Consider the following 102,450-nt stretch of genomic DNA (forward strand, 5'->3'; position numbering starts at 1 on the left):
CCCCCCGGCGGGCGGCGCCGCCCAATGCGGTCCGCGCGGATCGCGCCGACGACGGCGTCGGGTCGCTCGCCGTCGTCGCGCCGCCGGCCCTCGTCGGGCCGCTGCGCGAGGCGCTGGCGGCCGCCCTGCCCGAGCCGGTCGGCCTCGGCGCCCGCGGGCTCGCGGGCGGGGTGTCGGTGCTCGACCCCTGGACGGCCAAGGGCCTCGAGTTCGACGTCGTCGCCGTGGTCGACCCCGACGCGGTCGCGGACGGCTCCGGAGCCGGGGCCTTGTACGTCGCCCTCACGAGGCCGACGCGGCGCCTGCTGGTCGTCGCGCCGCAGCACCCGGCGCCGGCGTCCGGACGCTGACCGGGGCCGGACCCGGCCGGCGTCCAGCGGCGGACGGCCCGTTCCCGGTCAGTCGCGGGTGCAGGACCCCGTCGAGACCGCCCGGGTGAGGGACCGCGCCCGCTCGACCGTGCCCGCGAACTCCGCCCGGGTCATCGCGTAGCCGAGCTCGTCGTCGTCGCCGCTGCGGGCGAACACCAGGCCGATCACCCGGCCGTCGGCGGCCAGCAGCGGGCCGCCGGAGTTCCCCTGCCGCACGTCGGCGAGCAGCGACGCGATCTCGCGGGACGAGCGGCCGCCGCCGCCGACGTCCGGCACCGCGACCGTGCCGGTGCGCACGACGCGGGCGCCCCCGGTGGTGAAGGGGCCGCCGTACGGGTAGCCGGCGACGGCCCCGACGGTGCCCGCCTCGGGCGTCGGCCCGAGGCGCAGCGGTGCGGCGTCGAGGCCGTCGACGGCGATCAGCGCCACGTCCGACGTCGGGTCGAACCGCACCACGCTCCCGCGCAGCGCCTGCCCGGAGCGCGCGATGACGACCGGCTGCGTCACGCCCGCGAGCACGTGCGCGTTGGTCAGCACCCGGTCGCGCGCCACGACGAAGCCGGTCCCGCTCTGCTCCTGGCCGCAGGCGGGCGCGCGGCCGGTGATCTTCACCACGGACTCCTCGGCCTGCCGGACCGCGGCCGTGTCCGGCGCCGCGGGCACCGAGCCGCCCGTGGACCCGCCGAGCGCGGTGCCGAGCTGGGGGATCCCGCTGTTCAGCACGACGGAGCGCAGCTGCGCGAGCGCCCGGTCGACGGGGGCGGGCGTGACGTCGCCGATGGTGCGCAGCACCACCGACCCGGCCACCGGCTGCGCCACGTAGGGCACCCCGAGCGACACGGCGAGCGAGGCGATGACGCTGAGCGCGAGGGCGCTGACGACGACCTGCGCGGCGGCCCCGAGCACCCGATCGACGACGCCGAGCGGGCTCTTCAGCACGGCGCCGCCGATGACCGCGCCGATCCCGGCGCCGATCGCATGACCGATCAGCACGAGGACGACCGCCGCGACGATCGTCGCGACCACCCGCCCGGTGTCGTCCGGCACGAACGAACCGAGCCACGGGGCCACGAGCGCGGCGGCGATCGCGCCCGCGACCACGCCGGCCATGCCGCCGAGGCTGCGCAGGAAGCCGAGCCGCCAGCCGGTCGCGAGGTACGCGAGCAGCACCAGCACCAGCACGATGTCGAGGACCGCCGACATGCCTCCCCCTCTCCGGCCGGGCCTCGGAGCGTACGCGAGCGGTGCGACGGCGCCCGGCCGCCCGCCGGGCGCTTCAGGATCCGCTCAGGCCGCGGCGGGCTGGTAGGCTCCTCGACCGCCGTGAACCGGCCGCGGAGAACAGAGCGCAGGGCGCAGCAGGCGCCCCGCACCGCGCAGCGAGCAGATGGAGGAACCCATGGCACTGGACGCCGAGGTCAAGAAGTCGATCATCGAGCAGTACGCGACCCACCCGGGCGACACCGGCTCGCCCGAGGTGCAGATCGCGATCCTGACGACCCGCATCAAGGACCTGACCGAGCACCTGAAGCTGCACAAGCACGACCACCACTCGCGTCGTGGCCTGCTGCTGCTCGTCGGCCAGCGCCGGCGCCTGCTCGGCTACCTGCAGGACGTCGACATCGCGCGCTACCGCTCGCTCATCGAGCGGCTCGGTCTGCGCCGCTGACCGACCCGGACCTCTCGACGAGGGGCCCCTCCGCGCATCGCGCGGAGGGGCCCTCGTCGCATCCCGACCGGACTGATGAAGAGGGCCCCGCCACGCATCGTGACGGGGCCCTCCTCGTGCGCAGTCGCTCAGGCGGCGGCGCCGTACTGGCTCTGTTGCGGCAGCACCGAGTCCTCGCCGATCTTCTGGTCGGGGGCGATGCGGGCCCCCGCGCCGACGGTCGCCCGGGCGCCGATCTTCGTGTGGCTGCCGACGTGCGCGCCCTCGCCGACCACGACGGCGGCACCGACGTGCACGGCCGCGCCGATCTCGGCGTGCGGGCCGATCACCGCCTCGCGGTCGACCCAGCTGCCGGCGGCGATCCGGACGCCGCGGCCGACGCGGGCGCCGCTCTCGACGTAGACGGTGGGGGCGAGGAATGCCGTCTGGTCGACGGAGGCGTCGGTCGCGACGAGGCCGCGACCGTTCGGGTGGCGGCGGTAGCGCGTGACGACGCCGAACTCGTCCTCGATCTCTTCTGCGATCCTGGGGGTCCTGCGCTGCATGGTGTGGACAACGTACGCGGCGCCCCCGTTCATTCCCCCGGCGCGCCCCCTCTCCGCCTAAGGATCCGATAAGAGCGGGCCGCTCACCCGGCATGATGGGCGGGTGCTGTTCGGCAGGAAGGGCGGGGACCCCGAGTTCCCGAAGGGCGACCGGGGCAGCGGGAGCCTCGACGACTACAAGTTCGACCTGCTGCCCGCGAAGCGGTCGACGACGATCCGGCTGGCGGGCAGCGACCCGCACCAGGACGTGCTCGCCGCCGCGTACGAGGCTGACGACGTGACGACGGCGATCCCGCGGCGGACCGAGGAGGAGGAGCGCACGGACGCCCCGATGCCGGTGCGCCTGTTCGTCGACGGCCGCATCGTCGGTCCCGTCGGCCGGATCCCGCGCGGCATGGAGGCCGTCGTGAACGAGGCGCTGTCGCGGCTCGACATGAAGGGCTCGAAGCCGCGCATCCCGGTCGAGATCGTCCGCACGAGGCAGGGCCTGCGGGTCGACCTGCAGATGTGGGAGACCCGCTGACCCGTCGCCCAGGCGTCCGGGCGCAGGATCGAGCCATGGAACAGGTGCGGCTCGGCGACTCGGGACTCAGGATCAGCCGGGTGGTGCTCGGGTGCATGAGCTACGGCGACCCGCAGCGCGGCGGACACCCGTGGAGCCTCCCCGTGGACGACGCGAAGCCGTTCTTCCGGAGGGCGGTCGAGGCCGGCATCACGACGTTCGACACCGCGAACGTCTACTCCGACGGCTCCAGCGAGGAGATCACGGGCGCGGCGCTCAAGGAGTTCGCGACGCGCGACGAGGTCGTGATCGCGACCAAGGTGCACGGGCGGATGGGGCCCGGCACGAACGGCTCCGGCCTCTCGCGCGGGGCGATCATGACGCAGATCGACGCGTCGCTGCGCCGCCTCGGCACCGACTACGTCGACCTCTACCAGATCCACCGGTTCGACCCCGAGGTCCCGGTCGTGGAGACGATGGCCGCGCTCCACGACCTCGTGAAGGCGGGGAAGGTGCGCTACCTCGGCGCCTCGTCGATGTGGGCGCGGCAGTTCATCGAGATGCAGCACGTCGCCACAGCCGAGGGGCTCACCCCGTTCGTGTCGATGCAGGACCAGTACTCGCTGCTGCAGCGCGAGGAGGAGCGGGAGATGCACCCGTACTGCCTCGACACCGGCGTCGGCGTGATCCCGTGGTCGCCGCTCGCCCGGGGCCGCCTGACGCGGGACTGGGACGACACCACCGAGCGCAGCGGCTCGGACGAGTTCGGCAAGCGGCTGTACGGCCAGGAGGGCGACCGGGAGATCGTGCAGGCGGTCGCCCGGGTCGCCGAGCGGCGGGGCGTCCCGCGGGCGCAGGTCGCGCTGGCGTGGGTCCTGGCGCAGGAGGCCGTGACCGCGCCGATCGTCGGTGCGACGAAGGCGCAGCACCTCGAGGACGCGATCGCGGCGGCGGAGCTCGAGCTGACCGACGAGGAGCTCGACGAGCTGGAGGCCGACTACGTCCCCCACGAGCCCAGCGGGTTCTGAGCCGACGGCCGGCGGGACCACCCCGGCGCGTCGCCTGCTGTTCTGGATCAAGGCGGCCTTCGTCGGCGACGCCCTGATCGCGGCCTTCGGCGGCGTCCTCCTCGCGCTCGGGCGCGAGGGCGCCGCGTGGGCGCTCTTCGTCTTCGCCGCCGTGCGGGCGGCCCTCGGCGTCGCCGCGCTGCTGATCGCGCTGCACGCGCTCGAGCACCGCCGCCCGGAGGACGACGCCCCGAGCGCCGTCCGCTGACCCTCTCCGCCCCCCGCTGGTCGAGGTGCGACGGAGGAGCCTCGAGACCACCCGCGCCCGCGACCTGCGGCGCTCAGTCCTCCGGGTCGGCGGGGTCGAGCGGCGCGTGGTGGTCGAAGCCGGCGTCGCCGCGCTTCCAGTAGCCGTGCAGCGACCGGTTCGCCTTCGGCAGTCCGCGCTCCTTCAGGTGACGGCGCAGCGGCACGATCGCGGACGCCTCGCCGGCCGCCCACACGAACGTGTCGTCGTCGACGTCCTGGCTCCGCAGCACCTCGAGCAGGTCGTGGTCGGCGCCGAGCACCTGGGGTGTCGCGGCGGCGAGCTCGGCGTCGTCGAGGTAGCCGGCGTCCGCGCCGCCGAAGAGCAGCGCCCGCACCGGCGTCTCGCCCGAGAGCGCGCGGATCCAGCGCCGCAGGGCGGGCAGGCCGCTCGGATCGGCGACGAGGACCGCGTTGCGGAAGCCGGTGGGCGCGAGCCGCGAGCCCCTCGGGCCGCCGACCTCCACCTCGTCGCCGGGCGCGGCACCCGCGGCCCAGTCGCTGGCCGGACCGCCCGTCCCCTCGTGCACGACGACGTCGAGGTCGAGCTCGGGGCCGCTCGACGAGCCGATCGGCCGGAACTCGCTCGGCGTGTAGTCGCGCCCGACCGGGCCGTCGGGGCCGGGCAGGAACAGCTTGACGTGGTCCTCCGGCCCGAGGCTCGTGAAGCCCGCGAGGTCCTCGCCGCCGAGGGTCAGCCGGACGAGGCCGCCGGGGACGTGCCGCGTCTGCAGCACCGTCAGGCGCCTGCGGCGCGGCTCGTGGCGGACCGCGTCGCGGACGCGCGGCGCGGACGTGGACAGCGGGAAGGTGCGCACGCCCTCGATCCTGCCCGCAGGAATCCGGGAGGCCGCACCGCGGTTGGCCCCTGCATGCCCGTCTCGCTCTCCGTGCTCGACCTGATCCCCGTCCGCAGCGGCCAGACCTCCGCGGACGCCGTCGCCGCGACGGTCGCCCTGGCCCGTCGCGCGGACGCGCTCGGGTACACGCGGTACTGGCTCGCCGAGCACCACAACATGCCGTCGGTGGCCTCGACGACTCCGCCGGTGCTGCTCGGCCTGCTCGCCGGGCGCACGGAGCGCATCCGCCTCGGCTCCGGTGGGGTGATGCTGCCGAACCACTCGCCGTTCGTGGTGGCGGAGCAGTTCGCGGCCCTCGAGGCGGCGGCGCCCGGACGCGTCGACCTCGGCATCGGCCGGGCGCCGGGCTCCGACCCGGTCATCACCGCGCTGCTGCGTCAGAGCGGCCACACGAGCGACGTCGACGAGTTCCCGACCCACGTGCGCGACATCGAGGCGCTGCTGGCTCCGGAGGGCGCCGGCCTGCGCCTGTCGACCGGGGAGCAGTACGTCGTGCGCTCGACCCCCGCGGCGGGCGGGGCGCCCGAGCTGTGGCTGCTCGGGTCGAGCGACTACTCGGCGACGCTGGCTGCGCGCCTCGGGCTGCCGTACGTGTTCGCCAACCACTTCGCAGGGCAGGGGGTGGAGCGCGCGCTCGACCTGTACCGCTCCGGCTTCCAGCCCAACGAGCGCTACTCCGCCCCGCGCACCTTCCTCACCGCCAACGTCGTCGCCGCGGACTCGGCCGAGCAGGCGGAGGCGCTGGCCCTGCCGCAGCTGCAGCACATGGCGCGGCTGCGCACCGGCGTGCCGCTGACCGCGCTCGACACGCTCGAGCAGGCCGCGACCACGCCGATGACGGAGCCGCAGCGCGAGCTGATCGCCGGCATGCGGCCGCGCTGGTTCATCGGCGAGGGCGGGGAGGTCGCGGAGCGGTTGCAGGCGTTCGCCGACCGCCACGGCGTCGACGAGATCATGATCAGCCCGTCCGCCGCCGCGTCGGCGGGCGACCCGATCGACGCGACGCCCGCCCGCGAGCGCACGCTCGAGCTGCTCGCCGCGGCGCTGCCGCAGCGCGCGCTCGCCGCCGCCTGACCGGCGGACCCTCCGACGGTCGAGGTGCGACGGAGGAGCCTCGAGCGATGTCCTGAGGCTCTCGAAGGGACCACTCCGCCCACCGGGCAGGGGCGGCGCCGTCCAGCCGCCTAAAATTGCAAGTTCGCATTCCGCACGGGGAGGGGGAGCGTGTACTCGGATCTCGACGTCGCACGCATCACGGGGCCGGCCGGCTTCGCCCGGGCCGACGCGTACCAGCGCGAGGGCCGCGTCTCCGACGTGCGCTGGAGCACCGACCGCACGACCCTGACCGGCCGCGTCCGCGGGTCCGAGCACACCCGCTACTCCGCGCGGGTCCGCCTGCGCCCCACGCCCGACGGGCCGGTCCCGATCGGCGGCCGCTGCGACTGCCCCGTCGCGTCCGACTGCAAGCACGTCGGCGCGGTGCTGCTCGAGGGGCGGCGCGGGCCGGGCGACCGGCCGGCGGCGCCGGCGGTCACGGAGGCGCTGTGGCGCCGCACCCTCGATCCGATCCTCGACGGGCTCGACCCGGACGAGCGCACGGCGGTGCTCGGGCTCGTGTTCGAGCTGCAGCAGGCGGAGCAGCCCTGGACCGGCTCGCGCCGCACCGCGCCGCGCGAGCGGCCGCTGCAGATCGGGGTGCGTCCCGTGCTGCTCGGCGCGAACGGCCGCTGGCGGCGCACGGGCGTCTCCTGGCGCACGGTCGTGTCGGAGTGGTCCGTGCACGAGTACGACGACCAGCAGGTGCGCCTGCTCGGGGAGGTCCACCGCCTCCTCGCCGCGGGCACGTCCGGGATGATGCCGGAGACCTGGCTGACGCTCGGCTCCTGCCGCAGCACCGCGCTCTGGTCCGTGCTGCGGGAGGCCGAGGAGGCGGGGGTCGGCCTCGTCACCGGCGGCCGCGCGCAGGAGCCGCTGCAGCTCGCGACCGGGCCGGTGACCCCGGCCGCGGACATCGAGCGGACGGACGGGGGCCTCGTCCTCACCCCGCTGCTGGCGCGCGGTGACCCCGCGACCGGCGAGGCGGTCGCCCCGCCCTTCGCGCTCATCGGCGACCCGGGCATCGGCGTCGCGACGTGGACGCCGGGCGAGGCGCTCGCGGAGGCGCGGATCGCGCTCGCCCCGTTCGCGGAGCCCCTGCAGCCGGCCGCGCACGCCTTCCTGCGGATCGCCGACCCGATCGAGGTCCCCGCGGACGAGGAGGCGGACTTCCTCGCGCACCACTACCGGCGGCTCGCGAGCGTGCTGCCGATCGTCTCCCGCGAGGGCGGCTTCGAGCCGCCGGCCCGGCCGATCGCCGAGCTCGAGCTCGTGGTGGAGCACGCGCCCGGCGGCATCGTCGGCCGCTGGACGTGGCGCTACTCGCTGCCGGGCGGCGGCGCGGTGACGCTCGGCGGGGAGCGCGACGACGTCCGCGACCCCGCGCAGGAGCGGCGCATCGTCCAGGCGGTGCGCGCCGCCGGCGTCGACAGCGGCCGCACGCCCGAGCTGCTCGAGCACGGCGACCTGAAGCCCTCGTTCGACCTGCACGGCATGACGGCGGTCGGCTTCGCGCGCGAGGTGCTGCCCCCGCTCAGGGCCGTCCCCGGCCTCCGCGTCGTCGAGCGCGGCGAGCCGATCGACTACCGGCCCGCCGAGGAGGCGCCGGTCGACGCCGTCGGCACGCGCGAGGTGAAGGGCGACCGCGACTGGTTCGACCTCGACATCGAGATCCGCGTCGGCGGGGAGGTCGCGCCGCTCGCGGACGTGATCCTCGCGCTGGCCCGCGGCGACGACGCGATGGTGCTGCCGGGCGGCGTGTACTTCCCGCTGGACGACCCGGTGTTCGAGCGCCTGCGCGCGCTCATCGCCGAGGCGCGCGAGCTGACGGACGACCACCGCGCACCGCTGCGCATCTCCCGCTTCCAGGGCTCGCTCTGGGAGGACCTCGTCGCGCTCGGCGTCGTCGCGCGGCAGGCGGACGCCTGGCGGCGCTCGCTCGAGGCCCTCGGCGGCTTCGCCGACGACGGGCGGCTCGAGCGGCAGGCGCTGCCGCAGGACTTCACCGCGACGCTCCGCCCGTACCAGCAGGACGGCTACGACTGGCTGTCGTTCCTGTACGACAGCGGGCTCGGCGGCGTGCTCGCGGACGACATGGGGCTCGGCAAGACGGTCCAGTCGCTCGCCCTCGTCGCGCGCGCCGTCGAGCGGGCCGACTCCGAGGGCGCCCCGCGCCCGCGCTTCCTCGTGGTCGCACCGACCTCCGTGGTGCCCAACTGGATCACCGAGGCGGAGCGCTTCGTCCCCGGGCTCTCGGTCGCCGGGGTGACGGAGACGGTGCGCAAGAGCGGGCGCCCGCTCGCCGACACGATCGGCGACGCCGACCTCGTCATCACCTCCTACGCGCTGCTGCGGCTCGACACCGCCGCCTACACGGGCGTCGAGTGGGGCGGGCTGCTGCTCGACGAGGCCCAGTTCGCGAAGAACCGGCACTCCACGACCTACCAGCGCATCCGCTCCATCGACGTGCCGTTCCGGCTCGCGATCACCGGCACCCCGCTCGAGAACGACCTGATGGAGCTGTGGTCGATCCTGTCGGTCGCGGCCCCCGGGCTGTTCCCGTCTCCGACCGGGTTCCAGGAGCACTACGCGAAGCCGATCGAGAAGGAGGGCGACCGGACGCGCCTGGCGCAGCTGCAGCGGCGGCTCCGGCCCCTCATGCTGCGGCGCACGAAGCAGGTCGTCGCCGCTGACCTGCCCGACAAGACCGAGCAGGTGATCGAGGTCGAGCTCGGCCGCAAGCAGCGCGCGGTCTACGACCGGCACCTCGCCCGCGAGCGGCAGCGGGTCCTCGGCCTGATCGAGGACTTCGACCGCAACCGGTTCTCGATCTTCCGGGCGCTCACCACGCTGCGGCAGGTCGCGCTCGACGCCGCGTTGATCGACGAGGCGAACGAGGGGATCCCGTCCGCGAAGCTCGACCTGTTCGACGAGCTGCTCGGCAACGCGATCGACGAGGGGCACAAGATCCTCGTCTTCAGCCAGTTCACCCGGCTGCTGCAGCGGGTGCGGACCCGGCTCGACGAGGCGGAGGTGCCGTACGCGTACCTCGACGGGGCGACCAGGCGGCGCGGGGAGGCGATCGACCGGTTCCGCTCCGGCGGGGCCGACGTGTTCCTCATCTCGCTGAAGGCGGGCGGATTCGGGCTGAACCTCGCGGAGGCCGACTACTGCATCCTGCTCGACCCGTGGTGGAACCCGGCGGCGGAGGCCCAGGCGGTTGACCGCGCGCACCGCATCGGGCAGCAGCGGCAGGTGATGGTCTACCGCCTGGTGGCGAAGGACACGATCGAGGAGAAGGTGATGGCGCTGCAGCAGGCGAAGCGCGAGCTCTTCGACGCGGTGATGGACGACGGGGGCGACGGCGCCGCGGCCGCGAGCGCGCTGTCCGCGGCGGACGTCCGCGAGCTGCTCTCCTGACCCGTCCGGTCGGTGCTCGTGCTGCTCTGCGTCCTCCGGAGCGGTACGAGCACTGACCCGGCGGGTCGAGAGGCGGCGCGCGGGCGGAAACGCCATCGTGTTCCGCTGGAAACCACTCGGAAACGGCGCGGGGCTTCCATGAGGGCATGGCGGCCGACGTGCACGACTCGCACCGGCACATCGGCGCGCTCCCGGCCTACCCGTTCTACGGCGGGCCGGCGATCCGGGCGGACCTCACGGCGAGGGAGACGGTCAAGGGGTTCCTCGCCGACCTCGACGCCGAGGGCACCGAGCGCGCGCTCGTCCTGCCGAACTACGGGGTGCCGATCCCCGAGGTCGCCTTCGAGCTGAACCACCTCGCGCTCGAGGCCGCGCAGGCGGACGACCGGGTGCGGTGCGGGCTCTGGATCTCGCCGAAGCCCGAGGACGCCGAGCGGAACACCGCGGCGCTCGCGCTGGCCGGCGAGGACGGCGTGGCCGCGCTGAAGACGAGCTTCCTGCTCGGCGGCGCTGCCGACGACCCCGGGTGCCTCGAGCAGCTCGGCCGCATGTTCGACGCGGCGCGGGAGCACGACCTCACCGTGCACGTCCACACGTCGCCCGGCGGCGCCTCGGACATCGACCGGGTCGGCGGCCTCGTGGAGCGCTGGGGCGACGACGTCCGCATCCACCTCGTGCACCTCGGCGGGGGCATGAGCGGCCACATGAAGCTGATCGGCGGGCGGTTCTTCGACTGGATCGAGTCCGGCAAGCGGGTCTACAGCGACACGAGCTGGGCCATCGGCTTCGCGGCGGTCTGGCTCGTCGCCGAGATCGAGCGGCGCGGGATCGGCCACGACCGGATCCTCTTCGCCTCCGACCAGCCGTGGGGCGACCACGCCGGCGAGCTCGCCCGGATGCGGGCCGCCGTGAAGGACGGCGAGCTCGGCCGCCGGTTCCTCCGCGACAACTTCGCCGACCTCTACTGACCGCCGCCGACCTGCACCACCCGACCGCTAGGAGCACCCGATGGCCCTGTTCGACGACCAGATCCTCGCCAACATCGAGACGTCGCGGAACGAGATCCCGCACCCGTCGCTGTCGAAGGGCAGCTCGATCTACGGATCGACCAAGATCTTCCCCGACATCCAGGCGGAACCGGGCCAGTCGTACCTGACGCTCGTGCACGGCATCGCGCACGAGTCGAGCGTCAGCTTCGTCGCCTGCCTGCAGGCGCTCCGCGCGCTGCGCAAGGGCTTCGACTCCGTCCTGTACTTCTACGGCCCGGGCGCCATGAACGTCATCGCGACCCGGGGCTTCCCGACGACCGGCGACTCCGCGTTCCCGGGCGAGCAGAACATCAACGACACGGTCGCGACGTTCCTGAAGGAGGGCGGCACCGCGTTCGTGTGCCGCTTCGGCCTCTCGCTGCACGGCCTGCGCGAGGAGGACGTGATGGAGGGCGTGATCCCGTGCCACCCGCTCGACGTGCAGGACGCCCTGATCTACTTCGCGAACAAGGGCGCCGTCATCAACTCGACCTACATGGTCTGACCGTGCCGGCGACGAACCTCGGGCTCCCGGCGGTGCGGAGCGAGCCCTCCGCACCGCCGGCGGCCGCCGACCCGGTCGCGCGCCGCGTCGACGTGGCGCTGCGCGGCCTGCGCATCGCGGCCCCGGTGCACCGCGAGGCGGGCGCCGGGCCGAGCGACGACGGCCACGTCCTGTGGGACGGGGAGCAGGCGGCGATCCCGGTGAACCCGGACAGCCCCTACCTCGTCTCCGGCGGCCGCCTGCTGCTCGACACCGGCGACGCCGGACCGATCGACGTGGGCGTCGACGTCGCCCCGGTGCGCCGGCCGCGGTTCTACGACCTCGCGACCGCGGACGGGACCGCCTACGAGGCGATCGCGCGGCTGCACGGCCGCGACGTGCTCGCGACCACTGTCGTGCAGACCTGCATCCGCTACGACGAGGACCAGCGCTGCCGGTTCTGCGCCATCGAGGCGTCGCTCGAGGCCGGCTCGACGATCGCGGTGAAGACCCCGGCGATGCTCGCCGAGGTCGCCCGCGCGGCGCGCGACCTCGACGGCGTGACGCAGATGGTGATGACCACCGGCACGTCGCACGGCTGGGACCGCGGCGCGAAGCACCTCGCCCGCTGCGTGCGGGCGGTGAAGGAGGCCGTCCCTGAGCTCGCGATCCAGGTGCAGATCGAGCCGCCGCGGCACCTCCGCGCGATCCAGGACCTGTTCGACGCGGGCGCGGAGTCGATCGGCATCCACGTCGAGTCGATGGACGACGCCGTGCGCAGGGCCTGGATGCCGGGCAAGAGCACGGTGACGCTCGACGAGTACCGCGCCGCGTGGGCCGAGGCGGTGCGCGTCTTCGGGCGCAACCAGGTCTCCACCTACCTGCTCGTCGGCCTCGGGGAGGACCCGGACGACGTGCCGCGGTGGGCGGAGGAGCTGATCGCGCTCGGGGTCTACCCCTTCGTCGTGCCGTTCCGCCCGCTGCGCGGCACGCTCGCGACCGACGTCGACCACGTGCCGGCGCCGCAGCGATCGATCCTCGAGACGGTGTCGCGGCAGGTCGCGGCGCTGCTCGTGGCGGCGGGCATGCTCGGCTCCGAGCAGAAGGCCGGGTGCGCCGCCTGCGGCGCCTGCGGCGTGCTGAAGACGGCCGGCGCCTAGCCCGTGCCCGAGTCCGCCCTGTTCGACGTGCCGGTCCTGACCGGGACGCTGCGGCGTCCGGCGCCGTGGGCGCTGCGGCGCGCGGAGGGGGACGAGCTCGCCGCGTACCGGCGGCTGCGCCGGGACGCCTTCGTCGTCGAGCAGCACCTGTTCGCGGGCACCGACGCCGACGACGTCGACGACGACCCGCGCACCGTCGTGCTCGTGGCCGTCGCCCCCGGCGGGCGCGTGGTCGGGGGCGTCCGGCTCGCGCCGCTGACCGAGCCGGACATCGGCTGGTGGGCCGGCAGCCGCCTCGTCGTCGACGAGGCGGTGCGCGGCGCCGCGGGCCTCGGTGCACAGCTCGTCGACGAGGCGTGCCGGGTCGCGGAGGCGGCGGGCGTGCTCCGCTTCGACGCGACCGTGCAGCAGCGGTACGCGCGGATGTTCGCCCGGCTGGGCTGGACGGACGCGGGGGAGGCGGACGTCGCCGGCGTCCCGCACCGGCGCATGCGGTGGCCGATCCGCCGCGTCGCCGCGCTCGTCGAGCGCACCAAGGCATCGCTGGCGGACCTGCTCGACCCGTCCTCGTCGACGGGCGCGGGACCGCGCGGCGCCGCGCCCGGCGCGTCCCTCGGCGGCGCGGGCTTCGTCGGCGACGACGGCGCCCCGGTGCCGGGCAGCGACCTCGTCGCGGCGTGCGACGCGATCCTGCCCGCGATGGTCCAGCGCGACCCCGAGTGGGCGGGCTGGTGCGGCGTGCTCGTCAACGTCAACGACCTGTCGGCGATGGGCGCCGACCCGGTCGGCCTGCTCGACGCGGTCGCCGGGCCGGACCTCGAGACCGTGCGCCGCGTCGTCCGCGGCCTGCGGAGCGCGGCGGAGGCGTGGGGCGTGCCCCTGCTCGGCGGCCACACCCAGCTCGGGGTGGCCGCGTCGCTCGCGGTCACCGCCCTCGGCCGCACCTCGGCGCCCGTGCCGGGCGGCGGCGGTCGTCGGCACGACGAGCTGACCCTCGCCGTCGACACCACGGGCGGCTGGCGGCCCGGGGCCCCCGGGACCCAGTGGGACTCGACCTCGTCGCGGTCCGGCGAGGAGCTGCGGGCGATGGCGCGGCTCGTGCGCGACGCCGCGCCGCGGGCCGCCAAGGACGTCAGCATGGCCGGCATCGCCGGCACCGCGGGGATGCTCGCGGAGGCCTCCGGCTGCGGCGCCGAGATCGAGGTCGCCGCCGTGCCCCGACCCGCGGCCGCCTCGGCGGGCGACTGGCTCACCTGCTTCCCGGGCTTCGGCATGCTCACCGCCGACGCCCCCGGCGCCTCGCGGATGGGCTCGCCGCTCACCGCCACGGCCGCCGTCGGCCGCCTGACCGCCGCGCCCGGGGTGCGGCTCGTCTGGCCGGACGGCGAGGCCACCACCGCCCTTCCCGGACCCGTCACGGGGCTCGGGCACGCCTGAGACATGAAGGAGCACGGGATGCCCGTCACGCTCGCCGCCGCGTCCGAGAGCTTCGGCCGCGACCTGGAGGAGAACTACCGCACGATCGCGCGGCTCGTCGCGGAGGCGTCCGCCGCGGGCGCCGACCTGCTCGCGCTGCCGGAGGCCGCGATCGGCGGCTACCTGTCGAGCCTCGGCGGGCACGGCGACCCGTCGACGCCCGACTCCCTGCCGCCCGCGATCCGGCTCGACGGACCGGAGCTCGCGCGGGTCGCCGCGCTCGCCGGCGACCTCGTGCTGGTGCTCGGCATCTGCGAGGCCGACGGGCCGGAGGCCGACCCGGTCCGCTACAACACCGTCGTCGCCCTGACCCGCGACGGCGTGCTCGGCGTGCACCGCAAGGTGCACCAGCCGCTCGGCGAGCACCTCAGCTACGCGGCCGGCGACTCCTTCACCGCCTTCGACAGCCCGGTCGGGCGCCTCGGGCTGATGATCTGCTACGACAAGGCGTTCCCCGAGGGCGCCCGGACGCTGGCGCTCGACGGCGCGGAGATCGTGGTCTGCGTCTCCGCGTGGCCCGCCGCCCGCACCGCCGGGGCGACGGACCTCGCCGAGGACCGCTGGACGAAGCGCTTCCGCCTGTACGACCAGGCGCGGGCGCTCGAGAACCAGATCGTGTGGGTCGCCTCGAACCAGGCCGGGACCTTCGGGCGCCTGCGCTTCGTGGGCTCCGCCTCGGTGATCGGACCCGGCGGCGAGGTCCTCGCGGACACCGGCGTGGGCGACGGCCTCGCGATCGCGACGGTCGACGTGCCGGAGGCGCTCGCCACCGCGCGGCGGGCGATGTTCGCGCTGCGCGACCGGCGCCCCGACGCGTACGCGCTCGAGGGCCGGGTCGCCGAGGAGGAGCTCGTCGATGCCTGAGATGACGTTCACGGTCCGCTGGCCGGACGGCCGCGTCGAGGAGTGCTGGTCGCCGTCCCTGGTGATGTGGGACCACCTGCAGGTCGGCGCCGAGTACCCGGTCGGCGACTTCGCCTCGCGGGCGTCGGCGGCGCTCGAGGAGGCGGGGGAGCGCGTCCGAGCGCGCTACGGGTTCCTCTGCACGAGCGCGCTCGCGCAGGCGGAGGCGATCCGCGGCCGCGCCGCGGCGCTCGACGCCGCGGCGCCGGTCCGGGTGCTCGCGATGGCCCCGCCGCTGCCCGTCGGGGCCCGCTCGTGAGCGCCGTGCTGCCGGAGCGGGTCGAGGTCGCGATCGTCGGCGGCGGGCAGGCGGGCCTCGCGGCCTCCTGGCACCTCGTGCAGCGCGGGATCGACCACGTCGTGCTCGAGCGGGCCACCGCGTTCCACGACTGGGAGGACCGGCGCTGGGACGCGTTCACCCTGGTCACGCCGAACTTCCAGTGCCGGCTGCCGGGCTTCGCGTACGACGGCGACGAGCCGCAGGGGTTCATGGCCCGCGCCGAGGTCCGCGCGTGGCTCGACCGGTACCGGGCGAGCTTCGACCCGCCCGTGCTCGAGGGCGTGGACGTCCTCGGCCTCACCCGGGCCGAGGACGGCTTCCTCCTCCGCACCTCCGCGGGGGAGCTGCGCGCCGCGCAGGTCGTGATCGCGACCGGCGGCTACCACCGGCCCGTCGTGCCGCCGCTCGGGCTCCGCCTGCCGGACGGGATCGCGCAGGTGCACTCGGCGGACTACCGGAGCCCGGAGTCGCTGCCGGAGGGCGCCGTCCTCGTGGTCGGCAGCGGCCAGTCGGGCGCGCAGATCGCCGAGGACCTGCACCTCGCCGGCCGGCAGGTGCACCTCGCGCTCGGCCGGGCGCCGCGGAGCGCGCGCCGCTACCGCGGCCGTGACTGCATCGCCTGGCTGGAGGAGATGGGCGTCTACGACGTCACCGTGCAGCAGCACGCGGCGGGCCTCGCGAAGCGCGAGTCGACGAACCACTACATGACGGGTCGCGCGGGCGGCCACGACATCGACCTGCGGGCGTTCGCGCTCGAGGGGATGCGGCTCTACGGCCGCCTGACCGGCGTCGCGGACGGCGTGCTCGGCTTCGCGCCGACGCTGCGCGAGTACCTCGACCACGCCGACAGCGTGATGGAGTCGATCAAGAACGACATCGACGCGCACATCGCGCGGGCGGGCGTCGAGGCGCCGGCCGAGGCGCGGTACTCGCCGGTCTGGGCGCCGGAGGAGGAGCCCTCGGCGCTCGACCTCGCCGCCGAGGGCGTCGGGACCGTCGTGTGGGCGACGGGGTTCCGCCCCGACTACCGGTGGGTCGAGGTCGGCGTCTTCGACGGCACCGGCCACCCCACCCACCGCGCCGGGGAGACGGACGTGCCGGGACTGTTCTTCCTGGGGCTGCCGTGGCTGTCGACGTGGGGCAGCGGCCGCTTCGCCGGGGTGGCCCGGGACGCCGCCCACGTGGCCGAGCGGCTCGCCGCTCGCGCCGGCGCGCCCGTGCCCGTCTGATGGCGGTCCTCGCGGCGGTCGCCGCCCACCTCGGCCGCGACGTCGCCCGGGCGCTGCCGAAGGTCGAGGGGATCCTCGAGGACGCCCGCGCTGCCGGGGCCGACCTCGTCGTGCTGCCCGACGCGGCGCTCGGCGGGTACCTGTCGGACCTCGGCGAGCCGGACGCGGCCGACCTGCCCGCGCCGCTCGCGGTGGACGGCCCCGAGGTCGCGAGGATCCGCCGCGCCGCCGGCCGTACCGTCGTGTGCGTCGGCCTCGCCGAGGCGGTGCCCGGCGACCCGCGCCGCCGGTGGAACACCGCCGTGTGCTGCAGCGCCGAGCGCGTCTGGGGCGTCCACCGCAAGGTCCACCGCCCCCTCGGGGAGTCCCGGGTCTACGCCGCGGGCGACCGCTTCGCGGCGTTCGACACCCCGGTGGGCCGGGTCGGGATGCTCACCTCCTACGACAAGACCTTCCCGGAGGCCGCGCGGGCGCTCGCCGACGACGGCGCGGTGCTGCTCGCCTGCCTCGGCGCCTGGCCCGCCTCGACGACGGACCGCGCCGCCGCCCTGCCGCAGGACCGCCAGTCGCGGCTCTTCGACCTGTACGACCTCGCCCGCGCGGCGGAGAACCAGGTGGTGCTCGTCTCGTCGAACCAGACCGGCGTGCAGGGCCGCCTCCGCTTCCTCGGGCAGGCGAAGGTGGTGGGGCCGGGCGGCGACGTGCTCGCGCGGACCGGCGTGAAGGGCGGGATGGCGGTCGCGGAGGTCGACGTGCCGCACGAGGTCGGGCGGGCCCGCCGACGCCTCCACCACCTCGCCGAGCGGGTGCCCGCCGCGTACGGGAGGCGGCCGTGAGGATCGCGCTGCTCACCTACTCGACCAGGCCCCGCGGCGGCGTCGTGCACACCCTCGCGCTCGCGGAGGCGCTCGCCGCACGCGGCGAGGACGTCACCGTGTGGACCCTCGGCCGCGGCGGGGACCGCGCCTTCTTCCGCCCGGTCGATCCCGCCGTCCGCGTCGAGGTCGTCCCCTTCCTGCCCAGCCCCGACGAGGGCGTCGGGGCGCGCATCCTCCGCTCGATCCGGACCCTCGCGGCCGCCTTCGACCCCGGCGGCTACGACGTCGTGCACGCCGAGGACTGCATCACCGCGAACGCGGTGCCCGGCTGCATCCGCACCGTCCACCACCTCGACCGCTTCACGACCCCCGAGCTCGCCGCCTGCCACGACCGCGCGATCACCGGCCCCGCCGCGCTCGTCACCGTGTCGGCCGCGGTCGCCGCGGAGGTCCGGGCCGGGTACGGCCGCGCGGCGACCGTGATCGGCAACGGCGTCGACGACGCCCGCTTCGCCGCGGCCGCGGGCCCCGCGGGCGCCGGTGCCCGGGCGTCCCTGCGGCACCGCTTCGGCGACTACCTGCTGCTCGTCGGCGGCATCGAGCCGCGCAAGGGCGCGCTCGACGCGCTGGAGGGCTTCGCGCTCGCGCGGCGCCGCCACCCCCGCCTGCGCCTCGTCGTGGCGGGCGGCGAGACGCTGTTCGACTACGCGGAATACCGCCGCCGCTTCGACGCGCGCGCGGCCGAGCTCGCCGTCCCCGTCGAGGTGCTCGGCCCCGTCGACCACGCGGTGCTGCCCGCGCTCGTCGCCGAGGCGAGGGCCCTGCCGTTCCTGTCCACCAAGGAGGGCTTCGGCCTCGCGGCGATGGAGGCGCTCGCCGCGTCGGTGCCGGTGATCGCGCGCGACCTGCCCGTGATCCGGGAGGTCTTCGGCGACGCCGTCCTCACGGTCCCGGACGACGGCGGTGCCCCGGCCGCGCTCGCCGCCGTGGTCGCCCGCGTGCTCTCGGGCGGCGGACCCGACCCCGCCGCGGGCCGGGCGCTCGCCGCCCGCACGACCTGGGACGCCGCCGCGGCGGCGCACCAGGAGCTCTACGCCTCGGTGCTGGCGCCGGCGTGACCGCGGAGGAGACGCCGACCATCGGTCAGGCGCTCGACCTGCTCGCCGAGCGCGACCCCGACGCGCCCGCGGTCGACGACGGCTGTGAGGCGCTGACACGCGGCGCGCTGCAGCGCCGGTCCCGGCGGCTCGCCCGGCTGCTGCTCGCCCGAGGCGTCGGGACGGGCGACCTCGTCGTCGTGCGCGGCGGGAACCGCGCGGGGACCGTGGTCGCCTGCTGCGCGGTCTGGCGGGCGGGCGCCACGCCGCTGCCGATCGGCCCGCGCCTGCCGCTGACGGAGCAGCGGGCGCTCGTCGCGCTCGCGGCGCCGGCGCTCGTGCTCGGCGCGGCCGCGGGCGAGCTCGGCACGGTGCCGTCGCTGCCCCTCGAGCCGGACGCGTCGGGGCGGGACGACGGCCCGCTCGCGCCTCTGAGCGCGCCGAGCTGGAAGGCCGTGCCCACCTCCGGCAGCACGGGTGCTCCGAAGCTCGTGCTCGCCGCGCCGCCCGCCCGCGCCGACCCGGACCGCGCCGCCGCGCCGTTCCTGCCGAGGGACGCGCGGCAGCTCGTCGTCGGTCCGCTGACCCACTCCGCGCCGTTCACCTACGCCTTCCGCGGGCTCATGACCGGGCACGCCCTCGTGCTGCTGCCCCGTGCCGACCCGGAAGCCGTGCTCGACGCCGTCGAGCGGCACCGGATCACGTGGGTGCTGCTCGTGCCGACGATGCTGCACCGCATCCTCCGGCTGCCGCCCGCGCGCGTCGCGGGCGCCGACCTCTCCTCCCTCGAGCAGGTCGTGCACCTCGGGGCGCCGATCGCGCCCGAGCTGAAGCGGCGCTGGATCGCGCTGCTCGGGCCGGAGCGCCTGACCGAGGTCTACGCCGGCAGCGAGTCGAACGGGCTCACCGCGATCCGCGGCGACGAGTGGCTGCGGCACCCCGGCAGCGTCGGGCGGCCGATCAGCGGGACGGAGGTGCGGGTGGTCGACGACGCGGGCCTGCCGGTGCCCGCGGGCACGGTCGGCCGGGTGCAGCTGCGCCGCACCACCGGGCCCGCCTACCGCTACCTGGGGGCGCCGACCCCGCCGCCGGGCTCCTGGGACACCCTCGGCGACGACGGGCACCTCGACGCCGACGGCTGGCTCCACCTCGCGGACCGTGGCGGCGACCGGATCACGCGCGCCGGGTCGAGCTGCTACCCCGCGGAGATCGAGCGGGTGCTCGAGACGCACGAGTCGGTGCGCACGGCGATCGTGGTGGGGGTGCCGGACGAGCGGCTCGGCCAGCGGATCCACGCGGTCGCCGACGTCGCGGGCGCCGCGCAGGAGCCCGCCGGGCTGCTCGCCTGGGCCCGCGAGCGACTCCCGCCCCAGCAGCGGATCGACTCGCTGGTGCTGGCCCACGAGCCGCTGCGCGACGACGCCGGCAAGGCGCGCCGCCGCGACCACCTGCCCGCCGCCCCCTGACGCCCGCCCGGCGCGGTCACGCCTCCGCGAGCACCTCGGTCAGGGTGGCGCGGTTGAGCGCCGCGAAGGCGGGGTTCGTCACCTCGTAGTACGGGATCGCGACGACCGCCTGCGCGAGCGCGATCCCGCGCGCCCGCGCCCAGGTGCCCTCGTCCGCGCCGAGGAGGTCGCGGTACCGCGCGCGGTCCGCGCCGCGGAAGCAGGACCAGGCGGGCACGAGGTCGTTCGCGGGGTCGCCCGCGCCGGCCGTGCCCCAGTCGAGGACCCCCACGAGCCGCCCGCGCCGGACGACGAGGTTCGGCGGCAGCAGGTCGGCGTGGATCGGCACCGCCGCGCCGTCGAACCGCGGTGCGGCGAGCGCCTCGTCCCACGCCCTCGCGACCCGGGCCTGCTCGAACCCGGTCAGCGCGGCGATCGAGGCGCGCACCGCGTCGTCGGCCGGGGCCGCGCTCGCCCGCCCGGCGGCGGGCAGGTCCTCGGCCGGCAGCGTCCGCAGCGCCAGCACCGCGTCCGCCAGGTCGTCCACCGGCACCGCGCCGGGCGGCGGCACCTCGCCGTCGACCCACCGCACGACCGCCCACGGCAGCGGCCACCCGTCCTGCGGCTCGCCGACCACCACCACCTCGGGCACCGCGACGGGCAGCGCGGCCGTCACCCGTGGCAGCAGCGCCGCCTCCCGCCGCAGGTCGTCGGCGTGCTCCGGCAGCCGCGGCAGCCGCACGACCAGCTCCCCGCCGAGGCGGAAGACGTGGTTCACGGTCCCGGTCGTCATGAGGCGGCGCACCGGCAGGCGGGCCAGCGCCGGCACCTGCGCGGCGAGCAGCCCGCGGACGAGGTCCTCGTCGGCCGCGACCTCGCCCTCGTGCAGGGTCACCCGGCCGTGACGGGGCTGCGCTGCGCGCCGAGCCCGTCGATGCCGACCTCCACGACGTCGCCCTCCCGCAGGTAGGGGAAGCGCCCGGACATCGCGACGCCCTCCGGGGTGCCCGTCAGCAGCACGTCGCCCGGGTCGAGCCGCACGTACTGCGACACGTCGGCGATCAGCGCCGCGACCGAGAAGACCATGTCCGCCGTCGTCGAGTCCTGCCGGGGCTCCCCGTTCACGCGTGACCAGACGCGCAGGGACCGCGGGTCCACCTCGTCGGCGGGCACGAGCCAGGGCCCGAGCGGGCAGAACGTCGGCGAGATCTTGCCCTTCGACCACTGCCCGCCGGAGTGCTGCCGCTGCCAGGTCCGCTCCGAGACGTCGTTGCCGACGACGTAGCCGGCGACGTGGGCGAGGGCGTCGGCCTCGGCGACGCGGTGCGCCGCGCGGCCGATCACGACGCCGAGCTCCGCCTCCCAGTCGAGCGCCTCCGCCCCGGGCGGCAGCAGGATCGGCTCGGTCGGTCCGACGACGGTGTTCGGGTGCTTGAGGAAGACGATCGGGCGCTCGGGCGGCGCGCTGCCCGACTCCGCGGCGTGCGCGGCGTAGTTCTGCCCGATGCAGACGACCGCGCCCGGGCGCGTGATCGGCGTGCCGAGCCGCACGCCCTCCAGGTCGATCGGGGTCAGGGCACCCGCCTGCAGCGCCTCGCGCGCCCGCACGGGGCCGTCCGTGCTGAGGAACACCGCGTCCACGTCCTCGGTCAGCGGGGTCAGGTCGTAGGCGCGGTCGCCGTCGAGCAGCGCGGGGCGCTCCAGGCCGGGCTCGCCGATGCGGATCAGAGCGGTCACCGCGGCAGGCTAGAGGCCGGGGCTGACCACCTCTGGGGCGGCTCCGCCCATCCGAGGACCCCTCCGGTCCGAATACCATGCGCTGATGCCATCCGAAAGCCCCTTGTTCGACGTCGCGGCCTACGTCCGCCGACCGCTCGGACCCATGCGCGCCGCGCTGACCGGCGTGGGGACGGCGCTGCCCCCGGATCTGGCGGACGCGCTCGGCTACCTGCAGCGGCGGGCGCAGGAGACGACGTCGTGGCTCAGCCACGTGCTGGTCACGGCGACGCACAAGGACGCCCGCGTCACCGCGTTCCTCTCGACCTGGGCCTACGAGCGGCACTGGCTGGGCGACGCGGTCGGCGCGCTCGCGGGGGAGGGCGCGGCCGTGGCCCGGCGCCGCCGCTCCGCCGTCCGGCGCCTCGCCGAGCGCTTCGGGCCGCTGCGCGAGGCCGTCGTCGCGAACCTGCACGGCACCCGGCTCACCGGCGTCCAGATGGCCGAGCGGCTCGTCGACGGATGGATCGTCGAGGCGATGCTGGAGCGGGCGCAGGCCCTCGCGCCTGCGGCCGTCGCGGCCGACCTCGCCGCCGTGCGCGAGGGGATCGCGCGCCAGGGGCACTTCTTCGCCGAGACCGCGACGGATGTGCTCGCGTCCTCCCGTGCCGCTCGCGCCCTCGCCCGCCGCCGCCTGCGCCGCCGGGCCTGGCCGATCGGCGCCGACCTCGAGCCCCGCGGGGTCACCGCCCGAGTGCTCGAGACGCTCTTCGACGGCGACCGCTCGTGGGCGCTCGCCGTCGACCGGCGCGTCGACGCGCTGCCGGGCCTGCACGGCCTCGCCATCGCCTCCCGCACCGCCGCCCGTCCCGGCAGGCGGCCGCTCCGAACCATCCCCGCGTCGACCCGACGGCGCCCTACCCGGAAGGACGCGCTGCGCTAGCCATGGCCTTCGACATCGACACCTTCGCCGAGACCAGCACCGCCGTCGAGTGGGGCGACCTCGACCTCGACGCGTTCCGCACCGACCCGCTGCCCGAGACGTCCCTGCGCGCGCTGCGCTACATGTGCACGGTCGAGTACCACACGGTCTGCTACCTGCGGGACATGCTGGTGACGCCCTCGCACGGCGACACCGAGGTCTCCACCTTCATGACGATGTGGAACCGGGAGGAGTTCTGGCACGGCGAGGCCCTCGCCGCCGTCCTCAAGGTCCACGGCATCGAGGTCGAGTACGACCAGCTGAAGGCGCAGCGGGTGAAGCTCGGCTGGCGCGACCGCATCGACCCGATCAAGCAGTCGATCTACGGCAACATCGTCGGCAAGGACTTCGTCGCGACGCACATGTCGTGGGGCAGCGTGAACGAGCGCGGCGCCGCGGCCGCGTACCGGCGCCTCGCCCGGCTGGAGCCGCACCCCGCCCTCGCCCCGCTGCTGCAGCGCATCGCGGCGCAGGAGAGCCGGCACATCGCCTTCTACACGACGCAGGCCACGAAGCGGCTCTCGGAGAGCCGGCTCGCGCGCCGCTTCACCCGCTTCGCGCTCTCGAAGGTCTGGGGCCCCGTGGGGTCGACCATCGAGCCGGACGAGGAGGTGCGCTTCGTCATGGGCTACCTGTTCGACGGCGAGGACGGCCTGAAGGACGTCCGCAAGATGGACGAGGCGATCGCGAAGCTGCCCGGCATGACCGGCCTCGCGATCAACGAGGCCGCCTTCCGCGCCCGCGGCCTCTACGCGGACCTCCCCGCCGCCTGACCCTTTCCGCCCCGCAGTTGCGGTGCTCAGGTGCAGTTGCGGCCGCACGGCGCGCCGCAACTGCACCTGACGGCCGCATCTGAGCGAGCGCGCGGCCCGCTCGTCGCGCCGCGTCCGCTCCTCCCCAGCCCGGATCCCGCGGAGATCGGGCGTCGGCGAGGCCGGACGACGTTCGGGCCGGCGCGCGTCCGGTCATCCTCTGCGGGTGCAGCTCGCGCCCCTCCCGCCCGACCCCTGGCGCATCGACGTGGTCGTCGTGCGGAACGGCTCCCACACGTCGACCGAGCGCAGCGCACTCCGCCGTGGCGTCGAGGCGGGCGAGCTGCTGCGGATCGGTCACGGGCTCCTCGTCGACGCAGCGGACTTCACGAGCCTCGATCCGGAGGCGCAGCACGTCGTCCGCATGCGCGCGATCGCCGCCGGGAGCTCGCGACCCGTGGTCTTCTCCCACGCCTCGGCCGCGGTCGTCCACGGGCTGCCCGTGCTGCGGCAGCGGCTGCGGACGGTCCACACCACGGTCGCGCGTCTGGGAGACCGCTCGACCGCCGGCGTCACAGGCCACGTGTTCGCGCTCCTCGAGCAGGAGGTCGTCGAGGTGCACGGTCTGCTGGTCACGACCCCGGCTCGAACCGTCGTGGACGTCGCAGGCAGCAGGCCGTTCGAGGAGGGCGTGATCACCGCCGACGGCGCGCTGCGCGCGGGCCTGCTCCGATCGGAGCTCCGGTCCGCCGCGGACCTCGCGGGCCCGCGTCAGGCGGCCACGCGCATCCTCGACGTCATCGCCTTCGCGCACCCCGGCGCCGAGTCGGCCGCCGAGTCCCGCTTCCGGACGACCGCGATGCGGCTCGGCCTCGAGGTGCCCGTGCTGCAGTACCGGGTCGTCCGCGCCGACGGCTCCGAGGCGTTCATCGACGGCGTGTTCCCGATCGCGCGGGCGGCGGTCGAGGTCGACGGGGACCGCAAGTACCTCGACCCTGCGCTCGCGCCGGACGGCGCCGCTGCGGCCCTGCTGCTCGAGAAGCGGCGGCAGGACGAGGTGCAGTCCCACTTCGCGCGCCTGGTCCGGATCGGCTGGGTGCAGTCGGGCAGCGCCGCGCTCCTCGGGCCCGTCCTCGCCCGGGTCGGCGTGCTGCCGCAGCGACCCCGGCCCGGTCTCGCCGCCTACGCCGCGGCCGCCGCGCTCGCCGGCCCGCGGCTCCACCTCGGCCGCCCGCTCCTGCGGTCGTGAGGTGCAGTTGCGGCGCGTCGTGCGGCCGCAACTGCACCTCAGGACCGCAACTGCGGACTTGGGGCGACGCCCACCTCGAGGCGCGGCTCGATGCCGAGCTCGCGGACCTCCTCGTCCGTCAGCATGCGGCTGCGGATCAGGAAGCGCTTGCCCTCCGGCGCCTCGGCGGAGAAGCCGCTGCCGCGACCGTCCACGAGGTCGATGGTGAGGTGCGTGAACCGCCAGAGCGCGTACTGCGACGCGGACATCCACACCGGCACCGGGTCGATGCCGTCGACGGCGAGGTCGCCGAGGTGCACGTCCGAGGCGCCCGTGCGGAACATGCCCGCCGGGTAGCACATCGGGGACGAGCCGTCGCAGCAGCCGCCCGACTGGTGGAACATCAGCGGGCCGTGCCGCGCGGCGAGGGTCCGCAGCATGTCGGCGGCCGCCGGGGTGAGGTCGATCTTCGACGCGGGCACCGCGCCTCCTCCACGGGGACGGGGCCCGCCGCGCGGACGGTGCTCGCGCGCGACGGGCCGGTCGGTCCGTCCCGCCCCGCGGAGAGCCGCGGGGCGGGACGGCTGATCAGAAGAAGCCCATCGGGCCCTCCGCGTAGGACACGAGCAGGTTCTTCGTCTGCTGGTAGTGGTCGAGCATCACCTTGTGGTTCTCGCGGCCGATGCCCGACTGCTTGTACCCGCCGAACGCGGCGTGCGCCGGGTACTGGTGGTAGGTGTTGCACCACACGCGGCCGGCCTCGATGGCGCGCCCGGCCCGGTAGAGCTGGGAGCCGTCGCGGCTCCACACCCCGGCGCCCAGCCCGTAGAGCGTGTCGTTCGCGATGCGGATCGCGTCGTCGAACCCGTCGAAGGAGGTCAGGGCGAGCACGGGGCCGAAGATCTCCTCCTGGAAGATCCGCATGTCGTTCGTGCCCTCGAACACGGTCGGCTGCACGTAGTAGCCGTCGGTCAGGTCGCCGCCCAGGTCGGCGCGCTCGCCGCCGGTGAGCAGCCTCGCCCCGCCCTGCTTGCCGATGTCCATGTAGCTGAGGATCTTCTCCAGCTGGTCGTTGGAGGCCTGCGCGCCGATCATCGTGGAGACGTCGAGCGGGTTCCCCTGCTTGATCCGCTGCACGCGCTCCAGGCCGTCGCCGACGAAGCCGTCGTAGATCCGCTTCGACACGAGCGCCCGCGACGGGCAGGTGCAGACCTCGCCCTGGTTGAGGGCGAACATCGTGAAGCCCTCCTGCGCCTTCTCGTAGTAGTCGTCCTTCGCGGCCGCGACGTCGTCGAAGAAGATGTTCGGGCTCTTGCCGCCGAGCTCGAGCGTCACCGGGATCAGGTTCTCGCTGGCGTACTGCATGATCAGGCGCCCGGTCGTCGTCTCGCCGGTGAACGCGACCTTGCGGATCCGCGGGTGGGAGGCGAGGGGCGCCCCGGCCTCGAACCCGAAGCCGTTGACGACGTTCAGCACGCCGGCCGGGATCAGGTCCTTCACCAGGTCCAGCAGCACGTGGATCGACGCCGGGGTCTGCTCCGCCGGCTTCAGCACGACGCAGTTGCCCGCCGCGAGCGCCGGGGCGAGCTTCCACACCGCCATGAGGATCGGGAAGTTCCACGGGATGATCTGCCCGACCACGCCGAGCGGCTCGTGGAAGTGGTACGCGATCGTGTCGTGGTCGATCTCGCTGATCCCGCCCTCCTGCGCACGGATGGCGCCCGCGAAGTAGCGGAAGTGGTCGATCGCGAGCGGCAGGTCGGCGGCGAGCGTCTCGCGCACCGGCTTGCCGTTCTCCCACGTCTCGGCGACCGCGAGCATCTCGAGGTTCGCCTCCATGCGGTCCGCGATGCGCGTGAGCATCAGCGCGCGCTCGGCGGGCGAGGTGCGGCTCCACGACGGGAAGGCCTTCCAGCCTGCCTCGACGGCGGCGTCAACGTCCTTCGCCGTGCCCCGCGCCAGCTCGGTGAACGGCTTGCCCGTCACCGGCGTGATGTCGTCGAAGTACTGCCCCTCGGCGGGCGGCACGTAGGCGCCGCCGATGAAGTGGTCGTACCGCCCCCGGTACGACATGACCGCGCCCTCGCTGCCGGGTGCGGCGTACACCTGCGGGGCGTCGACCGACGGCGTCTCGACCGTCGCCTCGGCCCCGGCGTCCGCGAACATCGTCATGATGAAGTCCTCCTCGACCTCGTCGTCCGGCACGGATCGCGTGCCGATCGCGACGGTAGGCGGCCGCAGGTTGCATCCCGTTGCGCGGCCCGGAGGACTCCCGGAGGACTCCCGGAGGACTCCCGGAGGACTAGTCGAGGGCGTCGAGGCGGGCGAGGATGCCGGCCCGCTTCGGGGAGCGCGCCGGCAGCAGCCGCAGCGCCGTCTCGAGGGGGAGGGGGTCCGCGGGCGCGAGCCGGTCGGCGTAGTCGAGCAGCAGGTCGGGGGAGGCGGCCTCGAGCAGCGCCTCCCGCAGCCGGCCGTCCACCGCGGCCCGGATCTCCTCGATCCCTGGCGCGACCGAACCGGGCAGCACGGGCCCGGTGAAGGCGGTAAGCGCCGCGCGATGGGCGCCGCGGTCGAGCATGCCGAGGACGAGGCGGGCGTCGAGGTCGACGGGCACCGGCAGCCGGTACGGGCGGCTGAGCGGTGCCAGGGCCGGGGCCGCACCGGACAGCACGTGCCGCAGCCGCACCAGCTCGGCCCGCACCGTGACGACGGCGTCGGGCCTGCCGTGCACCAGCTCGGCGAGTCGCTCGGCGGAGAGCCCGGCGCGGTGCCACGCGAGCAGCGTCAGCAGCTCGGCGTGCCGCAGCGACAGCTCGACGGTGCGCCCGCCCGCGGTCAGCTGCGCGACGTCGCGGTCGAGCACCGCGAGCCGTGGCGCGCGTGCGGGCTGCGGCGCCCGGGCCCGGCGGCGCGGCCGCTGCAGCCGCTTCAGGAGCAGCTCGCGCTCCACGGCCGCGACCGTCGCACCGAGCAGCGCGAGGGTCTCCGGCCGGGCGACGTCGGGACCGCCGGTGACGTCGAGCACGCCGATCGTCTCGTGGGTGCGGAGGTCGTGCACCGGCACGGCCGTGCAGCTCCACGGCCGCACCTGCAGCGCGAAGTGCTCGGCGCCCGCGATCTGGACCCCGGCGTCGAGCGCCAGCGCGGTGCCCGGTGCCGCGGTGCCGACCCGGCGCTCGGACCAGTCCGCGCCGGGTACGAAGCGCATCGCCTCCGCTCGGCGGACCAGCTGCGGGTCGCCCTCCACCCACAGCAGCCGCCCGGCGGCGTCGCCCACGGCGACCACGACGCCGCTGCCCCGGTCGGCGTCCCGCACGAGCAGCGAGCGGATGACGGGCAGCGCGGCGGCCAGCGGGTGCGCGGCGCGGGTCGCCTCGAGGGAGCCGTCGTCGAGCGGCTCGGACGCCTCGGCGCGCTCCGGGGTGAGCCGGCCGGCGCGGGCGCGCGCCCACGACTCGGCGACGACCCGCCGCGGGGAGCGCTCGAGCGGCATCCGTGCCTCCTGTCGTCCTCGACCGGGGATGCGCACGCACACGGTAACCCGCGGGTCTCCGCAGCGGAACGGGCGGGGCGCGCCCAGGACCTACGCTTCGACCATGAGCGAGTCGTCCGGGATCGTGTTCTACGGCGCCGACTGGTGCCGCGACTGCCGTCGGTCGAAGGCGTACCTCGACTCCCGCGGCGTCGAGTACCGCTACGTCGACGTCGAGGTGTCGAAGGAGGCCGCGGACGAGGCGATGTCCGTCAGCGGTCGCCCGAACATCCCGGTGATCGTCTTCCCCGACGGCTCCCACGTGGTCGAGCCGTCCGACGAGACGCTCGCCGCGAAGCTCGCCGCGGTCTGACCCGTCCCGCGGCGCTCGGTCAGGCGCGGACGCGCGTCGCGATGTCCCCGCCGGCGGCGAGCACGGAGGTGTCGAGCGCGGCCACGACGAAGTCGAAGCCGAGCTCGACGAGGCGGCGCGCCCGCGGCTCGGTGGCCCCGAACGCGCCGGCGCGCACACCCGCGGCCCGGCAGGCGGCGATCACGCGTCGAAGCGGCGCGTCCGGCGCGTCGTCGGCGAGCAGCTCGTCGACGGTCGTGCCGAGGCTGAGCGAGAGGTCGAAGGGGCCGACGAGCACGAGGTCGAGGTCCGGGGTGCGGGCGATCGCGTCGACGTCGGCGAGCCCGGCCGCGGTCTCGACCATGACCCCGACGAAGGGCGCGGGCGCGTCGGGCGCGGGCTCGAGGTGGGGGAGCGGGCCGTAGCTGCGGCCGCCCCGGGGCGGGTAGCGCGTCGCGGCGACAGCCGCCTCCGCCTGGTCCGCGCCGTCGACGAGCGGCACGACCACCCCGTCGGCGCCGTCGTCGAGCGCGCGGCCGATCAGGTCCGCCGCGTTCGCGCGCGGCCGCACGAGCATCGGCACCCGGGGCGTGCCGCGGTGCTCGAAGGTCTCGCGCACGGCGCGGTCGTCGAAGTGGCCGTGCTGCTGGTCGAGCAGCACCCAGTCGAAGCCCGCGTGCTCGAGCGCCGCGGCCGTGCGCGGCTCGCCGAGCAGCGCCCAGACCCCGAGCGAGACGTCCCCTGCCATGCGTCGACGCTACCCAGTCGGCCGGAGCGGGAGCACGCCGATCGCGACCGTGCCGTCGACCTCGTCGTCGGCGACGACCGCGACGTCGAGGCCCGCGCCCTCGAGCAGCAGCGCGGTCCAGGCGGCCTGCGTGCGGCCGGTCTCGATCAGCACGGCGCCGCCCGGAGCCAGCCACGCGGGCGCGGCGGCGGCGACGCGTCGGTGCAGGTCCAGCCCGTCGGCGCCCCCGTCGAGCGCCATGGCGGGCTCGAAGTCCCGCGCCTCGCGGGGCATGTCCGCGATCCGGTCCGTGGGCACGTACGGCGCGTTCACGGCCAGCACGTCGACCCGGCCCCGGAGCGCGGCCGGCAGGGCGTCCAGCAGGTCGCCCTCGTGCGCGGCGCCGACGCCCGCGAGCGTGCGGCGCGCGTTCGCGACCGCCGCCGGGTCGAGGTCCGCCGCGTGCAGCTCGACGCCCGGGACGCGGCGCGCGACGGCGAGGCCGACCGCCCCCGTCCCGCAGCAGAGGTCGACGACGACCGCGCCCTGACGCGCCCGCTCGGCCGCCGCGCGGGCGAGCAGCTCCGTCCGGCGGCGGGGCACGAACACGTGCGGGTCCACCGGCACCTTCAGGCCGTCGAAGGCGGCCCAGCCGAGCAGCGGCGCGAGCGGGTCGCCCGCGACCCGTCGCGCGACGAGCGCCTCGAGGTCCCCGCCCGCCTCCTCGAGCAGCGCCGCCTCGTCCTCCGCGAACACGACGCCGGCGGCGCGGAGCCGCTCGACGACGCTCAGCGGGCCGCGACCGGCAGGTCGTCGCGGTTCACCCCGCCGCGCCGCCACTCGACGATCCGCCAGCGCCGCTTGAGCGCCTGCCGCGCCAGCCGCGCGTCCGGGTTCACGGCCGTGGCGGTGCCGACGAGCGACAGCCACGGCAGGTCCGCGACGCTGTCCCCGTACGCGTAGGACGCGGCGAGGTCGTAGCCGCCGCGCTGCGCCGCCCGCTGCAGCCACGCGGCCCGCGCCTCGTCGACCAGCGGCGGGGCGCCGAGGTAGCCGGTCAGGGTTCCGTGCTCCTCGTGCATCGTGCCGGCGACGACCTCGTCGAAGAGGTGCGCGAGCGGCTCGGCGAGCACCCCGATCGAGCCGGTGAGCAGCACGGTGCGGTGCCCGGCGGCCCGGTGCTGCCGCACGCGCTCCAGCGCGTCGGCGCTCGTGTGGGCGAGCAGCGCGTCCGTGTAGCGGCCGCGCACGGCGCGCTCGAGCCCGGACGCGGAGGTGCCGGCGTAGCGGCGCAGGAAGGTGCGGATGAACTCGCCGCGGTCCCGGTGCTCGGCCGCGAGGTAGGCGGGCAGGCGGGTGAGGATCGCCGCGGCTTCGGCCAGCGCGGCCCCGTCGCCGCTGGCCGCCTGCCGCACCCAGAGCAGCTGCTGCACGATGTTCGAGTCGACGAGCACGCCCTCGAGGTCGAACACGGCGAGCACGTCGGTGCGCTCGGGCAGGTCCGGCGCGGTCTGCGGGGCGGCGGCGCTGCTGCGCCCCCGCTGGAAGACCCGCATCAGCTGGGTCACGGCCGGCACGTGCACGCGCTGCAGGTAGTCGCGCCAGTCGATGCGCGTCACGTCGAACGCCTCGTCCGGCCGGTCGGCGGCGACCCGGGCGGAGAGCGCCCGGGCGTTCGCGTCGTCGAAGATCACCTCGGTGCCGACGTACGCGCGGTACAGGTCCGACAGGGTGCGGAGGCTCGCGAGGTCGCGCTCCCGCTTGCCCATCGTCTTCTGCCAGCCCCGGGTGCGCGCGCTCGACGGCAGCCGGTCGAGCGCGGTGTTCGCCGCGCCGACGACCCGCTCCAGCCGCGTCAGCGAGCGCTCGAGGCGGCGGTCGCCGGGGAACCGCCAGATCGGCAGCCGGTCGGCGCCCGCGGTGTCCGGGATCGGGTTGGCGGTGAAGTACTCGCGCACGTTGCCGTACATGGAGTGGAACGGCAGCGGGTTGCTCGCGCCCGAGGCGACGTGCAGGTAGCGGGGCGCGCCCGCGGGCGGCGGCGTGGCCGCGGCCGCGAGGATCGCGTTCACGACGAAGTCGACCGGGATGACGTCGAGCACGCTGTCCGGCACGCCCGGGAAGTCGGGCAGCTGCCCCTTGCCGAAGGCGAGGATCAGCGGGTCGGCGACCTTGAAGCCGTCGATCCAGCCTGGGGAGGGGTGCGCGAGCGCGCTCTCGATGACGCTCGGCCGCACGACGGAGAGCCGGTGCTCGGCGCCCCACAGCTCCTCGGCCGCGCGCTCGGCGAGGGCCTTCGTCAGGGTGTACACGTCGGTCCAGCCGAGGCTCTGCGCCCGGGCGCGGCCCGCGGCGACGAGGCGCTGCTTGACCCAGGCGATCCGCGCCTCCTCCGCGGCGCGCGCGACGGCCTGCGGGCCCTCCTTGCCGTGCTGCAGGCGTGCCGCGGATAGCAGCCCCTTGAGCACCCCCGGCTCGCGGCTGCGCAGCTCGACCCGCTGGCGGGCGGCCGCGGCGGCGTCGGACTCGACGCGCCAGTCGGCGTCGTGCGTCAGCCGCGCCTCCGGCAGCACGCCCTTGCGGATGCCGCCGACGTAGCAGGTGGAGACGTGCACGACGTGCGGGTCCGCGCCGGTGGCCCGGATCGCGGTGTAGAGGTTCCGCGCGCCGCCGGTGTTCGTCGCGAACGCCTCGTCGATCGGCGGGTCGAACGAGACGGTCGAGGCGCTGTGGATCACGACGTCGAGGTCCGCCGGCAGGTCGCCGACCGCGTCGAGCGAGCCCTCGACCGCGGTGACGCGCTCGGCGAAGACGCGCGCCGCCTCGTCGCGGCCGACCGCCTCGCGCCACGGCTTGAACACCGGCTTGGACAGCAGCTTGCGCACGCGGTCCTCGGCCGACTGGCCCGCCTTGCCGCGGACGAGCATCGAGACGCGGGCGTCGGGGTGGGAGACGAGCAGGCGCTCGAGCACGGCCTGTCCGACGAAGCCCGTGCCGCCCGTGAGCAGCACGTGGCCCGAGATCCGGCCGACGGGCTCGGGGGCGGGGGTTCCGGTGCCGGCTCCGGCTGCGTTCGTCATCGGGTCCGTATCGTATTGGCCCGTGACGACGGCACTCGTGACCGGGGCGACGAGCGGCATCGGCGCCGCGTTCGCCAGGGCGCTCGCCCGCCGCGGCTGGGACCTGGTCCTCGTCGCGCGGGACGAGGAGCGGCTGGAGGCCGAGGCGCGCGCGCACCGCGCGGCGGGCCGGCGGGTCGAGGTGCTGCGCGCCGACCTCGCCGACCGGGCGGACGTCGACCGCGTCGCGGCGCGCTTGGAGGACGCCGACCGGCCGGTCGACCTGCTCGTGAACAACGCCGGCTTCTCGGTGCGGGAGCCGCTGACGGGCAGGGACGTCGCCGCGCACGACCGGGCATTCGAGGTGATGGTGCGAGCGGTCCTCGTGCTCTCCGGGGCCGCCGGGCGGGCGATGCGGGCGCGCGGGCGCGGCCGCATCGTGAACGTCGGCAGCACGGCGGGCCGCATGACGATGGGCGGCTACTCGGCGATCAAGGCCTGGGTGACGGTCTTCACCGAGGGCCTGTCGAACGAGCTCGCCGGCACCGGCGTGACCGCGATGGTGCTCGAGCCCGGCTGGGTGCGCACGGAGTTCCACGAGCGGGCGGGCATCAGCGCGTCCTCGATGCCGTCGGCCCTCTGGCTCGACGCGGACGCGCTGGTGGAGTCCGCGCTGAAGGACCTGTCGCGGGGCGTCGTGGTCTCGACGCCGTCGCTGCGCTACAAGGCGCTGATGCTCGTCGTGCGGCACGGGCCGCGCGGCGGCGTGCGGCGCGTCTCGCGGGCGCTGTCGTCGCGCCGCCGCGCTAGCCTCTCCCCGTGACGGAGCCGGTGCGAACGAAGACGGGCACCCGCTCCGAACCACCCGCCGTGCAGTTCGACCGGTACACCTCGCGCCCCATGGCCGCGGCGCGATGGGTCGCGCAGCGGGTGCTGCTCGGCGCAGTCGTGCGCGGCGTCATCACGGTGCGCGTGTTCGGGCGCGAGCGGCTCTCGGGGCTCAAGGGCGCGTTCGTCGTCGTGGCGAACCACTCGAGCCACCTCGACGCCCCGCTGATCTTCACCACGCTGCCGCGGCGGCTCGCCCGGTACCTGTCGGCCGGGGCCGCCGCCGACTACTTCTTCGACGTGCGCTGGCGCAAGGGGCTCACCGCCCTGTTCTTCAACGCGTTCCCCATCCACCGCGCCGGGATCAACCGGCCGGCGTCGGAGGCCCGCGCGCTGCTGCAGCGCGGCGTGCCGCTGCTCGTCTTCCCGGAGGGGACGCGCAGCCGCACCGGTCGGATCGGCACGTTCAAGTCCGGCGCGGCCGGGCTCGCCTCCAGCGAGTCGGTGCCCGTCGTGCCGGTGGCCATCATCGGCGCCTCCATCGCCCATCCGCGCGGCTCGAAGTGGCCCAAGCGCGGGCGGCTGCCCGTCGGGGTCGTCTACGGCGACCCGGTCTACGCGGAGGCGGGGGAGCCCGCCGCCGAGTACATGCGGCGGGTCCGGGGCGAGGTGCAGCGCCTGCACGAGGAGCACGCGGAGGTCGTCCTCGGCCCCGCCACGAGAGGACGCCCGTGACCGATCTCGCCCCGCTGTCGACCCCCTCCGGGGAGTCGACCACGCCCGCCGCGCCCGTCGAGCACATGAAGTGGTGGGGCTGGGGCGTGCCCGGCGTCGCGTTCCACCACGAGGACAAGCCCGAGTTCGCGCCGTTCGTGAAGAACGCGGTCGGGCTCGACCTCCACGCCGCGCAGCCGCTCGAGCAGCCGGACTTCGGCGCCCTCGACGTGCCCGCCTCGATCGCGCCGGACGCGCTGCGCGAGGCGCTCGCGCGCGCCGTCGGCGAGGGCAACGTGCGCGACGACGACCTCGACCGGGTCGTCCACACCTACGGCAAGAGCCTCCGCGACCTCGTCCGCGTGCGCGCCGGGGACCTGCCCCGCGTCCCGGACCTCGTCGTCTACCCCGCGGACGAGGACGGCGTGCAGCGCGTCGTCGACGCGGCGGTCGCGGCCGACGCCGTCCTGATCCCGTTCGGCGGCGGCAGCAACATCGCAGGGTCCCTGCAGCCCGACACCGCGGAGACCCGGCCGATCGTGTCGGTCGACCTCGGCCGCCTCGATCGGGTGCTCGACATCGACGAGGCCGCGGGGCTCGCCCGCATCCAGGCGGGGGCGCTCGGCCCCGCCATCGAGGCGCAGCTGAACCCGCGCGGGTGGACGATCGGGCACTTCCCCGACTCGTTCACGCACTCGACGCTCGGCGGCTGGGTCGCGACCCGCTCCTCGGGCATGCAGTCCGACAAGTACGGGGACATCGCGGACATCACCCGCGGCCTCCGGGTCGCGCGACCGGGCGGGATGCTCGAGGTCCGCGCCGTCCCGTCGGCGTCCACCGGCCCCAGCGTGCGGGAGATGGTGCTCGGCAGCGAGGGCCGGCTCGGCGTGATCACCGAGGCGACGGTGCAGGTGCACCGGATCCCGGCGAAGCGCGTCATCCACGCCTACTTCTTCCCGAACTGGAAGGCCGGCTCCGCCGCGATGCAGGCGATCGCCGCGAGCGACGTGCACCCGTCGGTCACGCGCGTGTCGGACGCCCGCGAGACGGGCTTCTCGCTCGCGACCTCGAAGGAGCGGCGCGGCTTCTCCGCGCTCGCCCAGAAGGGCCTCTTCACCGTGCTCAGGAAGCGCGGGTGGGATCTCGACCAGCTCTGCCTGTCCTTCATCGGCTACGAGGGGGAGCCGTCGACCGTCGCCGAGCAGCGCAAGGCGGTCGAGCGGATCGTGAAGGCCCACGGCGGCATCGGCGTCGGCACCGGCCCCGGCGTGCTGTACGACCAGAAGAAGTTCGACACGCCGTACCTGCGCGACTTCCTGCTCGACCGGGGCGCGGGCGGCGACGTGTCCGAGACCGCCGCGCCCTGGTCGCGCATCGACGGGCTGCACGACGGCGTGATCGCCGCGGCGGAGGACGCGTACCGGCGCATCGGCCGCAAGGGCTGGATCATGTGCCACCTGTCGCACTCGTACCACTCGGGCGCGTGCCTGTACTTCACCTTCGCGTTCGTCTTCGGCGACGACCCGATCGCGGAGTACGACACCGTCAAGTCGGCGGTCCAGCAGGCGTTCATCGACCTCGGCGGCGTGCCGAGCCACCACCACGGCATCGGCGTGGAGCACGCGCAGTGGCTGCCGGACGCGATCTCCGGCCAGGGCGTCGCGGTGATCGAGGGCCTGTTCGCGGCGACCGACCCCGGCCGCCACCTGAACCCGGCGAAGATCACGCGCTGATCGCGGTCCCGCGGGTCGGGCCGCGACCGTCATCCGGTCGGGCGGTACCGGACCCGGCCCCCGCGGCCGTCAGGTCGCGGCGGCGTCCGCCCGCTCGGTCGCGTACGCCTCCGACAGGCGCCGGTCGCGGCCGCGGTGCCGCCGCACGATGACGGCGAGCGCCATGCCGCCCAGCACGGACACGACGCCCAGCCCGACCGCGTAGACGCCGGTGGCGATCGCGCCCACCTCGCCGGCCGTACCGGCCCGCAGGGTGTCGTACTCGAAGGCGGGCACGACGTTGCCGGTCAGCACGATCGCGACGATGGTGCCGATGCCGCCCATCGAGTCCCACAGGCCGTGCAGCACCGCCACGAGCAGGTAGACGAGCGGGATGGTCCAGCGGAAGCGGTAGGAGCGGCCGTCGCGGGAGGCGCCGAAGATCGCGGCGCCGAGCACGGCGGTCCACAGCACGTGCCCGAGCGGGGTGAGCACCGCGCGCACCGCCTCCGTCTGCAGCAGCGACACGAGGTCGATGCCGCGGCTGCCGAGCGCCGCGTTGAAGGCGTACCCGGCGGACTCGAACGCCGCGAAGCCGCCGCCGACCGTGGCGCCGAGCAGCGCGCCCTGGCGAGCCGTCTTGGGCCGCAGGCGCAGCCCCATCAGCACGAGCACGACGCCCTTCACGAGCTCTTCGACCAGCCCGATCACGAGGAAGCCGACGATCCCGGCGACGCGCAGCGGCGCCTCCAGCAGCGAGGCGCCGAGCACGCCGAGGACCCCGCCGACGAAGAAGGCGATGATCAGCGAGGTGGTCGGGTAGCCGCTGCTCATCCGCTCGGCGGCGAAGAGGACCACGGCGAACGGCACGAGGAAGCTGCCGATCAGGATCAGCGTCGGCACGAGGTTGGTGTTGAGCGTGGCGACGGTCGCCGCGATGGTCAGCCCCCAGAGCAGCGCGCCGACCAGCAGCACCTTCCACCACCAGCCGTGCCGCCGCCCGCGCACGGGCTCGTCGGCGTGGAGGTAGGGCGTCTCGGCCCTCGCGGTCTGCGTCGGTGCGGCGGTCACCTCGGAACGCTCGCACCGCGAAGCCGAGTGCCAGCCGACGGTCGTGCCGCCCTCGGGCGACGTGGAGCGGGACGTCAGGCAGCATCGGACGGTGACCCGACCCGCGCGCCGCCTGCCGCCGCTGCCCGCGTTCTGGGCGGTGGCCGCCGCCTTCCTCGCCGCGATGGCCTTCACGACCGTGCCGACGCCGCTCTACGCGCTCTACCAGCAGCGCGACGGCTTCCCGACCTGGGTGATCACGGTCGTGTTCGCGGCCTACGCCGTCGGCGTCGCCGTCAGCCTGTACCTCGTCGGTCACGTCTCCGACCGGATCGGACGCCGGCCGCCCGCGATCGCGGCGGTGGTGCTCGAGATCGCGGCCGCGGTCGTCTTCATCGTCTGGCCCGGGGTGCCGGGCCTGCTCGTCGCCCGGCTGCTCACCGGCCTCGGCGTCGGGGCGCTGACGGCGGCGGCGACCGCTCACCTCGGCGAGCTGTGGCACCGGGCCGGACGCGGCGGGGCGACGCCGGCGTCCGTCGCGACCCTGGCGAACATCGGCGGGCTCGGCGTCGGCCCGCTCGCGGCGGGCCTGCTCGCCCAGCTCGTGCCGCTGCCGCTGGTGGTGCCCTACGTCGTCGGCGGCGCCGCCCTCGTGCTCGCGGCGATCGCCCTGCTGCTCGTGCCGGAGACCGTCCCGGCACGGCCCTGGCGCTGGCACCCGCAGCGCCTGCGCGTGCCGGAGGAGGGACGCGGGGCGTTCTGGGCCGCCGGCGCCGGCGCCTTCGCGGGCTTCGCCGTCTTCGGCCTCGTCACCGCGCTGTCGCCGACGTTCGTGGCGGGCGAGTTCCACGCGACGAGCCGGATCGACGCCGGTCTCGTGCCGTTCGGCACCCTCGCGGTCGCGGCGGTCGGTCAGGTCTTCCTGACCCGGGTCGCGATGCGCGTGCAGCTCGTCGTCGCGACCGCGGCGATGGCCGCGGGGCTCGCGGGCCTCGCGACCGGCGCGGTCGTCGCCGCGCTGCCGCTCTTCGCCGGCGGCGCGCTGCTGGCGGGCTTCGGCGTCGGGCTGCTCTTCCGCGGCGCCCTCGCGACGGCGTCCGGGCTCGTCGAACCGGGGGAGCGGGGCTCGGTGCTCGCGGCGGTCTTCCTCATCGCCTACGTCGGGCTCACGGTGCCGGTGCTGCTCGTCGGGGCCGCACTCGTCATCGCCCCGGCGGTGCCGGTGCTGGTCGTCTTCAGCGCGGTGATGCTCGTGCTGGCGGTGGTCGCCGGCCCGAGGATGGCGCGCCGCGCCGCCTGACGACGTCCCGGTCCGCCGGGGTCGGGTGCCCGCGGCGGGGGCGCCCGGGCCGTGCGCGGCCCGACTGGTACCATGGGGCGTCCGCGAGTTCGCGGACGACGGAGCAGACCGGCTGGGAGCTGGTCGTTGGTGGTGGACTCCGGGGCCAGGCAGGTCCCGTGCTCTTCTCCCGATGACCAGGGGCCGCGACGACTCGCGGCTCGCTGTGCTCCTCCCCGAGCCGATCCCGTCTGCTCCTTCCCACATGGAAAGGAACGGGAACCTCTTGGAAGGTCCTGAGATCAAGTCCGCCGAGGCCGTCATCGACAACGGCCGCTTCGGCACCCGCACCATCCGCTTCGAGGCGGGCCGGCTCGCCCAGCAGGCGCAGGGCAGCGTCGCCGCGTACCTCGACGAGGACACGATGCTGCTGTCCGCGACCAGCATCGGCAAGCACCCCAAGGAGCAGTTCGACTTCTTCCCCCTGACGGTCGACGTCGAGGAGCGCTCCTACGCCGCGGGGAAGATCCCCGGCTCGTTCTTCCGCCGCGAGGGCCGGCCCTCGACGGAGGCGATCCTCGTCTGCCGCCTGATCGACCGGCCGCTGCGCCCGTCCTTCATCACCGGCCTCCGCAACGAGGTGCAGATCGTCATCACCGTGCTGTCGATCGCCCCGGGCGAGTTCTACGACGCGCTCGCGATCAACGCCGCGTCCGCGTCGAGCCAGCTGTCCGGCGTGCCGTTCTCCGGCCCGATCGGCGGCGTGCGCCTCGCCCTCATCGACGGCCAGTGGGTCGCCTTCCCGACGTTCGAGCAGCTGCAGGACGCCGTCTTCGACCTGACGGTCGCGGGCCGGGTCACCGAGTCCGGCGACGTCGCGATCATGATGGTCGAGGCGGAGGCGACGGAGACCGCGTTCGAGAAGATCCGCGCCGGCGCGCAGAAGCCGAGCGAGGAGGTCGTCGCGCAGGGCCTCGAGGCCGCGAAGCCGTTCCTCAAGACCCTGGTCGAGGCGCAGGCCGACCTCGCCCGCCAGGCGGCGAAGGAGACCCGCGACTACCCGGTCTTCCTGCCCTACTCGGACGAGACCTACGCCGCGGTCGAGGCCGCCGCGCTCGACGAGCTGCGCGGCGTCTACCAGATCGCCGACAAGCAGGAGCGCCAGGACGCGGACGACGCCCTGAAGGCGCGCGCCCGCGAGGCCGTGTCGGCGAAGGTCGACGCGGACGAGCTGCCGGTCGCGGCGCTGACGGAGTTCTCCGCCGCGTACAAGTCGGTCACGAAGAAGGTCGTGCGCGGCCGGATCCTGTCCGACGGCGTCCGCATCGACGGCCGCGGGCTGAAGGACATCCGCCCGCTCGACGCCGAGGTCGCGGTCATCCCGCGCGTGCACGGCTCCGCGATCTTCCAGCGCGGCGAGACGCAGATCCTCGGCGTGACCACGCTGAACATGCTGAAGATGGAGCAGCAGATCGACTCGCTGTCGCCCGTCACGAAGAAGCGGTACCTGCACCACTACAACTTCCCGCCCTACTCGACCGGTGAGACGGGCCGCGTGGGCAGCCCGAAGCGCCGCGAGATCGGGCACGGCTTCCTCGCCGAGCGCGCGCTCGTGCCGGTGCTGCCGGCCCGCGAGGACTTCCCCTACGCGATCCGTCAGGTCTCCGAGGCCCTCGGGTCGAACGGTTCGACCTCGATGGGCTCGGTCTGCGCCTCCACGCTGTCGCTGCTGAACGCGGGCGTGCCGCTGAAGGCGCCGGTGGCGGGCATCGCGATGGGCCTCGTGTCCGACACCGTCGACGGGGACACGCAGTACGCGACCCTCACCGACATCCTGGGCGCGGAGGACGCGCTCGGCGACATGGACTTCAAGGTCGCCGGCACGAGCGAGTTCGTCACGGCGATCCAGCTCGACACCAAGCTCGACGGGATCCCCTCCAGCGTGCTGGACGGGGCGCTGCAGCAGGCCAAGGAGGCCCGCCTCACGATCCTGAACGTCCTCAACCAGGCGATCGACACGCCCGACGAGATGGCGCCGACCGCGCCGCGCGTCATCAGCGTGCAGATCCCGGTCGACAAGATCGGCGAGCTGATCGGCCCGAAGGGCAAGACTATCAACGGGATCCAGGACGACACCGGCGCCGACATCTCGATCGAGGAGGACGGCACCGTCTACATCGGCGCCGTCGACGGCCCGAGCGCGGAGGCTGCGCGCGCCGCGGTGAACGCGATCGCGAACCCGCACAACCCGGAGATCGGCGAGCGGTTCCTCGGCACCGTCGTCAAGATCGCCGCGTTCGGCGCGTTCGTGAGCCTGCTGCCCGGCAAGGACGGCCTGCTGCACATCAGCGAGGTCCGCAAGCTCGCCGGCGGCAAGCGGGTCGAGAACGTGGACGACGTGCTGTCGGTCGGCCAGAAGGTCCAGGTCGAGATCACGAAGGTGGACGACCGCGGCAAGCTGTCGCTCGCGCCCGTGGTCGAGGAGCCGGCGACCGTCTGATCGCTCCTGACGAAGGCCCCCTCCTCGCACGAGGAGGGGGCCTTCGTCAATCATGTTCGCAGTGTCTTCGAACGTGAGATACTGGTCGTTGTCAGGTCGTCGTGCTGCAAGGAGGCTGATCGGGTGATCCCAGCGTCCGGTCCCGTCTCGCGACGAGTCGGCTCCACCGGCATGGCGGTGTACCCGATCGCACTCGACGCCAGCGTCTTCGGCTGGGCGAACGATGCCAAGACCACCGCCGACGTGCTCGACCTCTTCTACGCCGCGGGCGGCGATCTGATCAGCACCGCCGCGCACTACGCCGGCGGGCGCAGCGAGGTCATGATCGGCTCGTGGCTCTCCCGCCACGAGCACCGCGACCGGCTCGTGATCGCGACGAAGGTCGGCCGCCACCCCGACGCGCTCGGCCTGTCGGCCCGCTCGCTCCGCCGCGGGGTGACCGACTCGCTCGAGCGCCTGCAGCTCGACCGCATCGACGTCCTCGGCCTCGACGGCGAGGACCCGTCGACGCCGATCGAGGAGACCCTGACCGCGGCGGCCGAGCTGCAGGCGCAGGGGCGGATCGGCCACCTGAGCGCCTCCGGGTTCTCGGCGGCCGGCCTCCGCGAGGCGGTCAAGGTCGCGCGCCGTCTCGAGGTCCCGGGCGTCCAGCTGCTGCTCGCCGAGTACAACCTGCTCGAGCGCCGGCACTACGAGGAGGAGGTCGCGCCGATCGCGCTGGCCGCGGACCTCGGCGTGCTCGCCCGCATCCCGCTCGCGAACGGCTACCTGCGCGGCGACTTCCGGTCCCGCCACGACAGGCCGGCGTCGCCGATGTTCCAGGGGGCGCTGCAGTACGTGAACCGGCGCGGCTCGGCCGTGCTGGGCGTGCTCGACGAGATCGGCGCCGAGGTCGGGCAGCACGTCGGCCGCGTCGCCCTCGCCTGGCTGCTGACGAAGCCGATGGTCGTCGCGCCCGTGGTGCGGGTGCCGAGCGCCCGCGCGCTCGCCGACCTGCTGCCGGGAGCGGCCCTGCAGCTGACGCCGTCGCAGGTCGAGCGGCTGGACCGGGTCTCGGAACCCTGACCCGCCGCGGCGACTGCCGCGTCCCCGCCCGGCCCGGCCCTACGCTCGCGCCGGGGGAGGGCCCATGCACGACGACGCGCGCCGCGGTGCGGGACGACCGGACGACGAGACGCGTCCGCTGCTCTTCGCGCCGCCGGAGACGCCGGCCGACCCGGAGCCCGCGGTCGCAGCCGCGCTCTCGGTGATCCAGCGGTCGCTCGCCGCCATGTCGAGCGCCGCGACGAGACCCCTGCTCGACCCTCCCACCCAGCCCTTCCGGCTGCGCCCGGTCGCCGGCACCGGGGTCGCCGTCTTCCCCGTCGTCCTCGACACCCGGCTGCTCGGCGGCCTGCCGGACCGGACCGGGGCGCACCGGGTGCTCGACGCCTACGCGGCGATCGGCGGCAACGCGCTCGTGGTCGACGACGCCCCGGACGGCGTCGCCGCCCAGACGGTCGGCACCTGGCTCGCGGCGCGACGACGGCGGGACTCGACCGTGCTGCTCGGACGGGTCGGGTCCGGCGGTCTCGCCGCCCCGCAGCTGGCGGCCGCGGTCGAGCGGCTGCTGCGCCGGCTCGGCACGGACCGGCTCGACCTGCTCGTGCTCGCCGGGGAGCCCGCGGGGACCTCGTTCGAGGAGACCCTGACCGCGGGGGCCGGGCTCGTGGAGCAGGAGCGGGCGGGGCACCTCGTGGCGGGCCCGATCGGGGCCTCCCGGCTCATCCGCGCGCGGGTGCTCGCCGGGCAGCGGGACCTGCCCCGGCTGGCCGGCCTCGCCACGCCCTACAGCCTGCTGCGTCGCGACGCGCACGAGGGCGAGACCGCCGCGGTGGTGCACGCGCAGCAGCTCGCCCTGCTGCCGACGGCTCCGCTGGCGGGCGGCTTCCTCGCCGGGGAGGCGCCGACGCGGTCCGCCCTGCGGCGGCTGCGCGAGCTGCACCCGGAGCGGGCGCAGCGGATGCAGCCGCTCGTCAACCGGCGCGGCCTGAAGGTGCTCGACGCGGTCGTGGCCGTCGCGGCGGAGCGCGAGGTGCCGCCGTCGGCCGTCGCCCTCGCCTGGCTGCTCACCCGGCCGCACGTCGCCGCGCCGGTCGTCGCGGCGGCGTCCGTCGAGCAGGTGTGGTCGGCCGGCGCCGCCGCGTCCGTGCACCTCTCGCGGGCGGAGGCCGCGGCGCTCGAGCGCGCGAGCGCCTGACGCTCAGCCCGGCTGCGCGATCAGGCGCTCCGCCGCGCGCTCGAAGGCGCTGACCGCGGCGACCGCGTCGCCGGCGTACGCGCCGCTGACGACGCCGTCGCGGAGCAGCACGAACTCGTCGGCCGCGGCGCCCGGTCGCGGGTGCCCGAGCTCGCGGAAGCGGTCCTCCAGGAAGCCCGTGAACCAGTCCCGGTGCTCGGCGACGGCGACGCGGACGGGATGGGCGCGGTCGGTGAACTCGGACGCCGCGTTGGTGAAGGGGTCGCCCCGGAACCCGGGACGCGCGGCGTCGCCGGCAGCGGCGGCGACCAGCGACCGGAGCGCCTCGACCGGTGAGGACGCGTGCGCCTGCAGCGCCTGCAGCGCCTCCCGCGCGGCGGAGTCCCGGCCGACCACGTACTCGAGGATCAGCGCGTCCTTCGACCCGTACTGCTTGTAGAAGGTCGCCTTCGTGACCTTCGCCTCGGACAGCAGTCGGTCGACGCCGGTCGCGACGATGCCGTCGGCGGTGAAGAGCCGGTCCGCGACCTCCTGCAGGCGCAGCCGCGCGGGGGAGGCCTGCCGGGCGGGGATCCCGCTCACGCCCACCTCCTGCGGTCCGGAGCGCTCACGCTAGCAACCGCCTGTGCGCTCCGGCGCTGCGGACGCCGGCCGGTAGGCTGCGAGGGCGATGTCGCAGCACCTCTACCTCGTCCGGCACGGGGAGCACCGGGACGCGGAGCACGGGCTGACCGACGGGCCGCTGTCGCCGCGCGGCCGGCGACAGGCGGAGCAGCTGGCGGGCCGACTCGGCGGGCTGCCGATCACCGCGCTCTGGCACGCCCCGAGCGTCAGCGCCACCGAGACGGCCGGCATCGTCGCCGAGCTGCTGCCGTCCGTGCACCCGAAGCCGTCGGCGCTGCTGTTCGACACCATCCCTTCGGGGCCCGTCGACGGCACCCCGAAGGCGTTCGGCGCCTGGTTCGCGTCGATCACCGAGGCCGAGATCGAGGCCGGCTCGGCGCAGATGGCGGACGCGGAGGCGGAGTTCGTCATCCCGGGCGGCCAGGAGCGGCACGACGTGCTGATCACCCACAACCTCGTGATCGCGGAGTTCGTGCGCTTCGCCTTCGACGCGCCCGCCTGGCGCTGGCTCGGTCTCACGCAGGCGCACTGCGGCCTCACCGTGCTGCGGGTGCGCTCCGGACGCCCCGTGACGCTGCTGACGCACAACGACCTGGCGCACCTCCCCGTCGAGCTGCGCACGGGCCTCGTCGAGCCGCTGCCGATCTGACCGGCGCGGACCCGTCAGTCGAGCGGCAGCGCGTACCAGTCGGTCGCGTTCGGGTTGTCGTTGTACGGCGGCACCGGCCGGAAGCCGACGGACCGGTAGAGGCCGCCGGCGGCCTCGAGGGACCGGTTCGTGTCGAGCACGACCGTCGCCGCGCCCGCCTCCCTCGCGCGCTCGACCGCGGCGGCGAGCAGCAGGCGGCCGAGGCCCGTGCCGCGCGCGGCCGGCGCGACGTAGAGGTGCTTGACCTCCATGCGCACGCCGGCGTCGTCGGCATCGAGGGGGCGGAGGCCGACGATCCCGACGTCCTCCGCACGGATCAGGGCGCCCGGCGCCCGGAAGGCGTCCGGGGCCGGCCGCGCGACCCGGTACCCGCCGCCCGGGAAGCCGGCGGCGCGTTCCGCGAAGTACGCGTCGAGCAGCCCCGCGGTGGCGGGGTCGTCCGGGTGGGTGTCGATCAGCCGCACGGGGCGACGGTACGCGAGGCCGTACGATCGGCGACCGTGATCCGCCTCGCCGTCGTCGGTGCCCGAGGACGAATGGGGCGCCTCGTCGAGGAGGTCGTCGCCGCGATGCCGGACGCCGAGGTCGTCCACCGCGTCGGCTCGGGCGACCCGCTCGCGTTCGGGGAGGCCGACGCCGTCGTCGACGTCACGCTGCCCCAGGTGTCGCCCGACGTCGTCCGCGCCGCCGGCCGCGCGAGCCTGCCCGTGCTCGTCGGCACGAGCGGCTGGTCCGCCGATCGCCTGGACGCGCTGCGGGCGGAGCGCGGCGAGGGCGGGCCCGCGGCACTCGTCGTGCCGAACTTCTCGCTCGGCGCCGTCCTCGCGGCGCGCTTCGCCGAGCAGGCCGCGACCTGGTTCGACTCGATCGAGATCGTCGAGGCGCACCACGCGGGCAAGGCGGACTCGCCGTCCGGCACCGCGGTCGCGACCGCCGAGCGCATCGCGGCGGCCCGCAGCGGGGTGGGGCCGGTCGCGGCGCCGCACACGGACCAGCGGGCGCGCGGGCAGCAGGTGGGCAGCGTGCCCGTGCACTCCCTGCGGCTCGACGGCGTCCTGGCGGCGCAGGACGTGCACTTCGGCGCCCCGGGCGAGGTGCTCACGATCACCCACCGCACGCAGTCGCGCGAGGCGTACGCCGCCGGGGTCCGGCTGGCCGTCCGGGCCCTGCCCGGGCTCACCGGCGTGGTCGTCGGGCTCGAGCCGCTGCTGACCCCGTGAGGGCGTTCGGCGGTGCGCTCGTCATGACGGCGGCGCTGCTGCTCTACCTCGGCGTCGTGGTGCTGCGCGCCGTCGCCTTCATCGCGAGCGGCGAGCCGATCGGCGTCGCGATCGGCGTCGCGCTGCTGGTGCTGCCGGTGATCGGCCTCTACCTGCTGGTGCGCGAGCTGCTCTTCGGGCTGCGGGCGACCCGGCTCACGCGACGCCTGGCGGAGGAGGGCCCGCTGCCCGCGGACGGCCTGCCCCGGCGCCCGAGCGGACGCGTGGAGCGCGCCGCGGCCGACGGCGCCTTCGAGCGCTGGGCGGAGGAGGCGGAGGCCGCCCCCGACGACTGGCGCGCCCAGCTGCGGCTCGGCCTCGCCTACGACATGGCCGGGGATCGCCGCCGGGCGCGCGCCGCGGTCCGCCGCGCGATCAGCGTCCATGCGGAGCGCCCCTGACCGTCGCCTCCTTGCGGAGCGCGCCCGCCCGTCGGTCGAGGTGCGAGCGCAGCGAGCCTCGAGACCGCTCCCGCCGGCGGGTACGGGAGGGCTCGAAGCTCCTCCGCCGCACCTCGACCGGCGGGGCTGCCCGACCCCGATGGGGTCAGGCCGCGGCGTCGACCGCCTCGTCGCTCGTGCGGTGGCGGAACACGAAGCCGTCCGACTCGAGCGCTGCGGGCACCACCCGCTGGTCCGGCAGCAGCAGCTCGCGGCCCAGGTCGCCGGCGACGGTCGACACGACCGCCTCCGGCAGCTTCAGCAGGTGCGGCCGGTGCAGGTCCGCCGCGGCACGGCGCGTGATCGCCTCGCTCGTCGCCGGCGTCGGGCCGACGAGGTTCACCGGCCCCTCGAGCCCGCTCGTCAGCAGGTGCACGATCGCCGCGGCCTCGTCGTGCAGGGAGATCCAGGGCCAGTGCTGCGCGCCCGACCCGATCGTGCTGCCGAGCCCGAAGCGGGTCGCGAGCAGCAGCGGCTGCATCGCGCCGCCGCCCGGCGCCAGCACGACGCCGGTGCGCAGCAGCACGGTGCGGGTGCGCGACGGCGCGAGCCGCGCCGCGCCCTCCCAGGCGACGCAGACCTCGGCGAGGAACCCGTCGCCGCGCGGCGACTCCTCGGTCAGCGTCTCACCCGGCCGGTCGCCGTAGAAGCCGACCGCCGACCCGGAGAGGAAGACCGGGGGCGGCGAGGCGGCCATCGCCATCGCCTCGACGAGCGCCTGCGTGGCCTTGACCCGCGAGCGCAGGATCTGCTGCTTGTACCCGCGCGTCCACGGGACGTGCATGAGCGGCGCGCCGCCCAGGTTCACGACCGCGTCGACGCTCTCGAGCAGCCGGAAGTCGAGGATCTTGGCGTCGGGCGCCCAGCTGAACTCGTGCTCGCTCCGCGGCGGCCGGCGCACCAGCCGGCTCACCGTGTGCCCGGCGGCCGTCAGCTGGCGGCGCAGCTCGGTGCCGACCAGCCCGCTGCTGCCGGCGACGAGGACGCGCAGCTTCGAGTCCTTGTCGATGGGGCGCCGGACGATCGGCTTCGGCACCGGCGTCACGGGCGGCGCGCTGCGCCGAGGGGCGGGCTTCGCGGAGGGCACCGGGATCCGCTTCTGCGCCATGGCGGTCAGGCTATCCGCGCGGCCGTGGAGGCCCGTCCAGGGCCCGCTCCAGCGCGTCGCGGAGCACGGCGGGCTCCGCCGGCCCCTTCACCCTCGTGCGGAGCCTGCGGTCGGCGTCGAGCACGAGCACCGACGGCGTGCGGGTGACGGCGTAGCGCCCGGCCAGGTCGCCGCGGGCGGTGAGGTCGACCTCGGCGATCCGGACGCCCGGCCGCTGCAGGTCCGCCAGCGCGGCGCGGACCGGGGCGGTGCGGTCGTCCTGCTGCGACGTGAACAGCAGCATCGTCGCCTCCCGACCGAACGCCTGCTCGGGCAGGGCGACGTGGTCGGGCTCCACCCGCTCGAGGGTGCCGGGCCGGACCGTCCCCGTCCCGCGCTGCCACGTCCATCCGAGCGCGGCCGCCACGGCCGCGGCGAGCACCAGCACGACCACGGTCACCGTCACGCCCGCCACGGTACGGGTCGTGTCCGTGGCGGCCGCTAGCCTCTGGCGCCGTGACCGCCGAGTTCCGCAGCACCATGACCGTCGAGCTCGTCCGAGCCGCGGCGCGCGACGCCGACGTGCTGTTCGCCGCCCGCGTCTCCACGCAGGGGGAGCAGACCCTCGAGACCGCCCAGGCGGAGGCGCAGGGCCGCGACCGCGGCCTGATCAACTACCTGATGCGCGACCGCCACGGGTCGCCGTTCGAGCACAACTCGATGACCTTCTACGTGCAGGCGCCGATCTTCGTGTTCCGCGAGTTCATGCGCCACCGGCTCGCGTCCTACAACGAGGAGTCCGGCCGATACCGCGAGCTGCAGCCGGTCTTCTACGTCCCGGACACGGACCGGAACCTCGTCCAGGTCGGCAAGCCCGGCGCCTACGAGTTCCTGCCCGGCACGCCCGAGCAGCACGGGCTGGTCGACGAGGCGGTGCGCGCGCAGTCCGTCGCCGCCTACGACGCATATCGCGCGATGCTCGACGCCGGGGTGGCGCGCGAGGTGGCACGCATCGTGCTGCCGCTGAACCTGTACTCGTCGATGTACGTGACGATGAACGCCCGCGCGCTCATGAACTTCCTGTCGCTGCGCACGAAGCACCCCGACGCGAAGGTGCCGTCGTTCCCGCAGCGGGAGATCGAGCTGGTCGCCGAGGCGATGGAGTCGCACTGGGCGCGGCTGATGCCCCTGACCCACGCCGCCTTCACCGGCAACGGCCGCATCGCCCCCTGACCGCCCGTCCGAGCGGCGAGTGGGCCGGGGAGGCGCCCCGGTAGGGTTCTGGACCGTGCCCGAGAACCCCTTCGGCCAGGTGCTCGTCGCCCTGGTGACCCCGTTCACGGCCGACGGCGAGGTCGACTGGCCGGCGGTCGAGCGCCACGTCGACTCGGTGATCAGCGCGGGCGCCGACGGCATCGTCGTGTCCGGCACCACCGGCGAGACCAGCACGCTCACCGACCCGGAGAAGCTGCGGCTCGTCGAGGTCGCCCGCGACGTCGCCTCGGGCCGGGCGAAGATCATCCAGGGCGGCGGCTCGAACGAGACCGCGCACGCCATCGAGCTCTACAAGAAGTCGGCGCACGCGAGCGACGGCGTGATGATCGTGACGCCGTACTACAACAAGCCGACGCAGGCGGGGCTGCTGACCCACTTCCGCATGGTCGCGGACGCCACCGACCTGCCAGTGATCCTCTACGACATCCCCGGGCGGACCGGGGTGCCGATCCGCTACGAGACGATCCTGCGCGCCGCGAAGCACCCGAACATCGTCGCCGTGAAGGACGCGAAGGGCGACTTCAGCGAGGTCAGCCGGGTGCTGAACCAGACCGACCTGCTCTACTTCTCGGGCGACGACGCGAACGTCCTGCCGCACCTGTCCATCGGGGCGTCGGGCCTGATCGGCGTGACGGCGAACATCGCCGCCGCGCCCTACCGGCGCATCGTGGACGCGGTGAACGCGGGCGACCTGGCGGCTGCGACGGCGCAGCACCGCCTGCTCGAGCCGCTCGTCCGGGCGGTGATGTCGCAGGTGCCCGGTACGGTCGCGGCGAAGTACGTGCTGCACGGGCTGGGCCGCATCGGCAGCCCCCGCGTGCGGCTGCCCCTGGTGGGGCCGGAGGAGGCGGAGGCCGCGGTGATCGAGGACGAGCTGGCGCTGGTGCACGGCGTGGAGGGGGCGGACTTCCGCAACTTCCGCCCCGACCGCAACGCGGCCGCGGGCGGCGCGCTGCCCAAGGTCGCGGGGACCACGCGATGACCCGCACGCTGCAGGACCCGGCGCCGGTGAAGGCGGGCGTGCTCCGCGTCGTGCCCCTCGGCGGCCTCGGCGAGGTCGGCCGCAACATGACCGTGTTCGAGATCGACGGCAAGCTGCTGATCGTCGACTGCGGGGTGCTGTTCCCGGAGACGGACCAGCCGGGTGTCGACCTGATCCTCCCGGACTTCGCCCCGATCCGGGACCGACTCGACGACGTGCTCGGCATCGTGCTCACGCACGGCCACGAGGACCACATCGGCGCGGTGCCGTACCTGCTCAAGCTGAAGCAGGACATCCCGGTGCTCGGGTCGGCGCTCACGCTCGGGCTCATCGAGGCGAAGCTCGACGAGCACCGCATCAAGCCGTACACCTTGACGGTGCAGGAAGGGCAGCTGGAGCGTCTCGGCCCGTTCGAGCTCGAGTTCATCGCGGTCAACCACTCGATCCCGGACGCGCTCGCGGTCGCCATCCGCACCTCGGCGGGCACGGTGCTGCACACCGGCGACTTCAAGATGGACCAGCTGCCGCTCGACGGCCGGCTGACGGACCTGCGCGCCTTCGCCCGGCTGGGGGAGCAGGGCGTCGACCTCTTCCTCTGCGACTCGACCAACGCGGACGTGCCGGGCTTCACGCCCCTCGAGCGGGCCATCGGCCCCGTGCTCGACGACGTGATCCGCCGGGCGCCCCGACGGGTGATCGTCGCGAGCTTCTCGAGCCACGTCCACCGCGTGCAGCAGGTGCTCGACGCCGCGACGAACAACGGGCGGAAGGTCGCGCTCCTCGGCCGCAGCATGGTCCGCAACATGCGGATCGCGTCGCAGCTCGGCTACCTCCAGGTGCCGGACGACGTGCTCGTCGACCTGAAGCGGGCCGCGCAGCTGCCGGACGACGAGGTCGTCTACATGTCCACGGGCAGCCAGGGCGAGCCGATGGCGGTGCTGTCCCGGATGGCGAACCTCGAGCACTCGATCGAGATCGGCGAGGGCGACACGGTGATCCTCGCCTCGAGCCTGATCCCGGGCAACGAGAACGCGGTGTACCGCGTGATCAACGGGCTGACGAAGCTCGGCGCGAACGTGGTGCACAAGGGCAACGCGAAGGTCCACGTGTCCGGCCACGCGGCCGCCGGCGAGCTGCAGTACGTCTACAACATCCTGAAGCCGAGGAACGCGATGCCGGTGCACGGCGAGGCGCGGCACCAGAAGGCGAACGCGCAGATCGCGATGGACACCGGGCTCCCGGAGGATCGCGTGCTGATCGTCGACAACGGCACGGCGGTCGACCTGGTCGACGGCGTCGCCCGGGTCGCCGGGCAGTACGACCTCGGCTTCGTCTACGTGGACGGCTCGAGCGTCGGCACGATCACCGACGCGGACCTGAAGGACCGCCGCGTGCTGGCGGAGGAGGGCTTCATCTCGATCTTCGTGGCGATCGACCCCGCGAGCGGACGCGCGGTCGTCGGACCGGAGATCCACGCCCGCGGCTTCGCGGAGGACGACGAGGTGTTCGAGAAGGTGCGGCCGCAGATCGTCGCCGCCCTGCTCGAGGCCGGCGGCAACGGCACGACGGACCTGCACGCGTACAGCCAGGTCGTGCGCCGCGTCGTCGGCCGCTGGGTCAACACGAAGCACCGACGCCGCCCGATGATCGTCCCGGTGATCGTCGGCGCCTGAGGCCGGGACCGGGTCCGGGTCTTGCCCGGATCCGGATCTCCTCCTGATCTGCAACCTGATGGTTGAAGATGTGGAGCCGACGCAGGCGGAGATCGACCGGATCTACCACGCGCTCGCGGACGCGACCCGGCGGGACATCCTCGCCCGGGTGGCCGGCCACGTTCCTCGATTACGACTTCACGGCGGGTGGGCGCTCGCACTGCGTCACGACCGGCCCGGCCGGCGAGCGCGCCCACGGGGTGTGGCGCATCGTCGAGATCGATCGGCCGTCGTCCTTCCTGCTCGAGGACGCCGTCACGGCCTGACCGTCGGGACGCCCCCCGTGTTCGGGGGGCGTCCCCCTCCTCCCTCGGGCGGGGGGCCGTGCCTAGCCTGGAGCCATGGCTGCGACTTCCGGCAAGGGCGGGGCCCGCGCGACGACCGCTCGCAGCGCGGGCACGACGACCCGCACGCGGGCGGGCTCGGGGCGGGCGCGCACGCCCGCGAACCGCACGAAGGCGTACCCGGCGGGGGCGCAGCAGGACACGATGGCCACCCGGGCCTACCTCGGGCTCGCGCACGTGGCGGGCGGCGCGGCCCGCACCTTCGGGCCCGAGACCCTGCAGCGGGAGCAGCGCCGCGACGGCGTGCCCTTCCTGCTGATGCTGCTCGCGGTGGCGGGCGGCGCCGTCGAGTGGTTCCTGCAGACGAACACGATCGCCCACGCCCTGCACCTCTACTCCTTCGGCGGGCTCTTCGGGCAGATCTCGGTCGGCATGCCGGTGCTCATGGCGCTGCTGGCCTTCTGGCTGTTCCGGCACCCGCCGTCGGTCCACGACAACCGGCGGATCGGGATCGGCACCGCGATGCTGCTCGTGGGCGCCGCGGCGGTCGCGCAGCTGGTGAACGGGCTGCCGCAGCCGTCGCAGGGCGTCGAGGCCCTCGCGGCCGGCGGCGGCGTGGCCGGCTGGCTCTTCACGGCCCCGCTCGTGCTGCTCGGCGGCGGCACGACGCTCCCCGGCGCGCTCGCGGCCGTCCTGCTCGTGCTCAGCGCCTTCGTGCTGACGAAGACCCCGCCGACGCGCGTGCCGCAGCGCCTGCGCGACGGCTACCGCTACCTGTTCGACGCCGGGCCGTCGCCCGAGCCCGAGCCCGCGGCGCCCAGGCGGAGGCGCGGTCGGAAGGACGAGGAGCCCGCTCCCGACGCGGTGGGGGAGGACCTGCACGGCGCCGACCTCGCGGGGCTCGGCCTCGAGGAGACCGAGGTGGAGGACCGCAGCGCGTCCGGCATCCGCGGCATGGTCCGACGGGTCATGGGCAAGCGCGGCGCCCTCGAGCAGGCCGAGCCGGAGCCGCCGCGGGAGGGGGACCCGGCGTACGACACCCCGCTGATCGGCGAGAGCGCTCGCACCGGAGCGCCCGCCCCCGCGCCCGGCGAGCTCTCCTCGCTGCTGGTCTCGGGACCCGTCGCCGAGACGCCGGCGCCTGCTGCGCCGGAGCCGGCGGAGCCCCAGGAGGGCGAGGAGGGCGAGTTCGGGTTCCTGTCGCTCGAGGAGCTGATGGCGGGCAAGACGCAGCCGCCGGCCGCAGCCGCAGCCGCGCCCTCGCCCGCGTTCACCGCTCCCGCCGCCGTCGAGACGCCGACGGCCGAGGCGGCGCCGGCGGCCGCACCCGAGGACGCCCCGGAGGAGGACCAGGGCTTCCGCGCCCAGGCCCCCGCCGGTGCCTACCGGCTGCCGCCGGAGCACGTGCTGGCGCCCGGCACCCCGCCGAAGGCGAGGAGCGAGGCGAACGAGCGGATCAAGGCGGCCCTGCAGGGCGTGCTCGACGAGTTCAAGGTCGACGCGAGGGCGACCGACTACCTGCGCGGCCCCACCGTCACCCGCTACGAGGTCGAGCTCGGGCCCGGGGTGAAGGTGGAGAAGGTCACCGCGCTCGCGAAGAACCTCTCGTACGCCGTCGCCTCCAACGAGGTCCGCATCCTCTCGCCGATCCCCGGCAAGAGCGCCATCGGCGTCGAGATCCCCAACGAGGACAAGGAGATCGTCAGCCTCGGCGACATCCTGCGGTCCCCGGCGGCGCGCAAGTCGCCGCACCCGATGACGATCGGCGTCGGCAAGGACGTCGAGGGCGGGCACGTCGTGGCGAACCTCGCCAAGATGCCCCACCTGCTCGTCGCGGGCGCGACCGGCGCGGGCAAGTCCTCGTTCGTCAACTCGATGATCACGAGCCTGCTGATGCGCGCGACGCCCTCCGAGGTGCGCATGGTGATGGTCGACCCCAAGCGCGTCGAGCTCACCGCGTACGAGGGCGTCCCGCACCTGATCACGCCCATCATCACGAACCCGAAGAAGGCGGCCGAGGCGCTGCAGTGGGTCGTGAAGGAGATGGACATGCGGTACGACGACCTGTCGTCGTTCGGCTTCCGCCACATCGACGACTTCAACCGGGCGGTCGCCGCCGGGGAGATACGGCTGCCGCCGGAGTCGAAGCGCAAGCTCGCCGCCTACCCGTACCTCCTGGTGGTCGTCGACGAGCTGGCCGACCTGATGATGGTCGCGCCGCGCGACGTCGAGGACTCGATCGTCCGCATCACGCAGCTCGCCCGAGCCGCCGGCATCCACCTGGTGCTCGCGACGCAGCGGCCCTCCGTCGACGTGGTCACGGGCCTCATCAAGGCGAACGTGCCGAGCCGCCTCGCGTTCGCGGTCAGCTCGTCGACCGACAGCCGGGTCATCCTCGACAAGGTCGGCGCGGACAAGCTGCTCGGTCAGGGCGACGGGCTCTTCCTGCCGATGGGCTCCGCGAACCCGATGCGCATCCAGGGCGCCTGGGTGAACGAGTCCGAGATCGCCGCCGTCGTGCAGCACGTCAAGAACCAGGCCCGCCCCGACTACCGCGAGGACGTCGAGGAGGTCGTGCCGACCAAGGAGATCGACGGCGACATCGGCGACGACCTCGAGCTGCTGCTCGCCGCCGTCGAGCAGGTCGTGACGACCCAGTTCGGCTCGACGTCGATGCTGCAGCGCAAGCTGCGGGTCGGGTTCGCCAAGGCCGGCCGCCTGATGGACCTGATGGAGTCGCGGAAGATCGTCGGCCCGTCGGAGGGCTCGAAGGCGCGCGACGTGCTCGTCACCGCCGACCAGCTGCCGGAGACGCTCGCCGCCATCCGCGGCATGCCGGGCAACGGCGCGGGCGGCGGCAAGGTCGCGCTCGACTACTTCGACGACGACGCGCCGGGGGAGGACTCGGAGGACGCCTGGTCGCTCACGGACCGCGAGTGAGGACGGGTGGCGCCCGTCAGGCGCCGCCCGACGCCGCGAGCCGTCGCCGCACCTCCTGCGCCATCGCGCGGAACCGGTCCCGCTCGACGTCGGCGTAGTCCTCGGCCTCCACGCTCGCGGTCAGCAGCCGCAGCTCGTCGGTGATCGCCGCGCGGACCTCCGCGGGGCGCGCCTCCGTCGCGACCTCCTGCAGCAGGTGGTGGAGGCGGACGACCGTGTCGAGGTCCCCGGCGCCGTAGCGGCGGATCTGCGTCAGCGACGCGCTGACCGCGGACGCGTAGTCGGCGCGGCGCGGGGCGAGGCGCGGGACGCCCTCGGCGTCGACGAGGGACGGCGGGGTCGGCGGCATGTCGCGCAGCCGGACCAGGATCGAGGCGATGTGCCCCAGGGCGTGCACCGCCGTCGTCGGGTCGTTCACGCCGGGGGAGAGGGCCTTCGCGGCGATGTCGACCATCTGCTGGACGCCGAAGAGGTAGTCCTGCGCGCTCGTCCGCTCGTACCGGACGGAGTAGGCCTTCACCAGGTCCGACGCGGCGTCCTCCGACGGCTCCGGCTGCACCCGCAGCAGCGGCAGCCCCTCGATGACGTGGCCGCCCACGTCGTGCAGCTCCTCGACGCGCAGGTCGTGCCGCGCCGCCGTGCGCAGCAGGCGGCCCCGGTCGACGCTGCTGATGAACCCGCTGCGGGTCGCCTGCACGACCGGCGCCCACGCCGGCAGGTCGAGGCGCTGCTGCGAGGACTCCTCGTCGCGGATCTCGCCCTCGACGACCTCGATCGCCTCGACGGTGTCCTCGTGCACCTCCTTCAGCATCGTCTCCACGCGCAGCTGCGCGGCGAGGTGCGCGAGGAACAGCACGAGCGTGATCACGCTGACGAGGGCGAGCACGAAGGCGAAGCTGATCGCGATCCTCGGCACGAAGGTCGAGTCGATGCTGGCCAGGTTGTCGGTCCGCACGGCGCGCAGCACGGTCAGGGCGTACGCGAAGGTGCCGAGGAAGACCGCGAGCGTGCCGTGCACGAAGCCGTCGCGCGCGAAGGTGCGCAGCAGCCGCGGCGAGGCCTGGCTGCTCGCCAGCTGGAAGGCGACCACCGTGAGGGAGAAGGTGAGCGACGTCGCGGTGATGAGCGCGCCGATGATCGAGCCGAGGACCGCGCGGGCCGTGTCCGCGTCGCCGTCGAAGACGAAGGTGCGCATCCGGGACGGGAAGTGGGTGCCGATCGCGAGGTCGAGCTGCGAGAGCGCGACGCCGAGGGCGACCGCGACGACCACGGCCAGCGCCGGCACCGGCCAGAGGCGGGCCTGCAGGGCCTCGCGCGCGCTGGCGAGCCGGGCGCGCGTCCTGCTGCCGCGGGCACGACTGGAGGCGGAGACCATCCGGCCATCCTGGCGGACCCGCTTCGGGAGGGCACCGGGTGTCGAGGCCCGCAGCCCGCCCGCGAGTACCCTCGGGAGCCGGGAGGCGCGATGTCCGAGACGGTGAGGCCGAGGATCCTGCGCGCCGGCGAAGGGCCCGTCTCCACGTGGAGCGCCCCGAACCTGATCTGCATCGTGCGGATCCTGCTCGTGCCGGTGTTCGTCGCGATGTTCCTCGCAGGGCTCGACGATGTCGCGCTGCGCTGGTGGGCGACCCTGCTGTTCGTCGTCACGATCGCGACGGACAGCGTCGACGGTCACCTGGCGCGCAGCCGGAACCTCGTGACCGACCTCGGGAAGATCCTCGACCCGATCGCCGACAAGGCGATCACCGGGGCCGCGCTCGTCGTCCTGTCCGCGGCCGGCGAGCTGCCCTGGTGGGTGACGGCGATCATCCTGCTGCGCGAGGTCGGCATCACGGTCTACCGCTTCGCGGTGCTGTCGAAGCGGGTCATCCCCGCGTCGAAGGGCGGGAAGCTGAAGACGGTGCTGCAGTCGGTCGCGATCACGCTCGCGCTCGCGCCCTTCCCCGCGCTGCTCGGGGACTGGGTGGACGTGGTGAACGCGGTCCTCATGTCCGCCGCCTTCCTCGTCACGGTCGTCACCGGGGTGCAGTACCTGATCGACGACCGCCGGCTGAACGCCCGGTGACCGCCGAGGCGGTCCTCGCCCTGCTCGCGCCGCGGGGGCAGCGGCTCGCCGTCGCCGAGTCCCTCACCGGCGGGCTGCTGACGGACGCCTTCGTGCGCGTGCCCGGCGCCTCGGCGGTGCTCCTCGGGGGCGTCGTCGCCTATGAGACCGCCCTGAAGTCGTCGCTGCTCGGGGTCGACCCGGAGCTGCTCGCGGCCGAGGGCCCGGTGCACCCGGAGGTCGCGCGGCAGATGGCGGCGGGCGTGCGCACGAGGCTCGCGGTGGGCGGCGAGCCGCCGGCGTACGGGCTCGCCACGACGGGCGTCGCGGGGCCCGGGCCGCAGGACGGCAGGCCCGCGGGGACCGTCCACATCGGGATCGCGACCCCGGAGGGCCTCTTCGCGCTCAGCGCGCGGCTCGGCGGGGATCGCGCGGCCGTGCGCGCCGCGACGGTCGGGCTGGCCGTGCGGGGGCTGCTCGACGCCCTGCACGCGGAATAGGTCGCGTTTCGATCCCGTTACCTCCAGCACGGCGGGCCGGCGGTGTCGCCATCCGGGCGTAGCGTCGGCTCCGTATCACCAGCGGGTACAGTGACCGTCCGCTCACGGCGTGGTGGTCATCGATTCGGCAGAAGGAGGGGGAGATGGTTCTCGTTCGACAGGAGCTCGGGGACGTCCTGCGGGACTTCCGGTTGCAGAAGGGCCGCACCCTCCGTCAGGTCGCGAGCAAGGCGTCCGTCGCCCTCGGCTACCTGTCCGAGGTGGAGCGCGGGCAGAAGGAGGCCTCGAGCGAGATCCTCGCCTCGGTGGCCGACGCCCTCGACACCCCGGTGTCGGTGATCATGCGCGAGGTCGGCGACCGGCTCGCGGTCCTCGAGGGCATCGAGGTGCCCGACGCGCTGCCTGCGGACTTCGACGAGCGGTTCGGTCGCGGTCCGGCGTCGCGCCGCGGTGACCTGGTGGTGCACTGACTGGCAGGAGGCGCCCGTGAGGGCGAGCGAGTTCCGGCGGGCCGTGGACGAGGAGTTCGGCCCCCAGGGTCGCGTGCTGACGCGCGAGCTCGTCGTCGACGAGCTGGGCGACCGGACGGCCGACGACGCGCTGGACGCGGGCGTGCCCGCCGGTGACGTGTGGCTCGCGCTCTGCCGCGCGAACGGGGTCCCGCGCGAGCGCTGGCACGGACGCGGTCGCCCGGCCCCGACCCGCTGACCCCGCGCCGTCGCTCGCGCCGCGCCCCTCCCGACGCTCCCGCTGGTCGAGCCTGTCGAGACCATCGAGTGCGCCGGCGCTCGGCGACACTCTCGTCGAAGAATCCCACCGATGTGATTCACCCCGGCGTGTCGCCTCGAACCCGTGTTCGAGTCGACGTACGCTCCTCCCCAGGTGCTCCTTCGTCCTGATCCGGCGGCGAGGGCTTCGTCGGCGGACCGCTGTCGGAGCCCCTTCGTACAGTCGGATCCAGACGGGCGGAGTGCCGCCAGCCCTGTCGAACCGCATCGGGACGACAGCCGATGGGCAGCCGATGACGCGCCGCGGAAGCGGACGCGCGACACGAGGAGAACCTGACTGATGCCATCCATCACCGACCGCGAGAAGGCCCTCGAGACCGCGCTCGCCCAGATCGACCGCCAGTTCGGCAAGGGCTCGGTCATGCGCCTCGGCAGCGACGAGCGCGCGCCGGTCGAGGTCATCCCGACCGGGTCCATCGCCCTCGACGTCGCCCTCGGCGTCGGCGGTCTGCCCCGCGGCCGCATCGTCGAGATCTACGGCCCGGAGTCCTCCGGCAAGACGACGCTGACGCTGCACGCCATCGCGAACGCGCAGAAGGCCGGCGGCATCGCCGCCTTCATCGACGCGGAGCACGCGCTCGACCCGGAGTACGCGAAGAAGCTCGGCGTCGACATCGACGCGATGCTCGTGTCCCAGCCCGACACGGGCGAGCAGGCGCTCGAGATCGCGGACATGCTGATCCGGTCCGGCTCGATCGACCTGATCGTCATCGACTCGGTCGCGGCCCTCGTGCCGAAGGCCGAGATCGAGGGCGAGATGGGCGACAGCCACGTCGGCCTCCAGGCCCGGCTCATGTCGCAGGCCCTGCGCAAGCTGACCGGTGGCCTGAACCAGACCAAGACGACCGCGATCTTCATCAACCAGCTGCGCGAGAAGATCGGCGTGTTCTTCGGCAGCCCCGAGACCACCGCCGGCGGCAAGGCGCTGAAGTTCTACGCGTCGGTGCGGATGGACATCCGCCGCATCGAGACGCTGAAGGACGGCACGGACGCGGTCGGCAACCGCACGCGCGTCAAGGTCGTCAAGAACAAGATGGCGCCGCCCTTCAAGCAGGCGGAGTTCGACATCCTCTACGGCATCGGCATCAGCCGCGAGGGCAGCCTGATCGACTTCGGCGTCGAGCACGGCATCGTGAAGAAGTCGGGCGCCTGGTACACGTACGAGGGCGACCAGCTGGGGCAGGGCAAGGAGAAGGCCCGCGACTTCCTCACGAAGAACGTCGACATCGCGAACGAGATCGAGACGAAGATCCTGACGAAGCTCGGGGTCGGCGCCCACAAGCAGCAGGCGCAGGCCCCGACCGGCGCTCCGGCGCCCGTCGAGGCGCTGCCGAACCGCGCGCCCGCCGCCCGCAAGGTGGGCGCCTGACGATGGGCGAGGTGCTGCAGGGGCCGTGGGGCGACCCGGGCGGCGACCGCAGCACGACCGGGGCCGGGCGCCGCGCGGCCGGCCCCGGCCATCCGGCCTCGGGCGGCGCGCCCGACCCGGTGGGATCCCGGGGCGCGGTCGAGCCGGCATCGGACGAGGAGCCGGCCTGGGCGGTGCCCGACGTGGACGCCGACGAGCCGGTGCCGGTCCCGACCCGGAGCTCGCGCCGGGCCGAGAACGTCGCGATGGCCGCGCTGACCCGGCACGACGCGTCCGAGGGCGAGATCCGGGCGAAGCTCGTCGCCAAGGGCCTCGAGGAGGCCGACGTGGAGGCCGAGCTGGAGCGTCTTCGGCGAAGCGGGCTGGTCGACGACCACGCCTTCGCGGAGCGGCTCGTCGACCGCCTGCGGGAGCGCAAGGGCCTCGGCGACTCCGCCATCCGCTCGACCCTGCGCGGGCGGCTCGTGCCGCAGGCCGTCGTCGACGCGGTGCTCGCGGAGCACGCGGAGGACGAGGACGAGGCGGCGACCAGGCTGCAGCAGGTCGCGGACGACCGCGCCCGCCGGCTCGGCTCGTTGCCGCACGAGGTCGCGGAGCGCCGCCTGGCCGCGTACCTGATGCGCAAGGGCTACGGCGGCTCGGCGGTGCGCGACGCCGTCCGCGCGGCGCTGGACGGCGCCGGCTCGCGCTGACTCCGGCGGGGTCACGCGCCTCGCGCTCCCGGGTCGCCGCGGTTCCTACACTGCTGCCGTGACGACCGACCTGCTTCAGGGGCGCACCTACGAGGTGCGCACGTACGGGTGCCAGATGAACGTGCACGACTCCGAGCGCCTCGCCGGGTCCCTCGAGGCCGCCGGGTACGTGGCGGCGGAGCGGGGCGCGCAGGCCGACGTCGTCGTGCTCAACACCTGCGCGGTGCGGGAGAACGCGGACAACCGCCTGTACGGCAACCTCGGGCACCTCGCGAAGGTGAAGCGCGAGCACGCGGGGTTCCAGATCGCGGTCGGCGGCTGCCTCGCGCAGAAGGACCGGGCGACGATCCTCGAGCGCGCGCCGTGGGTCGACGTCGTGTTCGGCACCCACAACGTCGGCGCGCTGCCGCGCCTGCTCGATCGCGCCAGGCACAACCACGAGGCGCAGGTCGAGATCCTCGAGTCGCTCGAGGTGTTCCCGTCCACCCTGCCGACGCGGCGCGAGTCGACGTACAGCGGCTGGGTGTCGATCTCCGTCGGGTGCAACAACACCTGCACCTTCTGCATCGTGCCCTCGCTACGCGGCAAGGAGCAGGACCGCAGGCCCGGCGACGTCCTCGGCGAGATCCGCGCCCTCGTGGACGAGGGCGCGATCGAGGTCACGCTGCTCGGCCAGAACGTGAACTCGTACGGGGTCCAGTTCGGCGACCGGGGCGCCTTCGCCAAGCTGCTGCGGGCGACCGGGGAGATCGAGGGACTCCGGCGCGTGCGGTTCACGAGCCCCCACCCCGCCGCCTTCACGGACGACGTCGTGGACGCGATGGCGGAGACGCCCGTCGTCATGCCGCAGCTGCACATGCCGCTGCAGTCGGGCAGCGACCGCGTGCTGCGCGCGATGCGCCGCTCGTACCGCGCCGACCGGTTCCTCCGCATCCTCGACGGCGTCCGCGACCGCATCCCGGACGCCGCGATCACCACCGACCTGATCGTCGGGTTCCCCGGCGAGACCGACGACGACTTCGAGGAGACGCTCCGCGTCGTCGAGGCGGCGCGCTTCGCCTCCGCGTTCACCTTCCAGTACTCGATCCGTCCGGGGACCCCGGCGGCGACCATGCCGGACCAGGTGCCGAAGGCCGTCGTGCAGGAGCGCTACGAGCGGCTGACCGCGCTGCAGGAGGCGCAGTCGTGGAGCGCGCACCGGGAGCTCGTCGGCACCGAGGTCGAGGTGCTGGTCGGCAGCGGCGAGGGCCGCAAGGACGGGGCGACGAGCCGCATCTCGGGCCGCGCCCGCGACAACCGGCTCGTGCACGTCGGCCTGCCCGCCGGCGCCGGCGCGCCCCGTCCCGGCGACCTCGTCACCGTCCGCGTGACCGCGGCGGCGCCCGCCTACCTCGTGGCGGACGTCCCGGCCGACCGGCCGCTGCGCCTCGAGCGGACGCGCGCGGGCGACGCCTGGGACGCCCGCGAGGCCGCCGCGTGCGGGACGCCGGAGCCCGGCGCGCCGAAGGCCGTGTCCCTCGGCCTGCCCGCGCTCCGCGTCCCCGTCGGGTCGTGAGCCCCCGGTGCTGATCGTCCTCACGGGTGCGACCGGCACCGGCAAGACCGCGCTGTCGCTCGACGCCGCGGAGGCGATCGCGGCGGCGGGCGGCGCGGCCGAGGTCGTGAACGCGGACTCGATGCAGCTGTACCGCGGCATGGACGTCGGGACCGCGAAGCCGACCGTCGCCGAGCGCCGGGGGATCCCGCACCACCTGCTCGACCTGTGGGGGGTCACCGAGGCCGCGAGCGTCGCCGCCTACCGCGACGCCGCGCGTGCGGCGATCGACGGCATCAGCGCGCGCGGCGCGGTGCCGATCCTCGTCGGGGGGGTCCGGCCTCTACGTCGAGTCGGTGCTGCGCGAGCTCGACTTCCCGGCGACCGACGCCGGCCTGCGGGCGGAGCTCGAGGCGCAGGCGGAGGCCCTCGGCCCCGAGGCGCTGTGGCGGCGGCTGGCGGAGGAGGACCCGGTGGCGGCGGGGCGCATCCACTCCGCGAACCTGCGGAAGGTCGTCCGCGCACTCGAGGTCGTGACGCTGACCGGGCGGCCGTTCGCGGCGTCCCTCCCGGAGGCCGCGCCGCTCTGGCGCCCCGCGGCGCGCTTCACCGTGTCGATGCCGAACGAGCCCCTCGCCGCCCGCCTCGCCGAGCGCGCGCGGCGGATGTGGCACGAGCAGGGGCTCCTCGACGAGGTGCGCGGGCTCCTGCCCGAGGGTCTCGCGGACGGGCCGACCGCCTCGCGGGCCATCGGCTACGCCCAGGGCATCGCGGTCCTCCGCGGGGCGATGACGCCCGAGGACGGGCTCGAGGAGACGGTGCGGCTCACGTGGCGGATGGTCCGCCGGCAGCGGGCCTGGTTCGGTCGTGACGACGAAGCGGTCGTCCTGGAGAGCGGGGCCGCCGGCAACGCCGAGCAGGTGCGGGACGCCGCGCTCCTAGGCTGAGGGGCATGGCCGAGCTGCGCTTCACGAAGGGGCACGGGACCGGCAACGACTTCGTGCTGGTCGCCGACCCGGACGGCGGCCTCGACCTGCTGCCGAGCGAGGTGGCGCGCCTCTGCGATCGCCGCTTCGGCATCGGGGGCGACGGCGTGCTCCGCGCCGTCCGGACGGGCGCCGACCCCTCGGCGGCGGGCGACGCCGAGTGGTTCATGGACTACCGGAACGCGGACGGGTCGATCGCGGAGATGTGCGGGAACGGCATCCGCGTGTTCACCGCGTTCCTGCTGGCGGAGGGGCTGGCGGCGCTGCCGGAGGACGGCGAGCTGCCGATCGCCACCCGCGGCGGGACGATGACGGTGCGACGCACCGACGACGGCTTCGAGGTCGACCTCGGCACGTGGCGGACGAGCGCGGACGACGTGATGGTCCAGGTCGCCGGGCTCGACGTGGCGCGACCGGGGCTCGCGATCGACGTGCCGAACCCCCACGTCGTCGTCGCCGTGGCCGACGACGCCGAGCTGGACGGGGCCGACCTCACGGCCCCGCCGGTGCTCGAGCCGCTGCCGGTGGCCGGCGCGAACGTCGAGCTGGTGGTGCCGGGGGAGCCGCTCGTCGAGGACGGCGTCGGCCGCATCCGGATGCGGGTGCACGAGCGCGGCAGCGGCGAGACGCTGTCGTGCGGCACCGGGGCTGCGGCCGCCGCCCTCGCGACGCGGCACTGGGCGGGCCGTGCCGCGCCGGACGACTGGCGGGTGGTCGTCCCCGGCGGCGTGCTCGGCGTCCGCGTGGTGCAGGGCGCGGACGGCGACCACGTCCTGCTGTCCGGTCCCGCCGAGCTGGTCTACTCGGGCGTCGTCAGCCTCTGACTGCGAGGGGACCCGGCACGCCGGGCCGCCGTCAGGACGTGGGCCGGGCGACGCGCAGCACGCGGTACCCGCGGTCGGTGGCGGCGCGCGACACGGCGAGGTCCGGGAACGTCGTCGCGATCCAGCGCTGCAGCGAGTCGCCCCCCAGCTGCTTCGCCACCACCAGCCAGGCCTCGCCGCCCGGCGCGAGCCGCGGCAGCCAGGTCGTCAGCAGCGCGTGCAGCGCCTCCTTGCCGATGCGGATCGGCGGATTCGACCAGATGGTCGCGAACCGCAGGTCTTCCGGAATATCCTGGGGGGATGAAGCTTTGACCTTCACGCCGGCAGTCAGGGCGTTGTCGGCCGCGAGCGCGAGGGCGCGCTCGTTCACATCCGTCGCCCACACCTCTGCATCAGGAGACCGCCTGGCCAACGCGATCGCGATCGGACCCCAGCCGCAGCCGAGGTCCAGCAGCGCCCCCTCCGCAGCCGGAGGCGGCGTGCTCGCGAGGAGCACGGCGGTCCCGGTGTCGAGCCGCTCGGGACTGAACGTCCCCCCGGCCGTCCGGAGCTCGAACGGCTCACCCTGCAGCACGACGCGGATCGTGCGCTCCCGCGCCTCGCTCGCGGGCTGCGCCGAGAAGTAGTGCTCGCCATCCACGACGCACCATCGAACCACCCGGAGGAGACGCTGTGAGCGACACCGTCCACGACACCGACCTCGCGCGAGCCATCGACGCGACCCACGACGACTTCGACGGCGAGCAGTTCGACCTGGAGGAGCGCCAGGCGCTCCGCCGCGTCGTCGGGCTCTCCACCGAGCTCGAGGACGTCACCGAGGTCGAGTACCGGCAGCTGCGCCTCGAGCGCGTCGTCCTGATCGGCGTGTACTCGCGCAGCCAGGTCGACGCCGAGACGTCGCTGCGCGAGCTCGCCGCGCTCGCCGAGACCGCCGGCGCGGTCGTCCTCGACGGCCTGCTGCAGCGCCGCCCGCACCCCGACCCCTCCACCTTCCTCGGCTCGGGCAAGGCGGAGGAGCTGCGCGACGTCGTCCGCATGGTCGGCGCCGACACCGTGATCGCCGACACCGAGCTGGCGCCGAGCCAGCGGCGCGCGCTCGAGGACGTGGTGAAGGTGAAGGTCATCGACCGCACCGCGGTGATCCTCGACATCTTCAGCCAGCACGCGAAGAGCCGGGAGGGCAAGGCGCAGGTCGAGCTCGCGCAGCTGCAGTACCTGCTGCCGCGCCTCCGCGGCTGGGGCGACTCGATGTCCCGCCAGGCGGGCGGCCAGGTCGGCGGCGCGGGCGCCGGCATGGGCAGCCGCGGACCCGGTGAGACGAAGATCGAGCTCGACCGGCGGCGCATCCACTCCCGCATGGCGAAGCTGCGGCGCGAGATCGCGGACATGGCGCCGGCGCGGGCCGTGAAGCGGCAGAACCGCGTCCGCAACGCGATCCCGTCCGTCGCGATCGCTGGCTACACGAACGCCGGCAAGTCCAGCCTGCTGAACCGCATCACGCGCGCCGGCGCGCTGGTGGAGAACGCCCTGTTCGCGACGCTCGACACGACGGTGCGGCGCAGCGAGACCGAGGACGGCCGCCCGTACACGCTGGTCGACACGGTCGGGTTCGTCCGCAACCTGCCGCACCAGCTCGTGGAGGCGTTCCGCTCCACGCTCGAGGAGGTGGAGCACGCCGACCTGATCCTGCACGTGGTCGACGCGTCCCACCCCGATCCCGCGCAGCAGCTGGCGACGGTGCGGCAGGTGATCGGCGAGGTCGGGGCGTCCGACGTCCCCGAGCAGGTCGTGTTCAACAAGGCCGACCTCGCCGACGAGGCGACCCGCATGGTGCTGCGCGGTCTCGAGCCGACGGCGCTGTTCGTCTCCGCCCGGACGGGCGAGGGCGTGCGGCGGCTGCAGGAGACGATCGGCGCCCGCCTGCCGCTGCCGCGGCACGAGGTGACGGTGCTCATCCCGTTCGACGAGGGCGCCCTGGTCTCGATGCTGCACGACCGCGGCCGCGTGCTGGCGACCGTCTACGAGGAGCGCGGAGCGCGCATCCAGGCGCTCGTCGGCGACGAGGAGCTGGCGGCGCTCGAGCCGTACCTCGTCCGGTGACGCCGTTGCTCAGTGCTCGTGCTGCTCTGACGCCGTCAGAGCAGCACGAACACTGACCGAAGGGGGACCGTGCAGCGCGTGGAGCGGCGGCTGGAGTTCGCGCCGCCGCTCGAGGCCTCGAACCTGTTCGGGCACCTCGCCGCGACCGCGGTGCCAGGTACCGAGGAGTGGCGCGACGGCGCATATCGTGCCTCCGTCGCGCTCGAGGGCGGCCCGGCGCTCGTGCAGGTCGGGCTGCCGGAGGGCGACGCGCTCCCGCTCGTGCTGCACCTCGCTGATCCGGCGGACGAGGCCGAGGCGGTGCGTCGCGTGCGACTCGCCTTCGACCTCGATCTCGACCCCGTCGCGATGCGGGACGTGCTCGGCCGCGATCCGGCCCTCGCCCCGCTCGTCGCCGCCGCACCGGGCAGGCGCGTCCCGGGCACGCTCGACCCGGCCGCGATGCTGCTGCGGGCGGTGCTCGGCCAGCAGGTGTCGACCGCCGCTGCCCGGACGCACGCGGCGCGGCTCGTCGAGGCGTTCGGCGAGCCGGTGGTGGATCCGGACGGCGGGCTGACCCGGCTGTTCCCGACGGCGGCACGCATGGTCGCCGCCCCGGAGCGCCTCGCCGATCTCCTCCGGATGCCGGCGACCCGGCGGCGCACCTTCATCGGTGCCGCGGTCGCCCTGGCGGACGGGCGGGTCGACTTCACGCGGCCGGCCGCGGAGGTCCGCGGCGACCTGCTCGCCCTGCCCGGCATCGGGCCGTGGACCGCCGACACCGTGGTGATGCGGGCGCTCGGGGACTCCGACGCGTTCCTGCCCGGCGACCTCGGCGTCGTGCAGGCGGCGCGCCGCCTCGGGCTGCCGGACCGGCCGCGGGAGCTCGAGGCGCACTCGCGCGCCTGGTCGCCGTTCCGCGCCCACGCCGTGCAGTACCTCTGGGCCACGGGCGTCCACGCGGTGAACGCGCTGCCCGCCTGACCGCTCCGCTGAACCGCGGACTTGCCGCACGTTGCGGTCGTGACCGGCGTGTCGCGACAACATGCGGCAAGACCGCGTGCCGGCGGGCAGGATCGCGGGATGGAGACGACCGTCGCGGACGCCGCCCTCGCCTTCGCCGCCGAGCGGTACGCCGCGGCGGACCTCGTGGCCGTCGGCGGCAGCGCGGCCCGGGAACGGCGTCCGCGCAGCGACATCGACCTGCTGGTCGTCGGACCGGCGGCCATGTTCCCGGGCGACGCGGAGGAGGCCGCGTACACGGAGCGGTGGCGGGGCGAGCTGTTCGAGGTCTTCGCGAGCACGGACGGGGGGTTCCGGCGGCACCAGCTCGCAGGCGCCGAGCGGCTCCGCCCCGTCTCGGGGTTCCTGCTCGTCGAGGGCGAGGTCGTCGTCGACCGGACCGACGGCAGCCTGCTCGCGTGGACGCGCGGACTGCTCGCGGCGGGCCCGCGGGTGGAGCGTGCGGAGCTCGACGCGCGGCGGTACGCCGTGACGAACACCCTGGACGACCTGCTCGACGCGGCGGACGCGGTCGAGGAGGCGGTGCTCGCCGGGCTCCTCTTCCAGCGGCTGGCCGAGCTCGTCCTGCTGGCGAACGGGCAGTGGCTCGCCTCCGGCCGCTGGCTGCTCCGCCGGCTCGAGCGGCTCGACGCCCCGTTCGCGGCGGCGCTCGGGTCCGCGCTGGCGGCTCGCGACCGCGCGGCCCTCGAGCGGCTCACCCTGCAGTCGCTGGCACCGCTGGGCGGCCGCCTGCTGGAGGGCTACTCCCGCTGACCCGGCAGCGCCCCGCGCCAGCTGCGGATCGCGTCGGCCTGCTGGGCGGGCAGGCGGTCGAGCAGCGCCTCGACGTCGAGGCCGGCGAGGAAGTCGCGGAACGCCCGCTCCGAAGTCGTGCCGCGGCCGGCGAGCAGTGCGTCGATCGCCGGGTTCGGGTTCGCGACCCCGAGCACGCCCGCGAGCGCGTCCGCGGTGGCGACCGACTCGAGGTAGTCGTCGACGATCGCGTCCGGCTCGACGCCGGCCGCGGTGAGCAGCACCGCGGCGACGAGGCCGGTGCGGTCGCGGCCTCCGGCGCAGTGGAACAGCACCCCGCCGGGCGGCGCGGTGGCGATCGCCGCCAGCACCGCGACGACCCGCTCCGGCATCGCGGCGAGGTGGGGCAGGTAGTAGACCGGGGTGCCGGAGAGCCCGTTGTCCCAGTAGTCCGCCCAGAACGCGGCGTTCTCGAGGCCGTCGAGGTCCACGTGCCGCGTCGCGAGGTGCGCCGGCACGGCGACCGGGTGGTCCTCGCGCTCGACGGGGAGGCGCAGATCGACGACCGTGCGCACGCCGGTCTCGTGCAGCCGGCGCCAACCGGTCCCGTCGAGCCGATCGGGGCGCTCGGACCGCAGCAGGACGCCGTGCGGCGTCGACCCGCCGCCGACGAGCGGCAGCCCGCCGAGGTCGCGGCCGTTGACCAGCCCGGGGACGTCCAGCGCGCGATCCGACATCCGACGAGCCTGCGCGTCCGGACCGGAGTCCGCAATCCGCGCCCTCAGCGCCGGATGGCGACGAGCGCTCGGCGCCAGGTGGCGCTGAGCGCGACGATTGCGCAGGCGGAGCGGGTCGCTCAGACGGAGCGGAGGACCGCCACCACCTTGCCGAGCACCGTCGCCTCGTCGCCGAGGATCGGCTCGAAGGCGCTGTTGCGGGGCAGCAGCCAGGTGTGCCCGTCCCGCTGGCGGAAGACCTTCACCGTCGCCTCGCCGTCCAGCATCGCCGCGACGATGTCGCCGTTCTCGGCCGTGTGCTGCGAGCGGACGACCACCCAGTCGCCGTCCATGATCGCGGCGTCGATCATCGACTCGCCGACCACCCGGAGCATGAACAGGTCGCCCTTGCCGACGAGCTGGCGCGGCAGCGGGAAGACCTCGTCGATCTGCTGGTCGGCCGTGATCGGGATGCCGGCCGCGATCCGGCCCACCATCGGCACCATCGCCGCGTCGCCGACCGGGATGCCCGTCGGCTCGCTGTCCGTCGGGGCGGACTGCACCGGGATGATCACCTCGAGGGCCCTGGGCCGCTTCGGGTCGCGGCGCAGGTAGCCCGACAGCTCGAGCTGCTTCAGCTGGTGGGTCACGCTCGACAACGACGCGAGCCCGACGGCGTCGCCGATCTCGCGCATGCTCGGCGGGTAGCCGCGCGAGGCGACGGACCGCTGGATCACCTCCAGGATCGCGTGCTGCTTCGGGGACAGGGAGGTGCGGCGGCGGGTGCCGCTCCCCGCGGTCTGCTGATCGGCCATCGGTACCTCCACGCCCCGTGCGGGGCCCTCGAATCACACGGATGGTATTCGACTCGGCGCCCGCCCGCAAACACGTGTTCGACGTGCGCCGACCGCTGTCGGAGGCGGGGTCGAAGATCTGCTTGCAGGCGGCCCGGTTCGAAACTATCTTCGAAGAGGCAGCGGGACCGAGGGGAGAGCACGGGGATGTTCGCGGTGGAGGACGACTGGATCCAGTACGAGGCGGAGCCGGTCCGGCGCGCGGAGCACCGCGTCGGCGCCGCGGTGGTCGGTCGAGGCGCCGCGGCGCCGGTTGCGGCTCGGAGCGCGGGCGTCGTCGCGGTGGGGACGCCCGCGCCCCGGGCGCTGCGGGCCGTCCCGGCCGTCCGGACCGCGCCGTGCGCCGTGCCGGCACCGGCCGTCGGCTCGGCGACGCCGCCGACCCCCACGCCGCGCCTGCGCCTGACGCGACGCGGCCGCTTCGTGCTCGTGGTGATGCCGGCGCTGCTCGCGGTCTCCGGTGCCACGCTCGCCGTCTCCGGGACCCCGGCGGCCGAGGCGGCGGCGCGACCCGTCGCCGTGCGGACGGTCGTCGTCGGGTCCGGCGACACGCTCTGGTCCATCGCCGAGCGGATCGAGCCCTCCCGCGACCCGCGGCAGGTGGTCGCCGAGCTGCGCGCCGCCAACCGCCTCTCGAGCGCGATGGTGCCCGCGGGCGCGGAGCTGCGGCTGCCTGCGGCGCCCTGACGCCGGGAGCCGACCGGGCGCCGTCTGCGAGAATCACGGGCGTGACCTCGCTCGCGGACCTCCCGCTCCGCCCCGACCTCGTCGGGCGGACCGCCTACGGCGCGCCGATGCTGCACGTCCCCGTCACCTTGAACACGAACGAGAACACCCATCCGGTGCCGGACGCAGTGCGCGCCGACATCGTGGCCCGCGTGGCGGACGCCCTCGGGACCGTGAACCGGTACCCCGACCGCGAGTTCACCGAGCTGCGCGAGGCGCTGGCCGCCTACCTCGGGCACGACCTCGCGCCCGAGCAGGTGTGGGCCGCGAACGGGTCCAACGAGGTGCTCCAGCACGTCTTCCAGGCCTTCGGCGGCCCGGGGCGCACCCTGCTGACGTTCCCGCCGACCTACTCGATGTACCCGAACTACGCGGCGACCTCCTTCACCGCCGTCGCCGAGGGACGCCGGGACGAGCGCTTCGAGCTGTCCGCCGAGACGGTCGTGGCGGAGATCCGGCGCACGCGCCCGGACGTCGTCGTCATCGCCGCGCCGAACAACCCGACCGGGACCCCGGTCGCGCTCGACGTGCTCGAGGCCGCCTACGACGCGTTCGACGGCGTGCTCGTCGTGGACGAGGCCTACGCCGAGTTCATGCCGGCGGAGGCGCCCTCCGCGCTGACGCTGCTGCCCGGCCGGCCCCGCCTCGCGGTCGCCCGGACCATGAGCAAGGCGTTCGCCTTCGCCGGCGCGCGACTCGGCTACCTCGCGGCCGACCCCGCCTTCGTCGACGCGCTCCGACTCGTGCGGCTGCCGTACCACCTGTCCGCGATCACGCAGGCGGCGGCGCTCGGCGCCCTCGCCCACGCGCCGGAGATGATGCGGATGGTCGAGGACATCCGGCAGCAGCGCGACCGGATGGCCGAGGGGCTGCGCTCGCTCGGCTACGACGTCGCGCCGAGCTGGACCAACTTCCTGCTGTTCTCCGGCGTCGACGACCCCGCCGCGCTCTGGCGGGGGCTGCTCGAGCGCGGTGTGCTCGTGCGCGACCTCGCGATCCCCGGCGCCCTTCGCGTGAGCGCCGGCACGGCCGCCGAGACCGACGCCTTCCTCGACGCGATGAGGGCCCTGACCCCGATCGGAGCCGCGCGATGAGCCGGACCGCCACCCGCGAGCGGGCGACGAGCGAGTCGAGCGTGCGGCTCGAGCTCGACCTGGACGGCACGGGGAAGGCGGAGATCGCGACCTCCGTGCCCTTCCTCGACCACCTGCTCACCGCCTTCGCGAAGCACTCGCTGACCGACCTGACCGTCGAGGCGCACGGCGACACCGAGATCGACGTGCACCACACCGCGGAGGACGTCGGCATCGTGCTCGGGGACGCGATCCGCGAGGCGCTCGGCGACAAGGCCGGGATCGCGCGCTTCGGCGACGCGACGGTGCCGCTCGACGAGGCGCTGACCCGCGCGGTCGTGGACCTCTCCGGCCGCCCCTACCTGGTGCACGGCGGGGAGCCGGCCGGGTTCGAGCTGCACCTGATCGGCGGGCACTTCACCGGCTCGATGGTGCGGCACGTGTTCGAGGCGATCGTGCTGAACGCGAGGATGACGGCCCACGTCGACGTCCTCGCCGGCCGCGACCCGCACCACATCGCTGAGAGCGAGTTCAAGGCGTTCGCCCGGGCCTTCCGGGCCGCGAAGGCGCTCGACCCCCAGGTCGCCGGCGTGCCGTCGACGAAGGGCGCGCTGTGACCGCACGCCCCCGCGTGGTCGTCTTCGACTACGGCAGCGGCAACGTGCACTCCGCCGTGAAGGCGCTGGACCGCGCGGGCGCCGACGTCGCCCTGACGGCGGACCGAGCGGCCGTGCAGGGCGCCGACGGCCTGTACGTGCCGGGCGTCGGCGCCTTCGCCGCGGTGATGTCCGGTCTCGCGGCGGCCCGCGGGCCCGAGCTGATCGAGCGCCGCCTCGCCGGCGGCCGCGCGGTGCTCGGCGTCTGCGTCGGCCTCCAGGTCCTGTTCGAGCGCGGACTCGAGGGCGCCGAGGCGACCGAGGGCCTGGGGGAGTGGCCGGGCGTCGTCGAGCGGCTCGACGCGCCCGTGCTGCCCCACATGGGCTGGGACGTCGTGACGACCGCGCCCGGTACGCGGCTGTTCGCCGGCGTGGAGGCGGAGCGGTTCTACTTCGTGCATTCCTACGGCGTGCGCACGTGGACCATGGAGGACGGCGGCCGGCTCGCCCCGCCGCTCGTGACCTGGGGCCACCACGGCGGCCCGTTCGTCGCCGCGGTCGAGAACGGGCCGCTCGCCGCGACGCAGTTCCATCCCGAGAAGTCCGGCGAGGCCGGGCTCCGTCTGCTCACCAACTGGCTGGAGACCCTGTGAGACTCGATCCGCCCGCTGCCGTGTCGCTCGAGGACCCGCTGGTGCTGCTGCCCGCCGTCGACGTCGCGGGCGGCCAGGCCGTCCGCCTCGTCCAGGGCGAGGCCGGCAGCGAGACGGGCTACGGCGACCCGGTCGAGGCCGCGCTCGACTGGGCTCGCCAGGGCGCCTCCTGGATCCACCTCGTCGACCTCGACGCCGCCTTCGGCCGCGGTGCGAACACCGCGGTGCTGCAGGCGGTGATCGACCGCGTCCCGGACGTGCGGGTCGAGCTGTCCGGCGGCATCCGCGACACGGCGAGCCTGGAGGCGGCGCTCTCGACCGGCGCGCAGCGGGTGAACATCGGCACGGCGGCGCTCGAGGACCCGGACTGGACCGCGGAGGCCATCGCGGAGCACGGCGACCGCATCGCGGTCGGGCTCGATGTGCGCGGCACGACCCTCGCGGCACGGGGATGGACGCGCGAGGGCGGCGACCTGTGGGAGGTCCTGGACCGCCTGGAGCAGGCCGGCTGCGCCCGCTACGTCGTCACGGACGTGGCGAAGGACGGCACGCTGACCGGGCCGAACCTCGAGCTGCTGCGGGCGGTGCTCGAGCGCACGGGCAAGCCGGTCGTCGCCTCCGGCGGCGTCAGCTCCCTCGAGGACCTGCGGGCGCTCCGGACCCTGACGGGCGACGGGCTCGAGGGCGCGATCGTGGGCAAGGCCCTGTACGCGGGCGCCTTCACGCTGACCGAGGCCCTCGCCGTCGCGACGCTGTGACCGCGGGCGACGACCCGGGCGCGGCGGCGCGGGGCGACTCGGCGGGCCGGCCGTGGGAGGGGCGCTCCTTCGGCCCGACGGGCGCCTTCGCCGCCGACGACGGCGCGACGCCGCCGGGGTTCCAGCGGGCGCGGGACGCCTTCCGCTCGGGCGAGGTCGGCCTGACCGCGGTCGTGGACTCCCTGCGGGGCGCCCGGCTGCTCGTGCCGCTGGTGGCCGCCGCCGGCGAGGTCGGGCGCGAGGGAGGACGGGTCGTCGACAAGTCGCAGGAGCTGGCCCTCGTCACGGTCGCCGGCCCAGACGGGCGCGCGGTGCTGCCCGCGTTCTCGTCCACCGCGGCGATGGCCGCCTGGAACCCGTCGGCGCGCCCGGTGCCGGCGCCCGCGCGGCAGGTCGCCCTCGGCGCCGCCTCCGACGGCACCGAGCTCGTGATCGTCGACCCGGCCTCGCCGGAGCGGGTCGGCCTGCGCCGCAGCGCCCTCGAGGCGCTGGCCCGGGACCTGCCCTGGACGCCGCCCTTCGAGGACCCGGAGGTGGGCCGGGCGATCCGCGCCGCGGTCGACGGCGAGCCGGCCGTGACGACGGCGCGGGTCGCGGCGGGGGACCCGCGGGCGAGCCTCGACGGCGCCGAGGTGGCGGTCCTCGTCGTGCTGCACGAGACCCTCGACCAGGCGGCCGCCGGTGCCCTGGTGAGCCGCCTGCAGCAGCGGTGGGCCGCCGACCCGGTCGTGCGGGCACGGGTGGACTCGATGGCCGTGCGGCTGGCCGCCGAGTTCTGCTGACGGCGGCTTCAGTCCTGCCGCACCGGAGCGACCGGGTGCGTCAGCAGCGCGCGCTCGAGCACGCCGACCGCGAGGTCGAGCGCGGCGAGGTCCGCCGCGTCGGCGTCGTCCAGCAGCGCGGCGACCCCGGAGGCACGCACCCGACGGGCCTCGGCCACGGCGGCCGTCCCGTCCGCGGTGAGCCGCACGCGGTGCGCCCGGCCGTCGTCCGGATCGGGGGAGCGAACGAGGAGGCCGCGCCCCTCGAGCTCGGCGACGAGCCTGGTCATGCCCGGCGCCCCGACGCCCTCGACGCGGGCGAGGTCGCCCGGCCGCACGTCTCCGAGGCGCTCGATGGAGGCCAGCGCGGAGACGGCGACATGGCTGAGCGCCTCCGCCGGCGGCCGCAGCCGCCGGTTCACGCTGCCGACGACGAAGGCGAGGCGCTCCGCGAGGTCGTCGCGGTCCCCGGTCACCGCGGGCTCCCGGACCCGACGCGGCCCTCGGCCTCGGGCGCCGGGTCGAAGCTCTCGCCGGCCTCGGCGAGGAGCGCCTCCCCGCGGGCCTCGGCCGCCCCGCCGCCGGCCGCGACGGGTGCGACGACGCGCTTGCCGCCCGCGAGCGTCGCGATCGCCCCGATGACGCACATCGCGGCGGCCGCGACGAAGACGATCACCAGGCCGTCGTGGAACGGGCCGGAGATCAGCGTCGGGAAGAACTGCTTGCCGGTCAGGGCCGCCGCGTCCGCGTGGGGGACGGCCCGCAGCACGCCGGTCGGCTCCAGCAGGGTCTGGATCGGGTTGTAGCCGAGGAAGGCCGCGAAGAGGCTGCCCACCGGCGGGATGTTCGCCACCGCGTCCGCGGCCTGCGCGGGCACGTGGTGCGCGGTCAGCCCCGCCTTGAGCACCGGCGGGAGCGACCCGGCGAGCCCGGCGACCATGAGCGAGAAGAAGACCCCGATCGACAGGGACGAGCCCGCGTTCAGCACCGTGCCCGCCATCCCGGACGCGGAGCCGCGCTGGTTCGCCGGCACGCTGCCCATGATCGTCGCGCGGTTCGGCGCCCCGAACATGCCGGAGCCGACGCCGTTCAGGAAGGTGATGACGGCGAACACGGGGTAGGCGAAGTCGACCGGGATCAGGAGCAGGGCGACGAAGGTGGCGGCGGTCAGCAGCAGGCCGCCGGTCGCGAGCCCGCGGGCGCCCCAGCGGTCGGACAGGATGCCGGACACCGGTCCGGAGATCAGGAACCCGACGGTGAGCGGCAGCAGGTAGATGCCGGCCCAGAGCGGCGTGTCCTCGTAGGAGAAGCCGTGCAGCGGCAGCCAGATGCCCTGCAGCCAGATGATCAGCATGAACTGCAGCCCGCCCCGGCCGACCGAGGCGAGGATGCCCGCGAGGTTCGCCATCGCGAAGGGCCGGGACTCGAAGAGGCGCAGCTGGAACATCGGCGCGCGGCTCCGCAGCTCCACGGCGACGAAGAGGGCGAGCAGCGCGACGCCGCCGATGATGCTGCCGAGCACCCAGGGGTTCAGCCACCCGGTCGCGGCGCCGCCGTAGGGCTGGATGCCGTACGTGATGCCGGTGAGGAGCGACGTGAGGCCCAGCAGGAACAGGAGGTTGCCCGGGATGTCGAGCGAGCCGGGGTTGCGCTGGCCGACCTCGTGCAGCGACTTGAAGGACCAGATGGTGCCGAGGATCCCGATCGGGACCGAGACGATGAACACCGCGCGCCAGTCGACGACGGCGAGCAGACCGCCGAGGACGAGACCGATGAACGAGCCGGCGATGGCGGCGATCTGGTTGATGCCGAGCGCCATGCCGCGGCGCTCCGCGGGGAAGGCGTCGGTGAGGATCGCGGTCGAGTTCGCGAACAGCATCGCGGCGCCGATGCCCTGGAACACCCGCCAGAGGATCAGCCAGAGCGCGCCGGCGCCGGCCACGAAGGGGTCGAGCGACAGCGCGATCGCGCCGATCGTGAAGAGCACGAAGCCGGCGTTGTAGATCTTCACGCGCCCGTACATGTCGCCGAGGCGGCCGAAGCCGACGACGAGCACGGCGGTGACGAGCATGAACCCCATCAGCATCCACAGCAGGTAGCTGGTGTTGCCGGGGTCGAGCGCGTTCAGGTGGATGCCGTTGAAGATCGCCGGCAGCGAGATGAGGACGATCGACGAGTTGATCGTCGCCATCAGCATGCCGAGGGTCGTGTTGCTGAGGGCGACCCACTTGTAGCGCGGGTGGTCCTTGGTGAAGAGGGCCCTGCGGGGGCTCGGCGCGATGGCGCTCACGGTGCTCCGATCGGTGACGGGACCAGGACGCCGTCGGCCGGATCATTGCTTGCCGAGAAGTAACCATATCGCGGTCGCGCGGCGGCCGCACGCGGTGGCGCGGCGACGTGTGGCGGTCAGCCCTGCTGCTCGGCGGCCTCCGCGTCCGTCTCCTGGCGACGCGTCGCCTCGCCGTCCCGCCAGGTGCGGTAGCCGCCGTCGAGGTTCGCCACGTCGTGGCCCAGCTGCCCGAGCAGGCGGGCGGCGGTGAACCCGCGCTGGCCCACCTGGCAGTGCACGACGACGCGGTCGGCCGGCAGCTCGCCGTGCCGCGCGCGCAGCTCGTCGAGCGGCAGGTTGACGGCGCCCGGGATGGCGCCGCGGGCGAACTCGCCGGGCGAGCGGACGTCGACGAGGGTCCAGCCGTCCGCGAGCAGGCCGGGCAGCTCGTGCCACTGCACCGCCGCGGCCTGGCCGAGCGCGAGGTTCTCGGCGACGTACCCGGCGAGGTTCACCGGGTCCTTGGCGCTGCCGAACTGCGGGGCGTAGGCGAGCTCCAGCTGCGACAGGCGGGAGGCCGTGATGCCGCCCGCGATGGCGGTCGCGAGCACGTCGATGCGCTTGTCGACCCCGGCCCGGCCCACGATCTGCGCGCCGAGCAGGCGGTCGTCCTCGGCGTCGATCATGAGCTTGACGGTCATCTGCTCGGCGCCCGGGTAGTAGGCGGCGTGGTCGATCGGGTGCGTGTGGACCACGCGGATCGCCCGCCCGGCCTCCCGCAGCCGCGCCTCGGTCCAGCCGAGCGTCGCGACGGCGAGGCCGAAGACCTGCACGATCGCGGTGCCGAGCGCCGGCGGCGCGTCCGTCGCCGCGGGCGCCTCCGCGATCACGTCGGCGACGGCTCGGCCGTGGCGGTTCGCGAGGCCGGCGAGCGCCACCAGGGCGGGCTCGCCGCCGATCGCGTCCTGCTTCTCCGCGTCGTCGCCCGCGGCGAGGATCGCCGGGTCGCTCGTGCGGTGGCGGGCGTCGACCGCGATGCCGCCGGTCGGACCGATGTCGAGCCCCGACCGCTCCGCGAGCGACGACGCCGGCCGCACGCCCGTCCCGTCGACGACGAGGTCGGCGAGCAGGCGCTCGCCGTCGTCGAGCACGACGTGCCCGGCGTCGACGCGCTCCGCGGCGGCGCCGAACCGCAGCGCGACGCCGTGGGCGACGAGGTGCTCGTGCACGGGCGCGGCCATCTCGGCGTCGAGGGTGCGCAGCACCTGGTCGCCGCGGATCACGAGCGAGACCTCGACGCCGCGCCGCACGAGGTTCTCCGTGGCCTCCAGCCCGATGTAGCCGCCGCCGACCACCACGGCGCGGCGGACGCCGCCGTCGACCGCGGCGCGGATCGCGTCCATGTCCTCCACCGTGCGGAGGGTGTGCGTCGGCACCGAGCCGTCGGTCGGCAGCGGCGACGCCGCCGCGCCCGAGGCGAGGACGAGCACGTCGTACGGCTCGTCCGTCTCGCCGTCGGCGGAGCGCACGCGAACGGTGCGGGCGTCCCGGTCGAGCGCGACGACCTCGTGCCCGCGCCGCACGTCGAGGCGGAAGCGCTCCGCGATCTGCCCGGCGTCGCGCAGCAGCGCCCCGCGGTCCGGGATCACATCGCCCACGTGGTACGGCAGCCCGCAGTTGGCGAAGGAGACGTGGTCGCCCGCCTCCAGGACGGTGATCGATGCCTCCTCGTCCAGGCGCCGCAGCCGCGTCGCCGCCGACATCCCCGCGGCCACGCCGCCCACGATCACCACGCGTCGTCCCATGACCGCAAGCCTGACGCATCCGCGCTCGCAGTCCGCTCGCGGGCCGGATCCGCCAGGATCGCGGCCGTGGCGGCGAACCGGTACGGCATGGAGGGCAGGTCGGTGCTGGTCACCGGCGGCGGCAGCGGCATCGGGGCGGCCATCGCCCGGGCCTTCCTGGACGACGGCGCCCGCGTCGCCGTGGCGGGACGGCGGCGGGAGCCGCTCGAGCGGACGATCGAGGGCGCACCCGAGGGGCGCGCGATCGCGGTCGTCGGCGACGTGGGCGCGGCGGCGGACGCCCGGCGCATGGTCGAGGCCGTCGCGGAGGGGTTCGGCGGCGTCGACGTGGTCGTCAGCAACGCGGCGGCCTACGCCGGCGGCGAGCTCGCGGACCTCGCGATCGCCGACTGGGAGCGGCTGCGCTCCACCAACGTCGACGGGTTCCTGCACCTGGCGCAGGCGGCGCTGCCGCACCTCGAGCGGTCCCGGGGCTCGCTCGTCGCGGTCGGCAGCGCCAGCGGGGACCGGGGCGACTGGGGGCAGGCGGCGTACAACGCGACGAAGCACGCGGTCCACGGCTTCGTGCGCTCGCTCGCGCTCGACTGGGGCGCTCGCGGCGTCCGGGTGAACGCCGTCGCGCCGGCGTTCACCGTGACCGGCATGACGGCCGCGGTGGCCGACGACGACCAGGCGATGGCGAAGGTCGTCGACCGGGTCGCGCTCGGCCGCCCGGGGCGGCCGGAGGACGTCGCGCCGGCGGTCCTGTTCCTCGCGAGCGACGACGCGGCCTACATCACGGGGGCGGTGCTGCCGGTCGACGGCGGCACGTCGGCCTCCACCGGCCAGGCGCGCTGAGGCCGCCGTGCGCTTCCGCGACGACGCCCGGATCGACTCCGGCGAGGTGCAGGACCGGCGCGGCGGCGGCCGGGCGATCGCACTCGGCGGCGGCGGGCTCGGGGTGGTCGGGCTGATCGTCGTGCTGCTGCTGAACGTGCTCGGCGGGACCGGGGGCGCCGGCGGTGACGCGGCCCGCGAGCTGGGCCCGGTCCTCGACGGCCTGCAGTCCGGCGAGCGGGCCGACGGCTCGCAGCTGGCGGACTCCTGCCGCACGGGCCGGGACGCGAACGCCAGCGAGGAGTGCGCCGCGGTCGCCTCCATCCAGTCGATCCAGGACTACTGGGCCGATGCGCTCGGCGCTCGCTACCAGGACACCGACACCGTCTTCTTCTCCGGATCGACCGGCACCGGCTGCGGGAGCGCCTCCTCGGGCACCGGCCCGTTCTACTGCCCCGCCGACGGGCTGGTCTACGTCGACCTGTCGTTCTTCCAGGAGCTGCGCGACCGGTTCGGCGCCGAGGGCGGCACGTTCGTGAATGCGTACGTGCTCGCCCACGAGTACGGCCACCACGTCCAGGACCTGCTCGGCACCGAGGCACGCGTGCGCCAGGGCGAGGCGGGGCCGACCAGCGGCAGCGTGCGCCTCGAGCTGCAGGCGGACTGCTACGCGGGCACGTGGGCGCACCACGCCACCACGACTCCGGACGGGTCGGGGTCGCCGCTGATCGAGTCGGTGACGCAGGACGACGTCGACGCGGCTCTCGACACCGCGGGCCGCATCGGCGACGACTTCATCCAGCGCGAGCTGGGCGGCGGGCGGGCCGACCCCGGCTCCTACACGCACGGCACGTCGGAGCAGCGGCAGCGCTGGTTCGAGCGCGGCTTCGACTCGGGGGACCCGCAGCGCTGCGACACCTTCGCCGCGTCGTCGCTCTAGCCGACCTCGACGCCGACCGCCTCGGCGAGCAGCGGCGCGAGCCGCACCAGCTGCTCCTCCGACACGATCGCGCCGCGCAGCGCGAGCACGCCGTCGATGCGCTCGAGCTCGGCCCCGCGCAGGTCGAGGTGCTGCAGGTCGGCGCCGGCGAGCGACAGGTCCGCGACCCGGCAGTCCGTCAGCGCGAGCCGGCGGACGGTCGCGCCGCGCAGGTCGAGCTCGCCCAGCGTGCAGCCCGTCAGCAGCACGTCCGTGAGCCTCGAGTCCGCGAGCGACAGGTAGTCGATGCGGCACCCGTCGAGGTTCACGCGGTCCCACTGCGCGTCGAACCACTCCGCGGCCCCGAACCGGCAGCCCTCGAGCCGCACGTCGCGCAGCGTCGTGCCGCGGGCCCGGACCGCGGTGCCGGTGACGCGCTCGAGCACGCTGTCGGTGGCGCGGAGGCCGTCGAGCCGGGCGTCGTCGAGCAGCGCCGGCCCGAACCGGCACTCGTCGAGCGCGAGCCCGGCGAGATCCGAGCCGGCCAGGTCGAGGCCCTCGATCAGCAGGCCGTCGAGCCGGGCGCCCGCGACCACGTCGTCGGCGGAGCCGGTGTCGAGCCGCTGCGGGTCGACGGGACCGATCCTCGGCGCCCGGTCGTCGCGCCTGCGCCTCATCGGGCGCTCCGCACCCGGTGGCGCAGCGACGTCCAGCCGCCGTCGAAGGAGTGCGGCTCCACGAGGTCCAGGTCGATCCGGACGCCGTCCGGCAGCGCGCGCGGCCCTGACCCGACGACCACCGGCGCGACGAGCAGGTGGATCTCGTCGATCAGGCCGGCCTCCAGCGCCGCGGCGGCCAGGGTCGCGCCGCCGATCGCGAGGTCCGCGGTCGCCGCCGCCTTCCGCCGCCGCAGGTCGTCCGCGTCGAAGCGCGGGACCAGCTCCGTCCGAGCCGTGTCGACGGCGTCCAGCGTCGTCGAGACCACGACCTTGTCGGCCGATCGCCAGAGGCGGCCGAACTCGCCCATCACGCCGTCCTCGTCCGGCATCGACTCCCAGAACCGCATCACCTCCCACATGCGCCGGCCGAGCACCTGCGTCGGCGTGCGCCGGGCGACCTCGTTCGCGAACGCGTGCACCTGCTCGGTCGGCTCCGCCCAGGAGAAGTCGCCGTGCGCGTCCGCGATCCGCAGATCGAGGCTGCACGGCTGGAAGTAGACGAGATCGGCCATGCACCGATGCTGCAGGTCCCGGCCCGCCGTCGTACACTGTTGACATGTCACAGAAGCGGATCGGGTTCCTCTCGTTCGGGCACTGGGGCGCCGTGCGCGGCTCGCAGACCCCCTCGGCGGCCGACACCCTGCGTCAGACCATCGAGCTCGCGGTCGCGGCGGAGGAGATCGGCATCGACAACGCGTCGGTGCGCGTCCACCACTTCGCGCCGCAGCTGTCGGCGCCCTTCCCGCTGCTCGCGGCGATGGGGGCGCGGACGAGCCGCATCGAGCTCGGCACGGGCGTCATCGACATGCGGTACGAGAACCCGCTCTACATGGCCGAGGAGGCCGCGGTCGCGGACCTGATCTCCGGCGGCCGGCTGCAGCTCGGCGTGAGCCGGGGGTCGCCCGAGCCGGCGCTGAACGGCGCGCACGCGTTCGGCTTCGTGCCGCCCGAGGGCATGACCGACGCCGACCTGGCCCGGCACAAGCTCGAGCTCTTCCTCGCCGCGATCGAGGGCGCCGGGGTCGTCGCCTCCGACCCGCGCATGACCGGCGTCTCGCAGGGCCTGTCGGTGCAGCCGCAGGCCCCCGGGCTGCGCGAGCGCATCTGGTGGGGTAGCGGCACCCGCGGCACCGCCCGGTGGGTCGCCGAGCAGGGTCTGAACATGCAGTCCTCGACCCTGCTGACGGAGGACACGGGCGTGCCGTTCGACGAGCTGCAGGCCGAGCAGATCGCGATCTTCCACGACGCCTGGCGCGAGGCCGGGCACGCGCGCGAGCCGCGGGTGTCGGTGAGCCGCAGCGTCATGCCGATCACGTCCGACGTCGACCGCCTCTACTTCGGCGGCGAGGTCGACGGCGAGGACCAGGTCGGCTGGCTCGACGGCGGCAACGCCCGCTTCGGGAAGACCTACGCGGGGGAGCCGGACCGGATCGCGGAGCAGCTGGCGCAGGACGCGGCCGTGCAGGCGGCGGACACGCTGCTGCTGACGGTGCCGAACCAGCTGGGCGTCGAGTACAACGCCCGGCTGCTCGAGACGGTCGCGAAGCACGTGGCCCCGGCGATCGGCTGGGTGCCGCCCGCCGAGCGGAGCGCCGCCCGGGTGGGTTGAGGATCTCGGCGTCCGCGGCGGGCGGGGGCTGAGGCGCTCCCGCCGGTCAGGTGACCGGTCCGGTCCACTTCTCGCCGGGCCCCTTGCCGATGGGATCCGGCACGGTCGAGGCCTCGCGGAAGGCGAGCTGCAGGCTGCGCAGGCCGTCCCGCAGCGGGCGGGCATGGCTGTCGCTGATCTCGGGCGCGGCCGCGGTGATGAGCCCGGCGAGCGCCTGGATCAGCTTGCGGGCCTCGTCGAGGTCGCGCTGCCCGTCCGGGTCGTCCGCGAGCCCGCACTTGACCGCGGCCGCGCTCATCAGGTGCACGGCGGCCGCGCCGATCACCTCGACCGCGGGCACGTCCGCGATGTCGCGCGTCGCATCGGCCACGGCGTCGGGCGCGTCCGCGGCCTCCGCCTCCCCGGGCACCCCGTCGTCGTACGTGAAGCTCACGCCCCCATCCTCCCGCGTGCCGGGGTGGAGGACGGATGACGGGGAGGAGGACGGATCCGGTCTTCTCGTCCTCCTCCCGGTTCCGCGTCCGCCGCTTCAGCTCGCGAGCGCCGCGAACACCGCCTCCTCCACCTCGGCCCAGGCGAACAGCACCTGCGGCCAGGTCAGCCGCAGCACGCGGTAGCGCCCCTGGGCCGCGCGCAGGTCTCGCCCGCGGTCCCGCTCGAAGGCCTCGTCGTCGTCGTGGAACTCCCGGCCGTCGCACTCGATGATCAGCCGACCTTCGACGAGCAGGTCGACCTCGCCGATGCCGTCGAGCCGCGGCAGCACCTCGATCCTCAGCCCGCGCATGCGCAGCAGGTGGCGGACGATCGTCTCGATCCCGGAATCGGCGCGCCCGTCCGCCGCCAGCAGCACCGGGCGCAGGTGAGCGGGGAGCAGGGCCGCCAGCGCGGGCAGGTCGCGCTCGCCGATGCGGCGGAGGTGGAGCGCGGAGTCCAGCACGGCGAGGGCCCGCTCGGGCGGCTGCGTGGTGAAGACGTGGGAGAGCAGGAGCAGCGGACCCGCGATGCGCGTGCGTCCGGTCCCCGCCAGCAGATCGGGAGCCACGTAGTGGACGACCACGTCGCGTCGGACGCCGAGGGACCGGGTCGCGTCGTCGGGGTCCCGAAGACGGCTGCAGCTGCTCGCGACGGCGACCTGCAGCCGGTCGCGGCGGCGACGGAACGAGTCGCCGCCGGGCTCGGGGTCCGGTGGGGTCCAGAGCCCGAGCGCCCGCGAGGCCGTCGTCGCGGTCGCGACGCCGCCGACGCGCGCTGCGCGGACCACCTCCGCCGCGGCGCCGGGGACCACCCAGTGCCCGCGGCGGACGGGCTCGATGCGGCCGGCGGCAGCGGCCTGCCGGATCTCGTGCGCGGACTTGCCGAGGCCGCGCAGCTCGCAAGTGGTCCAGAAGGTCGTCATGACGCGGCATGATCGCGAGCAGGGCCCTCCGGCGGCGTCCCTCCGCGCCTCCGGTGCGAGGATCACCGATTCGCGGGGCTGGGGAGGACCGGAACCCGTCCGCCGGGAGGATCCGCGCGCGGGTGGAGGACGGGATCCGGTGTGTCGTCCTCCACCCCGTCGTGGGTCCTCCGCCCGAGGACTCCTCGACCGCCGGGCGCGGCGCCTGCTACACTGCTGCGGTTCCGGGCCTCGGCCCGGTGTGCAAGTGGAGCGATCCCACCTCCCGCCCGACCTCTGACAGGGCGGCGAGGTCCAGGCACCTCCCTCCGGGCGACCGGGGCGACGGGGTGCGAGAGGCGTGCAGAACGGGTCCGTCCCGGCCGCGCTTCGGAATCCTTCTGCGCGCTCGCCGGTTGTGGTCCTTCGAAGTACAGAAACCACGACTGTTTGGAGCAGCGCATCAGCGATCCCCGTACCAACGACCGCATCCGAGTGCCCGAGGTCCGCCTGGTCGGACCCGCGGGGGAGCAGGTCGGCATCGTCCCCATCGAGAGCGCACTGCGGCTTGCCCGCGAGGCGGACCTCGACCTGGTCGAGGTCGCCCCGAACTCCCGCCCCCCGGTGGTCAAGATCATGGACTACGGGAAGTTCAAGTACGAGAACGCGCAGAAGGCCAAGGAGGCGCGTCGCAACCAGGCGAACACGGTCCTCAAGGAGGTCCGCTTCCGCCTGAAGATCGACTCGCACGACTACGAGACCAAGCGCAAGCGTGCGGAGGGCTTCCTCAAGGACGGCGACAAGGTCAAGGCGATGATCCTGTTCCGCGGCCGCGAGCAGTCGCGTCCCGAGCAGGGCGTGCGCCTCCTGGCCCGCTTCGCGGAGGACGTCCGCGAGTTCGGCAACGTCGAATCGAACCCCACGATCGACGGTCGCAACATGGTGATGGTCATCGGCCCGGTCAAGAGCAAGGTCGACGCGAAGGCGGAGCAGAACGCGAAGCGCGCGGCGGCCCGGAACAACAACACCCCCGCACCCACCGGTGCGGGCGACGCCCCGACATCCCAGGAGCAGTGATGCCGAAGCAGAAGACGCACTCCGGTGCCAAGAAGCGGTTCAAGATCACCGGCAGCGGCAAGGTGATGAAGGCCCAGGCCGGCAAGCGCCACAACTTCGAGCACAAGTCGAGCCGGCTGACGCGCCGCCTGACCGGTGACGCCCAGGTGGCGGCGCCCCAGGCGAAGCACGTCAAGAAGCTGCTCGGCAAGTAAGCCCGACACGGACCTGAAGGAGTAAGCAATGGCCAGGGTCAAGCGCGCCGTCAACGCGCACAAGAAGCGTCGGGTCGTCCTCGAGCGCGCCGAGGGCTACCGCGGTCAGCGGTCCCGCCTCTACCGCAAGGCGAAGGAGCAGGTCACCCACTCGCTCGTCTACGCCTACCGCGACCGCCGTCAGCGCAAGGGCGACTTCCGCCGCCTGTGGATCCAGCGGATCAACGCGGCGTCCCGCGCGAACGGCCTCACCTACAACCGGTTCATCCAGGGCCTGACCCTGGCCGGTGTCGAGGTCGACCGCCGCATCCTCGCGGAGCTCGCGGTGAACGAGCCCGCGACGTTCGCAGGCCTGGTGGCGACGGCGAAGGCCGCGCTGCCCGCCGACACCTCGGCGCCCGCCACCGCCTGACGCACGTCCGCGTCGCGAACGAGCCCGGTCCACGGACCGGGCTCGTTCCATGTCTCCAGGAGGTCCCCGTGATCGAGTCGACGAAGAACCCGACCGTGAAGCGCGTCGCGCGTCTGAAGCAGCGCCCGGAGCGCGAGGCGACCGGGCTCGCGCTGCTCGAGGGCCCGCAGGTGGTGCGCGAGGCCGTGGCGCACGCCGCGGACACGATCGAGGAGCTGTACTTCACGTCCGAGGGCTTCGAGCGCCACCCGGGCATCGCGGAGGCGGCGAGCGCCGCGGGCATCGACGTCGAGTTCGCCTCGGACGCCGCGCTCGCCGCGATGGCGGACACCCGCACCCCGCAGGGGGTGCTGGCCGTCGGTCGGCAGACGCCGGTGCGGCTCCGCGACGCCTTCGAGCCGGGCACCCGGCTCGTCGTCGTGCTCGACGAGGTGCGCGACCCGGGCAACGCGGGCGCGATCATCCGGGCCGCGGACGCCGCGGGCGCGGACGCCGTGATCCTCACCGGCTCGTCCGTCGACCCGTACAACCCGAAGGTGGTGCGCGCGACGACCGGTTCGATCTTCCACCTGCGGGTGTCGACGGGCGCCGACCTGCAGTCGGCCGCGGAGGCGGTGCGGCAGGCGGGCCTCGTGCTCACGGCCGCGGACATGCACGGCGAGCCGCTGCCGAGCGCGGACCTCGCCGGCCCGACCGCGTGGCTGTTCGGCAACGAGGCGCACGGCCTCTCGGCCGAGGCCCGGACGCTCGCCGACCGCACGCTCGCGGTGCCGATCTACGGCGCCGCCGAGTCGCTGAACCTCGCCACTGCGGCCTCGGTCTGCCTGTACGCCTCCGCCTTCGCCCAGCGCCGCTGAGATCCGTCCGCGATCGATGTCGATCGCGCGCCTCCCCGCTCGACGTGTAGGCAGGAGGGTGCGACCCGCACCCCGGTCTCCAGGAGGACACGATGGCGAAGTACATGCTGATCATGCGCAACAGCGGCTCGGAGCAGTCGTTCGACGAGATGGACTTCGACGCGGTGATCACCGCGATGGGGAAGTACAACGAGGCGATGATCGAGGCGGGCGTGCTGCTCGCGGGCGACGGCCTCTCCGACGCCGCGCAGGGCTCGGTGGTCGAGTTCACCGGCGAGGCGCCGATCGTCACGGACGGCCCGTACGGCGAGGCGCACGAGCTGTTCAACGGGTTCTGGACCATCCAGGCGGGCAGTCTCCAGGAGGCCGTCGAGTGGGCGAAGCGGGCGCCGCTGACGCGCGGCAACAAGATCGAGGTGCGCCGCGTCACCGACGAGAGCGACTTCGCGGGGCACGAGGACAACGAGTACCTGCAGAAGGAGCGGCAGTGGCGCGCGGACGGCATCGGCTGAGCGCGTGACCGACGTCGCCCGCGAGGTCGAGGCCGTCTGGCGCATCGAGGGCGCCCGCATCGTGGGCGCCCTCGCGCGCACCACGGGCGACCTCGGCCTCGCGGAGGACGTCGCGCAGGAGGCGGTCGCCGAGGCGCTCGAGCGGTGGCCGTCGACCGGCTCGCCCGCCAACCCGGGCGCCTGGCTCACCGCCGTGGCGAAGCGGCGCGCGATCGACGGCTGGCGGCGGCGCGAGCGGCTGGACGCGCGCCACCGGGCGATCGCGCGGGACCTCGAGGAGGTCGCCGACGACGAGTGGTCCCCGATCCCCGACGACCTGCTCCGGCTCCTGTTCACCGCCTGCCACCCGGTGCTGTCGCGGGAGTCGCGGGTCGCGCTGACGCTGCGCGTGGTCGGCGGCCTGTCCGCCGAGGCGGTGGCCCGGATGCTGCTCGTGCCGGTCCCGACCGTGCAGGCCCGCACCACCCGGGCGAAGAAGGCCCTGGCCGGCCTGCCCTTCGAGCCGCCGGACCAGGCGGAGTGGCCCGCGCGCCTCGACAGCGTGCTCGTCGTCGTGTCCCTGATGTTCACGGAGGGCTACGCGGCGACGAGCGGTGACAAGTGGATGCGGCCGGAGCTCGCCGGCGAGGCCCTGCGGCTCGGCCGCGTGCTGGCCTCGCTCGCGCCGGGCGAGCCCGAGGTGCACGGGCTCCTCGCGCTCATGGAGCTGCAGGCGTCCCGGTTCCCGGCTCGCCGCGCCTCCGACGGCTCGCCGGTGCTGCTGGAGGACCAGGACCGGACGCGGTGGGACCGCGCCCAGATCGAGCGCGGGCGCGCGGCGCTCGCCCGTGCGGCACCCCTGGGTCCGTACGCGCTGCAGGCGGCGATCGCCGAGCAGCACGCGATCGCCCCCTCGGCGGCGCGCACCGACTGGCGCGCGATCGTGCGGCTCTACGACCGGCTGCTCGCGATCGCGCCGAACGCGGTCGTCCGCCTGAACCGCGCCGTCGCGGTCGGAATGGCGGACGGTCCCGAGGCCGGCCTGCGCCTCGTGGAGGAGCTCGCCGCCGAGGGCGCGCTGCGCGGCGGCCACCTCGTCCCGGCGGTCCGGGCGGAGCTGCTCAGCAGGGCTGGCCGCTCGAGCGAGGCGGGCGCCGCGTTCGCGGAGGCCGCGGAGCGCGCCGCGAACGAGCGGGTTCGCGCCGCGCTGCTGGCGCGGGCCGCGGCGGGCGCTGTCAGCGCGAGAGCTCCCGCACCGCGGCGGTCATCATCCGCTGCATGTTGATGCGCCAGAGCGGTGCGACGACCAGGCGCACGAGCAGGCCGCGACCGAACCGGGGTGCGAACTCCCACGTCCAGCGCGCGATCGTGCCGGTGCCGTCCGGCTCGAAGCCCCAGTCGCCCCGCACCCCGCGCACCAGCCGGTCGAAGACGTCGCTGAAGCCCGTCAGCTCGTAGGCGAAGCAGCGCCCGGCCTCGAACTCGACGAGCGTCTCGGTGACCGCGCCGCCGTCGCCGAGCCGGAGCGTCCGCGACTTGCCGACGGCGTCCCAGGCCCCGTCCTGCCCATCGACGCGCTCGACGGCGGGGAACGGACCCCACCGGTCGAACATGCGGGGCAGCGGATGGTCGGCCACGAGCGGCAGCAGGCGCTCGGGCGGCAGCGGGCTGCGCGCGAGGGCGGTGGCCGACGGCCCGGTCCGAGGTCGTTCGATCAGCGGCACGGGGTGCTCCTCACAGGGGTGCTTCCCGCGCACAGTAGCGCCGAGCGGCTGCACGCGGCGTTCCGCGGGTTCCGCCCTCGTGGCGGCACCTCCATAGACTCGACCGCCGTGTCGATGCACCTGACCGAGGGGGCGGTGGACGAGGCCGTCGCCGACGCGCTCGCCGCCGTGGCCGCCGCCGGGACCACCGCCGACCTGAAGGCGGCCCGGATCGCCCACACGGGCGAGGGGAGCGCGCTCGCGCGCCTGAACGCCGCGCTGAAGGGGCTGCCGAACGAGGAGAAGCCCGCGGCCGGCCGGCTCGTCGGGCAGGCGCGCGCCAGGGTGAACGCCGCCGTCGCGGACCGCGAGGGCGTCCTCGCGGTCGCGGAGCGGGAGGCGCTGCTCGAGGCGGAGCGCGTCGACGTCACGGCCGCGCCCGTGCGCGACGCGGTCGGCGCCCGCCACCCGCTGACGATCGTCCGCGAGCGAGTCGAGGACGTCTTCGTCGGGATGGGCTGGGAGATCGCCGACGGCCCCGAGCTCGAGCACGAGTGGTTCAACTTCGACGCGCTGAACATCGACCCGGACCACCCCGCGCGCAGTCCGCAGGACACCCTCTTCGTCGAGCCGCTGGGCGCGCACCTGGTGATGCGGACGCAGACCTCGCCCGTGCAGGTGCGGACGCTCATCGAGCGCGGCGCCCCCGTCTACGTGCTCGCGCCGGGCCGCGTGTACCGGACGGACGAGGTCGACGCGACGCACCTGCCCGTCTTCACGCAGTTCGAGGGCCTCGCGATCGACCGCGGGCTGACGATGGCGCACCTTCGCGGCACCCTCGAGCACCTGGCGCGGATCATGTTCGGCGACGCCGCGCGGATCCGGCTGCGCCCGAACTTCTTCCCCTTCACCGAGCCGTCGGCGGAGATGGACGTCTGGCAGCCGAACGCGAAGGGCGGCGCCCGATGGGTGGAGTGGGGCGGCTGCGGCATGGTGCATCCGAACGTGCTCCGCGCGGCGGGCGTGGACCCCGCCGAGTACCAGGGCTTCGCGTTCGGCCTCGGCATCGAGCGGACGCTCCAGTTCGCCGAGGGCCTGACCGACATGCGCGACATGATCGAGGGCGACGTCCGCTTCGCCCGCCAGTGGGGCGTGGTCTCCCGATGAGCCCCGCCGTCCGCACGGATCCGCGAGAGGTGACGTCATGAGGGTCCCGCTGTCCTGGCTCGCGGAGTGGGCCGACCTGCCCGCCGGCACGACGCCGCAGACGCTGCACGAGGCCCTCGTGCGCGTCGGCTTCGAGGAGGAGACCGTCCACGGCGGCGACCTGACCGGCCCGGTCGTCGTCGGCGAGGTGCTCGACTTCACGGCCGAGCCGCAGAAAAACGGCAAGACGATCCGCTGGTGCCGCGTCCGCGTCGCTCCCGAGGGCGAGCACGCCGCGGACGGCGGTGAGGACGTGCACGGCATCGTGTGCGGCGCCGGCAACTTCTTCCCCGGCGACAAGGTCGTCGTCACCCTGCCGGGCGCAGTGCTGCCCGGGCTGTTCCCCATCGCGGCGCGGAAGACCTACGGGCACGTCTCCGACGGCATGATCGCCTCGGCGCGCGAGCTCGGCCTGCCCGACGAGACGGCGCCCGCGTCGGCGGGCGGCATCCTGCGGCTGACGGAGCTGGGCCTCGACCCGGAGGTCGGCACCGACGCGATCGCGCTGCTCGGTCTCGACGACACCGCCGTCGAGATCAACGTCACCCCGGACCGGGGCTACGCCCTGTCGATCCGCGGGATCGCGCGCGAGTACGGCGCCTCGACCGGCGCCGCCTTCCGCGACCCCGCCGCCGCCGTGACGCCGCCGGACGCGACCGAGGGCCCCGTGCCCGTCGTCGTGGACGACGCCGCACCGATCCGCGGGCGCGTCGGCGCCTCGGTCTTCGTCACCCGCGTCGTCCGCGGCATCGACCCGGCCGCGACGACCCCCGACTGGATGGCGGCCCGGCTGCGGCTCGCCGGGATCCGCTCGATCTCGCTGCCGGTCGACATCACCAACTACGTGATGGTGGAGCTCGGGCAGCCGATCCACGGCTACGACCTGGCCCGGCTCTCCGGTCCTTCGTCCGGCTCGGGCGGGCCCGCCCTCGGCGTCCGGCGCGCGCGGCCGGGGGAGGCGCTGACGACGCTCGACGGCGTCGCCCGCACCCTCGACGCCGAGGACCTCGTCATCACCGACGGCTCCGGCGCGATCGGTCTCGCCGGGGTGATGGGCGGCGCGACCACCGAGCTGTCCTCCACCACGACGGACGTCGTGGTGGAGGCCGCGAACTTCGACCCGGTCTCGATCGGGCGCACCGCCCGGCGGCACCGCCTGCCGTCCGAGGCGAGCCGCCGGTTCGAGCGCGGTGTCGATCCCGCGATCGCCCGCGCCGCCGCGCAGCGGGTCGTCGACCTGCTCGTGGAGCACGCCGGCGGCACCGCCGACCCCGGCCAGACCTGGCTCGAGACGGCTCCCGCACCGCGCGCGGTCCTGCTCGCCCCCGGCGCCGTGCTGCGCCGCACCGGCGTCGTCGCCACCGACGCCGAGGTGCGCGACGCGCTCGCGGCGCTCGGCTGCGGCGTCGAGGACGGGGAGGAGGGCCTGCTCGTCGTCCCGCCGACCTGGCGCCCCGACCTCGCCGAGGACGTCGACGTGATCGAGGAGGTCGTCCGGGTCGTCGGCTACGACCGCATCCCGTCCGAGCTGCCGACCGCCCCGCCCGGGCGCGGCCTGACCCGGACGCAGCGCCTCCGCCGCTCCGTGGGGCAGGTGCTCGCCGCCGGCGGCGCCGTCGAGATCCAGACGTACCCGCTCGTCTCCGAGGCGGACCAGGAGCGGTTCGCGCCGGGGGAGGCGATGCGCGTCGCGAACCCCCTCGACGCGACCGCGCCGCTGCTGCGGCGCACGCTGCTGCCCGGGCTGCTCGACGCGCTGCGGCGCAACCGCGCCCGCGGGCTGACCGACCTCGCCCTCTACGAGACGGGCGCCGTCTTCCTGCCCGTCGCGGGGGGCCGCTACGGCACGGCCGAGCTGCCGCCGATCGGGGCGCGGCCCGCCCCCGCGATGCTCGCCCGGCTGTCGGAGGACCTGCCGCCGCAGCCGCAGCACGTCGCGGTCGTCCTCGCGGGCGACCGGGCGCCGCGGCAGCCGGGCCTGCCCGCGCAGCCGGTGGACTGGCGCGACGCGATCGACGCGGCGCGCCGGGTCACCGCGGCCGTCGGCGCCGAGGTCCGGCTGGAGCAGGCGACCGCGCCCGGCTTCCACCCGACGCGCACCGCGGCGGTGCTGGTCGGCGACGTCCGCATCGGCGTCGCCGGCGAGCTGCACCCCGACGCGACCGAGGACGTGCCCGGCCGGGTGGCGGCCGTCGCGATCGGCGTCGTCGCGCTGATCGCCGCGGCGCCGCGCACGGTGGAGTTCCACCCGATCTCCGCGATGCCCGCCGCGACGCAGGACCTGTCGCTCGTCGTCGACGAGGCGGTGCCGGCGGAGGCCGTGCGGGCCGCGGTCGTCGAGGGCGCGGGCGAGCTGCTCGAGGCAGCGCTGCTGACGGACGACTACCGCGGTGCCGGCCTGCCGGAGCGGACCAAGTCGCTCACCTTCGCGCTGCGCTTCCGGGCGACGGACCGCACGCTGAAGGCGAAGGAGGCGACCGCGGCGAAGGAGGCCGGGGTGGCGCTCGCGGCGGAGCGCACCGGAGCGCGCCTGCGGGAGTAGGCGGCGTAGGCTCGCGCTCGTGAACGGGATCGCGCAGGCGCCGGTGGCGCGGCAGGGGGTCGTCGGCGGCACGTCCGCCGGCACGGCGGCCTGAGCCGCCGACGACACCTCCACCCGTTCCCGCGCGGCTCCGCCGCGCCCGCTCCCGGAAGCGAACACCCGCATGCACGCCCTCGACCGGGCGGGTCTCCTCACGTCGTTCGTCAACACGACGCGCAAGGAGCTCGCCGACCTGACCCCGCCGGACCTCGACGACCTCGCCTGGGACCGGCTCGACTACCTCGGCTGGCGCGACCCGAAGCGCGACCGCCGCGCCTACGTCGTCCTGCCCGCCGACGACGGACCGGTCGGGGTGCTGCTGCGCCAGGCCGAGGCCACCGCGCGCACCCGGGCCCAGTGCTCCTGGTGCCAGGACGTCCGGCTGCCGAACGACGTCGTCTTCTACGCCGCGAAGCGTGCCGGCGCAGCGGGCCGCCGGGGCGACACGGTCGGGACGCTCGTCTGCCGCGACTTCCAGTGCTCGGCCAACGTGCGCGTCCTCCCGCCCCTCGCCTACACCGGGTTCGACCGGGAGGCGGCGCGCGACGACCGGATCGTCGAGCTGCAGCTGCGGGCGGCCGGCTTCGCCGCGGCGGTGCTCGGCGGGTGACCGGCGCCGGGCGGCCCGGGGAGCCGCCCGGGCGCGGTCGGTAGGGTTCCCAGGTGGGATTCCGGGTGGCGGTCGCCGGTGCCAGCGGCTACGCGGGCGGCGAGCTGCTCCGCCTGCTCGCCGGGCACCCGGACCTCGACGTCGTGACGGCGACCGGGCACTCGAGCGCCGGCTCGCGGGTCGGGGACGTGCAGCCGCACCTCGCCTCCTGCGCGGACCTCGTGCTCCAGGAGACGACGCCCGAGGTGCTCGCGGGCCACGACGTCGTCTTCCTCGCCCTGCCCCACGGGCAGTCGGGCGCGCTCGCCGAGCAGCTGGGCGACGACGTCCTGGTGGTCGACGCGGGCGCGGACCACCGGTTGGCCGACGAGGCCGACTGGCGGGCCTTCTACCCGGGGCCGTGGCACGGGGCCTGGCCGTACGGCGTGCCCGAGCTGCCGGTCGCGGGCGGCGCCCAGCGCGACCGCCTCGCGGGGGTGAAGCGGATCGCGGCGCCGGGCTGCAACGCGTCGGCGGTGTCGCTCGCGCTCGCGCCGGCCGTCGCCGAGGGGCTCGTCGGCCCCGACGACCTCGTGGCGGTGCTCGCCGTCGGGCCTTCCGGCGCCGGCCGCTCGAGCCGCCCCGACCTGTCCGCGAGCGAGCTGCTCGGCTCCGCCCACGCCTACGCCGTCGGCGGCACGCACCGCCATACGCCCGAGATCCTGCAGAACCTGGCGCAGGTGACCGGGGTGCGCGGCTCCGTCTCCTTCACGCCGGTGCTCGTGCCGATGGCGCGCGGCATCCTCGCGACCTGCACCGCCCGCCTCGCTCCGGGAGTCGACGAGGCCGCGGTGCGCGCCGCGTACGAGCGCGCCTACGGCGGCGAGCGGTTCGTCCGGCTGCTGCCGGCCGGCCGCTTCCCGGCGGTGGAGCACGCGCTCGGCGCGAACACGCTGCTGCTCGGCCTCGCGGTCGACGAGGCGGCGGGCCGGCTGGTCGTCGTCGCGGCGCTCGACAACCTGGTGAAGGGCACGGCCGGCGCCGCGATCCAGTCGGCGAACATCGCCCTCGGCCTGCCGGAGTCGGCGGGCCTCCCCATCGACGGAGTGGCCCCATGAGCGTGACCGCAGCTGCAGGCTTCGAGGCGGCGGGGGTCGAGGCGGGGCTGCGCAGCGGCCCGGGCCCGGACGTCGCCCTCGTCGTGAACCGCGGTCCGTCCGCGTCGGCCGCGGCCGTGTTCACGAGCAACCGCTGCACCGCGAACCCGATCATGTGGAGCAAGCAGGTCATCACCGACGGGGTCGTGTCGGCGATCGTGCTGAACGCCGGCGGGGCGAACTGCTACACGGGGATGCTCGGGTTCCAGACGACCCACGAGACCGCGGAGGCCGCCGGTCGGGCGCTCGACCTCTCCCCGGGCGACGTGCTCGTCTGCTCGACGGGGCTGATCGGGGAGCAGCTCGACTCCACGAAGATGGTGAGCGCGGTCGGCCGCGCCGCCGAGGCGCTCTCGGCCGACGGCGGCGAGCGGGCCGCGCGGGCGATCATGACGACGGACACCCGGCCGAAGCAGGCGGTGCGCACCGGTGGCGGCTGGACGATCGGCGGCATGGCGAAGGGCGCCGGCATGCTCGCGCCCGGCCTCGCCACGATGCTCGTCGTCATCACGACCGACGCGGACCTCGAGTCCGCCGACCTCGACGCCGCGCTGCGCACGGCGACCCGCGTCACCTTCGACCGGCTCGACTCCGACGGCTGCATGTCGACGAACGACCAGGTGACGCTCCTCGCGTCGGGTGCGAGCGGCGTCGCGCCGGACCTGGCCGCGTTCACCGCGGCCCTCACCGACCTGTGCCGCGACCTCGTGGTGCAGCTGCAGTCGGACGCGGAGGGCGCCGCGCACGACGTCACGATCGAGGTGCGCTCCGCGGCCAGCGAGGAGGACGCCGTCGAGGTCGCCCGCGCGATCGCCCGCAGCAACCTGTTCAAGGCCGCGGTGTTCGGCAACGACCCCAACTGGGGCCGGGTCCTCGCGGCCGTCGGCACGACGTCCGCCGCCTTCGACCCGTTCGGCATCGACGTCGCGATGAACGGGGTGCGGGTCTGCCGGGCGGGCCAGCCGGACCAGCCGCGCGACCTCGTGGACCTGACCGATCGGGCGGTGTCCGTCGTCGTCGACCTGCACGCGGGGCTCGACGCGGCGACGCTCTGGACGAACGACCTCACGCACGACTACGTGCACGAGAACTCGGCCTACTCGTCGTGAGCCTGCCCGTCCAGACGACGACGCCGGAGGAGGCGGCCGCCAAGGCGGCCGTGCTCGTCGAGTCCCTCCCGTGGATCACGCGGTTCGCCGGGCGCGTGATCGTCGTCAAGTTCGGCGGCAACGCGATGGTCAGCCCCGAGCTGACGGCCGCCTTCGCGGAGGACGTCGTCTTCCTCCGCACGGTCGGCGTCCGGCCCGTGGTGGTGCACGGCGGGGGGCCGCAGATCAGCGCGATGCTCACCCGGCTCGGGATCGAGAGCGAGTTCCGCGGCGGCTACCGGGTGACGACCCCCGAGGTGATGGAGGTCGTCCGGATGGTGCTGACCGGGCAGGTGAGCCGCGACCTCGTCGGGGCTATCAACCTGCACGGCCCGCTGGCGACCGCGATCTCGGGCGAGGACGGCGGCCTGTTCAGCGGCCGGCGCCGCACGGCCCTCGTCGACGGCGTCGAGACGGACCTCGGCCGGGTCGGGGACGTGGTCGCGGTCGACCCGACCGCCGTGGTCGCCCAGCTCGACGCCGGCGGCATCCCGGTCGTCTCGACGATCGCGCCGGACGCGGACGCGCCGGGGGAGTCGTTGAACGTGAACGCGGACAGCGCCGCCGCGGCGCTCGCAGTGGCGCTCGGCGCCGAGAAGCTGGTCGTGCTCACCGACGTCCCCGGCCTCTACGCGGACTGGCCCGACCGCGACTCCCTGGTCTCCAGCATCGGCACGACCGAGCTCGCGGCGATGCTGCCGTCGCTCGAGTCGGGCATGATCCCCAAGATGACGGCGTGCCTCGAGGCGGTCGAGGGCGGCGTCCCCAAGGCGGCGGTGATCGACGGGCGGGTGCCGCACTCGGTCCTGCTCGAGGTCTTCACCGGCAGCGGCATCGGCACGGAGGTGGTCCCATGACGGACGTGCAGCAGCGGGCGGGCTGGCGGGAGCGCCACGCCCACGACCTGATGGGCAGCTACGCGCCGCCGCTGCGCCTGCTCGAGCGCGGCGAGGGCTGCTGGGTGTGGGACGACGAGGGCACCCGGTACCTCGACTTCCTCGGCGGCATCGCGGTGAACTCCCTCGGTCACGCCCACCCCGTGGTGCTCACCGCGATCGCGGAGCAGGCCGCGCGGTTCGTGCACGTCTCCAACTACTTCGCCTCCGCGCCGCAGCTCGGGCTCGCCGAGCGGCTGAAGCGGATCACGGGCGCGGGGGAGGAGGGCCGGGTCTACTTCGGCAACTCCGGCGCCGAGGCGAACGAGGCCGCCTTCAAGCTCGCGCGCCGCACCGGGCGACCGCGGATCCTCGCCCTGAAGAACGCGTTCCACGGCCGCACGATGGGCGCGCTCGCCCTCACCGGCAAGCCGGCGATGCAGCAGCCGTTCCTGCCGCTGCCCGGCGGCGTCGAGCACCTCGACTCGACGGTGGAGGCGCTGCGGCAGGCGATGCGGGACGACGTCGCGGCCCTGGTCGTCGAGCCGATCAAGGGCGAGACCGGCGTGGTGCCGCTGCCCGAGGGCTACCTGCGGGAGGCGCGGGAACTCACCCGCGAGTACGGCGCCCTGCTGGTCGTCGACGAGATCCAGACCGGCGTCGGGCGCACGGGGGCCTGGTTCGACTACCAGCACGAGGGGGTGCTGCCCGACGCGGTGACGATCGCCAAGGGCATCGCGGGCGGGGTGCCGCTCGGCGCGATGGTGACGTTCGGCGCGGCGAGCGGCCTGCTGCAGCGCGGCGACCACGGCAGCACCTTCGGCGGCAACGCGCTCGCGGCCGCGACGGCGAACGCCGTGCTCGACGAGATCGAGCGCGCCGACCTGATCGGCAACGCCGCGCGCCGCGGCGAGCAGCTCCGCACCGCGGTGACGCGGATGGGCTCGTCCCTCGTCACCGAGGTCCGCGGCCGCGGCCTGCTGATCGGCGTCGGCACCGTCGACGGCGCGGCGCCCGCGATCGCGGCGGCGGCGCTCGAGCGGGGCCTGATCGTGAACCCGATCAACCCGACCTCGGTGCGGATCGCGCCGCCGCTGATCGTCGGCGACGCGGAGGTCGACTTCTTCACCGAGGTCTTCGGGGCGGCGCTCGCCGCGGCCTGACCGGCCCGACGCGGCCGGTCCCGAGACGGCGAGGGGCATCATCGTGCGATGAGCTCGTCGCGACCACGCCGGCTGACCCGACGCGCGGGGCTGGCCGCCGCCGCCGGCCTGCTCGCCGGGGCGGGGGCGGTCGCCGCACGGCCGGCCGGCCCGGCCGTCGACTCCGCCGCCGCGGCCGTGCTCCCGCCCGCACCGGCGGACGGGATGCGGGGCCCGAGCATGTTCGTGCTCGGCGACTCGTGGGCCGCGGGCCTGCACGCGGACCCGGACGACGCGCTCGGGCAGGTGGCCGCTCGGGTGCTCCGCTCCTCGGTCCGGGTCGACGCGATCTCGGGCACGGGCTACCTCAACCCCGCCGGCGCGAGGACGTACCCGGACCGCGCGGCAGCGGCGCACGGCGACGAGCAGCTCGTGGTCGTCCAGGGCGGCAGCAACGACGGCTCCCAGGACCTGGACGCGCTCGCGGGCGCCGTCCGCGAGACGGTGGCACGCCTGCAGTCCGGCTTCCCCGGCGCGGCGCTCGTCCTGCTCGGGCCCGGGCCGGACCCGCTGCCGGTCACCTCCGGCCAGCGCCGCGTCGACGAGATCATCGCGGGCGCGGCGAAGGCGATCGGCGTGCCGTACGTGTCGATGCTGCAGCAGGACTGGATCCCCGAGGACCGGGCGGACGCGGTCATCGACCCGGCGACCGCGCACCCGACCCCGCAGGGCCAGGAGTACCTCGGCATCCGGCTCGCGGCCGCGCTGCACCTCGTCGTGCCCGAGGTCGTCAGCGCCTGATCGGGCGAGCGGCGGCCGATTTCAGGCGCCCGGCTCGCGCCCCTAGCCTGGCTCCTCCCGCCACCGACCGAGGAGCCCGACCCGCATGACCCGTCACTTCCTCCGCGACGACGACCTGAGCCCCGCCGAGCAGGCCGAGGTGCTGGACCTCGCCGCCGCGATGAAGGCGGACCGCTGGGGCCGGCGCCCGCTCGAGGGCCCGCAGACGGTCGCGGTGATCTTCGACAAGTCGTCGACGCGCACCCGGGTCAGCTTCGCCGTCGGGGTCGCCGACCTCGGCGGTAGCCCGCTGATCATCTCGACCGCCAGCAGCCAGCTCGGCGGCAAGGAGACGCCCGCGGACACCGCCCGCGTGCTGGAGCGGATGGTCGCCGCGATCGTCTGGCGCACCTACGCCCAGTCCGGCCTCGAGGAGATGGCTGCCGGCACGCGCGTGCCGGTGGTGAACGCGCTCTCCGACGACTTCCACCCGTGCCAGCTGCTCGCCGACCTGCTCACGATCCGGGAGCACAAGGGGGAGCTCGCGGGGCTCACCGTCGCCTTCGTCGGCGACGGCGCCGACAACATGGTCCACAGCTACCTGCTCGCCTGCACCACCGCCGGCATGCACGTGCGGGTCGGCTTCCCGGAGGCGTACGCGCCGTCGGAGGCCGTGGTCGCCGACGCGCGGCGCATCGCCGAGGGCACCGGCGGCTCCGTCGTGCTCACCCACGACCCCGAGGCGGCGGTCGCGGGCGCCGACGTCGTCGTGACGGACACCTGGGTGTCGATGGGCCGCGAGGACGAGAAGGCCGTCCGCATCGAGGCGCTCTCGGGCTACCAGGTGACCGAGGCGCTGATGGCGGCCGCGAAGGACGACGCCGTGTTCCTGCACTGCCTGCCCGCCGACCGCGGCTACGAGGTCGCGCCCGAGGTGATCGACGGGCCGCGCAGCGTGATCTGGGACGAGGCGGAGAACCGGCTGCACGCCCAGAAGGCGCTGCTGGCCTGGCTGCTCGAGCGCGCCTGACCGGGCCGAGCCGCGAGGCGGACCGGGCCGACGGGGCGCTCAGTACGCTGGAGGACGACATGAGCGACCAGGGCCACGCGACCAACGCCGGATCACTGTGGGGCGGCCGGTTCGCCGAGGGCCCGTCGGACGCCCTCGCGGCGCTCTCGCGCTCCACGCACTTCGACTGGGCGCTCGCGCCCTACGACCTCGCGGGGTCGAGGGCGCACGCCGCGGCGCTCGCGGCGGCCGGCCTGCTCACGGCGGAGGACGAGGCCGCGATCACCGCCGCGCTCGAGCGGATCGGGGAGCGCGTCGCCGACGGCTCGCTCACGCCGGCTCCCGACGACGAGGACGTGCACGCGGCGCTCGAGCAGGCGCTCATCGCCGAGGCGGGGCCGGAGCTCGGCGGCCGGCTGCGCGCGGGCCGCAGCCGCAACGACCAGATCGCCACGCTGATCCGCCTCTACCTGCGCGACCACGCCCGGGTCATCGGCCTCGCCGTCACCGACCTCGTCGACGCGCTGGCGAGCCAGGCGGAGGCCCACCCGGAGGCGATCCTCCCCGGCCGCACGCACCTCCAGCACGCGCAGCCGGTGCTGCTCGCGCACCACCTGCTGGCGCACGCCTGGCCGCTGGTGCGGGACCTCGACCGGCTCGGCGACTGGGCCCGCCGCGCGGACGCCTCGCCGTACGGCTCCGGCGCGCTCGCGGGCAGCAGCCTCGGGCTCGACGACGACCTCGTCGCGCAGCGCCTCGGGTTCTCCCGCACGGTCGAGAACTCGATCGACGGCACCGCCGCCCGGGACGTGGTCGCCGAGTTCGCCTTCGTCGCCGCGATGATCGGGGTCGACCTCTCCCGCCTGGCGGAGGACGTGATCCTCTGGTCGACCCGCGACGTCGGCTTCGCCCGGCTGCACGACTCCTGGTCGACCGGGTCGTCGATCATGCCGCAGAAGAAGAACCCCGACATCGCCGAGCTCGCGCGCGGCAAGGCGGGCCGGCTCGTCGGCGACCTCACGGGGCTGCTCACGACGTTGAAGGGCCTGCCGCTCGCGTACAACCGCGACCTGCAGGAGGACAAGGAGCCGGTCTTCGACCAGGTCTCGACCCTCGAGGTGCTGCTGCCCGCGGTGACGGGCCTGGTCGCCACCCTCCGGTTCGACGTCGAGCGGATGGCGGCGTCCGCCCCCGAGGGCTTCTCGCTCGCCACCGATGTCGCCGAGTGGCTGGTGCGGGAGGGCACGCCCTTCCGCGACGCGCACGAGATCACCGGTGCGCTCGTGGCCGCCGCGGAGGCGCGCGGCACGGACCTCGACGGCCTGACCGACGAGGAGATGGCGGCGGTGTCGCCCTCGCTCACCCCGGAGGTGCGGCGGGTCCTCACCGTCGAGGGCTCGGTCGCGAGCCGCACGGGCCGCAGCGGCACCGCGCCGGAGCGGGTGCGCGAGCAGCTCGCGAGCCTCACGCGGCAGGCCCGCGCCGCGAAGGAGCGCCTGCCGTGAGCGAGCGGCCGCGCCGCGACCCCGGCCCGGCGTGGCTCGTCCGCGCCGTGGTCGTCGTGGCGGTCCTCGTCGTGGTCGCCGCGCTCGTCGTCACGATCGCGACCGGGACGCTCTTCACGACGCCGAACGGGCGGTGATCGACCGCGCGCTGCTCGCGCGGCCCGCGCTGGAGGCGGCGCCGCTGCTGCTCGGCGCCGTCCTCACGCGCACGACGGACGACGGCCCGGTCGCCGTCCGGCTCACCGAGGTGGAGGCGTACGGGGGAGCGGAGGACCCGGGCTCCCACGCCTTCCGCGGCGAGCGCCCCCGCAACCGGGCGATGTTCGGTCCGCCGGGGCACCTCTACGCGTACTTCACCTACGGGATGCACACCTGCGCGAACGTCGTCTGCGGGCCCGAGGGGGCGGCGAGCGCGGTCCTGCTGCGCGCGGGCGAGGTCGTCGCCGGGCACGACCTCGCGCTCCGGCGGCGCGGGGGAGCGCGGGACCGGGACCTGGCCCGGGGGCCCGCGAGGCTCGTCGTCGCGCTCGGCATCGCGCTCGCCGACGACGGCGCCGACCTGCTCGGCGGCGGCGGCTGGTCGCTCGACCCCGCCCCGGAGCCGGCCGAGGCCGTGCGGGGGCCGCGCGTCGGGGTCGCCGGCGACGGCGGCGACGGCGGCCGCTTCCCGTGGCGGTTCTGGATCGACGGCGACCCGACCGTCTCCGCCTACCGGCCGGGCGGCCGCAGACGACCGGCGGGGGCCGCCCGCGGTCCCGGCGCCGCGCGGTAGCCGGCTCGGGCGCGGGTCAGGTGCGGACCAGCAGCACGACGCCCGCCGCCGCGGCCGCCCAGATCCAGCTGCCCAGCGTGCCGATGATGAAGCGCTCCCGCACCGCGCCGTTCTCGAGCTCGGTGAAGCGGCCGACGCCCTTGATCGCGATGACCACGGCGAGCGCCTCGGGCACGCCGGCGACGATCGCGCCCGCGACCGCGAACCGCTCGAGCAGGCCGATCACCTCGCCGCCGCGCAGCACCTCCCGCTCGCCGACCACGACCCCGCCGTTCGCGCCCTCGCGCTCGTCGACCACCGCCCGGTCGAGCAGCAGGCGCACCGCGGGGCTGCCGCCGGCGACCGCGGCGACCAGCACGGCGACGGTCGTGATCGCCGTGACGACCGTCGGCGCCGGCACCGCCGGGAGGGCGGCCGCGAGCAGCGAGACCGCGAGCAGGGCTCCGGCGAGGATCGTGAGCAGCCGGCTCGGGCGGCGCCAGGCGAGCACCGCGGCGACGGCCGCCGCGACTGGGCAGAGCACGAACAGGAACCACCCCAGCGCGACCAGCAGGCCGTACGGGCCGTAGACGTCCACGGCGGACCAGGGTACGGGTCAGGCCGCGCCGTCGAGCCGCGCCAGCAGGCGCGCGAGCGCCGGCACGGCCGCCTCCTCGAGCCGGATGCCCGCGGCGCGCGCCCGCTGGCTGACCGCCTGCGGGGTCACGCCCTCCTCGTCGGCGATCTGCGCCTGGGTGAGCCCGGCCCGGAGCCGGTCCGCGACCGCCCAGCCCTCCTCGGACCGCCGCGCGCGCACGTCGAGCAGCAGCTGCAGGAGCGCCGTCGCGTCGCCGGCCGCCGTCTCGTCGTCGGCTCGCACGTCGACCCGGTGCTGCGCGCGCTTCGCGGCCTCGACGGCGGCGCGCGCCGCGACGAACGCGGGCCCGCGCGCCTCCCTCGTGGACGCCGGCAGCGGCTCGGCGACGCCGCCGACCCCCACGCCGACGCTCCACCCGGCGTCGCGCGTCAGCTCCAGCACCGCCTGCAGCGCCGCCTCCGCCTCCGGGAGCACGAGCTGGAACTCGTCGCCGGCGGTGCGGTCGGGCCCGAGCACCGCACCGGCCGCGCGCCAGCGCTCGGCGTCGTCCTCGAGCGCACCGACGCGGTCGACGTCCTGCTGGCTGCCGACCTGGTCCACCGTGAGGACGAACACCCATCAAGTATCACGACTTGATGGGCCCAGATCAAGCCCTCGGCCTTGTCCGGCCAGGGCGCCCTCCGCTCCCGCTGGTACCGTCGCACACGTGCCGAAGACCGCGCTCGACCGACAGCACAACGACGCGTCGTTCCCGTCGCTGTGGGACGAGCTGCGCTGGCGCGGGCTCGTCCACGTCTCGACCGACGAGGCCGCGCTCGCCGAGGCGCTCGCCGGCGGGGGCCTCACCGCCTACTGCGGGTTCGACCCGACCGCGCCCAGCCTGCACCTCGGCAACCTGCTGCAGATCCTGCTGCTGCGTCGTCTGCAGCTCGCCGGCCACCGCCCGGTCGGCCTGGTCGGTGGTTCGACGGGACTGATCGGCGACCCCCGGCCGACCGCGGAGCGCGTGCTCCAGTCGAAGGAGCAGGTCGCGGAGCGCGTGCGCCTGATCCGTGAGCAGGTCGAGCGGTACCTCGACTTCGACGGGGACGGGGCGGCCGAGATGGTCGACAACCTCGACTGGACCTCGGGGCTGTCGGCGATCGACTTCCTCCGCGACGTCGGCAAGCACTTCCGCGTGGGGACCATGCTGAAGAAGGACGCGGTGTCGGCCCGGCTGAACTCCGACGCCGGCATCAGCTACACCGAGTTCAGCTACCAGATCCTCCAGGCCTACGACTTCCTGCAGCTGTTCCGCACGAGGGGGTGCACCCTGCAGACGGGCGGCAGCGACCAGTGGGGGAACCTGACCGCCGGGGTGGACCTGGTGCACCGCGCCGAGGGCGCGGCGGTCCACGCGCTCGGCACCCCGCTGATCACGAACAGCGACGGCACCAAGTTCGGCAAGAGCGAGGGCAACGCCGTCTGGCTCGACCCGATGCTCACGACCCCGTACGCGTTCTTCCAGTTCTGGCTCAACACGACGGACGACGACGTGCTCGACCGGCTCAAGGCGTTCACGTTCCTGACCCGGGACGAGCTCGAGCGCCTGGAGGGCGCCCGCGTCGAACGGCCGGGAGCGCGCGAGGCGCAGCGCCGGCTGGCGTGGGAGGTGACCGCGCTGGTCCACGGGGACGCGGCCGCGGACGGGGCGCGCGACGCGTCGGCCGCGCTGTTCGGCACCGGCGACCTGACGTGCATCGACGAGGGCACCCTGCTCGCGGCGGTCGCGGAGCTGCCGGGCACCGAGGCGGCGCCGGGGGACCGCGTCGACCTGCTGCTGTCCCGCACCGTGGCGAAGTCGGTCGGCGAGGCGCGGCGCGCGATCGCGCAGGGCGGGGTGTCGGTGAACAACCGGCGGATCGAGGACCAGGACGCCGTGCTGGCGGAGGAGGACCTCCTGCACGGCCGCGTCGCGGTCCTGCGACGCGGCAAGCGCACGCTCGCGGCGGCCCACCGGCGCTGACGGCGACGCCGGTCCTCATGCGAGCCGGCCGCGCCACGGGGTGACCCTCGGGCTGGTGGGGGGACCGGCTGACCGGCCTTCCAGGACGAGGGACGGCAGCCGTCGGCGTCCCGGTGAGGCGGCCCGAGGCGCCGAGACCCCGCGTTCTCACCCGCCGCGATCCTCCCTGGGCGGCCTGCGCCGACACGTCGTCGCGCCGGGCCGGGCACCCCGCCCGCCCGACGGCGGACCCTCCTCGGCGCGGGAGCCCGGGCCCTCCTCGGTCCGCTCGCGCGCGATCGCACGAGCCGTGCCGTTCGCGCGCTCCGACGCGCCGTTCGGCGCCGAGAAGCGCGTGTCAGCGGCTCCCTGGAGGGGCTCAGGAGCGCGACACGCCCGTGTGTTTCGCGCAGGTTGCGAAGCGCCCGCCGGGCACGTAATGTCTTCTCTTGTCACTGCGACGAACGGATGAGCAAGGCTCTCCGGGCCACAGTGGTGGCGGATCTGGTCGAGGCCCTCAGGGGCCGGCCGAAGATCATCGAGGCACCTCTGGTCGTCTGGCGTGAGTCGGGCGGGGGATGGGTGGTCGATCTTTGAGAACTCAACAGCGTGCA

The 102,450-nt window shown here is 75.0% G+C and carries 104 protein-coding genes and 1 pseudogene; 75 read left to right on the forward strand and 30 right to left on the reverse strand.

The window, feature by feature from the left end:
• The coding region (locus tag ACFSBI_RS07850) for an ATP-binding domain-containing protein (protein WP_377933711.1) at positions 1-350 on the forward strand (350 nt) is incomplete at its 5' end.
• 48 nt (positions 351-398) lie between these two features.
• Here ACFSBI_RS07850 and ACFSBI_RS07855 read toward each other — a convergent pair.
• A complete protein-coding gene (locus ACFSBI_RS07855; RefSeq protein ID WP_377933713.1) occupies positions 399-1,574 on the reverse strand; it encodes a MarP family serine protease in 1,176 nt (391 codons plus the stop codon).
• Positions 1,575-1,770: 196 nt separating this feature from the next.
• Here ACFSBI_RS07855 and rpsO point away from each other — a divergent pair, with 196 nt between their 5' ends.
• Complete coding sequence (gene rpsO / locus ACFSBI_RS07860) at positions 1,771-2,040, forward strand: 30S ribosomal protein S15 (RefSeq protein WP_377933715.1); 270 nt, start codon at positions 1,771-1,773, stop codon at positions 2,038-2,040.
• Between the two features lie 128 nt (positions 2,041-2,168).
• Here rpsO and ACFSBI_RS07865 read toward each other — a convergent pair whose 3' ends face one another.
• The gene (locus ACFSBI_RS07865) at positions 2,169-2,585 is read right to left on the reverse strand and encodes an LbetaH domain-containing protein (RefSeq protein ID WP_377933717.1); all 417 of its coding nucleotides are present in this window, start codon (positions 2,583-2,585) and stop codon (positions 2,169-2,171) included.
• A 103-nt stretch (positions 2,586-2,688) separates the two neighbouring features.
• On the opposite strand from ACFSBI_RS07865, the gene ACFSBI_RS07870 reads away from it, so the two are divergent.
• On the forward strand, positions 2,689-3,108 hold the full coding sequence (locus ACFSBI_RS07870) for a hypothetical protein (RefSeq protein ID WP_377933719.1): 420 nt from the start codon (positions 2,689-2,691) through the stop codon (positions 3,106-3,108).
• A 35-nt stretch (positions 3,109-3,143) separates the two neighbouring features.
• Positions 3,144-4,115 (forward strand): aldo/keto reductase, encoded by a 972-nt coding sequence (locus ACFSBI_RS07875; RefSeq protein ID WP_377933721.1) that lies wholly within the window; start codon positions 3,144-3,146, stop codon positions 4,113-4,115.
• A 320-nt stretch (positions 4,116-4,435) separates the two neighbouring features.
• Here the strand turns inward: ACFSBI_RS07875 and ACFSBI_RS07880 are convergent, their stop codons facing one another.
• Positions 4,436-5,218, reverse strand: a complete 783-nt coding sequence (locus tag ACFSBI_RS07880) for a siderophore-interacting protein (protein WP_377933723.1) — start codon at positions 5,216-5,218, stop codon at positions 4,436-4,438.
• Positions 5,219-5,272: 54 nt separating this feature from the next.
• Between ACFSBI_RS07880 and ACFSBI_RS07885 the strand changes: the two genes are divergently transcribed.
• The 12 genes from ACFSBI_RS07885 (at position 5,273) to ACFSBI_RS07940 (ending at position 19,716) form a co-directional block, all read left to right on the forward strand.
• Positions 5,273-6,334 (forward strand): LLM class flavin-dependent oxidoreductase, encoded by a 1,062-nt coding sequence (locus tag ACFSBI_RS07885; protein WP_377933725.1) that lies wholly within the window; start codon positions 5,273-5,275, stop codon positions 6,332-6,334.
• A gap of 150 nt (positions 6,335-6,484) precedes the next feature.
• Positions 6,485-9,775, forward strand: coding sequence for a DEAD/DEAH box helicase (locus ACFSBI_RS07890; RefSeq protein ID WP_377933726.1), 3,291 nt, complete (start codon positions 6,485-6,487; stop codon positions 9,773-9,775).
• Between the two features lie 146 nt (positions 9,776-9,921).
• Positions 9,922-10,743 carry an amidohydrolase family protein gene (locus ACFSBI_RS07895; protein WP_377933728.1) on the forward strand — a complete coding sequence of 274 codons (822 nt, stop codon included), beginning with the start codon at positions 9,922-9,924 and terminating at the stop codon, positions 10,741-10,743.
• A 40-nt stretch (positions 10,744-10,783) separates the two neighbouring features.
• A complete protein-coding gene (locus ACFSBI_RS07900) occupies positions 10,784-11,308 on the forward strand; it encodes an MSMEG_0572/Sll0783 family nitrogen starvation response protein (RefSeq protein ID WP_377933730.1) in 525 nt (174 codons plus the stop codon).
• A gap of 2 nt (positions 11,309-11,310) precedes the next feature.
• On the forward strand, positions 11,311-12,447 hold the full coding sequence (locus ACFSBI_RS07905; protein ID WP_377933732.1) for an MSMEG_0568 family radical SAM protein: 1,137 nt from the start codon (positions 11,311-11,313) through the stop codon (positions 12,445-12,447).
• Between the two features lie 3 nt (positions 12,448-12,450).
• Positions 12,451-13,884, forward strand: coding sequence for an MSMEG_0567/sll0787 family protein (locus ACFSBI_RS07910; RefSeq protein WP_377933734.1), 1,434 nt, complete (start codon positions 12,451-12,453; stop codon positions 13,882-13,884).
• A gap of 18 nt (positions 13,885-13,902) precedes the next feature.
• Positions 13,903-14,787, forward strand: a complete 885-nt coding sequence (locus ACFSBI_RS07915; RefSeq protein WP_377933736.1) for a carbon-nitrogen hydrolase family protein — start codon at positions 13,903-13,905, stop codon at positions 14,785-14,787.
• A complete protein-coding gene (locus ACFSBI_RS07920) occupies positions 14,780-15,085 on the forward strand; it encodes an MSMEG_0570 family nitrogen starvation response protein (protein ID WP_377933738.1) in 306 nt (101 codons plus the stop codon). Before ACFSBI_RS07915 ends, ACFSBI_RS07920 begins: the two co-directional genes overlap by 8 nt.
• On the forward strand, positions 15,082-16,335 hold the full coding sequence (locus ACFSBI_RS07925) for an MSMEG_0569 family flavin-dependent oxidoreductase (RefSeq protein WP_377933740.1): 1,254 nt from the start codon (positions 15,082-15,084) through the stop codon (positions 16,333-16,335). Before ACFSBI_RS07920 ends, ACFSBI_RS07925 begins: the two co-directional genes overlap by 4 nt.
• Entirely contained in the window at positions 16,335-17,171 is an 837-nt protein-coding gene (locus ACFSBI_RS07930; RefSeq protein ID WP_377933742.1) for a carbon-nitrogen hydrolase family protein, read from the forward strand. Before ACFSBI_RS07925 ends, ACFSBI_RS07930 begins: the two co-directional genes overlap by 1 nt.
• Positions 17,168-18,271: an MSMEG_0565 family glycosyltransferase gene (locus ACFSBI_RS07935; protein WP_377933744.1), complete on the forward strand. Its 1,104-nt coding sequence runs from the start codon at positions 17,168-17,170 to the stop codon at positions 18,269-18,271. The genes ACFSBI_RS07930 and ACFSBI_RS07935 overlap by 4 nt, the downstream gene beginning before the upstream one ends.
• The gene (locus ACFSBI_RS07940) at positions 18,268-19,716 is read left to right on the forward strand and encodes an AMP-binding protein (RefSeq protein ID WP_377933746.1); all 1,449 of its coding nucleotides are present in this window, start codon (positions 18,268-18,270) and stop codon (positions 19,714-19,716) included. The genes ACFSBI_RS07935 and ACFSBI_RS07940 overlap by 4 nt, the downstream gene beginning before the upstream one ends.
• Positions 19,717-19,732: 16 nt before the next feature.
• On the opposite strand, the gene ACFSBI_RS07945 is transcribed toward ACFSBI_RS07940, so the two are convergent.
• Positions 19,733-20,590, reverse strand: a complete 858-nt coding sequence (locus tag ACFSBI_RS07945; protein ID WP_377933748.1) for a phosphotransferase — start codon at positions 20,588-20,590, stop codon at positions 19,733-19,735.
• Positions 20,587-21,432: a fumarylacetoacetate hydrolase family protein gene (locus ACFSBI_RS07950; protein ID WP_377933750.1), complete on the reverse strand. Its 846-nt coding sequence runs from the start codon at positions 21,430-21,432 to the stop codon at positions 20,587-20,589. Before ACFSBI_RS07950 ends, ACFSBI_RS07945 begins: the two co-directional genes overlap by 4 nt.
• 85 nt (positions 21,433-21,517) lie before the next feature.
• On the opposite strand from ACFSBI_RS07950, the gene ACFSBI_RS07955 reads away from it, so the two are divergent.
• From ACFSBI_RS07955 to ACFSBI_RS07965, 3 genes are all read left to right on the forward strand, one after another.
• The gene (locus tag ACFSBI_RS07955) at positions 21,518-22,354 is read left to right on the forward strand and encodes a hypothetical protein (protein ID WP_377933752.1); all 837 of its coding nucleotides are present in this window, start codon (positions 21,518-21,520) and stop codon (positions 22,352-22,354) included.
• 2 nt (positions 22,355-22,356) lie between these two features.
• Positions 22,357-23,166, forward strand: a complete 810-nt coding sequence (locus ACFSBI_RS07960) for a ferritin-like domain-containing protein (protein ID WP_377933754.1) — start codon at positions 22,357-22,359, stop codon at positions 23,164-23,166.
• 205 nt (positions 23,167-23,371) lie between these two features.
• Positions 23,372-24,394 (forward strand): type IV toxin-antitoxin system AbiEi family antitoxin domain-containing protein, encoded by a 1,023-nt coding sequence (locus tag ACFSBI_RS07965; RefSeq protein ID WP_377933756.1) that lies wholly within the window; start codon positions 23,372-23,374, stop codon positions 24,392-24,394.
• A gap of 38 nt (positions 24,395-24,432) precedes the next feature.
• Here the strand turns inward: ACFSBI_RS07965 and ACFSBI_RS07970 are convergent, their stop codons facing one another.
• The 3 genes from ACFSBI_RS07970 to ACFSBI_RS07980 all read right to left on the reverse strand — a co-directional run bounded on the left by ACFSBI_RS07970 (position 24,433) and on the right by ACFSBI_RS07980 (position 27,866).
• Complete coding sequence (locus ACFSBI_RS07970) at positions 24,433-24,813, reverse strand: DUF779 domain-containing protein (RefSeq protein WP_377933903.1); 381 nt, start codon at positions 24,811-24,813, stop codon at positions 24,433-24,435.
• A 148-nt stretch (positions 24,814-24,961) separates the two neighbouring features.
• Positions 24,962-26,539 carry an acetaldehyde dehydrogenase ExaC gene (exaC, locus tag ACFSBI_RS07975; RefSeq protein WP_377933905.1) on the reverse strand — a complete coding sequence of 526 codons (1,578 nt, stop codon included), beginning with the start codon at positions 26,537-26,539 and terminating at the stop codon, positions 24,962-24,964.
• A gap of 136 nt (positions 26,540-26,675) precedes the next feature.
• Positions 26,676-27,866, reverse strand: coding sequence for a GAF domain-containing protein (locus tag ACFSBI_RS07980; RefSeq protein ID WP_377933758.1), 1,191 nt, complete (start codon positions 27,864-27,866; stop codon positions 26,676-26,678).
• A 103-nt stretch (positions 27,867-27,969) separates the two neighbouring features.
• Between ACFSBI_RS07980 and ACFSBI_RS07985 the strand changes: the two genes are divergently transcribed.
• Complete coding sequence (locus ACFSBI_RS07985) at positions 27,970-28,218, forward strand: glutaredoxin family protein (RefSeq protein ID WP_377933760.1); 249 nt, start codon at positions 27,970-27,972, stop codon at positions 28,216-28,218.
• Positions 28,219-28,237: 19 nt separating this feature from the next.
• On the opposite strand, the gene ACFSBI_RS07990 is transcribed toward ACFSBI_RS07985, so the two are convergent.
• Genes ACFSBI_RS07990 through ACFSBI_RS08000 form a run of 3 tightly spaced genes read right to left on the reverse strand, consistent with a single transcriptional unit; the run spans position 28,238 to position 32,004 of the window.
• Positions 28,238-28,945 carry an HpcH/HpaI aldolase family protein gene (locus tag ACFSBI_RS07990; RefSeq protein WP_377933762.1) on the reverse strand — a complete coding sequence of 236 codons (708 nt, stop codon included), beginning with the start codon at positions 28,943-28,945 and terminating at the stop codon, positions 28,238-28,240.
• 9 nt (positions 28,946-28,954) lie between these two features.
• Positions 28,955-29,764, reverse strand: coding sequence for a putative protein N(5)-glutamine methyltransferase (locus tag ACFSBI_RS07995; RefSeq protein ID WP_377933764.1), 810 nt, complete (start codon positions 29,762-29,764; stop codon positions 28,955-28,957).
• Complete coding sequence (locus tag ACFSBI_RS08000; RefSeq protein WP_377933766.1) at positions 29,713-32,004, reverse strand: SDR family oxidoreductase; 2,292 nt, start codon at positions 32,002-32,004, stop codon at positions 29,713-29,715. Before ACFSBI_RS08000 ends, ACFSBI_RS07995 begins: the two co-directional genes overlap by 52 nt.
• Before the next feature lie 22 nt (positions 32,005-32,026).
• Here ACFSBI_RS08000 and ACFSBI_RS08005 point away from each other — a divergent pair, with 22 nt between their 5' ends.
• The 3 genes from ACFSBI_RS08005 to ACFSBI_RS08015 are packed head-to-tail and all read left to right on the forward strand — an operon-like array spanning position 32,027 to position 35,258.
• Entirely contained in the window at positions 32,027-32,806 is a 780-nt protein-coding gene (locus ACFSBI_RS08005) for an SDR family NAD(P)-dependent oxidoreductase (RefSeq protein ID WP_377933768.1), read from the forward strand.
• On the forward strand, positions 32,803-33,546 hold the full coding sequence (locus ACFSBI_RS08010; RefSeq protein ID WP_377933770.1) for a lysophospholipid acyltransferase family protein: 744 nt from the start codon (positions 32,803-32,805) through the stop codon (positions 33,544-33,546). Before ACFSBI_RS08005 ends, ACFSBI_RS08010 begins: the two co-directional genes overlap by 4 nt.
• Complete coding sequence (locus ACFSBI_RS08015; protein ID WP_377933772.1) at positions 33,543-35,258, forward strand: FAD-binding oxidoreductase; 1,716 nt, start codon at positions 33,543-33,545, stop codon at positions 35,256-35,258. The genes ACFSBI_RS08010 and ACFSBI_RS08015 overlap by 4 nt, the downstream gene beginning before the upstream one ends.
• 69 nt (positions 35,259-35,327) lie before the next feature.
• Here ACFSBI_RS08015 and ACFSBI_RS08020 read toward each other — a convergent pair whose 3' ends face one another.
• Complete coding sequence (locus tag ACFSBI_RS08020) at positions 35,328-36,308, reverse strand: PrsW family intramembrane metalloprotease (RefSeq protein WP_377933774.1); 981 nt, start codon at positions 36,306-36,308, stop codon at positions 35,328-35,330.
• 91 nt (positions 36,309-36,399) lie between these two features.
• Here ACFSBI_RS08020 and ACFSBI_RS08025 point away from each other — a divergent pair, with 91 nt between their 5' ends.
• The 4 genes from ACFSBI_RS08025 (at position 36,400) to ACFSBI_RS08040 (ending at position 42,305) form a co-directional block, all read left to right on the forward strand.
• Positions 36,400-37,587, forward strand: a complete 1,188-nt coding sequence (locus tag ACFSBI_RS08025; RefSeq protein ID WP_377933776.1) for an MFS transporter — start codon at positions 36,400-36,402, stop codon at positions 37,585-37,587.
• 265 nt (positions 37,588-37,852) lie between these two features.
• Positions 37,853-40,066, forward strand: coding sequence for a polyribonucleotide nucleotidyltransferase (locus ACFSBI_RS08030; protein ID WP_377933907.1), 2,214 nt, complete (start codon positions 37,853-37,855; stop codon positions 40,064-40,066).
• A gap of 171 nt (positions 40,067-40,237) precedes the next feature.
• Complete coding sequence (locus ACFSBI_RS08035; protein ID WP_377933778.1) at positions 40,238-41,131, forward strand: aldo/keto reductase; 894 nt, start codon at positions 40,238-40,240, stop codon at positions 41,129-41,131.
• Between the two features lie 64 nt (positions 41,132-41,195).
• Entirely contained in the window at positions 41,196-42,305 is a 1,110-nt protein-coding gene (locus ACFSBI_RS08040; RefSeq protein WP_377933780.1) for an aldo/keto reductase, read from the forward strand.
• A 3-nt stretch (positions 42,306-42,308) separates the two neighbouring features.
• Here the strand turns inward: ACFSBI_RS08040 and ACFSBI_RS08045 are convergent, their stop codons facing one another.
• Positions 42,309-42,887: a TetR/AcrR family transcriptional regulator gene (locus ACFSBI_RS08045; protein ID WP_377933781.1), complete on the reverse strand. Its 579-nt coding sequence runs from the start codon at positions 42,885-42,887 to the stop codon at positions 42,309-42,311.
• An 88-nt stretch (positions 42,888-42,975) separates the two neighbouring features.
• Here ACFSBI_RS08045 and ACFSBI_RS08050 point away from each other — a divergent pair, with 88 nt between their 5' ends.
• Positions 42,976-43,578, forward strand: coding sequence for a histidine phosphatase family protein (locus ACFSBI_RS08050; RefSeq protein ID WP_377933783.1), 603 nt, complete (start codon positions 42,976-42,978; stop codon positions 43,576-43,578).
• A 14-nt stretch (positions 43,579-43,592) separates the two neighbouring features.
• On the opposite strand, the gene ACFSBI_RS08055 is transcribed toward ACFSBI_RS08050, so the two are convergent.
• Positions 43,593-44,042: a GNAT family N-acetyltransferase gene (locus ACFSBI_RS08055; protein WP_377933785.1), complete on the reverse strand. Its 450-nt coding sequence runs from the start codon at positions 44,040-44,042 to the stop codon at positions 43,593-43,595.
• A 36-nt stretch (positions 44,043-44,078) separates the two neighbouring features.
• On the opposite strand from ACFSBI_RS08055, the gene dapB reads away from it, so the two are divergent.
• Positions 44,079-44,798, forward strand: a complete 720-nt coding sequence (dapB, locus tag ACFSBI_RS08060; RefSeq protein WP_377933787.1) for a 4-hydroxy-tetrahydrodipicolinate reductase — start codon at positions 44,079-44,081, stop codon at positions 44,796-44,798.
• Positions 44,795-45,238, forward strand: a complete 444-nt coding sequence (locus ACFSBI_RS08065; RefSeq protein ID WP_377933789.1) for a hypothetical protein — start codon at positions 44,795-44,797, stop codon at positions 45,236-45,238. Before dapB ends, ACFSBI_RS08065 begins: the two co-directional genes overlap by 4 nt.
• 145 nt (positions 45,239-45,383) lie before the next feature.
• On the opposite strand, the gene ACFSBI_RS08070 is transcribed toward ACFSBI_RS08065, so the two are convergent.
• A complete protein-coding gene (locus ACFSBI_RS08070; protein WP_377933791.1) occupies positions 45,384-46,385 on the reverse strand; it encodes a TIGR01777 family oxidoreductase in 1,002 nt (333 codons plus the stop codon).
• Positions 46,386-46,395: 10 nt separating this feature from the next.
• The gene (locus tag ACFSBI_RS08075) at positions 46,396-46,830 is read right to left on the reverse strand and encodes a thioredoxin domain-containing protein (protein ID WP_377933793.1); all 435 of its coding nucleotides are present in this window, start codon (positions 46,828-46,830) and stop codon (positions 46,396-46,398) included.
• Positions 46,831-46,904: 74 nt separating this feature from the next.
• Between ACFSBI_RS08075 and thyX the strand changes: the two genes are divergently transcribed.
• From thyX to ACFSBI_RS08095, 4 genes are all read left to right on the forward strand, one after another.
• The gene (gene thyX, locus ACFSBI_RS08080; RefSeq protein WP_377933909.1) at positions 46,905-47,597 is read left to right on the forward strand and encodes an FAD-dependent thymidylate synthase; all 693 of its coding nucleotides are present in this window, start codon (positions 46,905-46,907) and stop codon (positions 47,595-47,597) included.
• Positions 47,598-47,652: 55 nt separating this feature from the next.
• Entirely contained in the window at positions 47,653-48,621 is a 969-nt protein-coding gene (dapA, locus tag ACFSBI_RS08085) for a 4-hydroxy-tetrahydrodipicolinate synthase (protein ID WP_377933795.1), read from the forward strand.
• Complete coding sequence (locus ACFSBI_RS08090; RefSeq protein ID WP_377933796.1) at positions 48,618-50,294, forward strand: ribonuclease J; 1,677 nt, start codon at positions 48,618-48,620, stop codon at positions 50,292-50,294. Before dapA ends, ACFSBI_RS08090 begins: the two co-directional genes overlap by 4 nt.
• Positions 50,295-50,674: 380 nt before the next feature.
• On the forward strand, positions 50,675-53,557 hold the full coding sequence (locus tag ACFSBI_RS08095; RefSeq protein WP_377933798.1) for a DNA translocase FtsK: 2,883 nt from the start codon (positions 50,675-50,677) through the stop codon (positions 53,555-53,557).
• 16 nt (positions 53,558-53,573) lie between these two features.
• Here ACFSBI_RS08095 and ACFSBI_RS08100 read toward each other — a convergent pair whose 3' ends face one another.
• Positions 53,574-54,932 carry a DUF2254 domain-containing protein gene (locus tag ACFSBI_RS08100; protein ID WP_377933800.1) on the reverse strand — a complete coding sequence of 453 codons (1,359 nt, stop codon included), beginning with the start codon at positions 54,930-54,932 and terminating at the stop codon, positions 53,574-53,576.
• 90 nt (positions 54,933-55,022) lie between these two features.
• Between ACFSBI_RS08100 and pgsA the strand changes: the two genes are divergently transcribed.
• The 10 genes and pseudogenes from pgsA to dapF all read left to right on the forward strand — a co-directional run bounded on the left by pgsA (position 55,023) and on the right by dapF (position 62,294).
• Positions 55,023-55,622, forward strand: coding sequence for a CDP-diacylglycerol--glycerol-3-phosphate 3-phosphatidyltransferase (gene pgsA, locus ACFSBI_RS08105; protein WP_377933802.1), 600 nt, complete (start codon positions 55,023-55,025; stop codon positions 55,620-55,622).
• Positions 55,619-56,101, forward strand: a complete 483-nt coding sequence (locus tag ACFSBI_RS08110; protein ID WP_377933804.1) for a CinA family protein — start codon at positions 55,619-55,621, stop codon at positions 56,099-56,101. The genes pgsA and ACFSBI_RS08110 overlap by 4 nt, the downstream gene beginning before the upstream one ends.
• A gap of 143 nt (positions 56,102-56,244) precedes the next feature.
• A complete protein-coding gene (locus tag ACFSBI_RS08115; protein WP_377933806.1) occupies positions 56,245-56,571 on the forward strand; it encodes a helix-turn-helix domain-containing protein in 327 nt (108 codons plus the stop codon).
• Positions 56,572-56,587: 16 nt separating this feature from the next.
• Positions 56,588-56,809 (forward strand): DUF3046 domain-containing protein, encoded by a 222-nt coding sequence (locus tag ACFSBI_RS08120; protein ID WP_377933808.1) that lies wholly within the window; start codon positions 56,588-56,590, stop codon positions 56,807-56,809.
• A gap of 360 nt (positions 56,810-57,169) precedes the next feature.
• Entirely contained in the window at positions 57,170-58,258 is a 1,089-nt protein-coding gene (gene recA / locus ACFSBI_RS08125; protein ID WP_377933810.1) for a recombinase RecA, read from the forward strand.
• 2 nt (positions 58,259-58,260) lie between these two features.
• Positions 58,261-58,950 (forward strand): regulatory protein RecX, encoded by a 690-nt coding sequence (locus tag ACFSBI_RS08130; RefSeq protein WP_377933812.1) that lies wholly within the window; start codon positions 58,261-58,263, stop codon positions 58,948-58,950.
• A gap of 58 nt (positions 58,951-59,008) precedes the next feature.
• A complete protein-coding gene (gene miaB / locus ACFSBI_RS08135; RefSeq protein WP_377933814.1) occupies positions 59,009-60,505 on the forward strand; it encodes a tRNA (N6-isopentenyl adenosine(37)-C2)-methylthiotransferase MiaB in 1,497 nt (498 codons plus the stop codon).
• 139 nt (positions 60,506-60,644) lie between these two features.
• Positions 60,645-60,752, forward strand: a pseudogene (locus tag ACFSBI_RS08140) (tRNA (adenosine(37)-N6)-dimethylallyltransferase MiaA); the annotation flags it as partial.
• A gap of 88 nt (positions 60,753-60,840) precedes the next feature.
• Entirely contained in the window at positions 60,841-61,431 is a 591-nt protein-coding gene (locus ACFSBI_RS08145; protein WP_377933816.1) for a tRNA (adenosine(37)-N6)-dimethylallyltransferase, read from the forward strand.
• A gap of 5 nt (positions 61,432-61,436) precedes the next feature.
• Positions 61,437-62,294: a diaminopimelate epimerase gene (gene dapF, locus ACFSBI_RS08150; protein ID WP_377933818.1), complete on the forward strand. Its 858-nt coding sequence runs from the start codon at positions 61,437-61,439 to the stop codon at positions 62,292-62,294.
• Between the two features lie 31 nt (positions 62,295-62,325).
• On the opposite strand, the gene ACFSBI_RS08155 is transcribed toward dapF, so the two are convergent.
• A complete protein-coding gene (locus tag ACFSBI_RS08155) occupies positions 62,326-62,934 on the reverse strand; it encodes a class I SAM-dependent methyltransferase (protein ID WP_377933820.1) in 609 nt (202 codons plus the stop codon).
• A 32-nt stretch (positions 62,935-62,966) separates the two neighbouring features.
• Between ACFSBI_RS08155 and hflX the strand changes: the two genes are divergently transcribed.
• The 3 genes from hflX (at position 62,967) to ACFSBI_RS08170 (ending at position 66,149) form a co-directional block, all read left to right on the forward strand.
• Complete coding sequence (hflX, locus tag ACFSBI_RS08160; RefSeq protein ID WP_377933822.1) at positions 62,967-64,394, forward strand: GTPase HflX; 1,428 nt, start codon at positions 62,967-62,969, stop codon at positions 64,392-64,394.
• 78 nt (positions 64,395-64,472) lie between these two features.
• Positions 64,473-65,357 carry a DNA-3-methyladenine glycosylase family protein gene (locus tag ACFSBI_RS08165; protein ID WP_377933823.1) on the forward strand — a complete coding sequence of 295 codons (885 nt, stop codon included), beginning with the start codon at positions 64,473-64,475 and terminating at the stop codon, positions 65,355-65,357.
• A 99-nt stretch (positions 65,358-65,456) separates the two neighbouring features.
• Complete coding sequence (locus ACFSBI_RS08170; RefSeq protein WP_377933825.1) at positions 65,457-66,149, forward strand: hypothetical protein; 693 nt, start codon at positions 65,457-65,459, stop codon at positions 66,147-66,149.
• On the opposite strand, the gene ACFSBI_RS08175 is transcribed toward ACFSBI_RS08170, so the two are convergent.
• Both ACFSBI_RS08175 and lexA read right to left on the reverse strand, forming a co-directional pair.
• Positions 66,137-66,865 (reverse strand): tyrosine-protein phosphatase, encoded by a 729-nt coding sequence (locus ACFSBI_RS08175; protein WP_377933827.1) that lies wholly within the window; start codon positions 66,863-66,865, stop codon positions 66,137-66,139. The genes ACFSBI_RS08170 and ACFSBI_RS08175 overlap by 13 nt on opposite strands.
• Before the next feature lie 119 nt (positions 66,866-66,984).
• Positions 66,985-67,659, reverse strand: a complete 675-nt coding sequence (lexA, locus tag ACFSBI_RS08180; protein ID WP_377933829.1) for a transcriptional repressor LexA — start codon at positions 67,657-67,659, stop codon at positions 66,985-66,987.
• 186 nt (positions 67,660-67,845) lie between these two features.
• Between lexA and ACFSBI_RS08185 the strand changes: the two genes are divergently transcribed.
• Genes ACFSBI_RS08185 through ACFSBI_RS08210 form a run of 6 tightly spaced genes read left to right on the forward strand, consistent with a single transcriptional unit; the run spans position 67,846 to position 72,286 of the window.
• Positions 67,846-68,385 carry a LysM peptidoglycan-binding domain-containing protein gene (locus tag ACFSBI_RS08185; protein ID WP_377933831.1) on the forward strand — a complete coding sequence of 180 codons (540 nt, stop codon included), beginning with the start codon at positions 67,846-67,848 and terminating at the stop codon, positions 68,383-68,385.
• Positions 68,386-68,426: 41 nt separating this feature from the next.
• A complete protein-coding gene (locus ACFSBI_RS08190) occupies positions 68,427-69,518 on the forward strand; it encodes a histidinol-phosphate transaminase (protein WP_377933833.1) in 1,092 nt (363 codons plus the stop codon).
• Positions 69,515-70,114, forward strand: coding sequence for an imidazoleglycerol-phosphate dehydratase HisB (gene hisB / locus ACFSBI_RS08195; protein ID WP_377933835.1), 600 nt, complete (start codon positions 69,515-69,517; stop codon positions 70,112-70,114). The genes ACFSBI_RS08190 and hisB overlap by 4 nt, the downstream gene beginning before the upstream one ends.
• The gene (gene hisH / locus ACFSBI_RS08200) at positions 70,111-70,746 is read left to right on the forward strand and encodes an imidazole glycerol phosphate synthase subunit HisH (protein ID WP_377933837.1); all 636 of its coding nucleotides are present in this window, start codon (positions 70,111-70,113) and stop codon (positions 70,744-70,746) included. The genes hisB and hisH overlap by 4 nt, the downstream gene beginning before the upstream one ends.
• Entirely contained in the window at positions 70,743-71,504 is a 762-nt protein-coding gene (gene priA, locus ACFSBI_RS08205; protein ID WP_377933839.1) for a bifunctional 1-(5-phosphoribosyl)-5-((5-phosphoribosylamino)methylideneamino)imidazole-4-carboxamide isomerase/phosphoribosylanthranilate isomerase PriA, read from the forward strand. Before hisH ends, priA begins: the two co-directional genes overlap by 4 nt.
• A complete protein-coding gene (locus ACFSBI_RS08210) occupies positions 71,501-72,286 on the forward strand; it encodes an SseB family protein (RefSeq protein WP_377933841.1) in 786 nt (261 codons plus the stop codon). The genes priA and ACFSBI_RS08210 overlap by 4 nt, the downstream gene beginning before the upstream one ends.
• Before the next feature lie 8 nt (positions 72,287-72,294).
• On the opposite strand, the gene ACFSBI_RS08215 is transcribed toward ACFSBI_RS08210, so the two are convergent.
• From ACFSBI_RS08215 to ACFSBI_RS08225, 3 genes are all read right to left on the reverse strand, one after another.
• Positions 72,295-72,741 carry a MarR family winged helix-turn-helix transcriptional regulator gene (locus tag ACFSBI_RS08215; RefSeq protein WP_377933843.1) on the reverse strand — a complete coding sequence of 149 codons (447 nt, stop codon included), beginning with the start codon at positions 72,739-72,741 and terminating at the stop codon, positions 72,295-72,297.
• Positions 72,738-74,555 (reverse strand): MFS transporter, encoded by a 1,818-nt coding sequence (locus tag ACFSBI_RS08220; RefSeq protein ID WP_377933845.1) that lies wholly within the window; start codon positions 74,553-74,555, stop codon positions 72,738-72,740. The genes ACFSBI_RS08215 and ACFSBI_RS08220 overlap by 4 nt, the downstream gene beginning before the upstream one ends.
• 116 nt (positions 74,556-74,671) lie before the next feature.
• A complete protein-coding gene (locus tag ACFSBI_RS08225; protein ID WP_377933847.1) occupies positions 74,672-76,339 on the reverse strand; it encodes an FAD-dependent oxidoreductase in 1,668 nt (555 codons plus the stop codon).
• A 66-nt stretch (positions 76,340-76,405) separates the two neighbouring features.
• Between ACFSBI_RS08225 and budC the strand changes: the two genes are divergently transcribed.
• Both budC and ypfJ read left to right on the forward strand, forming a co-directional pair.
• Complete coding sequence (gene budC, locus ACFSBI_RS08230) at positions 76,406-77,176, forward strand: meso-2,3-butanediol dehydrogenase (RefSeq protein WP_377933849.1); 771 nt, start codon at positions 76,406-76,408, stop codon at positions 77,174-77,176.
• Between the two features lie 7 nt (positions 77,177-77,183).
• Complete coding sequence (gene ypfJ, locus ACFSBI_RS08235; protein WP_377933851.1) at positions 77,184-78,095, forward strand: KPN_02809 family neutral zinc metallopeptidase; 912 nt, start codon at positions 77,184-77,186, stop codon at positions 78,093-78,095.
• Here the strand turns inward: ypfJ and ACFSBI_RS08240 are convergent.
• A complete protein-coding gene (locus ACFSBI_RS08240; RefSeq protein WP_377933853.1) occupies positions 78,092-78,751 on the reverse strand; it encodes a pentapeptide repeat-containing protein in 660 nt (219 codons plus the stop codon). The genes ypfJ and ACFSBI_RS08240 overlap by 4 nt on opposite strands.
• Positions 78,748-79,305: a dihydrofolate reductase family protein gene (locus tag ACFSBI_RS08245; protein WP_377933855.1), complete on the reverse strand. Its 558-nt coding sequence runs from the start codon at positions 79,303-79,305 to the stop codon at positions 78,748-78,750. Before ACFSBI_RS08245 ends, ACFSBI_RS08240 begins: the two co-directional genes overlap by 4 nt.
• A 44-nt stretch (positions 79,306-79,349) precedes the next feature.
• On the opposite strand from ACFSBI_RS08245, the gene ACFSBI_RS08250 reads away from it, so the two are divergent.
• Entirely contained in the window at positions 79,350-80,402 is a 1,053-nt protein-coding gene (locus tag ACFSBI_RS08250; RefSeq protein WP_377933857.1) for an LLM class flavin-dependent oxidoreductase, read from the forward strand.
• 46 nt (positions 80,403-80,448) lie between these two features.
• Here the strand turns inward: ACFSBI_RS08250 and ACFSBI_RS08255 are convergent, their stop codons facing one another.
• A complete protein-coding gene (locus ACFSBI_RS08255) occupies positions 80,449-80,811 on the reverse strand; it encodes a DUF1844 domain-containing protein (RefSeq protein ID WP_377933911.1) in 363 nt (120 codons plus the stop codon).
• 120 nt (positions 80,812-80,931) lie between these two features.
• Positions 80,932-81,798, reverse strand: coding sequence for an endonuclease domain-containing protein (locus tag ACFSBI_RS08260; protein WP_377933859.1), 867 nt, complete (start codon positions 81,796-81,798; stop codon positions 80,932-80,934).
• Between the two features lie 474 nt (positions 81,799-82,272).
• Here ACFSBI_RS08260 and infC point away from each other — a divergent pair, with 474 nt between their 5' ends.
• The 6 genes from infC (at position 82,273) to ACFSBI_RS08290 (ending at position 86,093) form a co-directional block, all read left to right on the forward strand.
• A complete protein-coding gene (gene infC, locus ACFSBI_RS08265; protein ID WP_377933861.1) occupies positions 82,273-82,854 on the forward strand; it encodes a translation initiation factor IF-3 in 582 nt (193 codons plus the stop codon).
• Positions 82,854-83,048, forward strand: a complete 195-nt coding sequence (gene rpmI / locus ACFSBI_RS08270) for a 50S ribosomal protein L35 (RefSeq protein ID WP_377933863.1) — start codon at positions 82,854-82,856, stop codon at positions 83,046-83,048. The genes infC and rpmI overlap by 1 nt, the downstream gene beginning before the upstream one ends.
• 28 nt (positions 83,049-83,076) lie before the next feature.
• Complete coding sequence (gene rplT, locus ACFSBI_RS08275; protein ID WP_377933864.1) at positions 83,077-83,460, forward strand: 50S ribosomal protein L20; 384 nt, start codon at positions 83,077-83,079, stop codon at positions 83,458-83,460.
• 68 nt (positions 83,461-83,528) lie between these two features.
• Positions 83,529-84,317, forward strand: a complete 789-nt coding sequence (locus ACFSBI_RS08280) for a TrmH family RNA methyltransferase (protein WP_377933866.1) — start codon at positions 83,529-83,531, stop codon at positions 84,315-84,317.
• Between the two features lie 92 nt (positions 84,318-84,409).
• Positions 84,410-84,829 (forward strand): YciI family protein, encoded by a 420-nt coding sequence (locus tag ACFSBI_RS08285; RefSeq protein ID WP_377933869.1) that lies wholly within the window; start codon positions 84,410-84,412, stop codon positions 84,827-84,829.
• Positions 84,830-84,833: 4 nt separating this feature from the next.
• The gene (locus tag ACFSBI_RS08290) at positions 84,834-86,093 is read left to right on the forward strand and encodes an RNA polymerase sigma factor (protein WP_377933871.1); all 1,260 of its coding nucleotides are present in this window, start codon (positions 84,834-84,836) and stop codon (positions 86,091-86,093) included.
• Here the strand turns inward: ACFSBI_RS08290 and ACFSBI_RS08295 are convergent.
• Positions 86,044-86,532 (reverse strand): SRPBCC family protein, encoded by a 489-nt coding sequence (locus ACFSBI_RS08295; RefSeq protein WP_377933873.1) that lies wholly within the window; start codon positions 86,530-86,532, stop codon positions 86,044-86,046. The genes ACFSBI_RS08290 and ACFSBI_RS08295 overlap by 50 nt on opposite strands.
• 114 nt (positions 86,533-86,646) lie before the next feature.
• Here ACFSBI_RS08295 and pheS point away from each other — a divergent pair, with 114 nt between their 5' ends.
• The 12 genes from pheS (at position 86,647) to ACFSBI_RS08355 (ending at position 99,275) form a co-directional block, all read left to right on the forward strand.
• Positions 86,647-87,678 (forward strand): phenylalanine--tRNA ligase subunit alpha, encoded by a 1,032-nt coding sequence (gene pheS / locus ACFSBI_RS08300; protein WP_377933913.1) that lies wholly within the window; start codon positions 86,647-86,649, stop codon positions 87,676-87,678.
• A gap of 37 nt (positions 87,679-87,715) precedes the next feature.
• Positions 87,716-90,259 carry a phenylalanine--tRNA ligase subunit beta gene (gene pheT, locus ACFSBI_RS08305; protein WP_377933875.1) on the forward strand — a complete coding sequence of 848 codons (2,544 nt, stop codon included), beginning with the start codon at positions 87,716-87,718 and terminating at the stop codon, positions 90,257-90,259.
• 163 nt (positions 90,260-90,422) lie between these two features.
• Complete coding sequence (locus tag ACFSBI_RS08310) at positions 90,423-90,908, forward strand: FBP domain-containing protein (protein WP_377933877.1); 486 nt, start codon at positions 90,423-90,425, stop codon at positions 90,906-90,908.
• Between the two features lie 53 nt (positions 90,909-90,961).
• Entirely contained in the window at positions 90,962-92,005 is a 1,044-nt protein-coding gene (gene argC, locus ACFSBI_RS08315; protein WP_377933879.1) for an N-acetyl-gamma-glutamyl-phosphate reductase, read from the forward strand.
• The gene (gene argJ, locus ACFSBI_RS08320) at positions 92,002-93,153 is read left to right on the forward strand and encodes a bifunctional glutamate N-acetyltransferase/amino-acid acetyltransferase ArgJ (RefSeq protein WP_377933881.1); all 1,152 of its coding nucleotides are present in this window, start codon (positions 92,002-92,004) and stop codon (positions 93,151-93,153) included. The genes argC and argJ overlap by 4 nt, the downstream gene beginning before the upstream one ends.
• Positions 93,150-94,049 carry an acetylglutamate kinase gene (gene argB, locus ACFSBI_RS08325; protein WP_377933883.1) on the forward strand — a complete coding sequence of 300 codons (900 nt, stop codon included), beginning with the start codon at positions 93,150-93,152 and terminating at the stop codon, positions 94,047-94,049. Before argJ ends, argB begins: the two co-directional genes overlap by 4 nt.
• Complete coding sequence (locus tag ACFSBI_RS08330; protein WP_377933885.1) at positions 94,046-95,230, forward strand: acetylornithine transaminase; 1,185 nt, start codon at positions 94,046-94,048, stop codon at positions 95,228-95,230. Before argB ends, ACFSBI_RS08330 begins: the two co-directional genes overlap by 4 nt.
• 48 nt (positions 95,231-95,278) lie before the next feature.
• Positions 95,279-96,010, forward strand: a complete 732-nt coding sequence (locus ACFSBI_RS08335) for an SGNH/GDSL hydrolase family protein (protein WP_377933887.1) — start codon at positions 95,279-95,281, stop codon at positions 96,008-96,010.
• Between the two features lie 85 nt (positions 96,011-96,095).
• Positions 96,096-97,019, forward strand: a complete 924-nt coding sequence (gene argF / locus ACFSBI_RS08340) for an ornithine carbamoyltransferase (protein WP_377933889.1) — start codon at positions 96,096-96,098, stop codon at positions 97,017-97,019.
• 59 nt (positions 97,020-97,078) lie between these two features.
• Positions 97,079-98,503 (forward strand): argininosuccinate lyase, encoded by a 1,425-nt coding sequence (gene argH, locus ACFSBI_RS08345; protein ID WP_377933891.1) that lies wholly within the window; start codon positions 97,079-97,081, stop codon positions 98,501-98,503.
• Positions 98,500-98,640 (forward strand): hypothetical protein, encoded by a 141-nt coding sequence (locus ACFSBI_RS08350; protein ID WP_377933893.1) that lies wholly within the window; start codon positions 98,500-98,502, stop codon positions 98,638-98,640. The genes argH and ACFSBI_RS08350 overlap by 4 nt, the downstream gene beginning before the upstream one ends.
• Positions 98,637-99,275, forward strand: coding sequence for a DNA-3-methyladenine glycosylase (locus ACFSBI_RS08355; RefSeq protein WP_377933895.1), 639 nt, complete (start codon positions 98,637-98,639; stop codon positions 99,273-99,275). The genes ACFSBI_RS08350 and ACFSBI_RS08355 overlap by 4 nt, the downstream gene beginning before the upstream one ends.
• A gap of 16 nt (positions 99,276-99,291) precedes the next feature.
• Here the strand turns inward: ACFSBI_RS08355 and ACFSBI_RS08360 are convergent, their stop codons facing one another.
• Both ACFSBI_RS08360 and ACFSBI_RS08365 read right to left on the reverse strand, forming a co-directional pair.
• On the reverse strand, positions 99,292-99,852 hold the full coding sequence (locus ACFSBI_RS08360) for a hypothetical protein (RefSeq protein ID WP_377933897.1): 561 nt from the start codon (positions 99,850-99,852) through the stop codon (positions 99,292-99,294).
• Between the two features lie 18 nt (positions 99,853-99,870).
• Entirely contained in the window at positions 99,871-100,467 is a 597-nt protein-coding gene (locus tag ACFSBI_RS08365; RefSeq protein WP_377933899.1) for a DNA-binding protein, read from the reverse strand.
• A 91-nt stretch (positions 100,468-100,558) separates the two neighbouring features.
• Between ACFSBI_RS08365 and tyrS the strand changes: the two genes are divergently transcribed.
• Entirely contained in the window at positions 100,559-101,857 is a 1,299-nt protein-coding gene (gene tyrS / locus ACFSBI_RS08370; protein WP_377933901.1) for a tyrosine--tRNA ligase, read from the forward strand.
• The last annotated feature ends 593 nt before the right edge of the window (positions 101,858-102,450 follow it).

It is taken from the genome of Amnibacterium endophyticum (assembly GCF_042680685.1).
Taxonomy (GTDB): Bacteria; Actinomycetota; Actinomycetes; order Actinomycetales; family Microbacteriaceae; genus Amnibacterium; species Amnibacterium endophyticum.

Excerpts from the sequence above, each read along its gene's own strand:
- rpmI (WP_377933863.1), top strand. The coding sequence starts at position 82,854 with ATGCCGAAGCAGAAGACGCACTCCGGTGCCAAGAAGCGGTTCAAGATC.
- ACFSBI_RS08070 (WP_377933791.1), bottom strand. The coding sequence starts at position 46,385 with ATGGCGCAGAAGCGGATCCCGGTGCCCTCCGCGAAGCCCGCCCCTCGG.
- ACFSBI_RS08250 (WP_377933857.1), top strand. The coding sequence starts at position 79,350 with ATGTCACAGAAGCGGATCGGGTTCCTCTCGTTCGGGCACTGGGGCGCC.
- ACFSBI_RS08170 (WP_377933825.1), top strand. The coding sequence starts at position 65,457 with ATGGAGACGACCGTCGCGGACGCCGCCCTCGCCTTCGCCGCCGAGCGG.
- ACFSBI_RS07920 (WP_377933738.1), top strand. The coding sequence starts at position 14,780 with ATGCCTGAGATGACGTTCACGGTCCGCTGGCCGGACGGCCGCGTCGAG.
- ACFSBI_RS07960 (WP_377933754.1), top strand. The coding sequence starts at position 22,357 with ATGGCCTTCGACATCGACACCTTCGCCGAGACCAGCACCGCCGTCGAG.
- ACFSBI_RS07980 (WP_377933758.1), bottom strand. The coding sequence starts at position 27,866 with ATGCCGCTCGAGCGCTCCCCGCGGCGGGTCGTCGCCGAGTCGTGGGCG.
- argF (WP_377933889.1), top strand. The coding sequence starts at position 96,096 with ATGACCCGTCACTTCCTCCGCGACGACGACCTGAGCCCCGCCGAGCAG.
- ACFSBI_RS08050 (WP_377933783.1), top strand. The coding sequence starts at position 42,976 with ATGTCGCAGCACCTCTACCTCGTCCGGCACGGGGAGCACCGGGACGCG.
- ACFSBI_RS08100 (WP_377933800.1), bottom strand. The coding sequence starts at position 54,932 with ATGGTCTCCGCCTCCAGTCGTGCCCGCGGCAGCAGGACGCGCGCCCGG.
- ACFSBI_RS07990 (WP_377933762.1), bottom strand. The coding sequence starts at position 28,945 with ATGGCAGGGGACGTCTCGCTCGGGGTCTGGGCGCTGCTCGGCGAGCCG.
- ACFSBI_RS08225 (WP_377933847.1), bottom strand. The coding sequence starts at position 76,339 with ATGGGACGACGCGTGGTGATCGTGGGCGGCGTGGCCGCGGGGATGTCG.
- ACFSBI_RS08285 (WP_377933869.1), top strand. The coding sequence starts at position 84,410 with ATGGCGAAGTACATGCTGATCATGCGCAACAGCGGCTCGGAGCAGTCG.
- ACFSBI_RS08000 (WP_377933766.1), bottom strand. The coding sequence starts at position 32,004 with ATGACGAACGCAGCCGGAGCCGGCACCGGAACCCCCGCCCCCGAGCCC.
- rpsO (WP_377933715.1), top strand. The coding sequence starts at position 1,771 with ATGGCACTGGACGCCGAGGTCAAGAAGTCGATCATCGAGCAGTACGCG.
- ACFSBI_RS08335 (WP_377933887.1), top strand. The coding sequence starts at position 95,279 with ATGAGCTCGTCGCGACCACGCCGGCTGACCCGACGCGCGGGGCTGGCC.
- ACFSBI_RS08090 (WP_377933796.1), top strand. The coding sequence starts at position 48,618 with ATGACCCGCACGCTGCAGGACCCGGCGCCGGTGAAGGCGGGCGTGCTC.
- rplT (WP_377933864.1), top strand. The coding sequence starts at position 83,077 with ATGGCCAGGGTCAAGCGCGCCGTCAACGCGCACAAGAAGCGTCGGGTC.
- ACFSBI_RS08185 (WP_377933831.1), top strand. The coding sequence starts at position 67,846 with ATGTTCGCGGTGGAGGACGACTGGATCCAGTACGAGGCGGAGCCGGTC.
- pheS (WP_377933913.1), top strand. The coding sequence starts at position 86,647 with ATGCACCTGACCGAGGGGGCGGTGGACGAGGCCGTCGCCGACGCGCTC.
- ACFSBI_RS07875 (WP_377933721.1), top strand. The coding sequence starts at position 3,144 with ATGGAACAGGTGCGGCTCGGCGACTCGGGACTCAGGATCAGCCGGGTG.
- ACFSBI_RS07900 (WP_377933730.1), top strand. The coding sequence starts at position 10,784 with ATGGCCCTGTTCGACGACCAGATCCTCGCCAACATCGAGACGTCGCGG.
- ACFSBI_RS07970 (WP_377933903.1), bottom strand. The coding sequence starts at position 24,813 with ATGCTGCGGACCCTCGCCGCGCGGCACGGCCCGCTGATGTTCCACCAG.
- ACFSBI_RS08310 (WP_377933877.1), top strand. The coding sequence starts at position 90,423 with ATGCACGCCCTCGACCGGGCGGGTCTCCTCACGTCGTTCGTCAACACG.
- ACFSBI_RS08240 (WP_377933853.1), bottom strand. The coding sequence starts at position 78,751 with ATGAGGCGCAGGCGCGACGACCGGGCGCCGAGGATCGGTCCCGTCGAC.
- ACFSBI_RS07855 (WP_377933713.1), bottom strand. The coding sequence starts at position 1,574 with ATGTCGGCGGTCCTCGACATCGTGCTGGTGCTGGTGCTGCTCGCGTAC.
- pgsA (WP_377933802.1), top strand. The coding sequence starts at position 55,023 with ATGTCCGAGACGGTGAGGCCGAGGATCCTGCGCGCCGGCGAAGGGCCC.
- ACFSBI_RS08260 (WP_377933859.1), bottom strand. The coding sequence starts at position 81,798 with ATGACGACCTTCTGGACCACTTGCGAGCTGCGCGGCCTCGGCAAGTCC.
- thyX (WP_377933909.1), top strand. The coding sequence starts at position 46,905 with ATGACCGTCGAGCTCGTCCGAGCCGCGGCGCGCGACGCCGACGTGCTG.
- ACFSBI_RS07985 (WP_377933760.1), top strand. The coding sequence starts at position 27,970 with ATGAGCGAGTCGTCCGGGATCGTGTTCTACGGCGCCGACTGGTGCCGC.
- ACFSBI_RS08115 (WP_377933806.1), top strand. The coding sequence starts at position 56,245 with ATGGTTCTCGTTCGACAGGAGCTCGGGGACGTCCTGCGGGACTTCCGG.
- ACFSBI_RS07885 (WP_377933725.1), top strand. The coding sequence starts at position 5,273 with ATGCCCGTCTCGCTCTCCGTGCTCGACCTGATCCCCGTCCGCAGCGGC.
- hisB (WP_377933835.1), top strand. The coding sequence starts at position 69,515 with ATGAGCCGGACCGCCACCCGCGAGCGGGCGACGAGCGAGTCGAGCGTG.
- lexA (WP_377933829.1), bottom strand. The coding sequence starts at position 67,659 with ATGGCCGATCAGCAGACCGCGGGGAGCGGCACCCGCCGCCGCACCTCC.
- exaC (WP_377933905.1), bottom strand. The coding sequence starts at position 26,539 with ATGTTCGCGGACGCCGGGGCCGAGGCGACGGTCGAGACGCCGTCGGTC.
- ACFSBI_RS08040 (WP_377933780.1), top strand. The coding sequence starts at position 41,196 with ATGCACGACGACGCGCGCCGCGGTGCGGGACGACCGGACGACGAGACG.
- ACFSBI_RS08175 (WP_377933827.1), bottom strand. The coding sequence starts at position 66,865 with ATGTCGGATCGCGCGCTGGACGTCCCCGGGCTGGTCAACGGCCGCGAC.
- ACFSBI_RS07930 (WP_377933742.1), top strand. The coding sequence starts at position 16,335 with ATGGCGGTCCTCGCGGCGGTCGCCGCCCACCTCGGCCGCGACGTCGCC.
- argJ (WP_377933881.1), top strand. The coding sequence starts at position 92,002 with ATGAGCGTGACCGCAGCTGCAGGCTTCGAGGCGGCGGGGGTCGAGGCG.
- ACFSBI_RS08095 (WP_377933798.1), top strand. The coding sequence starts at position 50,675 with ATGGCTGCGACTTCCGGCAAGGGCGGGGCCCGCGCGACGACCGCTCGC.
- ACFSBI_RS07865 (WP_377933717.1), bottom strand. The coding sequence starts at position 2,585 with ATGCAGCGCAGGACCCCCAGGATCGCAGAAGAGATCGAGGACGAGTTC.
- ACFSBI_RS07895 (WP_377933728.1), top strand. The coding sequence starts at position 9,922 with ATGGCGGCCGACGTGCACGACTCGCACCGGCACATCGGCGCGCTCCCG.
- ACFSBI_RS08330 (WP_377933885.1), top strand. The coding sequence starts at position 94,046 with ATGACGGACGTGCAGCAGCGGGCGGGCTGGCGGGAGCGCCACGCCCAC.
- ACFSBI_RS07915 (WP_377933736.1), top strand. The coding sequence starts at position 13,903 with ATGCCCGTCACGCTCGCCGCCGCGTCCGAGAGCTTCGGCCGCGACCTG.
- ACFSBI_RS08245 (WP_377933855.1), bottom strand. The coding sequence starts at position 79,305 with ATGGCCGATCTCGTCTACTTCCAGCCGTGCAGCCTCGATCTGCGGATC.
- ACFSBI_RS08130 (WP_377933812.1), top strand. The coding sequence starts at position 58,261 with ATGGGCGAGGTGCTGCAGGGGCCGTGGGGCGACCCGGGCGGCGACCGC.
- dapF (WP_377933818.1), top strand. The coding sequence starts at position 61,437 with ATGGCCGAGCTGCGCTTCACGAAGGGGCACGGGACCGGCAACGACTTC.
- ACFSBI_RS07955 (WP_377933752.1), top strand. The coding sequence starts at position 21,518 with ATGCCATCCGAAAGCCCCTTGTTCGACGTCGCGGCCTACGTCCGCCGA.
- ACFSBI_RS08035 (WP_377933778.1), top strand. The coding sequence starts at position 40,238 with ATGGCGGTGTACCCGATCGCACTCGACGCCAGCGTCTTCGGCTGGGCG.
- recA (WP_377933810.1), top strand. The coding sequence starts at position 57,170 with ATGCCATCCATCACCGACCGCGAGAAGGCCCTCGAGACCGCGCTCGCC.
- argH (WP_377933891.1), top strand. The coding sequence starts at position 97,079 with ATGAGCGACCAGGGCCACGCGACCAACGCCGGATCACTGTGGGGCGGC.
- pheT (WP_377933875.1), top strand. The coding sequence starts at position 87,716 with ATGAGGGTCCCGCTGTCCTGGCTCGCGGAGTGGGCCGACCTGCCCGCC.